Annotated in this window: 107 protein-coding genes (2 of these 107 running past the window's edge); 57 read left to right on the top strand and 50 right to left on the bottom strand. The window is 68.3% G+C overall.

Annotation, left to right across the window (positions count from 1 at the left end):
• From LKD76_RS02060 to LKD76_RS02050, 3 genes are all read left to right on the top strand, one after another.
• A protein-coding gene (locus tag LKD76_RS02060) for a glycoside hydrolase family 3 N-terminal domain-containing protein (RefSeq protein WP_227979221.1) crosses the window boundary here: on the top strand, positions 1–341 show its 3' portion. The gene continues 835 nt to the left of window position 1, outside the view; the window shows 341 of its 1176 coding nt (coding positions 836–1176); its start codon lies beyond the left edge, outside the window; the stop codon is at positions 339–341.
• A 90-nt stretch (positions 342–431) separates the two neighbouring features.
• The gene (locus tag LKD76_RS02055; RefSeq protein WP_227979220.1) at positions 432–1031 is read left to right on the top strand and encodes a TetR/AcrR family transcriptional regulator; all 600 of its coding nucleotides are present in this window, start codon (positions 432–434) and stop codon (positions 1029–1031) included.
• Between the two features lie 108 nt (positions 1032–1139).
• The gene (locus LKD76_RS02050) at positions 1140–2636 is read left to right on the top strand and encodes a DUF5685 family protein (protein ID WP_227979219.1); all 1497 of its coding nucleotides are present in this window, start codon (positions 1140–1142) and stop codon (positions 2634–2636) included.
• 372 nt (positions 2637–3008) lie between these two features.
• On the opposite strand, the gene LKD76_RS02045 is transcribed toward LKD76_RS02050, so the two are convergent.
• From LKD76_RS02045 to LKD76_RS02035, 3 genes are all read right to left on the bottom strand, one after another.
• Positions 3009–3635 carry an MspA family porin gene (locus LKD76_RS02045; RefSeq protein ID WP_227979218.1) on the bottom strand — a complete coding sequence of 209 codons (627 nt, stop codon included), beginning with the start codon at positions 3633–3635 and terminating at the stop codon, positions 3009–3011.
• Positions 3636–4002: 367 nt separating this feature from the next.
• A complete protein-coding gene (locus LKD76_RS02040) occupies positions 4003–4878 on the bottom strand; it encodes a MaoC family dehydratase (protein ID WP_227979217.1) in 876 nt (291 codons plus the stop codon).
• A gap of 1 nt (position 4879) precedes the next feature.
• Positions 4880–6241, bottom strand: a complete 1362-nt coding sequence (locus LKD76_RS02035; RefSeq protein WP_227979216.1) for a 3-oxoacyl-ACP reductase — start codon at positions 6239–6241, stop codon at positions 4880–4882.
• Positions 6242–6494: 253 nt separating this feature from the next.
• Between LKD76_RS02035 and LKD76_RS02030 the strand changes: the two genes are divergently transcribed.
• The gene (locus LKD76_RS02030; RefSeq protein WP_227979215.1) at positions 6495–7832 is read left to right on the top strand and encodes an acetyl-CoA C-acetyltransferase; all 1338 of its coding nucleotides are present in this window, start codon (positions 6495–6497) and stop codon (positions 7830–7832) included.
• A gap of 94 nt (positions 7833–7926) precedes the next feature.
• Here the strand turns inward: LKD76_RS02030 and LKD76_RS02025 are convergent, their stop codons facing one another.
• Positions 7927–8841 carry a sigma-70 family RNA polymerase sigma factor gene (locus LKD76_RS02025; protein WP_227979214.1) on the bottom strand — a complete coding sequence of 305 codons (915 nt, stop codon included), beginning with the start codon at positions 8839–8841 and terminating at the stop codon, positions 7927–7929.
• Between the two features lie 130 nt (positions 8842–8971).
• On the opposite strand from LKD76_RS02025, the gene LKD76_RS02020 reads away from it, so the two are divergent.
• Positions 8972–9319, top strand: a complete 348-nt coding sequence (locus LKD76_RS02020; RefSeq protein ID WP_227979213.1) for a DoxX family protein — start codon at positions 8972–8974, stop codon at positions 9317–9319.
• A gap of 19 nt (positions 9320–9338) precedes the next feature.
• Here LKD76_RS02020 and LKD76_RS02015 read toward each other — a convergent pair whose 3' ends face one another.
• Positions 9339–9788: a VOC family protein gene (locus LKD76_RS02015; RefSeq protein ID WP_227979212.1), complete on the bottom strand. Its 450-nt coding sequence runs from the start codon at positions 9786–9788 to the stop codon at positions 9339–9341.
• Between the two features lie 603 nt (positions 9789–10391).
• On the opposite strand from LKD76_RS02015, the gene LKD76_RS02010 reads away from it, so the two are divergent.
• The 4 genes from LKD76_RS02010 (at position 10392) to LKD76_RS01995 (ending at position 17053) form a co-directional block, all read left to right on the top strand.
• Complete coding sequence (locus tag LKD76_RS02010) at positions 10392–10889, top strand: universal stress protein (RefSeq protein WP_227979211.1); 498 nt, start codon at positions 10392–10394, stop codon at positions 10887–10889.
• A 76-nt stretch (positions 10890–10965) separates the two neighbouring features.
• On the top strand, positions 10966–12066 hold the full coding sequence (locus LKD76_RS02005) for an isochorismate synthase (RefSeq protein WP_227979210.1): 1101 nt from the start codon (positions 10966–10968) through the stop codon (positions 12064–12066).
• 105 nt (positions 12067–12171) lie between these two features.
• Entirely contained in the window at positions 12172–12342 is a 171-nt protein-coding gene (locus tag LKD76_RS02000; protein ID WP_227979209.1) for a DUF2613 domain-containing protein, read from the top strand.
• A 55-nt stretch (positions 12343–12397) separates the two neighbouring features.
• Positions 12398–17053, top strand: coding sequence for an alpha-(1->3)-arabinofuranosyltransferase domain-containing protein (locus LKD76_RS01995; RefSeq protein WP_227985060.1), 4656 nt, complete (start codon positions 12398–12400; stop codon positions 17051–17053).
• Positions 17054–17059: 6 nt separating this feature from the next.
• Here LKD76_RS01995 and LKD76_RS01990 read toward each other — a convergent pair whose 3' ends face one another.
• A complete protein-coding gene (locus LKD76_RS01990; RefSeq protein WP_227979208.1) occupies positions 17060–18247 on the bottom strand; it encodes an acyltransferase family protein in 1188 nt (395 codons plus the stop codon).
• Positions 18248–18427: 180 nt separating this feature from the next.
• Between LKD76_RS01990 and pgfA the strand changes: the two genes are divergently transcribed.
• Entirely contained in the window at positions 18428–19567 is a 1140-nt protein-coding gene (gene pgfA, locus LKD76_RS01985; protein WP_227979207.1) for a cell envelope lipid trafficking protein PgfA, read from the top strand.
• 99 nt (positions 19568–19666) lie between these two features.
• On the opposite strand, the gene LKD76_RS01980 is transcribed toward pgfA, so the two are convergent.
• Entirely contained in the window at positions 19667–20950 is a 1284-nt protein-coding gene (locus LKD76_RS01980) for a polysaccharide biosynthesis protein (protein ID WP_227979206.1), read from the bottom strand.
• 66 nt (positions 20951–21016) lie between these two features.
• Complete coding sequence (locus LKD76_RS01975; protein WP_227979205.1) at positions 21017–21514, bottom strand: DinB family protein; 498 nt, start codon at positions 21512–21514, stop codon at positions 21017–21019.
• A 187-nt stretch (positions 21515–21701) separates the two neighbouring features.
• Here LKD76_RS01975 and LKD76_RS01970 point away from each other — a divergent pair, with 187 nt between their 5' ends.
• Entirely contained in the window at positions 21702–23459 is a 1758-nt protein-coding gene (locus LKD76_RS01970) for an MmpA family trehalose lipid delivery protein (protein WP_227985059.1), read from the top strand.
• A 48-nt stretch (positions 23460–23507) separates the two neighbouring features.
• On the opposite strand, the gene LKD76_RS01965 is transcribed toward LKD76_RS01970, so the two are convergent.
• Positions 23508–24680: a glycosyltransferase family 4 protein gene (locus LKD76_RS01965; RefSeq protein WP_227985058.1), complete on the bottom strand. Its 1173-nt coding sequence runs from the start codon at positions 24678–24680 to the stop codon at positions 23508–23510.
• A 271-nt stretch (positions 24681–24951) separates the two neighbouring features.
• On the opposite strand from LKD76_RS01965, the gene LKD76_RS01960 reads away from it, so the two are divergent.
• The gene (locus LKD76_RS01960) at positions 24952–25764 is read left to right on the top strand and encodes a class I SAM-dependent methyltransferase (RefSeq protein WP_227979204.1); all 813 of its coding nucleotides are present in this window, start codon (positions 24952–24954) and stop codon (positions 25762–25764) included.
• Here LKD76_RS01960 and LKD76_RS01955 read toward each other — a convergent pair whose 3' ends face one another.
• The 5 genes from LKD76_RS01955 to LKD76_RS01935 form a co-directional block, all read right to left on the bottom strand.
• Positions 25765–26049, bottom strand: a complete 285-nt coding sequence (locus tag LKD76_RS01955; protein ID WP_227979203.1) for a hypothetical protein — start codon at positions 26047–26049, stop codon at positions 25765–25767.
• Positions 26050–26248: 199 nt separating this feature from the next.
• Complete coding sequence (locus LKD76_RS01950) at positions 26249–26458, bottom strand: hypothetical protein (protein ID WP_227979202.1); 210 nt, start codon at positions 26456–26458, stop codon at positions 26249–26251.
• A 254-nt stretch (positions 26459–26712) separates the two neighbouring features.
• The gene (locus tag LKD76_RS01945) at positions 26713–28545 is read right to left on the bottom strand and encodes a phosphoenolpyruvate carboxykinase (GTP) (RefSeq protein ID WP_227979201.1); all 1833 of its coding nucleotides are present in this window, start codon (positions 28543–28545) and stop codon (positions 26713–26715) included.
• Positions 28546–28828: 283 nt separating this feature from the next.
• Positions 28829–30376, bottom strand: coding sequence for a hypothetical protein (locus tag LKD76_RS01940; RefSeq protein WP_227979200.1), 1548 nt, complete (start codon positions 30374–30376; stop codon positions 28829–28831).
• Positions 30363–31505: a tRNA modification GTPase gene (locus tag LKD76_RS01935; protein ID WP_227979199.1), complete on the bottom strand. Its 1143-nt coding sequence runs from the start codon at positions 31503–31505 to the stop codon at positions 30363–30365. The genes LKD76_RS01940 and LKD76_RS01935 overlap by 14 nt, the downstream gene beginning before the upstream one ends.
• 405 nt (positions 31506–31910) lie before the next feature.
• Between LKD76_RS01935 and LKD76_RS01930 the strand changes: the two genes are divergently transcribed.
• The 5 genes from LKD76_RS01930 to LKD76_RS01910 all read left to right on the top strand — a co-directional run bounded on the left by LKD76_RS01930 (position 31911) and on the right by LKD76_RS01910 (position 39139).
• Positions 31911–33266: a lipase family protein gene (locus LKD76_RS01930; RefSeq protein ID WP_227979198.1), complete on the top strand. Its 1356-nt coding sequence runs from the start codon at positions 31911–31913 to the stop codon at positions 33264–33266.
• Between the two features lie 82 nt (positions 33267–33348).
• The gene (trmB, locus tag LKD76_RS01925; protein ID WP_227985057.1) at positions 33349–34134 is read left to right on the top strand and encodes a tRNA (guanosine(46)-N7)-methyltransferase TrmB; all 786 of its coding nucleotides are present in this window, start codon (positions 33349–33351) and stop codon (positions 34132–34134) included.
• A gap of 3 nt (positions 34135–34137) precedes the next feature.
• On the top strand, positions 34138–34905 hold the full coding sequence (locus tag LKD76_RS01920) for an NYN domain-containing protein (protein WP_227979197.1): 768 nt from the start codon (positions 34138–34140) through the stop codon (positions 34903–34905).
• Positions 34905–38711 carry an MMPL family transporter gene (locus LKD76_RS32265; protein ID WP_372465715.1) on the top strand — a complete coding sequence of 1269 codons (3807 nt, stop codon included), beginning with the start codon at positions 34905–34907 and terminating at the stop codon, positions 38709–38711. The genes LKD76_RS01920 and LKD76_RS32265 overlap by 1 nt, the downstream gene beginning before the upstream one ends.
• 50 nt (positions 38712–38761) lie before the next feature.
• Positions 38762–39139 carry a VOC family protein gene (locus tag LKD76_RS01910; protein ID WP_227979196.1) on the top strand — a complete coding sequence of 126 codons (378 nt, stop codon included), beginning with the start codon at positions 38762–38764 and terminating at the stop codon, positions 39137–39139.
• A gap of 6 nt (positions 39140–39145) precedes the next feature.
• On the opposite strand, the gene LKD76_RS01905 is transcribed toward LKD76_RS01910, so the two are convergent.
• The 4 genes from LKD76_RS01905 to LKD76_RS01890 all read right to left on the bottom strand — a co-directional run bounded on the left by LKD76_RS01905 (position 39146) and on the right by LKD76_RS01890 (position 42939).
• Complete coding sequence (locus tag LKD76_RS01905) at positions 39146–39754, bottom strand: DUF1707 SHOCT-like domain-containing protein (RefSeq protein WP_372465964.1); 609 nt, start codon at positions 39752–39754, stop codon at positions 39146–39148.
• Positions 39755–39891: 137 nt separating this feature from the next.
• Complete coding sequence (locus LKD76_RS01900) at positions 39892–40521, bottom strand: response regulator (RefSeq protein WP_227985055.1); 630 nt, start codon at positions 40519–40521, stop codon at positions 39892–39894.
• A gap of 44 nt (positions 40522–40565) precedes the next feature.
• Positions 40566–41684: a MacS family sensor histidine kinase gene (gene macS / locus LKD76_RS01895; protein ID WP_255660782.1), complete on the bottom strand. Its 1119-nt coding sequence runs from the start codon at positions 41682–41684 to the stop codon at positions 40566–40568.
• Between the two features lie 82 nt (positions 41685–41766).
• Positions 41767–42939 (bottom strand): AI-2E family transporter, encoded by a 1173-nt coding sequence (locus LKD76_RS01890; RefSeq protein ID WP_227985054.1) that lies wholly within the window; start codon positions 42937–42939, stop codon positions 41767–41769.
• Positions 42940–43410: 471 nt separating this feature from the next.
• Here LKD76_RS01890 and LKD76_RS01885 point away from each other — a divergent pair, with 471 nt between their 5' ends.
• From LKD76_RS01885 to LKD76_RS01875, 3 genes are all read left to right on the top strand, one after another.
• Positions 43411–44886, top strand: a complete 1476-nt coding sequence (locus LKD76_RS01885) for an adenylate/guanylate cyclase domain-containing protein (protein WP_227985053.1) — start codon at positions 43411–43413, stop codon at positions 44884–44886.
• Between the two features lie 76 nt (positions 44887–44962).
• Positions 44963–46126 (top strand): lysylphosphatidylglycerol synthase transmembrane domain-containing protein, encoded by a 1164-nt coding sequence (locus tag LKD76_RS01880; protein ID WP_227979194.1) that lies wholly within the window; start codon positions 44963–44965, stop codon positions 46124–46126.
• 47 nt (positions 46127–46173) lie between these two features.
• The gene (locus LKD76_RS01875; protein WP_227979193.1) at positions 46174–46578 is read left to right on the top strand and encodes a DUF3054 domain-containing protein; all 405 of its coding nucleotides are present in this window, start codon (positions 46174–46176) and stop codon (positions 46576–46578) included.
• Between the two features lie 11 nt (positions 46579–46589).
• Here the strand turns inward: LKD76_RS01875 and LKD76_RS01870 are convergent, their stop codons facing one another.
• Positions 46590–48272 carry an NTF2-like N-terminal transpeptidase domain-containing protein gene (locus LKD76_RS01870; RefSeq protein ID WP_227985052.1) on the bottom strand — a complete coding sequence of 561 codons (1683 nt, stop codon included), beginning with the start codon at positions 48270–48272 and terminating at the stop codon, positions 46590–46592.
• Between the two features lie 266 nt (positions 48273–48538).
• Here LKD76_RS01870 and abmR point away from each other — a divergent pair, with 266 nt between their 5' ends.
• Positions 48539–49156 (top strand): ATP-binding transcription factor AbmR, encoded by a 618-nt coding sequence (gene abmR / locus LKD76_RS01865; RefSeq protein WP_227979192.1) that lies wholly within the window; start codon positions 48539–48541, stop codon positions 49154–49156.
• A gap of 43 nt (positions 49157–49199) precedes the next feature.
• Entirely contained in the window at positions 49200–49628 is a 429-nt protein-coding gene (gene aroQ / locus LKD76_RS01860) for a type II 3-dehydroquinate dehydratase (protein ID WP_227979191.1), read from the top strand.
• 13 nt (positions 49629–49641) lie between these two features.
• Here aroQ and LKD76_RS01855 read toward each other — a convergent pair whose 3' ends face one another.
• Complete coding sequence (locus LKD76_RS01855) at positions 49642–50493, bottom strand: NAD(P)-dependent oxidoreductase (RefSeq protein ID WP_227979190.1); 852 nt, start codon at positions 50491–50493, stop codon at positions 49642–49644.
• Positions 50494–50631: 138 nt separating this feature from the next.
• Between LKD76_RS01855 and LKD76_RS01850 the strand changes: the two genes are divergently transcribed.
• Positions 50632–50979: a winged helix-turn-helix transcriptional regulator gene (locus LKD76_RS01850; protein ID WP_227979189.1), complete on the top strand. Its 348-nt coding sequence runs from the start codon at positions 50632–50634 to the stop codon at positions 50977–50979.
• 6 nt (positions 50980–50985) lie between these two features.
• Here the strand turns inward: LKD76_RS01850 and LKD76_RS01845 are convergent, their stop codons facing one another.
• On the bottom strand, positions 50986–52134 hold the full coding sequence (locus LKD76_RS01845) for a glycerate kinase (RefSeq protein WP_227979188.1): 1149 nt from the start codon (positions 52132–52134) through the stop codon (positions 50986–50988).
• A gap of 69 nt (positions 52135–52203) precedes the next feature.
• Positions 52204–53760: an alpha/beta fold hydrolase gene (locus LKD76_RS01840; RefSeq protein ID WP_227979187.1), complete on the bottom strand. Its 1557-nt coding sequence runs from the start codon at positions 53758–53760 to the stop codon at positions 52204–52206.
• A 153-nt stretch (positions 53761–53913) separates the two neighbouring features.
• Between LKD76_RS01840 and LKD76_RS01835 the strand changes: the two genes are divergently transcribed.
• The 4 genes from LKD76_RS01835 (at position 53914) to LKD76_RS01820 (ending at position 56482) form a co-directional block, all read left to right on the top strand.
• The gene (locus LKD76_RS01835) at positions 53914–54243 is read left to right on the top strand and encodes a GNAT family N-acetyltransferase (RefSeq protein ID WP_227979186.1); all 330 of its coding nucleotides are present in this window, start codon (positions 53914–53916) and stop codon (positions 54241–54243) included.
• A 56-nt stretch (positions 54244–54299) separates the two neighbouring features.
• Entirely contained in the window at positions 54300–54923 is a 624-nt protein-coding gene (locus tag LKD76_RS01830) for a YqgE/AlgH family protein (RefSeq protein ID WP_372465711.1), read from the top strand.
• 81 nt (positions 54924–55004) lie between these two features.
• The gene (locus tag LKD76_RS01825; RefSeq protein ID WP_227979184.1) at positions 55005–55541 is read left to right on the top strand and encodes a sigma-70 family RNA polymerase sigma factor; all 537 of its coding nucleotides are present in this window, start codon (positions 55005–55007) and stop codon (positions 55539–55541) included.
• Positions 55538–56482, top strand: a complete 945-nt coding sequence (locus LKD76_RS01820) for an anti-sigma factor family protein (protein WP_227979183.1) — start codon at positions 55538–55540, stop codon at positions 56480–56482. Before LKD76_RS01825 ends, LKD76_RS01820 begins: the two co-directional genes overlap by 4 nt.
• 39 nt (positions 56483–56521) lie before the next feature.
• On the opposite strand, the gene LKD76_RS01815 is transcribed toward LKD76_RS01820, so the two are convergent.
• From LKD76_RS01815 to LKD76_RS01795, 5 genes are all read right to left on the bottom strand, one after another.
• On the bottom strand, positions 56522–56998 hold the full coding sequence (locus tag LKD76_RS01815) for a DUF1772 domain-containing protein (RefSeq protein ID WP_227979182.1): 477 nt from the start codon (positions 56996–56998) through the stop codon (positions 56522–56524).
• A gap of 103 nt (positions 56999–57101) precedes the next feature.
• Complete coding sequence (locus tag LKD76_RS01810) at positions 57102–58190, bottom strand: aminotransferase class I/II-fold pyridoxal phosphate-dependent enzyme (protein ID WP_227979181.1); 1089 nt, start codon at positions 58188–58190, stop codon at positions 57102–57104.
• Entirely contained in the window at positions 58187–59227 is a 1041-nt protein-coding gene (locus LKD76_RS01805; protein WP_227979180.1) for a 3-oxoacyl-ACP synthase III family protein, read from the bottom strand. Before LKD76_RS01805 ends, LKD76_RS01810 begins: the two co-directional genes overlap by 4 nt.
• 12 nt (positions 59228–59239) lie before the next feature.
• Positions 59240–59908: a DUF8713 domain-containing protein gene (locus LKD76_RS01800; protein WP_227979179.1), complete on the bottom strand. Its 669-nt coding sequence runs from the start codon at positions 59906–59908 to the stop codon at positions 59240–59242.
• Positions 59905–61593, bottom strand: a complete 1689-nt coding sequence (locus LKD76_RS01795; RefSeq protein WP_227979178.1) for a thiamine pyrophosphate-binding protein — start codon at positions 61591–61593, stop codon at positions 59905–59907. Before LKD76_RS01795 ends, LKD76_RS01800 begins: the two co-directional genes overlap by 4 nt.
• Positions 61594–61754: 161 nt before the next feature.
• On the opposite strand from LKD76_RS01795, the gene LKD76_RS01790 reads away from it, so the two are divergent.
• The 3 genes from LKD76_RS01790 to LKD76_RS01780 all read left to right on the top strand — a co-directional run bounded on the left by LKD76_RS01790 (position 61755) and on the right by LKD76_RS01780 (position 64114).
• Complete coding sequence (locus LKD76_RS01790) at positions 61755–62270, top strand: EXLDI protein (protein WP_227979177.1); 516 nt, start codon at positions 61755–61757, stop codon at positions 62268–62270.
• A 144-nt stretch (positions 62271–62414) separates the two neighbouring features.
• Positions 62415–63353, top strand: coding sequence for an ATP-binding cassette domain-containing protein (locus tag LKD76_RS01785; protein ID WP_227979176.1), 939 nt, complete (start codon positions 62415–62417; stop codon positions 63351–63353).
• Positions 63350–64114, top strand: coding sequence for an ABC transporter permease (locus LKD76_RS01780; protein ID WP_227979175.1), 765 nt, complete (start codon positions 63350–63352; stop codon positions 64112–64114). The genes LKD76_RS01785 and LKD76_RS01780 overlap by 4 nt, the downstream gene beginning before the upstream one ends.
• Before the next feature lie 106 nt (positions 64115–64220).
• Here LKD76_RS01780 and LKD76_RS01775 read toward each other — a convergent pair whose 3' ends face one another.
• Positions 64221–64691 (bottom strand): MarR family winged helix-turn-helix transcriptional regulator, encoded by a 471-nt coding sequence (locus LKD76_RS01775; RefSeq protein WP_227979173.1) that lies wholly within the window; start codon positions 64689–64691, stop codon positions 64221–64223.
• A 71-nt stretch (positions 64692–64762) separates the two neighbouring features.
• On the opposite strand from LKD76_RS01775, the gene LKD76_RS01770 reads away from it, so the two are divergent.
• The 3 genes from LKD76_RS01770 to LKD76_RS01760 are packed head-to-tail and all read left to right on the top strand — an operon-like array spanning position 64763 to position 66530.
• Entirely contained in the window at positions 64763–65230 is a 468-nt protein-coding gene (locus LKD76_RS01770) for a MarR family winged helix-turn-helix transcriptional regulator (RefSeq protein ID WP_227979172.1), read from the top strand.
• A complete protein-coding gene (locus LKD76_RS01765) occupies positions 65227–65613 on the top strand; it encodes a cupin domain-containing protein (RefSeq protein WP_227979171.1) in 387 nt (128 codons plus the stop codon). Before LKD76_RS01770 ends, LKD76_RS01765 begins: the two co-directional genes overlap by 4 nt.
• A gap of 38 nt (positions 65614–65651) precedes the next feature.
• Positions 65652–66530 carry an AraC family transcriptional regulator gene (locus LKD76_RS01760; RefSeq protein WP_227979169.1) on the top strand — a complete coding sequence of 293 codons (879 nt, stop codon included), beginning with the start codon at positions 65652–65654 and terminating at the stop codon, positions 66528–66530.
• 19 nt (positions 66531–66549) lie between these two features.
• Here LKD76_RS01760 and LKD76_RS01755 read toward each other — a convergent pair whose 3' ends face one another.
• Positions 66550–67287, bottom strand: coding sequence for a TetR family transcriptional regulator (locus LKD76_RS01755; protein WP_227979168.1), 738 nt, complete (start codon positions 67285–67287; stop codon positions 66550–66552).
• A gap of 90 nt (positions 67288–67377) precedes the next feature.
• Between LKD76_RS01755 and LKD76_RS01750 the strand changes: the two genes are divergently transcribed.
• The 3 genes from LKD76_RS01750 (at position 67378) to LKD76_RS01740 (ending at position 71104) form a co-directional block, all read left to right on the top strand.
• On the top strand, positions 67378–68586 hold the full coding sequence (locus LKD76_RS01750) for an FAD-dependent monooxygenase (protein ID WP_227979165.1): 1209 nt from the start codon (positions 67378–67380) through the stop codon (positions 68584–68586).
• 99 nt (positions 68587–68685) lie between these two features.
• Positions 68686–70137: an NAD-dependent succinate-semialdehyde dehydrogenase gene (locus tag LKD76_RS01745; RefSeq protein WP_227979163.1), complete on the top strand. Its 1452-nt coding sequence runs from the start codon at positions 68686–68688 to the stop codon at positions 70135–70137.
• A 22-nt stretch (positions 70138–70159) separates the two neighbouring features.
• A complete protein-coding gene (locus LKD76_RS01740; protein WP_227979162.1) occupies positions 70160–71104 on the top strand; it encodes a zinc-binding dehydrogenase in 945 nt (314 codons plus the stop codon).
• A gap of 37 nt (positions 71105–71141) precedes the next feature.
• Here the strand turns inward: LKD76_RS01740 and LKD76_RS01735 are convergent, their stop codons facing one another.
• Both LKD76_RS01735 and LKD76_RS01730 read right to left on the bottom strand, forming a co-directional pair.
• Positions 71142–71765 carry an HAD family hydrolase gene (locus LKD76_RS01735; RefSeq protein WP_227979160.1) on the bottom strand — a complete coding sequence of 208 codons (624 nt, stop codon included), beginning with the start codon at positions 71763–71765 and terminating at the stop codon, positions 71142–71144.
• Complete coding sequence (locus tag LKD76_RS01730; protein WP_227979159.1) at positions 71762–72166, bottom strand: SdpI family protein; 405 nt, start codon at positions 72164–72166, stop codon at positions 71762–71764. The genes LKD76_RS01735 and LKD76_RS01730 overlap by 4 nt, the downstream gene beginning before the upstream one ends.
• Before the next feature lie 281 nt (positions 72167–72447).
• On the opposite strand from LKD76_RS01730, the gene leuS reads away from it, so the two are divergent.
• Positions 72448–75303, top strand: a complete 2856-nt coding sequence (leuS, locus tag LKD76_RS01725) for a leucine--tRNA ligase (protein WP_227985051.1) — start codon at positions 72448–72450, stop codon at positions 75301–75303.
• A 36-nt stretch (positions 75304–75339) separates the two neighbouring features.
• Here leuS and LKD76_RS01720 read toward each other — a convergent pair whose 3' ends face one another.
• A complete protein-coding gene (locus LKD76_RS01720) occupies positions 75340–76050 on the bottom strand; it encodes an SDR family oxidoreductase (protein WP_227979158.1) in 711 nt (236 codons plus the stop codon).
• A gap of 342 nt (positions 76051–76392) precedes the next feature.
• On the opposite strand from LKD76_RS01720, the gene ggh reads away from it, so the two are divergent.
• Both ggh and LKD76_RS01710 read left to right on the top strand, forming a co-directional pair.
• Positions 76393–77727 carry a glucosylglycerate hydrolase gene (gene ggh / locus LKD76_RS01715; protein WP_227979156.1) on the top strand — a complete coding sequence of 445 codons (1335 nt, stop codon included), beginning with the start codon at positions 76393–76395 and terminating at the stop codon, positions 77725–77727.
• A gap of 51 nt (positions 77728–77778) precedes the next feature.
• Positions 77779–78540, top strand: coding sequence for a glycoside hydrolase family 25 protein (locus tag LKD76_RS01710; RefSeq protein ID WP_227979154.1), 762 nt, complete (start codon positions 77779–77781; stop codon positions 78538–78540).
• Here the strand turns inward: LKD76_RS01710 and LKD76_RS01705 are convergent.
• From LKD76_RS01705 to LKD76_RS01690, 4 genes are all read right to left on the bottom strand, one after another.
• Positions 78537–79289 carry an amino acid ABC transporter ATP-binding protein gene (locus LKD76_RS01705; protein ID WP_227985050.1) on the bottom strand — a complete coding sequence of 251 codons (753 nt, stop codon included), beginning with the start codon at positions 79287–79289 and terminating at the stop codon, positions 78537–78539. The genes LKD76_RS01710 and LKD76_RS01705 overlap by 4 nt on opposite strands.
• A gap of 20 nt (positions 79290–79309) precedes the next feature.
• Entirely contained in the window at positions 79310–81106 is a 1797-nt protein-coding gene (locus LKD76_RS01700; RefSeq protein WP_227979153.1) for an ABC transporter substrate-binding protein/permease, read from the bottom strand.
• 114 nt (positions 81107–81220) lie between these two features.
• Positions 81221–82015: an LLM class F420-dependent oxidoreductase gene (locus LKD76_RS01695; protein ID WP_227979151.1), complete on the bottom strand. Its 795-nt coding sequence runs from the start codon at positions 82013–82015 to the stop codon at positions 81221–81223.
• Between the two features lie 326 nt (positions 82016–82341).
• Positions 82342–82743, bottom strand: a complete 402-nt coding sequence (locus tag LKD76_RS01690; protein ID WP_227979150.1) for a RidA family protein — start codon at positions 82741–82743, stop codon at positions 82342–82344.
• A gap of 30 nt (positions 82744–82773) precedes the next feature.
• On the opposite strand from LKD76_RS01690, the gene LKD76_RS01685 reads away from it, so the two are divergent.
• Complete coding sequence (locus LKD76_RS01685; protein WP_227979149.1) at positions 82774–83334, top strand: CGNR zinc finger domain-containing protein; 561 nt, start codon at positions 82774–82776, stop codon at positions 83332–83334.
• A 155-nt stretch (positions 83335–83489) separates the two neighbouring features.
• Here LKD76_RS01685 and LKD76_RS01680 read toward each other — a convergent pair whose 3' ends face one another.
• On the bottom strand, positions 83490–84359 hold the full coding sequence (locus LKD76_RS01680; protein ID WP_227979147.1) for an NAD(P)-dependent oxidoreductase: 870 nt from the start codon (positions 84357–84359) through the stop codon (positions 83490–83492).
• Between the two features lie 107 nt (positions 84360–84466).
• Here LKD76_RS01680 and LKD76_RS01675 point away from each other — a divergent pair, with 107 nt between their 5' ends.
• A complete protein-coding gene (locus LKD76_RS01675; RefSeq protein WP_227979146.1) occupies positions 84467–84826 on the top strand; it encodes a winged helix-turn-helix transcriptional regulator in 360 nt (119 codons plus the stop codon).
• Between the two features lie 156 nt (positions 84827–84982).
• A complete protein-coding gene (locus LKD76_RS01670) occupies positions 84983–86062 on the top strand; it encodes an ABC transporter ATP-binding protein (RefSeq protein WP_227979144.1) in 1080 nt (359 codons plus the stop codon).
• A gap of 55 nt (positions 86063–86117) precedes the next feature.
• On the opposite strand, the gene LKD76_RS01665 is transcribed toward LKD76_RS01670, so the two are convergent.
• On the bottom strand, positions 86118–86609 hold the full coding sequence (locus LKD76_RS01665; protein ID WP_227979143.1) for a winged helix-turn-helix transcriptional regulator: 492 nt from the start codon (positions 86607–86609) through the stop codon (positions 86118–86120).
• A 109-nt stretch (positions 86610–86718) separates the two neighbouring features.
• Here LKD76_RS01665 and LKD76_RS01660 point away from each other — a divergent pair, with 109 nt between their 5' ends.
• Positions 86719–87888 (top strand): thiolase family protein, encoded by a 1170-nt coding sequence (locus LKD76_RS01660; protein WP_227979141.1) that lies wholly within the window; start codon positions 86719–86721, stop codon positions 87886–87888.
• A 26-nt stretch (positions 87889–87914) separates the two neighbouring features.
• Here LKD76_RS01660 and LKD76_RS01655 read toward each other — a convergent pair whose 3' ends face one another.
• Positions 87915–88208: a hypothetical protein gene (locus LKD76_RS01655; protein WP_227979139.1), complete on the bottom strand. Its 294-nt coding sequence runs from the start codon at positions 88206–88208 to the stop codon at positions 87915–87917.
• 110 nt (positions 88209–88318) lie between these two features.
• Between LKD76_RS01655 and LKD76_RS01650 the strand changes: the two genes are divergently transcribed.
• Together LKD76_RS01650 and LKD76_RS01645 are read left to right on the top strand one after the other, a co-directional pair.
• Positions 88319–89290: an o-succinylbenzoate synthase gene (locus LKD76_RS01650; RefSeq protein WP_227979138.1), complete on the top strand. Its 972-nt coding sequence runs from the start codon at positions 88319–88321 to the stop codon at positions 89288–89290.
• A gap of 121 nt (positions 89291–89411) precedes the next feature.
• Positions 89412–90212 (top strand): VOC family protein, encoded by an 801-nt coding sequence (locus tag LKD76_RS01645; protein WP_227979137.1) that lies wholly within the window; start codon positions 89412–89414, stop codon positions 90210–90212.
• Positions 90213–90321: 109 nt separating this feature from the next.
• Here the strand turns inward: LKD76_RS01645 and LKD76_RS01640 are convergent, their stop codons facing one another.
• Both LKD76_RS01640 and LKD76_RS01635 read right to left on the bottom strand, forming a co-directional pair.
• Positions 90322–90834 (bottom strand): TIGR04338 family metallohydrolase, encoded by a 513-nt coding sequence (locus tag LKD76_RS01640; protein WP_227979136.1) that lies wholly within the window; start codon positions 90832–90834, stop codon positions 90322–90324.
• 19 nt (positions 90835–90853) lie between these two features.
• A complete protein-coding gene (locus tag LKD76_RS01635; RefSeq protein WP_227985049.1) occupies positions 90854–91696 on the bottom strand; it encodes a DUF2786 domain-containing protein in 843 nt (280 codons plus the stop codon).
• 322 nt (positions 91697–92018) lie between these two features.
• Between LKD76_RS01635 and LKD76_RS01630 the strand changes: the two genes are divergently transcribed.
• From LKD76_RS01630 to LKD76_RS01620, 3 genes are all read left to right on the top strand, one after another.
• Complete coding sequence (locus LKD76_RS01630; protein ID WP_227985048.1) at positions 92019–93281, top strand: ABC transporter substrate-binding protein; 1263 nt, start codon at positions 92019–92021, stop codon at positions 93279–93281.
• A 164-nt stretch (positions 93282–93445) separates the two neighbouring features.
• Positions 93446–94357, top strand: coding sequence for a carbohydrate ABC transporter permease (locus LKD76_RS01625; RefSeq protein WP_227979135.1), 912 nt, complete (start codon positions 93446–93448; stop codon positions 94355–94357).
• A 70-nt stretch (positions 94358–94427) separates the two neighbouring features.
• Positions 94428–95324, top strand: a complete 897-nt coding sequence (locus tag LKD76_RS01620; protein ID WP_227979134.1) for a carbohydrate ABC transporter permease — start codon at positions 94428–94430, stop codon at positions 95322–95324.
• Between the two features lie 114 nt (positions 95325–95438).
• On the opposite strand, the gene LKD76_RS01615 is transcribed toward LKD76_RS01620, so the two are convergent.
• Together LKD76_RS01615 and LKD76_RS01610 are read right to left on the bottom strand one after the other, a co-directional pair.
• A complete protein-coding gene (locus tag LKD76_RS01615; RefSeq protein WP_227979132.1) occupies positions 95439–96083 on the bottom strand; it encodes an HAD family hydrolase in 645 nt (214 codons plus the stop codon).
• On the bottom strand, positions 96077–97285 hold the full coding sequence (locus LKD76_RS01610; protein WP_227979131.1) for an MFS transporter: 1209 nt from the start codon (positions 97283–97285) through the stop codon (positions 96077–96079). The genes LKD76_RS01615 and LKD76_RS01610 overlap by 7 nt, the downstream gene beginning before the upstream one ends.
• Before the next feature lie 517 nt (positions 97286–97802).
• Between LKD76_RS01610 and LKD76_RS01605 the strand changes: the two genes are divergently transcribed.
• The 3 genes from LKD76_RS01605 (at position 97803) to LKD76_RS01595 (ending at position 101162) form a co-directional block, all read left to right on the top strand.
• Positions 97803–100112, top strand: coding sequence for a transglycosylase domain-containing protein (locus tag LKD76_RS01605; protein WP_227979129.1), 2310 nt, complete (start codon positions 97803–97805; stop codon positions 100110–100112).
• Positions 100113–100224: 112 nt separating this feature from the next.
• Positions 100225–100731 carry a GyrI-like domain-containing protein gene (locus LKD76_RS01600; RefSeq protein ID WP_227979127.1) on the top strand — a complete coding sequence of 169 codons (507 nt, stop codon included), beginning with the start codon at positions 100225–100227 and terminating at the stop codon, positions 100729–100731.
• 5 nt (positions 100732–100736) lie between these two features.
• Positions 100737–101162 (top strand): GyrI-like domain-containing protein, encoded by a 426-nt coding sequence (locus LKD76_RS01595; RefSeq protein ID WP_227979126.1) that lies wholly within the window; start codon positions 100737–100739, stop codon positions 101160–101162.
• Positions 101163–101180: 18 nt separating this feature from the next.
• On the opposite strand, the gene LKD76_RS01590 is transcribed toward LKD76_RS01595, so the two are convergent.
• The 5 genes from LKD76_RS01590 to LKD76_RS01570 form a co-directional block, all read right to left on the bottom strand.
• A complete protein-coding gene (locus LKD76_RS01590) occupies positions 101181–101849 on the bottom strand; it encodes a Crp/Fnr family transcriptional regulator (RefSeq protein ID WP_227979125.1) in 669 nt (222 codons plus the stop codon).
• Positions 101846–103480: an adenylate/guanylate cyclase domain-containing protein gene (locus LKD76_RS01585; RefSeq protein WP_227979124.1), complete on the bottom strand. Its 1635-nt coding sequence runs from the start codon at positions 103478–103480 to the stop codon at positions 101846–101848. The genes LKD76_RS01590 and LKD76_RS01585 overlap by 4 nt, the downstream gene beginning before the upstream one ends.
• A gap of 104 nt (positions 103481–103584) precedes the next feature.
• Positions 103585–103854, bottom strand: coding sequence for a hypothetical protein (locus tag LKD76_RS01580; protein WP_227979123.1), 270 nt, complete (start codon positions 103852–103854; stop codon positions 103585–103587).
• A gap of 167 nt (positions 103855–104021) precedes the next feature.
• On the bottom strand, positions 104022–105113 hold the full coding sequence (locus tag LKD76_RS01575; RefSeq protein ID WP_227979122.1) for an inositol-3-phosphate synthase: 1092 nt from the start codon (positions 105111–105113) through the stop codon (positions 104022–104024).
• The gene (locus LKD76_RS01570; RefSeq protein WP_227979121.1) at positions 105106–105663 is read right to left on the bottom strand and encodes a PadR family transcriptional regulator; all 558 of its coding nucleotides are present in this window, start codon (positions 105661–105663) and stop codon (positions 105106–105108) included. The genes LKD76_RS01575 and LKD76_RS01570 overlap by 8 nt, the downstream gene beginning before the upstream one ends.
• Positions 105664–105808: 145 nt before the next feature.
• Here LKD76_RS01570 and LKD76_RS01565 point away from each other — a divergent pair, with 145 nt between their 5' ends.
• From LKD76_RS01565 to LKD76_RS01550, 4 genes are all read left to right on the top strand, one after another.
• Complete coding sequence (locus LKD76_RS01565) at positions 105809–106219, top strand: DUF5318 domain-containing protein (RefSeq protein ID WP_168441222.1); 411 nt, start codon at positions 105809–105811, stop codon at positions 106217–106219.
• A gap of 383 nt (positions 106220–106602) precedes the next feature.
• On the top strand, positions 106603–109245 hold the full coding sequence (locus LKD76_RS01560; RefSeq protein ID WP_227979120.1) for a transglycosylase domain-containing protein: 2643 nt from the start codon (positions 106603–106605) through the stop codon (positions 109243–109245).
• A 29-nt stretch (positions 109246–109274) separates the two neighbouring features.
• A complete protein-coding gene (locus tag LKD76_RS01555) occupies positions 109275–110951 on the top strand; it encodes a glycosyltransferase family 87 protein (protein WP_227985047.1) in 1677 nt (558 codons plus the stop codon).
• Positions 110952–111025: 74 nt separating this feature from the next.
• Entirely contained in the window at positions 111026–111778 is a 753-nt protein-coding gene (locus LKD76_RS01550; protein WP_227979119.1) for an isocitrate lyase/PEP mutase family protein, read from the top strand.
• 58 nt (positions 111779–111836) lie between these two features.
• On the opposite strand, the gene LKD76_RS01545 is transcribed toward LKD76_RS01550, so the two are convergent.
• On the bottom strand, positions 111837–112787 hold the full coding sequence (locus LKD76_RS01545) for a DMT family transporter (RefSeq protein WP_227979118.1): 951 nt from the start codon (positions 112785–112787) through the stop codon (positions 111837–111839).
• An 84-nt stretch (positions 112788–112871) separates the two neighbouring features.
• Between LKD76_RS01545 and LKD76_RS01540 the strand changes: the two genes are divergently transcribed.
• Entirely contained in the window at positions 112872–113411 is a 540-nt protein-coding gene (locus LKD76_RS01540; protein ID WP_227979117.1) for a CGNR zinc finger domain-containing protein, read from the top strand.
• 16 nt (positions 113412–113427) lie between these two features.
• Here LKD76_RS01540 and LKD76_RS01535 read toward each other — a convergent pair whose 3' ends face one another.
• Positions 113428–114801, bottom strand: a complete 1374-nt coding sequence (locus tag LKD76_RS01535; protein WP_227979116.1) for a glycosyltransferase family protein — start codon at positions 114799–114801, stop codon at positions 113428–113430.
• Positions 114802–115060: 259 nt separating this feature from the next.
• Between LKD76_RS01535 and rpsF the strand changes: the two genes are divergently transcribed.
• Positions 115061–115343, top strand: partial view of a 30S ribosomal protein S6 gene (gene rpsF, locus LKD76_RS01530; RefSeq protein ID WP_227979115.1) — the 5' portion only. It continues 8 nt past the right edge of the window; only the first 283 of its 291 coding nucleotides appear in the window; the start codon lies at positions 115061–115063; its stop codon lies off the right edge, out of view.

Genomic DNA, 115343 nt, shown 5'->3' with positions numbered 1-115343 from the left:
CCGGCCTGACCGACCCCAACGTTCCGGCCAGCATCAGCCCGCAGGCGATGACGCTGCTGCGGCAGGGGACCGGTTACGGCGCGGCCCCCTACAACGGCCCCATCTTCACCGACGACCTGAGCGGTATGGCGGCCATCACCGCCCGGATGGGGATCGAGGACGCGGTCGCGGCAGCACTCGAGGCAGGCGCCGACGACGCCCTGTGGATCAGCACCGATGCGGTGAGTTCCGTGCTGGACCGGCTCGAGCAGGAGGTGCGCGACGGCAAACTGACCACCAAGCAGATCGACGATTCCGTCCTGCGGGTGGCCAAGTTCAAGGGTATTCAGCTCCCCTGCTGAGCCGGGCCGCAGCGAATCGGCCGCAATTCGCCGTCCCCCGGAACTTACCTTGGAGTAAGATAGGGATTTCGATATCGGCGAGGAGAGTACATGGCAGGCGGAACGAAGCGGCTTCCCAGGGCGGTTCGTGAGCAGCAGATGCTGGACGCCGCCGTCGAGGTCTTCTCCCGTAAGGGATATCACGATACGTCGATGGACGCCATCGCGGCCGAGGCGAAGATCTCGAAACCGATGCTGTACCTGTACTACGGCTCCAAGGACGAACTGTTCCGGGCCTGCATCCAGCGCGAGAGCGGACGCTTCATCGAGGCGGTCGCGGTGGCCGGCAATCCCAAGTTGACCCCGCACGAACAGATGCGCGCCGGACTCGAGGCATTCCTGTCCTACGTCGACAACAACCGGCTGTCGTGGTCGGTGCTGTATCGGCAGGCGCTGGGACAGCAACCGTTCGCCTCGGAGATCGCCACCAGCCGGGAGCGGATCATCGAACTGACCGCGAAACTGCTCGAGTCCAGTGCCAAATACGCCGAACCCGGAACGGATTTCGATATCGTCGCGGCCGCGGTCATCGGCGCGGGCGAGGCCATCGCGGACCGTATCGCCAGTGGCGGGGTCGACGTCTCCGATGCGGTCGATCTGCTGGACAACCTGGCCTGGCGCGGCCTGGCCGGTAAGAAGAAGACCGAATAACCCGAATCCGATAGTGCCCGATTTGCACGGCATGGCGGCACCTGCCAGAGTGCGAATCGCATAGACGCAGCGGACAGCCGATGCGACCGGGGTTTCTTTGGGGCGGAATTGTTCGGACTTCTCACGCCGTGTGCGCACAGCGCGGCGAAATACGGCCTGAATGCCGCGGATTGGCGCACCCACATGTGCGGGTTGTGCCTGGGCCTGCGCGACGATCACGGCCAATTGGCCCGCACCGCGACGAATACCGATGCCATCGTGCTGAACGCGCTCACCGAGGCGCAGAGCGACACCGCCGCGGCACGCGCGGAGGCGGGGCCGTGCGCGCTGCGGGGAATGCGGCGCGCGACGGTCGCCGCGACCGATTCCCCCGGGGTGCGGCTGGCGACCACCGCGTCACTGTTGCTGGGAGCGGCCAAGATTCACGACCGGGTCGACGACGGCGACGCCGGGCCGCTGACCCGGCGGCCGATACGGCGGACCTCGCAACGCTGGTTCGCCTCGGCCCGGGCCGGTGCCGCACGGATCGACCTCGATATCGAACCGCTCATCGCCGCGATCGGGCGGCAAGCGGAAATCGAACGGGCGGTGGCACTTCGGGGTCCGGGCAGCACCGGCACCGCCGCGTTGGCGGAGCTGACCCAGCCGACCCAGCTGTGCGCGGGCGAATTGTTCGCGCACAGCGCGGTGCTGGCGGGCCGCCCCCAGAACGCCTCCGCGCTGCGCGAGGCCGGATGGCATTTCGGCCGGATCGCTCATCTCGCCGACGCCATCGAGGATCTCGACGACGACCGCCGCCGGGGCCGGTTCAATCCGCTGGCGGCCACCGGTGTGAGTACCGAGCAGGCCTACGGATTGTTGCGCGAATCGCAGCAGGTGATTCGCCGATCCCTGCGGCGGGCCGGATTGGCCGATGTTCCCACGATTCGCTGGCTCCTGCTCGATCCGCTGCACGCGGTGGTGCGCGCCCTCGGCCGCGCCGCGGGTGCGCTGTGCGCCGATACCGCGCACCGCCGCGGTTGCGGAAAGGGCAACGGCCGGGCACTGTCCGGCACCTCCGACGGCGCGGCCACTGCCCGGCTGCTCGGCTTCCCCAGCGCCCCGGGCCGGATCCGGCTGTCCGGCGGGCAGGCCTCGGTGCCGCGGTCGCAGTACCCGTATCGGCCCGAGCCGTACCGGAGTAATCCGTATCCGGCTCCGGCGCCCTACGCGCCCGGACCGCCCGCTGACCCGAATCCCCATGGACCGCGACCGGATCCGTACGCGACCCCGTACCCCGAGCCCGGACCACCGCCCGCCGATATTCCGCCCCCGTTCAGCGATCGCCCCTCGACCGATCCGCATCCGCCCACACCCGGCCCACCCCACGGAGAGCCGCCCGAACCACCGGGATTCTGGGGTGGGCTCGGAATCATCTGCGGTGTCTACTGCACGGGATACGCCTGCTGTGCCGGCCACCGGCGTCCATGCAGCGGTGAACACCGCGAGGCGTGGATCCAGCGGTGCGATTGTGATTGCGGCGACTGCTGTGATTGCGGTGATTGCTGCAGCTGCGGTGACTGCTGCGCCGGTTGCGACTGTTGCGGCTGCGACTGCAGTTGCTGAACGGCCGCACACCTTTTCCGTTCCGCCGCGTGTCGAATCCCCATGCGATTCGACACGCGGCGGCCTTCGGCTATTCGACGATGGGATGTGCGGCAGGCGGGCCGGGCGGAGGCGCGGTCAGCGCGGACGCCGTACCCGATGGCGTCGGACCCTTGGGAGTCCGGGGCGGCGGATTCAGCATCAGCGGAGGAAGTGCCGGTGCGGAGCGCGTATCACCTCCGGATTGCCCGGGCGGGCACTGTGCCGAGCCGGCGCGCGCGCCGCTGCAGGTGGCGGCAGGCGGTGCCGGGGCGGCTCGGACAACGGATACCGAACAGGCGGAGATCGCCATCGTGATCGCGATCGTGTGGAAATACCTGGCGCGCATCGCGATCACAGCCAGATCGGGTCGCCGTATACGGCGACGGAATTGTCGGCCTCGGCGGTCGAGGTGGACACGATCGCGTACGAGCGCAGGCTCACCGGCCCCGCGCAGGAATCGACTTTGATCTGCACCTGGTCAGCGGTGATCGAGGCATGCGCACCGCTGAGCGCCTTCGTCCCGAACGGCACCGTGGTGATGGCGCCCGGCTTGGGCGAGAAGGAGACGCTGGGGATCGCCAGCGCGCTCGCACCGACGTTCACGCCGCCCACCGAGATGCCGATGTTCGGCCCTATCGCCCCGGACAGCCCGACGGTCAGACCATTGGACACATCGACCTGGCAGCCGATCTGGTAACCCAGGGTCAGGGTGCCGGAGTCGACCGGCACCCTGCCGTCGCCGGTGATGTCGGCGACAGCCTTCAGACCGACGAACCCCTCCCGGGTGAACGGTGAGGCGGCCAGGTTGGGAACACGATCCACCTTCTCCTCGACCTTGCTGATTCGCACCTGCCACCCGTCGTCGGTGATGACCTCGCGCGATGTGTCCGCTACCGGATCCGCCGACGCGGCCCCGGAGGTGCCGATCACGAGTGCCGCTGCGACCAGGCTCAGCAGCGCGACGATAGAGCGTCTCATTTCGAACATGTCCCTTTGTTAGCTGTGTTTCTCGTACGACGCCGACGGCTCGTCAGCTGTGACATCGACAGTTCGTGAATCTTGACACCGCTACCCGTCGAGGAGCGGCGAATCGTCCATTCAGGTGGATGCTGCGATTCGTCATGCGGCAACTGTCAGCGACCGGCCTGACACCGCACTGACAACGCCCTGACACGATGTTTCACCTGGTCACACGGGAGCGGGCGGCTGCCGATACGCCAAGAGCCGCACACCTTTTCGGTGCGGCCGCCTATCGAATCCCCCATGCGATTCGATATGTGGCCGCCGAAAAGATGTGCGGCTCTCGTTATCCGGCCGGTGGCCGAAGTCGCTGCCCGCTCGGGCGTCAGTGCAGGGTGGCGGTCAGATGAGGGTAGCCCTTCTTCGGGTTCTTCAACGACAGATCCCAGCCTTCCGCGGTCCGGTCCGCGTAGACGTTGACCGTGGACGGCAGCAGGATCGGCTTACCGAATTTCACCGCGTAGGAGGCCTGCGCCGGCACCCGGCCCTCGATGACGCCGAGGATGGCCGCGGCCGACCACATCCCGTGCGCGATCGCGCGCGGGAACCCGAAGGCCTTGGCGCTCAACGCCGACATGTGGATCGGATTGCGGTCACCGGACGCGGCGGCGTAGCGATGGATCATCGCCTGGTCCACTTTCAGCGTGCGCAGCGGCGGCGGGGGTACCTCGTCCGGCTTCGGCGCGGATTTGGGCCCACCCGACAGTGAGGTGCGCTGCTGGTGCAGGAAGGTGGTGACCTGCCGCCACACCAGCTCCCGGCCGACCCGGATCTCGCTGATCGCGTCGACCAGCAGGCCCTTGGGGTGTTCGCGCAGATTCTCCACGTGAGCGCGAATGTCCAGCGGTTCGCTGACCGAGATCTCGCGGGTGCGCTCGATCAGGTTCTCCGCGTGGACGGCGCCGACCGCGACGAACGGAAAGTCTCGGGCCACGACCAGTTGCATCACCACGGGGAAGGTGAGCACGAACGGGTAGGTCAGCGGCAGCGAATCACCGAAGCGCAGCCCGGTCGCATGGCAGTAGGCGGCCAGGTGATCGGGATCGACACGGACGTCGTTCCATTCCACCGCGCGATCCGGGATCTCGGATTTGCGCGCCGAAACCAGCGGCAGCGGAACGGCTCCCAGCGCGGCCTTCAGGTAGAGACTGCCGGTTTTGGGAGGTTCGTTCAGCGAGATGGTCTGGGTGCGGTTGGCCACGTCAGGCTCCGATCATGGCCTGGCCGCAGACGCGAACGACATTGCCGCTCACCGCGTTCGAGGCCGGGCTGGCGAAGTAGGCGATGGTCTCCGCGACATCGACGGTCTGGCCGCCCTGCAGCAGCGAGCTCAACAGGCGGCCCGCCTCGCGGGTACCGACCGGGATGGCCGCGGTCATGGCCGTCTCGATGAAGCCGGGAGCGACGGCGTTGATGGTGATGCCCTTCTCCGCCAGCTTCGGCGCTTCGGCGTTCACCATGCCGATGACACCGGCCTTGGACGCGCCGTAGTTGGTCTGGCCGCGGTTGCCGGCGATACCGGCGATCGAGGACACGTCGATGACCCGGCCGCCCTCCTTCAGCGCACCCTTGGCCACCAGGCCCTCGGTGATGCGGTGCGGCGCGGCGAGATTCACGTTGAGCACGGAGTCCCAGCGACCCGCGTCCATGTTGGCGAGCAGCTTGTCACGAGTGATACCGGCGTTGTGGACGATGATGTCGATGCCGCCGAAGCGCTCGGTGGCGAATTCGGCGATCTTGTCCGCGGCGTCGGCGGCGGTCACGTCGACCGCGAGGGCTGTGCCGCCGACCTTGTTGGCGGTCTGCGACAGCGCCTCACCGGCGGCCGGGATGTCGGCGACGATCACGGTCGCGCCGTCGCGGGCGAAGACCTCGGCGATCGTGGCGCCGATACCGCGCGCGGCGCCGGTGACCACGGCGACCTTGCCGTCGAGCGGCTTGGTCCAGTCGATTCCGGCGGCGGCGTTGTCGTCCTTACCGACCCGGAAGACCTGGCCGTCGACGAATGCCGATTTGGCCGAGAGGATGAAGCGCAGCGTGGACTCGAGGCCGGTCGCCGTCGCCGCCGCCTCGGGGTGCAGGTAGACCAGGTTGCAGGTGGCGCCGCGCAGCAGCTCCTTGCCGACACTGCGGGTGAAACCCTCGAGCGCGCGCTGGGCGATCTGCCCGTCGACGCTGCCGGCCAGTTCCGGCGTGGTGCCCACGACCAGGACGCGGCCGGAGGCGGCGATCGAGCGCATGGCCGGCTGGAAGAACTCGAACAGCTGCGACAGCTCCTCGACCGTGCCGATGCCGGTGGCGTCGAAGACCAGGGCGCCGAGCTTCACCCCCTGAGTGGGGGCGTCGACGAAGGTGTAGTCCGACAGCTGGGTGCGCGCGGCGTCGGCGACGCGGCCCTTACCGCCGAGCAGCACCGGGCCGGGCAGTGCCGGCTCGCCCGGGGTGTAACGGCGCAGCTTCTCCGGCTGCGGCAGGCCCAATTTGCCGGCCAGGAAGGCGCCGGGGGCGGAATTGACGAACGAACCGTAAAGGTTGGGAGCGCCCTTGCTCTTGCTGGCTGCCACTGTTCCTACCTTCTCCTTGTGTCGTGTGGATCGTGTCGTGTGGATCGCTGCCGATTTTCCCCACAACCCCGCGCGTTGTAGCGCACATCTTCGGGGTACGGTGTCGACATTTAACTTACTCCAGAGTAAGTTTAATGTAAACCGACGGAACCAGCAGTGCAGTCGGACGGGGGCACCGATATCGACCCGCCCTTGCGCCCGGCATTCCCGGCCGTAGACCAACAAAACACCCGACGAGACAGTGGAGACTCGAGTGACTACCAAAGCCCGTTCGGCGAAGACCACACCATCGAGCACCCGCGCGGCGAACGCCAAGCAGGCCCGGCCCGTCGCCGTTCTCGGCGGTAACCGGATTCCGTTCGCTCGCTCCGACGGCCGCTACGCCCACGCCTCCAATCAGGACATGTTCACCGCCGCACTGAACGGCCTGATCAGTCGCTTCGGGCTGCAGGGCGAGCGGCTGGGCATGGTCGTCGGCGGCGCGGTACTCAAGCGAGTCGGCGAACACGGCATGATCCGCGAGAGCGTGCTGGGCAGCGAGCTGTCGCCCTATACCCCCGCGCACGACCTCCAGCTGGCCTGCGGCACCGGCCTGCAGTCGATCGTCACCGTCGGTGACGGCATCGCGCTGGGCCGCATCGAGGCCGGTATCGGCGGCGGCACCGACACCACGTCCGACGCCCCGATCGGGGTGAGCGAATCCATGCGCGAGTGGATGCTCGACGCCAACCGCGCGCGCAACAACAAGGACTACGTCAAGCTCGCCGGCCGGTTGCGCCCGAGCATGGTGGGCATCGAGATCCCGCGCAACGCCGAACCCCGCACCGGTCTGTCGATGGGTGACCACGCCGCGATCACCGCCAAGGAATTCGGCATCGCCCGCGAGGCGCAGGACGAGCTGGCCTACCTGTCGCACAAGAACATGGCCGCCGCCTACGACCGCGGCTTCTTCGACGATCTGGTCACCCCGTTCCTCGGCCTGACCCGCGACGACAACCTGCGCCCGAACTCCACCCTGGAGAAGCTGGCCACGCTGAAGCCGGTGTTCGGCAACAAGCTCGGTGACGCCACCATGACCGCGGGCAACTCGACGCCGCTCACCGACGGCGCGTCCGCGGTTCTGCTGGGTAGCGAGGAGTGGGCGGCCGAGCGCAAGCTGAAGCCACTGGCCTACCTCGTCGACAGCGAAGTGGCCGCGGTCGACTACGTATGGGGCCCCGACGGCCTGCTGATGGCGCCGACCTACGCGGTGCCGCGACTGCTCGCCCGCAACGGCCTGACCCTGCAGGATTTCGACTACTACGAGATCCACGAGGCCTTCGCCTCGGTCGTGCTGGCCACCCTGCAGGCATGGGAGTCCGACCAGTACTGCAAGGAGCGCCTCGGTCTCGACGGGGCCCTCGGCTCGATCGACCGCAGCAAACTCAACGTCAACGGCTCCTCGCTGGCGGCCGGGCACCCGTTCGCCGCGACCGGCGGGCGCATCATCGCCCAGACCGCGAAGCAGTTGGCGGAGAAGGGTTCCGGGCGCGCGCTGATCTCCATCTGCGCGGCCGGTGGTCAGGGCGTGGTCGCGATCCTGGAGCGCTGATCCCCGAGCACGCCCGCGTGCACGATGAAACGACGCCGGCCCGTATCCGACGGGCCGGCGTCGTCGTCTTCCGGACATCGTCCGGACCCCCGGATCAGGGCAGGACCGCGATCGTCAGGGCATCCAGTCGCCCCGCGGCGGCGACGACCTCGTAGGCGGCCACCCGGTCCTCGCGCACGCTGAGCAGAAGAGCCGCCGCCAGACGGCCGTGCGGCGCCACGACCAGGCCCACCCGGCCGTCGACCAGGGCCAGGCCCGCGACCCGGGATCGGCCGCGCAGCAGCACCGTCTCCTCCGCGACGGCCGTCGCGCCGCGCACGAGCGACGCGACCCCCGGTGGAAGCACCTCCGGATCCGCGGTCCGCACGACATCGGGAGACAGGACGTTCAGCAGCCGCCCGATATCACCGGCCCGCGCCGCGGCGAGGAAGGCCGTCACCACCTCACGCTGCCGGACGAGGTCGGGTTCCGGGATCGCCGATGCGCCGCGCACCCGCTGCCGGGCCCGGCTGGCCAGCTTCTTGGTGGTCGCGGCGGTGCGGCCGACGATCGGCGCGATCTCGTCGAAGGGAACGGCGAACAGATCGTGCAGCACGAACGCGACCCGTTCGTCAGGCCCCAGGGTCCGCAACACCACCAGGAGTGCGCGACCGACCGAATCGGCGAGTAGCGCTTCGGATTCGGGCTCCTCGTAGACCGCGCCCGGCGCCGCACCCGCGGGAGCGGCGGCGGTCCGATCCACCGGATCGACGAGATCCTCCTTGCGCGCGGCACGAGAACGCAGCCGGTCCAGGCAGATCCGCGAGACGACGGTGGTCAGCCAGGCGGCGAGATTCTCGATCTCCGGAGCCGCCGGTTCGCGCACGGTGTGCGCACGGTCGAGGCGCAGCCAGGCGTCCTGTACCGCGTCCTCGGCTTCGGCGATCGAGCCCAGCATGCGGTAGGCGATATCGCCCAGCAGATCGCGATGGCCTTCGAAACGCCGCGCCAACTCTTCCCTGTCGCGCACCGGTCACCTTTCTGGGTCGCCGCACGTCGAACGACTGTGGACGGATCCGCCCTGTTCGTCCGCGGCGCGGGCTCGGCCCACGGTTCACGATCGCAGATCAGGGCGCCGCTACCAGCAGGAGGGTGCAGCCGTGCACACCGCATACATCACCGTCACCGTCGTCGCAGCCGCCGTCGTCCTCGGCACGTCCGTCGTCGACATCGTCGCCCCGGACTGGGTACGCGCGAACATGCGCGGCTACGGAGTACCGGACCGGGCCCTGGCACCGCTCGCGGCGATCAAGGCCCTGGGCGCACTCGGCATGCTGGCCGGGCTGGCGATACCGCCGATCGGAATCGCCGCCGCCGTCGGCCTGGTGCTGTACTTCCTCGGCGCCCTGGTCACGATTCTGCGAGCGCGCTGGTACTCGCACCTGCCGTATCCGATGCCGTGCCTGTTGCTGGCACTGGCCGTGACCTGCCTGTTCCCGATCGCCTGAGGGTGGGTGGGTCCGGTCGCTATCCGGCGGTGCGCTCCACCGCCGCGACGACCTCCGACAGCAGCGGCAGCGATTCGTCGCGCTGGGGCGCCCGGGCCCACCAGCGTCCCTCGTGGGTGTGCCGGCCGAATCCGGTCGGCAGAATGACATTACTGCGATGGGAGCCGATATCGACCCCGTGACGCTGCAACCGCAGGGTGCGGTCCACATCCGGATTTCCGTCGAATACCGCGAGAAACGTTCGGCGCGGCGGATGCTCGCGGACCAGCACCGGGCCCGGAATCCCACGCACGGTCAATTCACCGAGTACGAGGGCGCCGAGTGGTTCGGGTGTATTCACCGCGGCCACCGAGTCCACCAGCGGTAATACGACATATCCCGGTGAGGTCACACGCACATGCGGTAATCCGAACAGATCCCGATACGTGTCGGCCCAATCCTGCGGCGTAGCAATCTCTTTCAATCGCACGATGCAACCTCGCTCCCGGTCGATGTCCCGGAGCCGCAGCCGGCTCCGTTCGTCGGTTGTTCCAGTGAATACCGGAAATCACAGCAGTTACACGTGATTCGGTGAATCGCATGCGAATTGTCAGCCACGAGTGTGATTCACCCGCGGCCGCAATTCGCCGGTGCGCCGGCCGGTTGCCGAGTGACACTGCCCGGGTGGGCGATTCGACCGCGACGCGGCGAACCCGGTCATGGGCCGCATCGGAACGGGACGCGGCGCGCGGCGCGCGGGAATCGGCCTGTATCGCGGGGGGCGGCGATCACCACCGATCCCGTGCCGCACCCCGGCCGGTCGGCAGTCCCACCGATCCGAGACGTCCGCTGCAGGCGCAGACCGACCGCGGTCGACCACACTATTTCCCGACGGCGGACCGTCCCCGGATTCCGGTGCTCACGAATCTCATTCCGGGTGGGCCGGCACCGGCTCGATATCGCGCTCGGGGGCCGCGGCCGACGATCTCGGATCGAATCGGTAAATACCAATCGACATCCCGGATTTCCGCAGATCGCACAGGTAGTGTCGGGCCGTAGTACGCCCATGGCACACCGCGTCCGGGAGGTCGTCATGACTTGCGACTTGATGCTCATCGCCTACGACGGATCCGAGAACGCGAAACGGGCCGTCGAATATGCCGGGCGATTTCTGTCCGCCCCCAAAGCCGTGGTGCTGACCGCCTGGGAGCCGATGGTGCGCCAGGCCGCGCGGTTGTCGGGACTTTCCGGGGTGATGCAGCCGGAATGGCTGCCGGACGAGGAGATCGAGGATATCGCCTACGTCGATGCCAAACAGATCAATGCCGAGGGCGTACGGCTGGCCAAATTGGCGGGACTGAATGCGGAGCCGCGCACCGCCGAATGCACGTCGACCATCTGGAATGCGATCGTCGATGTCGCCGACGAACTGAATGTCGACATCATCGTCGCCGGTACCCGCGGCGCCACCGGAATTCGGGCCCTGATGCATTCGAGTGTGGCGGAAGCGGTTCTCAAACATTGCCACCGGCCGATTCTGCTGGTGCCGCCGGGAAAGGAACCCGTTCCGGTGAGCGATCTCGCGGGATAACGTGCCCCCGCCCACATGAGATCTCCGTCGCTACCCCGGCGCGATCGGTCCGGTACAGGACTATGGTCGGGGCACTATGGACGGATTTCTGCTCGCACAACCCGGGGGGTCGGTCCGCACGACCGGCACCCTGCGCGCATTCGACGATGCGTGGCGGGCAGCGGCGGCCCTGCGCGAGGGCGCGGCGGAGCTGATCGTCGGGGCGATCCCGTTCGATCCGGGCGATCCGGCCGCCCTGTGCGAACCCGAGCGGGCCCTGCACAGCGCCGGGGCCTGGCGCCCGGCCGCGGTGCCGCCACTGCCCGAGGTCCGGGTGATCACCGAAATTCCCAGTCCCGCAGAACATATGGCCCGGGTGACCAAGCTCGTCGAGCAGCTGTCGGATCCCGCGCAGCCGTTGCGCAAGGTGGTGGCGGCCCGATCGGTGATCGCCGCGGCCGACGACGCCCTCGACGCGGAGGTGGCGGCCGCTCATCTGCTGGTTCGCCATCCGCTGGCCAATGTCTTCGCGGTGGACCTGACTCCCGCCGGGCGCACCGGGGCCGCGCTCATCGGCGCCACACCGGAGGTTCTCGTCGCCCGCCACGGCGACACCGTCACGCTGCGGCCGCTGGCGGGCACCCTGCCGCGTCATCCCGACCCCGCCGTCGACGCCGAACGCTCCCGAGAGTTGTTGTCCAGCGGTAAGAATCGTGACGAACACGCCTTCGTCATCGAGTGGATCCGGGAGCAGCTGACCCCGGTGTGCGCGGATCTGACCATCCCGGACGGGCCCGAACTACTCGACACCGCCGAGGTGTGGCATCTGGCGACACCCATCACCGGCCGCCTCCGCGACCCCGCTACCACCGCGCTCGACCTGGCCCTGCTACTGCATCCCACACCGGCGGTCTGCGGCACGCCGACCGAGCTGGCGCTGCGGACCATCGCCGATATCGAGGAGCCGCGCGGTTTCTACGGCGGCGCGGTGGGCTGGTGCGATGCGCGCGGCGACGGCGAATGGGTGGTCGCCATCCGCTGCGCCGAATTGTCCGCGGACGGCCGCACCGTGCATGCCTACGGCGGCGGCGGCATCGTCGCGGCGTCCGATCCGCGCACCGAACTGGACGAGACGACCGCGAAACTGCGCACCCTGTTGCACGGATTGTCCTGTTCGGTCCCGGATCGGCCGCGCTGATCCGGCGAGATCCGCATCGCGGGTTGCCGTGCTGCGTACCCGCCTCGACGCGTCCATGTTGTAGGTTGGCTCGGAAGACGCCTGTGTCGATGTTGGGAGAACGCGATGAAGTTTGCCGTCCCGGGAGCCGTGAGCGCCGTCGCCGGAGCTCTGCTCGGTGTGATCGCGGTGTTCATCGTCGTGACGGCGACGGCACAGAACTCGCGGCCCGAGGTGGATCGCAGTGGAGACGCCTCGTCATCGCTGCTGAACAACGTTGAGTACGGCGCTCGCTGAGTCCGGTACCACCGCTGCCCTACCCGCCGACCTCCCGTCCTCGGCCACCGCACCACTGGGCCGGCGCTGGTTCGCCGGCACCGTTCTCGTTGCCTTCCTGCTGACATTTCTGCAGGCACCCGGCCTCACGGTCGCCGATACCAAATACGATCTCGCCCAGAATCCGGTCGGATTCCTGGAGCGCGCCGCCCATCTGTGGAGCAGTCAGGCTCCGATGGGCCAGGTGCAGAACCAGGCGTACGGCTACTTCTTCCCGCACGGGGCCTTCTTCGCACTGGGGCATGTCCTCGGTATTTCTCCCTGGGTGACCCAGCGGATCTGGTGGGCGCTGCTGATCCTGGCCGGTTTCTGGGGCATCGTCCGGCTGTGCGAGGTCCTCGGCATCGGCACCCGGGGCTCCCGGGTGATCGCGGCCGTCGCCTTCGCACTGTCGCCCCGCGTACTCACCACGCTGGGCTCGATCTCGTCGGAGACCCTGCCGATGATGCTGGCGCCGTGGGTGCTGCTCGCACCCGCCGCACTCGGCGCCTTCGGCATGCCACGAGTGCTGTCGGCCCGATCCGGCCGGCGCGCACCGCTGCTGCGCCGGCCGACCGCCGAATCACTGTCGCTGCGCGGCGCCACCTCACCGGCGGCGAGTGCGTTGGCGCTGGCTCTGATGGGTTCGGTCAACGCGGTCGCGACGGTGGCCGCCTTCCTGCCCGCGGCACTGTGGTGGGCCTCGTATCGGCCGAATCGCACCTGGTGGCGCTTCACCCGCGTGTGGATCCCGCTGCTGGCCCTGGGCACCTTCTGGTGGGTGGTACCGCTGCTGGTCCTCGGGAAGGTCAGCCCGCCCTTCCTGGACTACATCGAATCCTCCGGGGTCACCACCCAGTGGGCCGCACTGGGTGAGGTGCTGCGCGGCACCGACAGCTGGACGCCCTATGTCTCGCCGGAGCGGATCGCGGGCGCGGTCCTGGTCACCCAGCCCGCGGCGGTCCTGGCGACCGGTGTCATCGCCGCGGCCGGAATGGCCGGGCTCGCACTGCGTTCCATGCCGGCGCGGGGTCGCTTCACCCTCGTGCTGATCGTCGGACTGGTCGGCATCTGCGCGGGTTACGCCGGCCAGCTCGGCGGACCGTTCGCCGAATCGGTGCGGATATTCCTCGACTCCGGTGGCGCGCCGCTGCGCAATGTGCACAAGCTGGAACCGCTGATCCGGATTCCGCTCGTACTCGGGCTCGCCCATCTGCTGCGCCGGGTACCGCTACCCGCCTCGGTGCCGCTGCCGGTGTGGCGCGGGGCCTTCGCTCATCCGGAACGCAATCGGATGGTCGCGGTGGCGGCGCTGCTGCTCGCGGCGCTGACCCTGTCGACCTCCCTCGCGTGGACCTCCAAGCTGGCGCCGCGCGGCGCCTACGACAAGGTTCCGGCCTATTGGCAGGAGACCGCGGACTGGCTGGCGCACAACGCGTCCGACACCCGGGCACTGGTTGTGCCGGGTGCGCCGTTCGGCAGCCAGATCTGGGGCCTGACCCGCGACGAGCCCCTGCAGGCGCTGGCGAGTACGCCGTGGGCGGTGCGCGATGCGGTGCCGCTCACCCCGCCCGGTGCGATCCGGGCCATGGATTCGGTGCAGCGACTCATCACCGACGGCCGGCCCTCGACCGCACTGGCACCGACCCTGAGCGCCCAGGGCATCGGCATTCTGGTACTGCGCAACGATCTCGATCCCGACACCTCCCGCTCCACCCGGCCGATGCTGGCGCATCAGGCGATCGAGGGATCACCGGGTATCACCGAGGTCGCCGCCTTCGGCAATCCGATCGAGGTGGGCCACGGTGACGGATTGGTCGCCGACGGCGACCTGCGGCCGACCTATCCGGCGATCCAGATCTTCCGAGTACACGCCGACGACCGGACCACACCCGCCGAAATCCACAGCGGCCCCGGCGCTCCCCCGAGTTTTCCCGGTGCGGGCACTGTTCCGCTGGGATCGGTGCCGGTCGTCGAGGGCGGCCCCGAGGTGCTGGAACGATTGCGGCGCGACGGATCCGGCGCCCACGGCCCCGCACTCCTGGCCGCCGACGCGGCCCGGGCCGGACTGACGCCCACCGCGACCACCGTCACCGACACCCCGATGGATCGAGAATCCGACTTCGGCCGGGTCGACAACCACAATTCGGCACTACGCGCGCCCACCGACGCACGCCGCACCCACAACCTCGTCCCCGACTATCCCGTACCCGGCGCGCGGCCGGTCGAGGGCCAGTGGTCCGGTGCGACCGTCACCGCGTCCAGTTCCGCCGCCGACGCCACCCAACTCGGCGGCGCCGCACCCGGCAGTTCCACGGCGGCCGCCTTCGACGGCGATCCGAGTACCGCCTGGTTGAGCACCAGCGCCGAACATGCCGTGGGACAGTGGCTCCGGCTCGGCCTGGACCATCCGATCGCGGCCGGTGCGGTGCGGGTGACGACCAGCCCGGCCGCGATCGGCGATCCGGTGAAGTGGATAGAGGTCCGCACCGCCAACGGCACGGTAGCCGCCCGAATATCCGAACCCGGTGCACCCGTGTCGGTTTCACTGCCACCGGGCCGGACCGATTGGCTCACCATCACCGCGACCCAGACCGAGAACGGCACCGGCGGTGGGCAATTCGGGATCAGCGAGGTCAACCTCTTCGACTATTCGAACCGGGACGAGCCGAAGCCGGTGGATATCCGCCATCGCACCGTCCTGCCGCCGGTCGCGGCCGGAACACGCGTGCGCGGATGGGATCTCGGTCAGGAATTCCCCGGGCGCAGTGGCTGTTTCGACGCACCGGATCGGGTGCGCTGCAGTAAGGGACTGGCGCTGCCGGCCGAGGAACCGGGCAGCTTCGAACGCACGCTCAGCGTGCCGGAACCGGTGAGCGTGAACCCGCGGCTGACCGTCCGCACCCGGCAGGGCCCGGCACTGGAGAATCTGCTGACCGATCCACAGCGGCCGATCGCCCGCGGTAAGGCCGACGTCGGCGATCTGCGCGGTTCGGCATTCGCGGCGACCGACGGCGACCCGCGCACCAGTTGGATCGCCCCCGAGGACACGGTACGCAATCGAACGGGCGCCAAACCCACCCTCTCGATCCAGCTGCCGCGACCGGAACTGGTCACCGGGCTCGAGGTCACGCCGCCGATGGGCGCGCTGCCCGCACGCCCGACCTCGATCGCGGTCAATCTCGGTGACGGACCGCAGATCCGGACGATCCCGCCCGCACCGAAGGATCGCGATCCGGAGGGCCCCACCGGCGGCGAGTCCGCGCCGACCACCACTCCGTCGCCGAAAGCGCCGGCGCCACAACCGAAATCGACCAGCACGCCGGCGCCGATGTCCGCACCGCCGACTCCGATTCGACTCGAATTGCATCCGCAGGTCACCGACCATATCGAGATCAGCATCAATACCTGGAAGACGGTATTGGACCGCACCGCACTGGGTTTGACCCAGCAGCAACCGCCCGGGCTGGCCGAGGTGTCGGTACTGGGCCCCGATTATCCCGCGCCCGCACCCGGCGATCGGCCGGTCACCCTCGACTGCGCGCACGGCCCGACCATCGCCGTGGCGGGCCGGGTGCTGCACACCAGCGTCACCGCGACCGCCGACGAACTGCGCACCGGGCAACCGGTGCCCGCGACGGTCTGCGCGCCGGGCGGTGCGACCGCGGGGCCCGAGGACGGAACAGCAGGCGCCGCCGCTGACAGGACAGACGGCGCCGCCGTCGCGGAGAGGACAGACGGCGCCGCCGTCGCGGAGAGGACAGACGGCGCCGCCGTCGGGGACAGGACAGACGGCGCCGCCGTCGGGGACCCATCGGAGCCGGTCGATCTGCCGGCGGGTTCGGTCGATGTCACCGTGGCGCCCACCGAGATGTTCTCCGTCGACCGATTGCGTATGGACAACACCGCTTTCAGCGATAACGCCGAGGATGCGGCGGGCATGTACGCACCCGCCGGTGATCGGCTCCTGACCCTGCCGCTGAGCACCAACGTCGGCTGGTCGGCGCACACCGCGGACGGTCACACGCTCGCACCGGTCGTGGTCGACGGCTGGAAGCAGGGCTGGATCGTCCCGGCCGCCGCGCACGGCCCGGTGACGGTCGAATTCCCGATCGACCGCTGGTATCGGCTGGCCATCTTCGGCGGACTACTCCTGTTGATTCCGCTACTACTGCTGGCACTCCCCGTCCCGGCCCGCCTGCGTAATCGGTTGCGACACAGCCGCAGCGATGCCCCCCAGGCGGACGGCGCGATCGCGGCGGATGCCGGAGCGCTGTCGTCGCTCGCCGACGCGCCGGCGGATCCGGCAGCCCCGCTGCGCGCGGCCCCCCTCCCCGCGACCGTGCACCGCGATCCACCGCCTCGGACCTGGAACAGCTGGTGGCTCGGCGCCGCCGGTATCGCGATCGCGGCCTCTCTCATCGCCGGACCGGTCGCCACCGGCTGTGCCGCACTGGCTTTGGTCGCGGTACGGATTCTGCCCCGGACACCGTTCGTCCTCGCGGCGATCGCCGGCGTCGCCACGGTTCTCGCCGAGGCGGCGCTGTCCACCGGTCCCTGGCGCTCGGGCACGGTGTACATGGGCGCCTCGCTGTGGGTGCAGTTCCCGGCGGTGGTCGCCGTGGTCGCGGTCGGGGTCGCGGCATTGCCCGCGCGACCACGCATCCGCGTGCGGTGGCGGCGATCGAGCTGACCGCGCTCAGCCCACGCGACGCTTGACCCAGCGCCGCACCGGCTCCTCGATCAGGGCGTAGCTGGCGGCGGCCAGCGGCAGCGTGAATCCGACGGTCAGCAGGAGCACATGGACGAAACCGCCGTTGAACGGGATGAATCCGAAGATCGGGAACATCATCGCCAGCACCACCAGATGCCAGATGAAGATTCCGTACGACCAGCGCCCGATGGTCAGCGCCAGGCGGCTCTCCAGCCCGCGATGCCGGGCGGTGCCGACCACCAGCGGTGCGAGCAGCCCGAATCCGATGAGCGCTCCCAGCCCCATCTTCATCGCGTACTGCCATGATTCACCGCGCGCCAAGCCGGCGGGCCCGGCCAGATCGGTGGTCGCGAGCGCGAAGGCCAGCGCGGCCACCGACCACATCAGCCACCGGTTGCCCAGCCGGCGCTGCCAGCCGGGGGCCGCGATCCCGTTCCGGGCGGCCGCGCCCAATACCTCGGCGAGTTCGGCCAGCACCATCCCGGCCGCGAACCACGGCAGATAGCCGGGCAGCCAGTTGTCGGCGTGGATCGCGTCCGGAGTCGGCACCGGCAGGAAATTCCAGCCCAGGCATATCACCCCGAGCGCCGCGACCGCCCACACTCGCCACCGCGCCCTCGAACCCCGCAGCCCGACCAGCGCCCACGCCAACAGGGGCAGCACCAGATAGAAGGCCATCTCCACCGACAGACTCCACATCTGTGTGAGTCCGTCGGTGAGCGTCAGCGGTACGAAGACCTGCAGCAGTGCGAGATTGGCTCCCCACACCCGCCATCCGGCCGACTGTGCCGCCGAGGGCAGCAGAGTCAGCGCCGCGAACACCACCACCCAGTAGGCGGGCAGGATGCGCGCGGCGCGATGCAGCAGATAGCGGCCGGCCGGCGGCGCGGTCCCCAGATCGCGGGCCGCGGCCGCATGCGGCCGCCACAGCAGGAATCCGGACAGCCCGAAGAAGACGGCGACCGCCATGTCGAACCGCTCCCATACCCGCCCCAGCACCGGCGTCCCCGCGGCGCCGGTCTGGAAGGCGACATGGGTCAGCACCACGCCGAGTGCGGCCAGTCCGCGCAGACCCTCCAGCGCCGGAACGAATCTGCGCGTTCCTGGTACCGGCGCCGGGGCGCCGACCGGCTGCACGGTGCCGGGTATCACGGTCTCGGGGGTTGCGGTCATCGGCTCCAGTCTGCCGCTATCTCGCGGGGACGCGCTTTTTCGGGGTGTTTTCGGCCCTCAGCTCGCCCGGTTGGGGTACACGACTGTTAGTGTCGGGGCTCACGAGTGCTCGTGGTAATGACCGCACCCGGTCGTGAAGCGCACCCGGACGAGACTTGTTCGACGACGAGGAGAGTTTGCATGGCACTCAGTGCCGGTACCAAGAGGACGGTGGCCTGCCTGCTCGTGGGACTCGGTGCGCTGTTGATCGTCGCAGCGATACTGATACCAACCTACGGGGTCAGTCAGTTGGCCAAGACTCCCCTCGACCTCGAGATCACCACCATCGCATCGAACAAGGCCGGTGCGCCCAGCGAGGTGCTGGACTCGAAGTCGCTCACCTCCGGCGACGGCCCGGCGAAGATCGACAAGAACGTCGGGCTGATCTCGCAGCGGTTCCTCACCGTCGAGGACCCCTCGGACAAGACCAACATGACCATCCAGGCCGGTCAGACGCTGCGCAACAAGGACAAGACCGGTGACACCGGCCTGCTGTCGGCGACCATCGACCGGGTCACCATCAACCGCAAGACCGGTGAGCCGATCGACGACGACCCGAACGGCTCCATCGCCGTCACCGTCGACAGCAAGGGCAACAGCGTCCCGGATCCCGTGCAGCACACCGGCCTTCAGTACCGCTTCCCCCTCGGCACCGAGAAGACCACCTACCCGTACTTCGATATCAACGCGCGGCAGTCGTTCGATATGAAGTTCGTGGAGGAGACCGAGATCAACGATCTGAAGGTCTACCACTTCCAGCAGCAGGTGCCGCCGACCGATCTGGCGAAGGTCGTCTCCTCGCCCACCAACCGGCTGACCTTCCCGGCCGCCAAGTGGGGCGTCGAGGGCGAGGGCGATGTCACCATGGATCGCTACTACACCAACACCCGCGACGTGTGGGTGGAACCCCAGACCGGCACCATCGTGAACGGTTCCGAACAGCTGCACCTGTACTACTCGCGCACCGCCGACAAGCCGGAGGTCACCGCGATCAACACCACCCTGGTGTTCGATCCCGACACCGTGCAGTCGCAGGCCGACGAGGCCCGCAAGTACATGGACGAGCTGTCGCTCTACGGCCGCACGCTGCCGATCGTCTTCGGTGTGCTGGGCGCGATCGCGCTGATCGCCGGTCTGGTGCTGGGCCTGCGCGGCGGCGACGGTTCGTCGAAGCCGGGCCGGCTGGTGAAGAAGCCCTCCACCACCCCGCCGGGCGATAAGCCGGGCCAGGCGTTCTCGGACGCGCCCACCCAGCAGATCGACATCAGTAAGAACCTCTAGGACAAGCGTTTCCAGCGCCGACGTGGCTCCCCGGTTTCGAACCGGGGAGCCACTCGCGTATCCGGGGCACGGCGGGAAAGCGGACGCGGCGCGGGGACCTCAGTCGCCCGGCAGCGGTGACAGTCGGCCGGCCCCGCGGCCGGATTCGGGAGCGCGGTCGCGATGCACGCCGCGGATGACGACCGCGACCACCAGTGTCGTTGCCACCGCCGCGATTCCGGTGGCGATCGCGATCAGCACCGGCAGGCTGCGGACGAACGGCAGCGTCACCGCGAGCTCCACGGCCAACCCGGCCCAGATCACGGCGGCCGGTGCGGTGCGGTCCGCGGCGATGGCCGACAACAGCGCGCCCTGCAGGACCGCGAGCAGCGCACCGTCGAGCGCGAACAACCACAGCCACCCCTCGATCGGCGCGTAGTCGTTTCCGGCGAACAGCGGCGCCAGTGGTGACAGCACCGCCGCACCCGCCACGGCGACCGCTCCGATCACCGCCAGCACGGCCAGGGCGGACCGCAACGCGCGCACCGAATGCTGCGGCTGCGCCATGCGCGGATACAGCACCACGCCAACGGCCTGCGGGAGCCAGAAGGCGATCTTCGTCGCGATCGCGCCGAGGGCGTATCGACTGGCGTCGACGTCATCCAGCACGATGCGCGCGATGATCAGATCCGCCGAGGACAGCGCCATCAGCGCGGCCTGAACCTGCGCGGCCCGCAGCACCGCCGCCACATCGGCTGCGCGCGCTGGGCCGGATGCCGGTGCCGCGGCACCCGATTCGCGGGCTCGATCCGCACCCGTCACCGGGCCCAGGGCCCCGGTGATCCGGCGCGCCCCCGCCGCCGCGACGACCAGGCCGAGCGCGGCGCCCCAGAGGGCCACACCCGCATCGCCTCCCGCGGCCAGCAGGATCACCGCCGGGGTCACCCTCAGGATCGCCACGCCGCCGAGAACGGCCGCCAGCCGGCGGAACTGCTGATCACCCTGCAGGATGCCCTGTTCGCCGGATATCAGTACGAGCACCGGCGCGGCCAGCAAGGCCCCGCCCGCCGCCACCGCGTTCACGTGCAGCACCACCGCGACGACCGGTATCAGCGCGATCGCCACCACCGCGACGATGAACGCGCAGCGCCGGGTGAGCCGGCGGACCGTCGCGCCCGCCGCACCGCGCACCAATTCCCGCGCGACGACATTCTGCAGCGCCAGCGCGGGCACCGCGGCCAGCAGCTGCACCGCCAGCAGACTCGCGAACTCGCTGTATCCGGACACTCCGAGCCACCGTCCGGCGAGCAGTTGCAGCAGGTAGCCGGCGACATTCGCGGTCATGGCCCCCGCCGTCACCAGGGTCATATCCGCGACCACGGGTAGACGGCGCAGGGCAAGCATTCCGCCATGGTCCCACCTCGCCGGCCGCAGTCCCAGTCGGGTTCGTCCCGGCCGTGGCGCCGTGGCTCAGTCCATGAGCTGGCGACGGATATCGAGCAGGTGGTGGCGCACCTCGTGCACGGTGTGGACCGCGACCCATCGCAGATCCCGTTCGGTCTGCTCGGGATAGTTGTAGACGACCGTCCGGGACCAGTCCTCGGCCGTGAGCCGATCCAGCACATTGGCCAGCAGCCGGGCCGACATGGTCAGTTCCCGAGCTACCGCGGCGGGATCCTGATCGGCGTAACCATCGTGGTCGGCACGCTCGTCCCGGCCCATGGTGAGGACGGCCGGGCGGGTGGTCCGACGAGCCAGCAGGATTCGCTCCCGCTGCACCAGCAGCACATCGCGCACATGGCAGCCGTATTCGAGCGGTGACCACTGCTGCGCGGTCCGGCGCCGGCGCGGATCGCGAGCACCGGTCAGGGTTGCCGCGAAATCCGCGATACCGGAGGTGATCGCGGCCGCGGCCGCGGGCGCCGCCGCGGGCCGGTACTCGAATCCACATTCGCCACAGCTCTCCATGCCCGGCCATCCCCTTCCTCGACGCGCTGACATCATCGCATTCCCCGTCCCGACCGCATATCGGCCCGACGTAGGGTGACTCACCGTGACCGGGGCTCGAGAATACGGCGACGACACCGGCTCGCCACCGGATCCGACGGGCGGCCCGCGGGTCCGCCCGCCCGGCGCGTCGACGCGGGAGCGGATCGTGCCGGTGGTCTACAGCCTGGCATTGGCGCTGATCGTCGTGGGCCCACTGCTCGGATCCGGATATCTGCTGCTGCGCGATGCCGTCAGCACACCGCGGTCGTACGCGACCGATGCGGCGCTGGGACTCGGCGATGCCGCGCCGCGCGCGGTACCGCAGGACGGGTTGCTGGCCGCACTCTCGGTGATCGTGGACGGCGGGATCGTCGTCAAGATCGTGCTGGTGGTGGCGTTGACCGCCGCCGGCTGGGGTGCGGCCCGACTGGCCCGGGCGCTGTTGCGGGTATCGCTGGCGCCGCAACTGGTCGCCGCGACCGTGGCGATCTGGAACCCGTATGTGGCCGAGCGACTGCTGCAGGGTCACTGGAGCCTGCTGACCGGATACGCGGCGCTGCCGTGGACGGTCCTGTTCGCCCGGCGCATCGGAATCCACTCGGTTCTCGTCGACCGGATGGGAACGATGCCCGCGCTCCGCCGGTGGCTCATGCTCGCCGGTGTCCTCGCCGCCGCCGGACTGACCCCGACTGGATCACTGCTGGCGGGACTGGTCGCCGTGCTGACCGTCGGACGGCGGAATCTGCTCGGCACGATCGGCGTATGGCTGCTCAGTGCGAGTCCCTGGCTGGTGGCGACGGCCCTGTCCGGCAGCGGCGCCGAACCCTCCGATCCGGCCGGTGTGGCAGCGTTCGCGGCGCGTGCGGAACCCGGACTGGGCACACTCGCGAGCCTCGCCGGACTCGGCGGCATCTGGAACGGTGACGCTGTACCGGATTCGCGGACCACGTGGTTCGCGATCGTCGCGACACTCGTACTGCTGGGCACCGTCCTGTCCGGGGTATTCGCGGTGGCCACAGCCGGTGACCCGGCCACCCGCCACCCCCGCCGGATGCTGCTGGCGCTGGCGGCTGTCAGCATCCTGCTGCCGGCCCTGGGCGCGACGGCCTGGGGCCTGTCGATCGGTGAATCCGTGATCGAGTGGATCCCCGGCGCCGGGCTGCTGCGCGATACGCAGAAGTATGTGGCGCTGGCCATGCCCGCCTTCGCCCTGTGCGCCGCGGCCGGTTGTCGCACTCTCGCCGCGTGCGCCCGCCGGGGCGGCACGAAAGCCGAGACCTCGAATACCGTGGCGGCACAACCACTTGTCGCGGTCCTGTATGTCGCCGCGCTGATCCTCACCCTGCCCGATCTGGCGTGGGGAATCGGCGGCGCCCTGCGACCGGTGCACTACCCCGCTGCCTGGCAGCGAGTGGCCGACATCGTCGACGGCCCCGGCGACGTCGCGGTCCTGCCCGCGGGCATGTTTCGCGAATTCCCCCGCAGCGGAAGGGTTCCGGTACTGGACCCCGCACCGCGTATGCTGCGCTCGAACGTCCTGCAAACCGGCGTCCTGCCGGTGCGCGGACAGGTGGTCGCGGGTGAGGGCGCGCGCGCACAGCGAGTGGAGAACCTGCTGCTGAGTGGGGCGCCGCCCGCCGAACTCGCCGCGCGGGGGGTGGGGTGGATACTCGTCGAGCACCGCACTCCCGGCGCCCTCGGGGATTCGAATCGGACTGTGGCACAGATGGAGCCGGTGTACTCCGATGACGACCTCACCCTCTATCGGATACCCGGCGTGCGGGAGGTGGCGAAGGCGTCGCCGGGTGACCGCGCCATCGCGCTCACCACACATGCGCTGTGGGCGGCGTTACTGCTGGGCGGGCTGGTCGCGGCCGTGATCGACGCGTCGATCGGCCGGCGGCGGAGCGCTACCATCCGATGACGAGAGCGCCGCGCCGACTACCCGGACCCGAGTTCCGGGCGCCGAGGACTATTCCGGGGAACGTCCGGTGACCAGACCCGATACGAATTCGCCGCGCGCCGCGGCGGCCAGCACCTGCCCCACCCCGTAACCGGTTTGCTCCCAGGAGAATTCGCGCGCACGGGCCCGGGCCTTCGCACCCATCACGATGCGTGCCCCGGAGTCGGTGAGCAGCTCGCCCACGGTCTCGGTGAGCTGCGCCGAATCATCGACCAGAACGCCGGTCACGCCGTCGACGACGGAATCGGTGAGACCGCGCGAACTGCGGTAACCGATGGTCGGGACGCCGTGCTGGGCGGCCTCGATCACCGCGAGCCCCCAGCCCTCCTTGCGGGAGGGCAAAACCTGAACCCAAGCGCGAGAGAGCAATTCGTGTTTGCGCGGCTCGTCGACATAACCGTGGAAATCGACCGCATCGGCGATACCGAGTTCGCGCGCACGGTGTTTCAGGTTGTCGGCCCACCAACCGTCGCCGACCACGTCCAGGCGCAGGCCCGGTAGGCGGTGGCGCAGACCGGCGACAACGGCCAGTGCGTCCTCGATCTGCTTGTGCGGCACCAGTCGCGACAGCACCACCACACTCGGGTACGGCGTGCGCATCGGTTCGGCGCCGGTCGGTGACTGTGCGGGTATCGGTTCCGCACCGTTGCGCACCACCGCCACCCGCATCGGGTCCACGCCGAGCGATGCCAGTTCCTCGGCCGAGGGCAGCGATACCGTCAGATACTGGTCACGGCGATGTACCCGGGGGGACAGCCATGACTCGATCCACCAGCCGATCCGGCCGATCACGCGCCCCGCCACCGGCCACTGCTCACGGTGACCGTGGTGAACCAGGACCACCGACGGCGCACCCGACACCGTGCGCGCGAAGAACGGGATTCCGTTCTGGGTATCGATCACCGCATCGGGGCGCACACCGCGCAGTGGGCCGAATCCGAGGCGCCCCGCGGCGATCGCCGCCAGCGCACGCGGATAGACGCTGTAGCGGCCCCCGGCCCGGCTGATCTCGATCCCGTCGACCCGTTCCCGCCGCGCCGCGCCGCGATATCGCGCGGTCCGCAGCGTCACCTTCACCCCGCGCGCGGCCAGCTGGGCACCGACCTGTTCCAGGTACCGCTCGCTGCCGCCCCCCTGCGGATGTCCGGTATCGCGCCAGCACAACAGCAACACCTCGCGCACCGACTCACGCCGCGCGGACGCCGTGACGACGGCGGGTGCGACCTCGGCCGATGCTGTCCGGGCTGCCGATACGGCGGTTTCGCCCTGTCTCGTGCCGTGCGCCTGCGCAACCGCCGACGGGTCGCTGGGGCTGGTAGGGCGCACGACTTCTCCAGATCGCATCGGATGACAGTGGGCTCCACCATAGCGGCCGTCGGCGCGTTCGAGTCGCTACGGTGGCCGGTTATCTGCTGTGAGAGGTCACGACACGTTGTGACAGACTGGCCCGGCCATGCTTCGATCCGACGCAACCGGACCGCGTCCCCGCTTCGCGCGCCGGGCCACCCTTCGCCGTTCGCTGCGCCTGTTGGGCAGTTTCCGTTTCGAGCAGACCGATCCGGCCCGCTTCTACGGCGGAATCGCCACCGACACCGCCGACCTGATCGCCGATTTCTACCGCGATCTGACGGGCCGCGACCTGCGCGGCACGACCATCGTCGATGTAGGCGGCGGACCCGGCTATTTCGCGGCGAAGTTCGGCGCCGCGGGCGCGCGATATCTGCCGATCGAACCCGATCCGACCGAGATGCACGCCGCCGGTCTCACCGTCGCGGGCGCGGTGCGGGGGTCCGGGATGGCGCTTCCCATCCGCGACGACGCGGTCGATATCTGCCTGTCGTCGAATGTCGCGGAACATGTGCCGCACCCCTGGCTGATGGCGGACGAGATGCTGCGCATCATCAAACCGGGCGGTCTGATGATGCTGTCGTACACGGTATGGCTGGGACCGTTCGGCGGTCACGAGACCGGACCGTGGCACTACCTCGGTGGTGAGTTCGCGGCACGGCGCTACACCCGGCGCACCGGCCGTGCGCCGAAGAACCGCTTCGGCACCTCACTGTTCGCGGTCACCGCCGCCGAAGGGCTGGATTGGGCCCGTGCGGCCGAGGGGCGGGCGCACATCCTGGCGACGTTCCCGCGCTACCACCCGCGTTGGGCATGGTGGGTGCCCCGGATACCGGGCCTGCGCGAACTTCTCGTCAGCAATCTCGTGATCGTCGCGACCAAACCGGGCGCCGGCGGCGCTGCCGCACCGACCCGGTAATCACTCCAGCCAGCCGCGCCGACGGCTGCGCCGGGCCGGTTCGCTCCACGGCGGCTCCTGCATCGCCAGACCGACGGTTTCCAGCGGGGTCAGGCCTACCCGGTTGGCCAGTGAGCGGACCGCCGCCACCGCCTCCGCCGCCTGCAGCGCCGCCGTCGCCTGCTCGAGCGTCAAGGTCCGGCCGGGCAGAAATGACACCACCCAGCCCCCGGTACCGACGGACCTCGCCTGATGTGGGGTCTGATCACTGGTCATCAGCGATCGGCCGACCACTTGCACCGCCATGATTCGGACTCCCCTGCGATTGCATCTGTAAAATCGTCCGACAGATATTTGCTCTAAGCATGCTCCGTGAGCGGCGGAAACGCAATAGTGCGTTTTGCGAAAAGCGAACCAGCAGGGAGGATTTCGCGCCATTTCTCCTGGGCGGTACGCCCCGGATGTCCGCTATGCGGAGTGCGATTCACAGGGGAAACGAATCGAATCAGTTCTCCGACATCCGAACCCGCAACGCCGGCTGCGGATCACCTTGCGGCCGAGTCGCTGCCGGGTCCACCTCCACCCGCCATCCGGGCGGCAGCACCGCCTGCAACCGGGCCGCGGCGCGGCGCAACGGCGTACTCGCGGGCCGCACCACGGAATCGGCGTCAGCTAACGCCGAGACATCGGCCGGTTCGAACTCGAGTTCGGTCATGCCTACACCCACCTCCCACATACCCCGACCAGTCGGCCAGACAGACAGAATCGACGAGCACCAGCACGCATTCAGTTCAGCCGAGTAGTTAATTTCCCGCAACCGTGCGGGTTATTCGTGAGATGCAGAACACATTCAGAATAGGACAGGCGCGCCACTTTGCAGCCGGAACGGTGGAAATGAGACACCGCCCGCCCCGTCGATGCGACGGGGCGGGCGGTGGAATCGGTCATCGGCCGGGTGGCCGCGGGTGACTAGCCCAGACGCTCCTTGAGCGCCTCGAACTCGTCACGCACACCGGACGGCAGCTTGTCGCCGACGAATTCGAACCACTCCTCGATCAGCGGAATCTCCTTGCGCCACTCGTCGAGATCGACCTTCAGCGACGCGTCGACATCGGCCGGATCCACATCCAGGCCCTCCAGATCGAGCTGCGATGCGACGGGCACGTTGCCGACCGGAGTGGACTGGGCCTCGGCCCGGCCCTCGATGCGGTTGACGATCCACTCCAGCACGCGGGAGTTCTCACCGAAACCGGGCCACAGGAAGCGGCCGTCGTCGCCGCGACGGAACCAGTTGACGTAGAAGATCTTCGGCAACTTGGCGGCGTCGGCGTTCTTGCCCAGGTTGATCCAGTGGTTCATGTAGTCACCGACGTGGTAGCCCATGAACGGCAGCATCGCCATCGGGTCGCGGCGCACCGCACCGACCTTGCCCTCGGCGGCGGCGGTCTGCTCCGAAGACATGGTGGCGCCCATGAATACGCCGTGCTGCCAGTCGAAGGACTCGGTCACCAACGGGACGGTGGTCTTGCGACGGCCGCCGAACAGGATCGCCGAGATCGGCACACCCTGCGGGTCGTCCCATTCGGGAGCCAGGGTGGGGCACTGCGACATCGGCGTGCAGTAACGCGAGTTCGGATGCGCGGCAAGGGTTTCGGTATCCCGCAGGTACCAGTCGTTGCCCTTCCAGTCGACCAGGTGATCGGGCTCGCCCTCGAGACCCTCCCACCACACATCGTTGTCGTCGGTCTTGGCGACGTTGGTGTAGACGGTATTTCCCGCCTCCAGGGTGGCCATGGCATTCGGGTTGGAGCTGCGGTTGGTGCCGGGGGCGACACCGAAGAAGCCGAACTCCGGGTTGACCGCGTAGAGGCGGCCGTCCTCGCCGAAACGCATCCAGGCGATGTCGTCACCCAGGGTCTCCGCACGCCAGCCCGGCACGGTCGGTTGCAACATCGCGAGGTTGGTCTTACCGCAGGCGCTCGGGAACGCGGCGGCGATGTAGTAGTTCTTGTTCTCCGGCGAGATCAGCTTCAGGATCAGCATGTGCTCGGCCAGCCAGCCCTCGTCGTGGGCCATCGCCGAGGCGATGCGCAGCGAGTAGCACTTCTTGCCCAGCAGCGCGTTGCCGCCGTAACCGGAACCGTAGGACCAGATCTCGCGGGCCTCGGGGAAGTGGGTGATGTACTTGGTGTCGTTACAGGGCCAGGGAACATCGGCCACATCCCCCGTCAGCGGGGCACCGACCGAATGCAGCGCCTTCACGAACGGGCGATCGGTGCCCAGCTTCTCCAGCGCCGCCTGACCCATGCGGGTCATGACCCGCATCGACACCACGACGTACTCGGAGTCGGTGATCTCCACGCCCAGCTTGGGATCGGTGGCGCCGAGCGGGCCCATGCAGAACGGCACCACGTACATGGTGCGGCCCTTCATGCTGCCGCGGTACAACTCGGTCATGGTGGCGCGCATCTCGGCCGGATCGACCCAGTTGTTGGTCGGACCGGCGTCGGCCTCGGTGCGCGAACAGATGTACGTGCGCGATTCGACCCGAGCGACGTCCGAGGGATCCGACAGTGCCAGGAAGGAGTTGGGCTTCTTGTGCTCGTTGAGCTTCTGGAAGGTGCCGGCCTCGACCAGTTTGGTGGTCAGCCGGTCCCATTCCGCATCGGAACCGTCGGCCCACACGACCTGGTCCGGCTGGGTGAGCTCTGCGACCTCCTGCACCCAGGCGAGCAGTCCGGCATGCTCGGTCGGCGCCGTGCCATCGGATCCGTGAAGACCAGGAATGGTCGCTGAGGTCATGAAACTCTCCTGAGATGTGCGGCGGGGTGAGCAGGCTGCCGAAACAGCTCACAACACCAGGAAAGCCGCCGGTGGCTGTGGACATCCACCCCGGCTCGCCGAAAGCACGCCCCGGCTGGGCGGCGTACGAGAACGAGACGGACACCCGGATTCCTTAAGAAAGAGGTTAACGCGATGTGAGTGTCGGTACGGAATGGGGTTGCTCACTCGGGACCCGCTCGAAACCTCCTCACATCCGACGGCACGTCGCGGTGTGGAACGGGCAAACCCGAACCGGCGCCGATCAGCCCGTGACGACGGCGTCCAGGAGCGCCAGATCTCCTTCGCAGGCCGACAGCCGGGCGGGCTGTTCGGCCGCCGCGCGGCGCAGTTGCCCCTCCAGCTCCGCGACCCGCCGGTCCGCCTCCACCATCCGGGCGGTACTCGCGCGCACCACCAGCTCGGTCAGCTGGGACTCGGCCTCCACCAGTGCCGTCGCCACCCGCTGTTCCAGCTGGGCCTTCACATTGACCAGGACATCGGTCACCCATTGCCGCAGATGTGCTCGATCGGCCAGGTGGCCGCGGGCCCGCACGACCCACCACGCCACGCCCGCGCCGAGTGCGAGGGTGATCGGCACGGTCGCGATGTCCAGGGCCGGCACCAGCGACAACGGCGCAACGATCAATCGACCGAGGCCGAAACCCGCCGATGCGCCCAGCGCGATCATCAACCGATCCTCGACACCGTGATGCCGGCCCTCCGGCTCCGGCCCGACCCGGGGCGGCGGATCGGTCGGCGGGCCCGGCCGCGGCACTCCGCCCGGATACGGCTCCGGCGCGGGTGCGGGACCGGACACCGCCTCGATCTGCCGAGCGAGTTCGGCCAAGCGGTGGCGGACCACACCGTCGAGTTCGACCGTGGCCTGGTTCACCGCCAGCTGCAGTTGATCGGGATACGCACGCACGGAACGACGATCGAGGCGGTCCAGATCGGCGCGCGCGGTGGCGTTGAGGGTGCGGACGCGGGCACCGGCCTCGTGCGTCAGATCCACCCGGGCCAGTTGCAGCCGATTGCGCAGGGTCGCCAGGGTCTGAGCGCGGCCACCGTCGCGCCCGGCCAGCGCGGCGGTGCGTTCGGCACGTAGCCGGGCGACCTCGCTGCCGGAGCGCAGGGCTTCGATCTGCGCCCGCACCCGGGCGCGGGTATCGGCGAGCACCCGGGCGGCGACACCGGCCGCGTGCTCGGGGCCGCTGACCCCGACCGCGGCACTGAGCCGGGTGTGCAGGGCCGCGAGCCCGGAGCGATCCAGCAGGGCGGCATCACCGTTGCCACGGGCGGCCACCGCCAGCCGGGCGGAGACCGGCACGATCTCGATCTGACCACCGAGCGCGTGGGCGAGCATCGCGGAGTCGCGGTGCAGGACCGAACGCCACTCGGGATGGGCGTGCACACCGTTCATCGCGAACAGCACCCGTGTCCCCGCGGCCTGCAGCCGGGCCACCGGATCGATGATGCCCGCGCCCACGGCGGCGCCGGGGTCCAGCAGCACCAGCGCCACCGACGGTCCCGCCCCGGCCGCGTCGGGCACGACGGGCAGGGTCTCGGGGTCGGTGACCGGATCGGTGAGCGCCACCCGCGGTTCGAAGCGGGCGAGCTCGGTGCGCAGCAGCGTCGTGTTGGCATCGTCGGGGCCGATGACGGTGACCGAAACACGATCTCCCGCGGCAACTTCCGATGGCGGGTCGGCGGGAACGGAGCGGAGCAGCGCACTGCCCTGCGGATTCCACCGGTCGACGACGGCGCGGACCTCGTCGGTCAGTACGGCCTGCGGCAGATCACAATCCGGCACTGCTCATCCGCTCCCACATCCGCACGTATCCGTTGTGCAACCGGATCGCGGCGCGGCGGGCGGCGGGCGGCATATCGCTGGCGACGACGGCCCGCCAGCGTTGCGCGCGTACCAGCGCGTCGTCGGCATCGGACGGCATCGCCGCGGGATATCCGGCCGCGAGATGGCGGACCTCCGGACAGGCCAGACCCGCCCGCAACCCGGTCCACAGCGCCTCGTCGCCGGCCAGGTAGTCCTCGATCAGATCGCGGGCGCGGCCGCCGTCGCCCTGCGGGACCGCGCGCGCGGCGATGCGCGCCAGATCGTCGAGCAGATCACCGCCGCGCAGGGCGGCGATCTGCTCGTAGCGATCGTGCAGGCCGAGGTGCACCGGATCGACACCGCTCACCGCGTGCAGCAACTGCAGCAGTTGCTGCGGCCCCAATTCGGGTTCGTGGCGCAGCGCGACCAGCGCGCAGCTCACTCCGTACAACCCCCACCGATCCAGCAACGCCCGGCGGTCGGGGACATCCGGCCCCGCGGAGGGATCGACGAACAGCTCCGGCGACAGCGTCAACTCCGAACCGGTCCCGGCCGCATGGCGCCGCAGCGTGCGCAGATCGTCGTCGCCGGGCGTCTCGGAGCGGGTGCGTACCGCCAGTTCGGCGACCGCCGGCGCCACCGGAACGCCCAGGACATGGGCGGCCTGATCGGCGGCCACCACCGCATCACCCCAGCGCGAACCCACCGCATCGGCCTTGTTCAGGACGACCAGCGTGGCCTGGCGGCGCAGCCCCTCCAGGACCCGCCGATCCGCGGGTTGCAGAGAGCCGGCCAGTACATACACGACGAGGTCGGCATCGAGGACGGGATCGGGCGTACCCGGCTGATCCACCGGTGTGGTCTCCTCCGCCGACATCAGCGCCAAGGCGCGCAGCAGCGTGGATTTCCCGGCGCCGGCCCGGCCGGCCACCTGAATCCGCAGCGGCCGGCGATAGCGCGTCGTCGCCGCCGCCAGGTGATCGGCGATCAGCGGATCGGAGCCGGCGCCGACCCGCACGGTGGCGATGAGTTGATCGAGTTCCGGTGCGGACCCGCCGTGTTCGTTCGCGAACCCCGGCGCGGCACTGGGTGCAGTGGCTCTCGGCACGGGTGATACCCCCTTCCGGCGGCAAATTCTGTCAGAAGACGCACCGGTTGTCGGCACCGACCGCGCAAATTTCCCGGCCGCCGAGGACCGTTGCGCCCCATCCGAATGTGGAATCGATCACACGAATCCGCTTGCCCGCCGCCGTGACCGGCGATATTCGTCACATCCCCGTCGTGATCTGCCTGGTCAGTGGGACTGGTGGCGGAATTGGGAAGGTTCGGGACTCGACCATGTCTGTTCTTGTGGGACAGCATAATTCGATCGAGGTGAACTTACGGCCCAGGAATTCGATCACCTACGCTGAATCCCGTCGGCGGCACCGTCGGCGCGCGGCCGTCGGTGGTGTGGATCCCGATTCGCCGTGCGTCCGTCACGCACCGGCCCGAGGATCCGAAGGAGGTTGCGATGAGCGTCAGCGTCGACGTCATCGGACACGACGGCGGTGCGTCCGCTGTCGTGACGAAGCAGGAACGGCTGTTGCCGCCGTCGCGTGATCCCTTCTATCGCGCACCGGCCGATCTGGCCGCCCACGCTCCCGGAACCGTCCTGCGCAGCCGTCCGGTACAGATCGCGCTGCTGGGCGTGATTCCGCAGCGGGTATCGGCCTGGCAGTTGCTCTACCGCAGCAACGACCTGCACGGCCGGCCCGAGGCCGTGGTGACCACGGTCCTGCTGCCCGGCGACGCGGATCCCCACGCGGCTCGGCCGCTGCTGGCCTTCCAATCGGCGATCGACGCCGCCGGCGAGCGCTGCACCCCCTCGTACGCGCTGCGACGCGGCGCGCTGGTCCCCGGTTCCATCACCCAGTTGGAATGGCTGCTGGTCGCCAACGCTCTGCGCCGGGGCTGGGCGGTGAGCATCGCCGATCACGAGGGCATGAGCGGCCGGTTCGGCGCGCCCCGGGAACCCGGCTATCGCGGCCTGGACGGCATCCGGGCCGCCCTGCACTTCGCCCCGCTCGGCCTCGACGCCGATACCCCCGTGGTGGTCTGGGGCTATTCCGGCGGCGGTATGGCCGGATCCTGGTTGGTCGAGATGGCCCCGACCTACGCTCCCGAACTGCGGATCGAGGGTGCGGCGCTGGGCGCTCCGGTCGGCGATCCGGGCGAGGTCTTCGTCCGGCTCAACGGCGGACCGTATGCCGGGTTCCCGGCGATCGTGATCGCCGCGCTGCGCCAGGTCTATCCGGCCTTGAGCGAGGTCCTCGACGGCCGGATCAGCGCCGCCGGAGAACGACTGCTCGAACGCGCGGCCGCACTGCCGCCGATCGTGGCGCTGGCCCGGCTGGCCGGACAGGATGTGGGCGACTATCTCGATCGCCCGCTGCCCGAAGTGCTCAGCGGTCCCGCCATGCGCGAGATGTTCGACGATATGCGCCTGGGGCAGCACACGCCGCACTGTCCGGTCCTGGTGATCCAGCCGGTGCACGACCAGATCATCGATATGTCCTGCATCGACGGTCAGGTCGAGCGCTACCGGCGCGGCGGCGCGACCGTGGGGTATATCCGCGACCGGCTCAGTGACCATTTCTCCCTGTTTCCGCTGGCCACGCCGTTGAGCCTGGATTGGCTGGCCGATCGGATCGCCGGTCGCCCGGTGACCGAGACCGACACCCGCACCGTCTGGTCGGTGGCGGCGTCGCCGGCCCGCTGGCGTGGTCTGCTGGATATGGCCGGCACCGCGGGACGGGTACTGCTCGGCCTGCCGCTGCGGCAACAGAGCGAACCGCGGCTACCGGACGCACAGCCGCTGGCCGCCTGACACCGTGTGATCGATACCGCCTGAACCGCGATTTCGCGAGTTGGCGCACTCGATTGCGGCGCTGATCATCGAGTACTGGACAATGGGGGCCGTGAAAGACGCCGCGAACCACATCTCTGGGAGCGACGGGGCCGGAGGCGGCAGCGCCGCACCCGAGCGCGAACCCTCGCGGCTCTACCCGCGGGTCACGAGCTTCCGATCCCGCCGCGGCGCACTGACCGCGACCCAGCAGCAATCCTGGGACCGGATGTGGCCGCGCATCGGGCGCGAGGTGAGCGACGAACCACTCGACACCGCCGCCTGGTTCGGCCGGACCGCACCGCTGATCGTCGAGATCGGCTGCGGCACCGGCACCGCGACCGCCGCCATGGCCCAGGCCGAACCCGATTTCGATCTGATCGGCATCGAGGTCTACAAGCCCGGCCTCGCCCAGCTCGTGCAGCGGATCGAGCGCGAGGGCATCGACAACATCCGGCTGCTGCGCGGCGATGCCGTCGACGTGCTCGAACACATGATTGCGGAGAATTCGCTAGCTGGCGTGCGGGTCTTCTTCCCCGACCCGTGGCCGAAGTCCAGGCATCATAAGCGGCGACTGCTGCAGCCGCCGACGATGTCTCTCATCGCCAGCCGCCTACAGCCCGGCGGAATTCTGCACGTGGCTACCGACCACGCCGGCTACGCGGAACACATCGCGGAGGTCGGCGCGGGAGAAACGCAGCTCGTCGGCCTGAACGAGGCGACGGGCGGCGATCCGGAACACCCCGCGACCGAGACGGTGATCGGCCTCGAACGCCCCGTGACGAAGTTCGAGAGCAAGGCGCATCGAGCCGGAAGTGCTATCACCGAGTTCCTTTGGGGGAAGATCTAGCTTATGAGTCTCAGGGAGATGGCCCAGGCCGCCGACGAGGTTGCCGGAACAGTGCGCGGCGACGAGCCGGAGGCCGTCGCCGGAGCATCGGCGCCGGCGGAGGGCTCCGCGGCGCCGGTCGGCGAGGCCACCGGCGTACGCCGGGTCCTGCTGGTGTGGGACGCGCCCAACCTCGATATGGGTTTGGGGGCCATTCTCGGCGGCCGTCCGACCGCCGCCTACCGGCCGCGATTCGATGCGCTGGGCCGCTGGCTGCTCGCCCGTACCGCCGAGTTGTCGGCCGGGAGCACACAGCGCATCGAGCCCGAGGCGACGGTCTTCACCAATATCGCCCCCGGCACCGCCGATGTGGTGCGGCCGTGGGTGGAAGCGCTGCGTAACGTCGGCTACGCCGTCTTCGCCAAACCCAAGATCGACGAGGATTCCGACGTCGACAGCGACATGCTGGCGCATATCCAGTTACGTCGCAGTGGCGCCGGTCTGGCCGGGATCATGGTGGCCTCCGCGGACGGTCAGGCGTTCCGCGAACCGCTCGAGGAAGTGGCGGCCACCGGAGTCCCCGTTCAAGTGCTCGGATTCCGCGAGCATGCGAGTTGGGCGGTCACGTCCGATATCCTCGATTTCGTCGACCTCGAGGACATCCCGGGTGTGTTCCGTGAACCGCTGCCCCGGGTCAGCCTCGACTCGCTGCCCGACGAGGGAGCCTGGCTGCAGCCCTTCCGGCCGCTGTCCGCACTGCTCACCTCCCGCCCCGCCCAAGGAGTCGCTTAGTGTTCACCCGCTGGGGCGAGCTGGTTTACAAGTTGCGCTACACCGTGCTGGGTGTAGCGGTGGCTGCCCTTCTCGCCCTCGGGGCGTACGGGTTCGGACTCGAAAACCATCTGAGCTCCAGCGGCTGGTTCGATCCGGGTGCGGAGTCTTCGGAAGCCGCCGTGCTCAAGGACCAGGTCTACGGCCGCGACCATCTCTCCGATGTGATCGTGCTGTACACCGCACCGGACGGGAAGACCGTCGACGATCCGGATTTCGGGCAGAAGATCACCGAGAATCTCAACAGTCTGCCCAAGGAGTATCCGGACCAGATCACCAAGGTCAACGTCGCCTATTGGAAGACCGAGACCGGCGACTGGAGTCCGTCCGCCACCGGTAGCAAGGACAAGAAGAACGCCTTCGCGTCGATCGCCATCAAGGGCGATAACGACACCGAGATGGTGAACAACTATCGCAAGGTCAAAGACGTCTTCTACATTCCGGGCGTCGATGTCCAGGTGGCCGGTATGCAGCCGGTCGCGGGCACGCTGAACGACACCATCGCCTCCGATCAGAAGCGCATGGAGATGCTGGCGATTCCGCTGGTCGGCATCCTGCTGTTCTTCATCTTCGGCGGTGTCGTCGCCGCCGCGCTGCCGCTGATCGTCGGTGGTCTGACCATTCTCGGCGCCAACGGCATCGTCATGGGCATCACCCATGTCACCGAGGTGAACTCGTTCGTCGGCGCGGTGGTGTCGATGATCGGCCTGGGCCTGGCGATCGACTACGGCTTGTTCATAGTCAGCCGCTTCCGGGAAGAGATGGCCGAGGGCTATACCACCCGGGTCGCGGTGCGGCGCGCGGTGATGACCGCCGGACGCACCGTGGTCTTCTCGGCGACGATGATCATCGCGGCCAGCGCCGGCATGCTGCTGTTCCCGCAGGGCTTCCTGAAATCGGTCGCCTACGGCACCATCGCGACGGTGCTGCTGGCCGCGGTGGCCTCGCTGACGATCCTGCCCGCCCTGCTGGCGATCCTCGGACGTCGCGTGGACGCGCTGGGCTTCAAGCGCTTCCGCAAGACCAAGACCGCCGAAGAGGTGGAGAACGGCTTCTGGGGCCGCACCACCCAGTGGGTGATGAAACATCCGCTCAAGGTCGCGATCCCGATCGTGATCATCCTGCTGCTGCTGATCATTCCGGTGAAGAATCTGAAGTTCGGCGGAATCAGCGAGACCTATCTGCCGCCGGACAATCCGACCCGCATGGCGCAGGAGGAGTTCGACCGGATCTTCCCGCTGCGGCAGACCGATCCGGTGCAGCTGGTCATCACGACCGACAACAGCAGCGAGATCAAAGCGCTGCTCGACGACGCGAGTAATGCTCCCGGGCTGGCGAATCCGTTCGGCACCCCCGGCATCCCGCCGAACGGGTCGAATGTCTGGGTCTCGGAAACCACCTTGGCGCCGGATGCCAATGTGGACGACACCATCGCCTATCTGCGCACCATCGCCGTTCCCGACGATGTGCAATTGCTGGTCGGCGGCCAGCCGGTCCTGATGCAGGACAGCATCACCTCGCTGCTGGACCGCATGCCGCTGATGATCGTGCTGGTCGTCTTCGTGACCACCCTGCTGATGTTCCTGACCTTCGGCTCACTGGTGCTGCCGATCAAGGCCGCGCTCATGAGCGCGCTCGGTCTCGGCTCCACCCTCGGCATCCTGACCTGGATATTCGTCGACGGTCACGGCGCCGGTCTGCTGAATTTCACACCACAGCCGATCATGTCGCCGGTGCTGGTGCTGATCATGGCCGTCATCTACGGTCTGTCCACCGACTACGAGGTCTTCCTGCTCTCACGCATGGTGGAATCGCGCGCCCAGGGGGCGAGCACCACCGAGGCGGTGCGCAGCGGTACCGCGCAGACCGGCCGCATCATCACGGCCGCGGCGCTGATTCTGCTCGTGGTGGTCGGCGCGTTCGCCTTCTCCGATCTGGTGATGATGCAGTACATCGCCTACGGCATGATGGCCGCGCTGTTCATCGATGCCACCGTGCTGCGGATGCTGCTGGTCCCCGCGACCATGAAGCTGCTCGGCGACGACTGCTGGTGGGCGCCGACGTGGATGAAGCGCGTTCAGCAGCGGGTCGGCCTGGGCGAACCGATTCTCGACGACGAACGTCCGGGTACCGGCGAACTCGTCGACCTGGTCAAGACCACCCCGGTCACCGATCCGGTCACCATGCAACTGCCGCAGATGCCCGACGGCACCACCAAGGGTCCCAAGAAACCGCGGCGGCTGAAGTTCCTCCGGGTCGATCCGGAGGCGCCGACCGAACAGCTGACCCGCATCGATCCGAACGCGGTGGCGTCCGGGTCCGGCGCCGCGAAGGCCGGCACGGCCAAGTCCGCGAAATCGGTGGCGGATGCGGATGCGCCGGATTCCGGTGCGGCCGAGCCGGGGGCGACATCCGAGGCGGCCGCCGAGCCGGCCGCGCCCGCGAAACAGAAGCGGTACCTCTTCCGGCGCGGCGGTGGCGACGCAGATGCGCCCGCGGCCGATTCGGGCACCGCGGCATCGGCATCCAGCGACGCGGTTCGCTCGGACGGCGCCGCGAAGCCGGCGGCGAGCGATCCCGCCGACGCGGGCGCCGCGCCGGCCCGGTCACCGTCGAATCCGGTTCCGCCTCGCCCGACAAACCAGTCGCAAACCCCAGGCAACCGCTCCTCGCGGGTCCTGCCGCCGCAGTCTCCGCCGGCCCCGGGTGGTTCGGGTGCGGCGAATATCGACGGCGTCATCGGCGCGGTCGGTGGCTCCGACCCGTCCGTAACACGCGGTGCCCCGGACGGATTCGGTATGCCCGGCGGTCCCGGCGCATCGAACCCGGCCGGAACACGCGGTCCCGCCGGCGGTCCGCCGCCCGCTCCCGGCGGCTTCGGCCCGGCCGCCCACATGCGCGCCGCCGGAGCGGCGGATCGCACTGCGCCGGAACGCAATCCAGCTCCGCCCGAAGGCAGCGGCGGCCCGCATCGGCCGGCCGCTCCGCCATCGGTATCCCTGCCGAACGGCGAAGCCGCGCCGAATCGTGGCGGGAACCAGCAGCAGCCACCGAACCAGCAGCAGCGGGTGGCGCGGCCCGGCATCCCGCCGCGTACGGTTCCCGGCCAGGACACGCCACCCGACGGCCCCGGCGCGGTCCCGCCCACCGCACCGGTCGGCACCACCCCCCGGGTGCTGCCGCCGAAGCCGTCCAAGCTGCCGCCGCACCCGTCGGTCCGGGCACAGCTGTATCGCCCCGACGCACCGCCGTATCACACGGGGCAGGCGCCCGCCGCCGACCCGGGCGCCGAGGCGGGTGCCGGCCCGGGCGCACACTCCCCCCGCCGGGCCGAGCCGACTCCCCCGGCGCCGGCCGAGCAGTCACCGTGGATGGCCCCCGAGAACCGGATGCCGTCGGTCCAACCGCCGCGACGCGTGGCGCCCGAACCCACTCCCCCGACAGCGCCCATCGGCACCCCCGACGCGGGTCGTCCGGTAGCGCCTCCGGCCGAACCGGCCCCGACGGAGGCGTCCGAACAGGTACCGGCCGATACCGAATCCGGTCACGAAACGACCCCGCCCGCACACGATTCCGCCGAGGAGCGGCCTGAGCGGCAGGCGCCCACCGCGCCCGGCGGCGACAACCGCAACAACATCGAGCAGTGGATGGCGGATCTGCGCTCCTCGCGCCGCCGCCCCGAGCCCGAGGACGAGGACGCGAAGAACCACAACAGTGGTCGCACCGTCAGCGTGAACGAACTGCTCCGCCGCCAGAATCGGGACTGAACCGGCACCCGCGGCGATGAATTCGGCGCGGTCGTATCGTCATCACAGATATGACCACTACCTGCACCGCCGTGCTGACGGTCGCCGTACCCGTGACCGATCAGGACCGCACGAAAGCCTTGTTCGAACAGCTCGGATTCGAAACCCGGCTGGATGCCGAACTGCAGCCGGGGTTCCGTTGGGTCGAACTGAGCATGCCGGGCGGGGCCGCCACGGTCTCGCTGGTTCGGGCGGGCGCGGACCTACCGGCCGGGGTCGATACCGGGATCAGGCTGGCGACTCCGGACGCGCGGGCCGCGCACGCCACCCTCGCGAGACTCGGACTCACCGTGGGGGAACTGCTCGACTGGGATACCGCGCCGCTGATGTTCACATTCCTCGACCCGGACGGGAATCGCTTCTACATCACCGAGGACCACGGCGCGTAGCCGATATCAGATCCCCTGCATCAGCTTCTTCCACTGCACTCCGAACGGATGTTTCGCGGTGATGGAGCTGAAGCGGATGCGGCCGTGCACGACGACGTGCAGCGGTCCGACGGGCGGCCCGGTGCGAACCTTGTTGTTGATCGAGGAGCCGACCAGTTCCACACCGTTGAGGTCGACGGTCGCCTCGGCCGGCAGGATCAGATTGAGCGAACTGCAGAAATCGTCGACGCGGATCTCCACGACCTGCGTCGACATCACGGCCTGGGTGAAATCCAGAGTGACGCCGGACAGGAAACTGCTGATATTCAGCACCGGCGAAACCTGCCAGGGCCCCTTCCGGGTGACCCCGGACAGCTTGGGGCGCATCGACGTCTCACCGGTGCCGATCCCCGCGGGCTGTGAGCGGATCGGCACGGCTGCCGGCATCGGATTCTGTTGTCCCGCAAGCCGGATCCCCGGCAGATCGATGAGTACGGCATTGAGTTCGCCGCGGGTCTTGGCGGCCAGCGCGGTATCCATCCGCTCACTGAACTCGCCCAGTGACAGCATGCCGAGCCCGACAGCTCGCTGCAGCAGCCCGCCGACATGTTCGCGCTCGGCATCCGATACCCGCATATCACGATCGCCCACCGCACCCCCGGTGGCCGGGATGGACCCCACACCGGGAGTGGACACGTTGTCGCCACCCATATCGACGAGGCTACCGACGCGGCGACCGCCGCACATCAGGGCAATCCCTGATCCTGTCGGGCCTATTCCAGACCCTGTTCGATCGCATAGCGGGTGAGTTCGACCCGGTTGCCGAGCTGGAGTTTGCGCAGTGTCGCCTGCACGTGGTTTTCCACCGTGCGATGGCTGACACTCAGCCGGGTCGCGATCTGTTTGGCCGATAACCCCTTGGCGACCAGGCGCAACACCTCGGTTTCCCGGTCGGTGAGTCCCGGACGTTCGGAGCCGGTCTCGGCCGGGGCGCCGGCGATGCGCCGGAATTCCCCGAGGACCACCCCGGCCAGGCCGGGTGTGAAGACCGCCTGACCCGCCGCGGTCGCCCGCACCGCGTCGATCAGTTCGGCCGCCGATGCGCTCTTCACCAGATATCCGGTCGCACCGGCCTTGATGGCCTCGAGCACGTCACCGCGTTCACCGGAGGCGGACAACACCAGGACGCGACTGTGTGGTGACACCCGCAGCACCTCGGCGGTGGCCTGGGCGCCGTTGCCGTCGGGCAGCTGCATATCCATCAGCACCACATCCGGCCGGACCGCGGCGGCGCGCCGACCGGCCGCGCCGACACCGTCGGCGGTCGCCGCGACGCGGAAACCGGCTTCGGTGAGGTCGCGCGAGACGCCGTCGCGCCACATCGGATGGTCGTCCACCACCATGACCGAAATATCCTGTGCCGCAGTATCGTCCGTATCCGATGCCGTCATCGTCGCCCCTCGCGTGGAATACGGAATTCCCATTCCGTACCGTCGGTGGTGTCGAGCAGCTCCGCCGTGCCGCCGAGTGCCTCGATTCGCCCGACAATCGAATGCGCGACTCCCATGCGGCCCTCGTCGGCCGCGACGGACAGTCGGCCGGGCATTATTCCCGGACCGTCGTCGCGCACGCTCACGACCAGGGCATCACCCATATCCTCCAGCAGCACATAGGCTTTCGCATCCGCTCCGGCATGCAGGGCGGTATTGGACAGCGCCGCGCCGACCGCGGCGGCGATCTCGCGCGCGGTCCAGGCACCGATCGATACCGGTTCTCCCGGCGCCGACACGTAGATCGACGGCGCGGCGAACGCGGTCAGCCGCGAGCGCAGATCCTCGTGCGCGCCGAGGGAAACGGATTCGTCCCGGCCGCCCTGTTCGGAGATCAGCACCCGCAGCGCTACCTCCTGCTCACCGGCGCGGCGGGCCAGATCGGCAGTGGCACCACCGATTTCGGTACCCCTGCGCGTGATATAGCTGAGCACCTGCAGAACTCCGTCGTGAACTTCGCGAGCGAGCCGCTCCCGTTCGGTGGTGGCCGCGGCCAATCGCATCGCCTGTTCCAGCTGCGCCTGGGCGCGGCGCGCGGTTCCCGCGGCCAGACCGATCGCCAGCCCCACCGAAACCAGCACCGGCGCAGTGGCATCCGACCACAGATCCAGCTCCCACTGCTCCCGCACGACGATGCTCACCACCGAGATCAGCAGCCCGGACAGCACCCCGCCCAGCGCACCCCATTCGATGGCCGCCGACATCACGGCATTGGCCACCCACAGCGTGGTGGGCAGCGTCTGATGTCCGTGGTACCAGGAATAGTCGGCGACCAGCCGCGTCGCCGCCATCAACGCCACGACCACCGCGAGATCACCGATCACGACCGCCCGGCGTCCACGTCCGGTGAGCGACCATCGCGACAGCCACAGTGCCGAGATCACCGACCACAGCACCAGGACGACGATCAGCATCCAGCTCAGCGCCTGATGTCGATACGACGACACCGACGCGAACTGCTGGCCGACGGCATACACCATCGTGACCAGGCGAAAGGCCTGGGCCGCGCGCCACAGCGGCGCGGTCGCGGCGCCCTGCGGAGTCGCGGGCCCCGCCGGCCCGGAGCCCGTCCCGCCGGTCGCCGCGGACACCGCGGCCTCAGCTCTCGTCCGCGTCACCGCCGCCGGGCACGTCGCCCCGGACCTCGTGTCGTGGTAACCGTCCGGGGACGAGCCGGTCCGGGTCGGCGTGGAACATCGGCTCCCCCGGGTCACCGGTGTTGAGCTCCTGATACAGCTCCTCCGGACTACCGGCGAGCAGCGAACGGATCGCGGTATTCATCACCGCGACGAACGGGACCGCGAGCAGACCACCCGCGATACCGGCCAGCACCACGCCGGCGGTGATCGCCAGCACCACCGCCAGCGGATGGATGCGCACCGCCCGGCCCAGCAGCAGCGGCTGCAGCACATGGCTTTCCAGCTGCATCACCGCGATCGTGACACCGAGCACGATCAGCGCGGTGACGAAACCCTTGGTCATCAGGGCGAGGAAGACCGCGACCGAACCGGCGAGCAGCGAACCGATGATCGGGATGAACGCTCCGATGAATACCAGCGAGGCCAGCGGGAGTGCCAGCGGCACACTCAGAATCGCCAGCCCCGCCCCGATGCCGATGGCATCGACGGCCGCCACCACGACGGTGGCGCGGACGAATCCGATCAGCGTGCCGAAGCCGAGCCGTCCGGCCGTGCGCACCCGCTCCCGCTGCGGAGTCGGCACGATCCGGGTCACGAAATGCCAGATCTGATCGCCGCCGTAGAGGAAGAAGATGAGGATGAACAACGTCAGGAAGGTGCCGGTGAGGAATTCGCCGATGGCCGCCGCCGTGGTGAGCGCGCCGCTGGTCAGCGAATCCTGATTGGCCTCTATGGTTTTGATGATCGTATTGCCGCCGTTGCGGATCTGTTCGTCGCTCAGATGCAGCGGACCGTTGATCAGCCAGTCCTGCACGGTGTGGATGCTGGTCTTGAATTCGTCGGTCAGCTGCGGCACACCGCTGACGAACTGCTCGATGACGAAGGTGAAGATTCCCGCCAGCAGTCCGATCGAGCCGACCAGCGCGACGAATACCCCGAGACCACGCGGCATTCCGAGTCGTTGCAGCAAATCCACCAGCGGCGACAGCAACGCGGCGCCCAGCAGTGCGATCGCGACCGGGATGACGACGGTGGTGAGTTTGTGCGCCAGATAGGCGACCGCCAGCACCGCCACCAGGATGATCAACAATCGCCAGCACCATTCGGCGCCCTGGCGCACCAGCGGATGCACCGAGTCGGCCGCCCGGCGCTCACGAGCCCGGGCGGAGCCGCCGCGTGCGGTCGCCGCTGCCGCGCCCGCGGGCACCGGTTCGGCCGGAAGTCCGGAGGTGTCGCTGTCCCCACTCACGCCGCGAGCCTAACGGCACACCGGCCCGCGAGCACGCCCCTTGTCCGGGAGGTCACGCGGCTGTCGTCGGTCTTCATGACTCCCACCGCGTCTATCAGCGGTGTCCGTGCCGCGCCTACGCGGTTACGCACGCTGCCTTCTCCGGCCCGTCACTCCCACCGCGTCTATCAGCGGTGTCCGTGCCGCGCCTACGCGGTTACGCACGCTGCCTTCTCCGGCCCGTCACTCCCACCGCGTCTATCAGCGGTGTCCGTGCCGCGCCTACGCGGTTACGCACGCTGCCTTCTCCGGCCCGTCACTCCCACCGCTAGATTGGTCACCGTGTCAGCGCAACTCGAGGCGGTCAAACAGACCATGAGAACGCGCTGGCCGCTGTACCTCGCATCGATGCTGGCGGCCAATGCCTTCGGCGCGGTTCTGGTGTACGCGTTCATCCAGTACGGCCTGCCGGCGCCCGAGGGCACCCCGAACGGGCTGCGACGCGCGGGTCTGTTGCTCCCGGGGCTGGTCTTCGCGATCGGCGGCCTACTGAGTGTCACCGCCTCGGCTCTGATGTTGCGGCCGGTGATGCGCTGGCAGGTGCGCGGCGGCCCGCCCAGCCGCCAGGAACAGATGGCCGCCCTGCACGCGCCGCTGCGGCAATCCATCTTGCATCTGCTGTTGTGGCTGGTGGGTGGTGCGGTGCTGGCCGGGCGGATCATCGTGGAAACGCCCGAGCTCGCCGGCGCGGTGATCATCACCGAATGTATGGCGGCCACCATCGTGTTCGGATTCACCTACATGCTCGGTGAGCGGATTCTGCGGCCGGTCGCCGCGCACGCCCTGACCACCGGCACCTTCGATCACACCCTGACCCCCGGCGTCGGCACCCGGATGGCGATGACCTGGGGTATGGGCACCTTCGCGCCCACCATCGCGATCGTGCTGCTGTGCGTCACCCAGATCACCTCGCAGGTGCATTTCTCCGCGCAATCGCTGGCGATCTCGATTCTGCTGCTGTGCGGGGTGGTGATCCTGCAGGCGCTGGCACTGTCGATGCTGACCGGCGCGAGCATTTCCGATCCGGTGCGCCAGCTCTCCCGGGCGATCAACCGGGTGCAGGCGGGTGCGGGCGATGTGCAGGTGGAGGTCTTCGACGGCAGTGAGATCGGGCTGCTGCAGGTCGGCTTCAACCGCATGATGGAGGAGGCCGCGCAGCGCCGCGAACTGCAGGAGTTGTTCGGTCAGCACGTCGGCGAGGAAGTCGCCCGGCGGGCACTCGAGTACGGCACCGAGCTCGGCGGTGAAACCCGGTTCGTGGCCGTGCTGTTCGTCGATATGGTCGGCTCGACCGCGACCGCCGCCGAACATCCGCCGACCGAGGTCGTGAGCCTGCTCAACGAGTTCTTCCGGGTCGTGGTGCATGTGGTCGACCGGCACAACGGCCTGATCAACAAATTCGTCGGTGACGCCGCGCTGGCGATCTTCGGCGCACCGCTGGACCGGCCGGACGCGCCGACCGCCGCGTTGGCCGCCGCCCGGGATCTACGGGAGGCGTTGCGCGAGGTACCGGGCCTGGATATCGGCATCGGCGTGTCCGCCGGACTCGCGGTCGCCGGAAATATCGGTGCGGCAAACCGATTCGAATACACCGTGATCGGCGATCCGGTGAACGAGGCCTCCCGCCTCACCGAACTGGCCAAGGAACATCCGGGCCGGGTACTGGCCTCGGGCAGCGCCCTGTATTTCGCCGACGACGACGAGCAGCGGCAGTGGACCTCCGGTGACGAGGTGCAGTTGCGTGGCCGCCGCCGTAAGACCCGATTGGCTTGGCCCAAGGCACTGGGCTGAGCCGGACGAGAGCGAGGCCCGGCGTGGTCACGCGTCCGCTGCCGCCTTCGCGCCCGATCCCACTAGGCTGAGTCAGGTGACGGCCCACGCTCAACCAGCCGGCGACCCGGCGCCGCCCGCGCGCCGTAGATTTCGCTGGTTGAAATGGGCCCTCGGCGTGGTGTTGTCGGCGTTGCTGATCGCCGAGGGCATATATCTCTGGCCTCGCCTGCACGATTCCTGGCGCAATCTGTCCGAGATCCATTGGGGCTGGGTGGCGGTGTGCGTCTGGATGCAGGCCCTGTCGATGAGCGGATTCGGCCGCATCCAGAAACGGCTGCTGCGGGCCGGCGGGGTGGACGTCTCGCAGCGGGCCTCGGTGTCGGTGGTCTACGGCGCCACCGCGATGTCGGTCTCGCTACCCGCCGGGCAGGTGTTCTCCACCGCCTTCACCTACCGCCAGACCCGCCGCTGGGGCGCCAGCGCGGTGGTCGCGTCCTGGCAGCTGATGATGTCCGGCGTGGTCGCGACCGCCGGAATGCTGTTGCTCGGTGTGGGTGGCGCCCTGCTGGTCGGCAATCGGGTGGGACCGTGGAAACTGGTCCTCACCCTCGGTGCGGTGGCCCTGCTGGTGTGGGCCGGTAAGTACATCTCCGGAAATCCCGGTGCGCTGCAGGCGCTGGTACGACGCGCGGTGCGGCTGGTCAACCGCATTCGGCGGCACCCGTCCGAGGCCGGTATGGACCGGGTCGACGACATTCTGCGGCAACTGGAGTCGGTGGACCTGGGTAAGCGCGACGCCGCGTGGGTCGCGCTCTGGGCGGTGGTGCACCGGCTCGGGGATGTGGCCTGTCTGGGCGCCGCCTGCTACGCGGTAGGTGCCGATCCGCGCTGGGCCGGACTCCTGATCGCGTTCAGCGTGGGCAAGGCCGTCGGCACGATTCCGTTCGCGCCCGGTGGCATCGTCTACGTCGATGCCACCCTGGTCGCCAGTCTCACCGCGGCCGCGGGCCTGCCGTTCGCGCAGGCGGTGGCGGCGGCCTTCGTCTATCGCATGGTGAGTTTCATTCTGGTCGCGATCATCGGCTGGATCGTCATCGCCTTCCGCTTCCGCAATCCGCAGGCCGGGGACGCGGAATTCGAGGAGGAATTCGAACAGCGCTCGGCCCTGATCGCCGAACCGCGCCGCGGTGAACAGCAGCGCGACGTGCGCGGGCGGCCCCCGGGCCCGGTCGAACCCGACGGTGAGGCGCCGGCCTGAGCCGGGTGGGGAAATCCTCGCCGGACCGGCTCACTACCCTGGCGGACGTGAGGAAAACGCTGCCGCTGGTGATCGACATCGTGCTGGTGATCGTGTTCTGCGCGATCGGTCGGCGCAGTCACGAGGAGGCGGTCGCGGCCGGTCTGCTGCGAACTGTCTGGCCGTTCGCCACGGGCCTGCTGATCGGCTGGTCGCTCGCGGTGATCATCGGCGGCCGGGTCCGGATGCCCACCCGATTCGACGGTGGTGCCGCGCTGTGGCCCACCGGTGTCGTGGTGTGGTTGTCGACGCTGATCGGTGGCATGGTGCTGCGCGTGATCAGCGGGCAGGGCACCGCGGTCAGCTTCGTGATCGTCGCCGCGACCGTGCTCGCGGTCTTCCTGCTGGGCTGGCGCGCGGTGTGGCTGTTGATCGCACGACGCAGGCAGGTCAGCGGCGCGTCTGTGAATTGACCGCCCGAGAACTACTTGTTGTCGTCCGGCGTCGCCAGCGATTGCAGCATTCGCGCCGCCATCCGCGAGGTCATATCACCGCTGTCGACATCGTCGATATGGATGGCGAAGGCCAGGTCACCGGCATTCGCCAGGAGCCAGCCGTCCGAGCCGGCAGTGGCGGCGAAGGCGGTGACGCCCGCGTAACGGCTCACCGTGACCTCCTGCGGGCTGCCGGTCGCGTCCCGCAGCATGCCGCGCAGTTTGTCGACCACGTCGCCGGGCAGCGGTTCGAGTTTCGCCTCGGTCGTGGCGGGACGGCCGATCTCGATCATCGGCGGCGCCACGGAACCGCGGGCGATCGTGGCCGCGGCGAGGGCCATGCCGAACGGGCTGGCGAGAATCGGATCGTTGGCGCCCTGGCGCACCTGCTCGACGCCCCGGCCGCCGATCGGCAGCCGGCCGGTGGTCTCGTCCAGCCCCGGCACCTTGAAACCGATTCCGACACCCAGCATCGCGGCCGCCTCGGCGGTGTCCTGCACCGAGACGTCCTGCGGCGACTTCTTCTTCACGATGGCCGCGACCGCTTTGAACAGGTCGGCCGTTCCGCCGACCGGATAGGTGCCGGTGAAGGCGGGCGCTCCCTGCGCACTGGCGTAGTTGTTCTGAGCAGCGGCCACCACGGCGCCGGTGGAGGGCTGGACGGCCACGATGGATGCGGCCGTCCCCACGCTCACCACCGCGTCCTCGGCGGCGCGCTGCAGCTTCTGATCCATGGTCGAGGCGATATCCGGCCCGGGCGGACCCTGATATCCGGCGAGTTGGGTGACCAGCTTGCCGTCGGGTTCGAACAGCTGCACACCCCACCCGGCGTGCTCGTCCCGGTTCTCCTGCCAGACCTTCTGCAGCGCGTCGGTCATCGGTGACCACACCCGGCGGTCGGCGACGATCAGCTTGGGCTGCTTCTCCATCACCACGCCGGGGATGGCGGCCATCCGTGGTTCCAGGATCGCGAAGTCGTCCTCACGCAGGCTGACCGCGGTGACCGGTTTCCCCTGCGCACCGGCCAGCTGCTGCATCAGCGACGCGCCGGTGATCAGCGGCGCGACCGGGGCGATGGCATCGGCGAGGGCGTTGGTGGTCCCGACCGGATCCGACGTCTTGGCGGGATCCACCTTGATGACGTTGATGGTCTGCTGGGTCAGCAGCGGCTGCCCGTCGTTGTCGTTGACCTTGGGCGGCGGCGTCGCCTCGGTGCGGACCAGCTTCACCGAGCGTTTGTAGTCCAGCTGCGGCATCACCACGCTGGGGTCCCAGGAGATCCGCCAGCCGATAGCCAGCTTGCGGATATTGCCCTGCAGATCGTAGGACCAGTCCTTGTGCGGGCCGAAGTTCCAAGCGGCCTTGAGGTTGAACATCGCCGAATCGCCGTCGAGGCTGATGAACTGCACCAGCGAGTAATCCGGTTTGCCGGGCCCGAGACCGTCGAACATCGACTTCAGAGTGCTCTCCGCACCCGAAGGGTACGAGGTCAGCGCCGCGGCGCCGCTGGCGTCACGGTCGTCCATTAGCTGGGTGAAACGCTCGACGATCGCTTGGGGTCCGGTCGGCGCCTTGTGAAAATCGCACGACCCAATCACTATCGCCAGGGCAGCAACACCCGCTAGTGCCACTGCGCCCCGAACGCGAAAGCGGCGGGATCCCCACACATCCATGTCGCCCACTCTTCACTCTTGTCACTCCAGCAACAAGACCAACGGTACCCGAAGGAGTTTCCCGCGGTACCACCTCGGCACCGAAGCATCCTCCATGCTCAGCGACCACAATAGTGCCCGATCACCGACATCCGTTGCACCCGGTCTCCGAAATCCCCGCCCGTGTTCAGGCTTCCCAGTCCGCTGACAGCGTAACCATATCGGTCGTTTTGCCGCGTAATCTTGTAATCACTGTAACGACGAAAACACTGCAGTAAGGAAATGTCATGAGACATGGACACGGACGTGGATTCGGGCGACCGGGCGGTTGGCAGCAGGCCGATCTACCCGACGCCGCGGACGCTCCAGACTGGTTCGCCGGAAGGTTGCCAAGCGAGTGGTTCAGCGGTCCGGCGACCATCGAGATCGACCGCGACGAGATCGTGGTGATCGGCGAACTCGCGCTGCCGCGGCGTGAGTCCGGCGACGATCGATCCGAAGCCGCCGCGACCGAGGAAGCCGGCGGCACCGGCGACGCGACGCCCTCCCGGGCGACGGTGGACGGGCTGATCGCCCGGTTCCGCGAAGCCACACGCCCGGCTCGCATGCAGATCGCCCAGGAAGCGCAGGCTCGCTACGGCCGCAATGTCGCCTGGGGCGTGTCGGTGGACGGGGAGCGCACTCTGTTCACCCACCTGTCGGTTCCGGTGATGACGCGGCTGCGCCAGCCCGAACGCAAGGTCCTCGACACCCTCGTCGATGCCGGCGTCGCCCGCTCCCGCGCCGACGCCCTGGCCTGGACGGTCAAATTGGCGGGTAAGCACGCCGAGGAATGGCTCGACGAATTACGTTCGGCGATGCGCAAGGTGGACGATCTGCGCGCCGAGGGGCCGCGCGGGCTGTGACGGGGCCGGACGCGCCACGAGCGCGGGCGACTAGGGTGTGGGCATGGCACCGATTCTCGTGCTCAACGGCCCGAATCTGAACACGCTCGGCATCCGGCAGCCCGAGGTGTACGGCTCGGACACCCTCGACGACGTCGTCGAGCTGTGCCGCAAGACCGCCGCCCGCTTCGATCGCGAGATCGTCGCCTTCCAATCGAATTCGGAAGGGGCGCTGATCGATCGGATTCACGCCGCCCGAGGTGCGGAGGCCGGGATCGTGATCAATCCCGGCGGCCTGACCCACACCTCGGTCGCGCTGCGCGACGCGCTGGTGATTCCCGAGGTGCCGATCGTGGAGGTGCACATCTCGAATGTGCACGCGCGCGAGGAATTCCGGCACCACTCCTACATTTCGCCGATCGCTACCGCGGTCGTCGCCGGGATGGGCATCCAGGGCTACGCGGCGGCTGTCGAATTCCTCTGCACGCGTTGATCGCCCGCCCGGCTCAGGCCCGGTCGCGCAGCATCCGGTAGATCGGCGCGTCGGAATCGGCGACCTCGCGCCACAGCTCACGCACGGTCTGTGACAGCGCGGTGTCCACGCCCAGTTCCTCGGAGGTCTCGACGACGTGCCCGGCTCCGGCCACCATCATCCGAGCACTCGCCGCATCACCCCAGCCGCCCGCCTTCGCGGCCTCGGCGTACTCCGTCATGAAGAACGGGAACACTTCGGCGGAGCGTTGCGCGAACGGCAGGAATCGGTCGATGTCGTTGCCGGAGCGGGCGATGACCGCCAGCGCCTGGTTGTAGCCCACCAGCCAGGGATGAAAGAGGGTGAGCAGCGCCTGATAGAACAGCTGTGCCAGGCCGTCGTCGGTACCGAGGTATTCCGGTGCGCTGAGCGGTCGCAGCAGATCCGCGTGCGCGTCGAAGATCTCGCGCGGCCCGCTGTAGAAGAGGTAGGAGGCCGGGTGGGTGATGTTGTCACCGGCAGACATGAATCCGCCCGACAGGAACTCCGCACCGTGCGTGCGCACCCAGCGCGCACCCGCGCGAGTGCGCTCCGGAGAATCCGAGGACAGATTCACGATCACCTTGTCCCGCAGGCGTTCGGAGTCCGGACCCAGCACGTCGTACATGGCCGCGTAGTGAGTGAGACTCAGGATGATCACCTCGTTGCGCGCCAGGGCGTCGGCGACCGAATCGGCGCGGCGGGCGCCCAGGTCCACCATCGGGCCGATCTTGTCGGCACTGCGATTCCAGACCGTCACCTCGGTGCCGGCGGCCAGCAGCACGCGCACCATCGCCCGGCCCATCGGACCCAATCCGATCACCGTGACGGATGAACGTTCGGACATGTTGTACCCCTTGAATTTTCGTGAGAATTCCGATCGGCGCCGTCACTCGATGGTGGCCGGCGCCGCGGCCGCCGGCAATAACGCACTTTCCCGTGCGGTTGCTTACGTCGAGGTACGCAAACAGCTCAGGAGAACGGGATGACGACCGGGAGTGACGCGGATCACCAGGTGTGCGGGATGTCGGTGGCCATCGACGCGGTCGGCGGGAAATGGAAGCTGCATCTGATGTGGGTACTCGGCGCGGGCCCCCGGCGTTTCGGGCAGATCCGCGCCCTGCTGCCGGGAGTCAGCGAGAAGGTGCTGACCGAGAATCTGCGCCACCTGGAAGCACACGCCGTCGTGCGACGCGAGGTATTCCCCGAAGTGCCGCCGCGGGTGGAGTATTCACTGACCGCCTCCGGCGCCGAATTGGCCGCGGCCCTGCGGCCGCTCGAACGATGGGGGGAGCGGCGCCGCGACGAGATGCGCGCCCCCGCCTCGGCGTGAGCCGGGCTAGCGCAGATAGTCGGTGGCGATCCGGGCGCCCAGCCGCTCGAGCAGGCTCGCGGCCTTGGCGATGGAACGCGCCGGATCCGGCTCCAGCTCCGACAGTGGGTAGCAACGGGCGAATCCGGCGGCGCGCAGCTGCCCGGCCGCCAGTGCGCAGCGACCCGCCACCGCGACCACGGGCGTGCCCGCGCGGGCAGCGGCCGCCGCGACCCCGGCGGGCGCCTTACCGCGCAGGGTCTGCTCGTCGAGCGCGCCCTCACCGGTCACCACCAGATCCGCATCCGTTGCCCGCGTGGTGAAATCGATCAGCTCGAGGATCGCCTCGATACCCGGGCGGGGCCGGGCGCCGAGTACCGCCATCGCTCCGAACCCGGTACCGCCCGCGGCTCCCGCACCGGGGTGTTCGGCGACGTCGGCCGCTTCGGTCCCGATCCCTGCGGGCGCGGCGGCTTCGATCAGTTCCGCCCAATTCGTCAGGGCCGCTTCGAGTTCCACGCACTGCCGGGCGGTGGCGCCCTTCTGTGGTCCGAAGACGGCCACCGCGCCGTGCGCACCGAGTAACGGATTGTCCACATCGCTGGCCAGCACGAAGGTCGTCTCGGCGATCGCCGGATGCAGATCCGAGAAATCGACCCGCCGCGCGTCGGCGAGAGCCGCCGCGCCCCGCGCGGATTCGGCACCGTCGCCGTCGAGAATTCGCAGTCCCAGCGCCTGCAGCATGCCGGCCCCGCCGTCGGAGGAGGAACTGCCGCCGACCGCCAGCACGATCTCGCGGATGCCCCGATCCAGCGCGTCGCGGATCAGCAGGCCCAGCCCGTAGGTGCCCGAATGCATCGGATCGGGTTGGCCGCCGGGCAATTTCACGAGCCCGACCACCTCGGCCAGCTCGACCACCGCGGTATCGCCCCGTATCGCGTAACTGGCCGTACACGGCTGTCCGGTGGGCCCCACGGCCTCGACCCACACCCGTTCCCAGCCGGCCGCGACGAAGACGTCGACCGTGCCGTCGCCCCCGTCGGCCACCGGCAGCCGCCGGATCTCGGTATCCGGCGCCACCCGGGCGATTCCGGCCGCCAGCGCCGCGGCCACCTCGGACGCGGTCAGCGAACCTTTGAACTTGTCCGGCGCCAGCACCACTCGCCTCGGCGTCATCGCGACCCCATTCCGTCGGAACGATCCGGCCTCCGCTCACTGTATTGCGCGCGGGCGCCGGACCGTCGGTCAGCGCATCGGCGCCTGGTCCACCTGGTCGATCGTCACCTCGCCGGTACGCAGATACGTCAGCACCGCGTCGTCGAGCGGTCCGTTCCCGCGGCCGAAGGTGCCGTGGTCGCCGCCGCCGACCGAGATCAGGTGACCGTGCAGCGCATCCGCCATCGCGGGACCGCCCGGATAGGCGGTCACCGCGTCGCGGCGGCTCTGCAGGATCAGTGGGGCGGTGTCGAGACCGTGATCGGCGATCGCCACCGGCGTGGTCACCGGATCCCAATTGGCACAGGCCAATCCGCTGCGCACCAGATCGGCCCGGGCGTCGAGCGCGTTGCCGCCGGAGGCGACGATCGCGGCCGCCGAGCCGATGGCGTCCATCCGAGCGGGCACCGCGTTCTCGTTGCAGGTGATCGCCGCGAAGACGGCTTGGCCGGTCGGATCGGGAGTCGTCGCCCCGGCGATGGCACGCAGCCGCCGCAGATCCGACGGCTGCGCGTTCGCCTCCGCCATGGCCTGGGCCAGACTCGGCCAGAAGCCGCGAGTATAGGAGGCTACGGTGGTCGCCGAAACCAGTGGAACCTGAGCCGAGTTCCCTCCGGATATCAAGGCGCGCACCAGATTCTGCGCCTTGAACATCTCCTCGGCGCCCGCGTTCATACCGGCACGGGCCACCGCCGGCAGCGGTTCGGGCAGATCGCGCGGCAGATCGGCCGCCGAGACCGGCGGCGGTGTCAGATTGGCGTACCAGCCACCGCCCTGCGCCGCCACCAGCCGAACCCAGTTCTGGTAGACCCGCAGCGCCGAATCCCCCAGGTGATAGGTGTCGTCGTGCTCGGCGATCCAGCCGAACAGATCATCGAGGCGCTGCTTACCCGCGAGCTGCTGCTGGGCGAACTGCTCGGTCCACACCCACCGGGGGTCGACGTTGGAATCGAGCACCATCCGGTCGACGTGCTGTGGGAACAGCGAGGCGTAGACCGCGCCCAGATACGTTCCGTAGGAGATGCCCAGGTAGTCGATCCGGTCCAGGCCCAGCGCGGCCCGGACGGTATCGGTATCGCGAGCGGTGTTCTCCGTGGTGATGGTCCGCAGGTAGCCGGGCCGGGCCGCGTCACAGGCCTGCTGCAGCGGTTCCCGATTCCCGTGATCGGGATCCTCGGTACCGCAGTTCAGCGGCGTCGACCAGCGCAGGCCGCGCGGCTGGACGGCCACCAGGTCGTAGTGTTCGAGCAGCGGGGCCGGCAGCTGGGTCAGGCGGGCACCCCAGTAATCGAGAGCGTCGGCACCGGGGCCGCCCGGATTGGCGAAAATGGTGCCGTAGCGCTGACCGCCGGCTCGGATTCGACTGACCGTCACATCGATGCGCGCATCGCCGGGCGCCGCGTAGTCCATCGGCACCGAGATCACGGCACACTGCGCGGGATGGCCGTCGGCGATCGCACCGGCCGGACACGATCCGAAATTCGCCTCGGCATGCGCGGTGGCCGGGGCCAGCGCCGTGGTGATCACAGCCGTCAGCGCTGCGGTGGCGGCCAGCCGCGCCGCCGCAGGTAGTCCCCGTCGTCCCATCGGCGCCGTTCTCCCCGTCCGGCCGCTCGACGGCCGTCGCCCTCCCGGGCGAGGGAGTCCCGCCCGAGTTCCTGCATTCTCGCGACCCCGGCCGATCGCGACAACTCGAACACCACGCACCCATCCCCGGGTGACAGGTTCTAGGCTCAGCAAATGACGCCGGGCCAGCAGCGCACGACCGAGATCCGAGACAACACCGCACTCGACCGATTCGAACTGTATGTCGACGGCCAGCAGGCCGGGGTGGCCGCCTATCAGGACACCGCCTCCGAACGTGCCTTCGTGCACACCGAGATCTACCCGCAGTTCGAGGGGCAGGGCTACGGCCGGCTGCTCGTTCAGGGCGCCCTGGACCGCACCGTCGAGCAGGGGTTCGGCATCCTGCCGCTGTGCGCGATGGTGCATCACTTCGTCGAATCCCGGCCGCGGTATCTGGCCTCGGTGCCGCAGTGGGCCAGGGAGCGATTCGGGCTGCCGCAATAATCGAACCAGAGCGTCCCGGGCGTTAAACACAGCGCGCGCCACTCGACGGTGCGATGATGGCATGCGTGGCACGCGCAGAGGAACACGGCGACCGCCCCAGACGTGAACCCAGGTATGAGGAACAGATGGTGCGGCCCGGCACCTTGCTGGTCTCGGCAACCGAGTTGGTCGAGCCCACTTTCCGGCGCACCGTGATCTATATCGTCGAGCACAACGACGCCGGCAGTCTCGGCGTCGTGCTCAACCGGCCCAGCGAAACCGCGGTGCAGGATGTGCTGCCGCGGTGGGCCGAGTTGGCCGCCGGACCCCGCACGCTCTACGTGGGCGGGCCCGTGAAACGGGATTCGGCGCTGTGTCTGACCACGATCCGCGTCGGTACCGAGATCGACGGAGTTCGGGGCCTACGCCGGGTCGACGGCCGGGTGGCGCTGCTGGATCTGGATTCCGATCCGGATTCGATCGCGCCACTGGTCGAGGGTGTCCGCATCTTCGCCGGATATGCCGGGTGGACCTTCGGCCAATTGGAGGGCGAGCTGGAACGCGGCGACTGGATCGTGCTGTCCGCGCTGCCGTCGGACCCACTCGCCGGGCGCACCGATCTGTGGGCGCATGTGCTGCGCCGGCAGCCGCTCCCGCTGTCGTTGCTGGCGACCCACCCGATCGAACTAGAACGCAATTGATTACGTATCCACAGAGTGTGGTCCCCCGACGTTCGCCTCGACAGAGGCGGCGAACTCCCGCGATCGGCGCGACTTCCGCCGATGTCTGACTCGACGATTCCTCCCGTCGACGAGGCGCCCACGCGGGCGCGATTGCTGCGTGCGCTCTACGACGAGCACGCGCCCACGTTGTGGCGGTACACCTACAGCCTGGTCGGCGACGCCGGACGTGCCGAGGACATCGTGCAGGAGACACTCCTGCGGGCCTGGCAGCGGCCGCAGGTACTGGATCAGTCGACGGCCTCGGCGCGGGCCTGGTTGTTCACCGTCGCCCGGCATCTGGCGGTCGACGAGTTCCGCAGCGCCCGGCATCGGCGCGAATACGGCACCGACACACCGCCGGAGCAGTCGACGCCGGACGAGGCCCAACGCGCGGTGGACGGCTGGGTGATCGCCGACGCGCTCGCCCGGCTGAGCTCGGACCACCGCGAGGTGATCGTCCGGGCCTACTACCGTGGCTTGTCGACCCAGCAGATCGCGAACGAACTGGCAATACCCGAGGGCACGGTCAAATCCCGTATGCATTACGGAATGCGCTCCCTGCGTTCGGCCCTACAGGAGATGGGGGTGACGAAATGACATCGGCGGATACCGCCTCGCACGACGAGTATGCGACCTGGGACGCGCCGTATGTGCTCGGCGCCCTCCCTCAGGAGCAGCGGCTCGCCTATGAGAACCATCTGACCGATTGCACCGACTGCCGCGCAGCGGTCGCGGAACTGTCCGGGCTGCCCGGTCTACTCAGCCGGGTGCCCGGCGAGGTCGCGCTGTCGCTGGTCGACGACACCGCAGGCGGTCGAGCCGGGGCCGACGCCCCGACACGGGAATTCGGAGACGCGGGTTTCGAGGCCCTGCTGGACCGGGTGCGGGCCACCGAGGGTGATTCGGGCACCGGCGCGGGCATTCTCCCGTTCGAGGCCGGCGCATCGGCGCCCGGCCGCGACGACCGGCGTGCGGCGCCCCGATCGACCGGCGGCGAGAACGGCAGGCCCACCGACGCTGCCATCCCACCGGCCGCGACCCCGCGCCCTGGACCGGACGACACCGTGACCTCCCTGGCCACCGCCCGCGAACGTAAGCGGCGGCGCAGCGGACCCTGGCTGGCGCTGGCCGGCGCGGTCGCCGCCGCGGCCGCGGCGGTCGCGATCACCATTCCGGCCACCATCTCGATAACCCAGCAGACCACGCCGCCGTCCGCTCAGCAGGTGGTCACGGAGCGGCAGATGGATCAGGTGGTGCCGTCGCCGATCACCGCCAGCTTCAGTCTCACCCAGCTCGATTCCGGTACGCGCGTGAAGATGTCGTGCAACTACGCCGCCTCCGATACCGACTACACCTGGGACGGCGCGCTGTGGGTCGTCCACACCGACGGCACCCAATCGATGCTCGCGCAGTGGTCGGCGCATCCGGGTCAGACGATCACCGCGGACGGCATCACCACGGTCCCGCCGAATCAGATCAGTTCGGTGGAGATTCGGTCCAGCACCACGAATCAGGTGTTCCTGCGCGGTTCGGTCTGAGCTGGGTGACCCGGCGGGCCGCACGGTGGCCGCCGTTCCTCAGAGCAGAATCAGCGCGACGCACAGCGCGGTCAGCGCGGTGATCTGCAGGCCGACCCGGAATCCGAGAATACTTTCCCACTTGTCCTGCAGCGCGCGAGCATTCGCGGGAATCACGCCGGTCAGCGCGGCCTGGGTCTGCACGGTGTTGATCGGCTTGGCGACCTTCACGTAGAACCCCAGCCAGGTCAGCAACGCCAGCAGGGCGACCCCGGCGGCGATCGCGGCGCCGGCCTGTCCGGCGACGGCCGCGATCACCATCGTGAGCAGGGTGGCGATCACGCCGCCGGCACCGGCGAAGGGCATGCGGCGATCGGCGTAATAGTGCCCCCACCCCGCGGACACCGTCACCGTCGCATCGTCGAGTTTGCGGTTCACCGACCGGGTGACGAGCGCGGCACAGAAATCGGTGCCGTAGACGATGCCGTTGGCGAGGATGGCGAGGACGGCGAGGACCTGTGCGGATGTGGTCAGCATGGGAGTGCTCCTAGTCAGGATCTAACGTTGCTAGCTTCATGAGCAACAGTAGATGGATCTGACTAGATTGTCTAGCAGTGCTAGATCAAGCCTTGGCGCACCCTCACCGCACGGTCCCGGCGCCGACCCCCGGCGGCCGGCGCGTGCGGTGCCCGACCCGGGTGAGCATCGGCTCGTCGGTCCCGTCGAACGCGCGCAGTACCGCGGCGTCGGCACGGGGATCGCCGACCGCGATCCGCGCGCTGCCGTCCGGATATCCCTTCGCCGCGATTCCCGCCGCCGCCAGCGTCGCGTGCACGGCCGAACCCGGGAGGTACAGGAAGTTGCCGCGACTGCTGGGCACCGCGATACCGCGGTGCCGCAGGGCGGTTCGCAACCACTCCCGCTCGGCGGTGATATCGGAGATCCGCTCGGACAGCTCCGCCGAGGCCCGATAGCAGGCGCGCACGGCCGCGACGGCGTAGTCGGGCATACCGAAGGGCAGCTGCATCCGCCGCACCCGGGCGATCAGTTCCGGCGCGCCGAAGGCATAGCCGATGCGCAGGCCGGCCAATCCGTAGGCCTTCGAAAACGTCCGCAGCACCAGCAGATTGGGATAGTGCTCGATGAGCTCACAGGGGTCGACCACCTGGTCCTCGGCCAGGAACTCCACATACGCCTCGTCCAGAATCACCGGAATGTGGCGCGGGATCCCGAACAGGAACGCTCTGAGCTCGGCCGCGGCCGGCACCGTGCCGGTCGGATTGTGCGGACGGCACACCGCTACCAGCGCGGTGCGCTCGTCCACCGCACACGCCATCGCCGCCAGTTGCTGGCCGCCGTCCGTATCCAACGGCACCGCAACGGCTTCCAGCCCGGCCATGGCCGCCATGATCGGATAGCCGTCGAAAGTCGGGCTCGCGAACACCATGCGACGACCGGGCCCCGGCACCGTCTGCATGATCTGCAGCGCCACGCCGGTCGCACCCGCACCGACCACCACCTGCTCGGCACTGACCCCGACATGCGCGGCGATCAGCGCGGGCAGCCGCCGCGGCAGGAACTCCGGATACCGATTCGCGCGCAGCAGGGCGTCGTCGACCACCTCGAGCACCGAAGGCAAAGGCGGGAACGGGTTCTCGCTCAGTGTCAGATCGAAGAGGACCGACGGCAGGGGCTGTGTCGCGGCCGGTTCCCGGGCGGAGGAGCTCATCGTGCCGCACCCCAGCGCACCGCCGCCGCGGCCGCGAAGTCACCCGCGTGCGCGAAAGCCGACAGCAGCACCACCGAACCGTTCCGCAACCGCCCGGCCCGGTTCTCGACATCGAGAGTGACGGGAATTCCCGCGGCGAAGAGATTTCCGCACCGATCGAAGGTGTCGGGATGGCGTTCGGCGGGTAGTTCCAGCGCATCGTGCCAGTTGCGCAGGAACAGCCGATTCGGCTGATTGGTGACGAAGGTATCGATATCGCGCCCCTTCACCCCGATGTGATCGCACACCGCCAGCGCCAGCTCGGGAACCAGCCGATTACCGCGGGCGAACACCTTGGTCACCTTCGATTCGGTGAAACTCACGCAACCCTGCCCCTCGCCCGGCTCCCAGTACTTCCGGTCGGAGCCGGTGCTGAAATCCATATCGCCGGCGAATTCGGGGAAGGTGCGGCATTCGATATCCAGAATCGGCGCCCGACGGTCCTTGACCAGCAGCCCGACCCCGCAGCCGTCTCCCGGCACCGGCGCCTGGGCGAGCTTGCGGATCTCGGTCTGGGTGAAGACCGGCCCGGCCGTATTCTGAGTCGCCGCGATGAGGGCGGTGCGGGCATCGGTGGTCTGCAGAATCATGCGCGCCAGCATCATCATGTGGATGAACGCCGCACAGCCGCTGTTGTGCACGTCGAATACCCATTTCGGCTGCATTCCCAGCCGCCGTGCCACCTCCGGGCCGGCGCCCATGACGGGATTGTCGGGCAATTGGGTGTGGGTGATCAGGACGTCGATATCGGCGAGGGTGTCCGGTCCGTGCCGCTCGATCAGCGGCGCCACCGCACGTTCGACCATATCCACCGCGGTTTCGTCGCGCCCCCGATGATGGCGGGTGCGGGGGGCGCGGAACATGACGTTCTTGGCCATCCGCTCCGAGCGGGAGAACTGGGTGAAGTATTCGGTACCTACCGGCTCACCGGGCAGATAGCTGGCCACATCGATCAGGCTGACCGGGGCGAGCGACAGGGTGGGATCGGTGAAATCCATAGCGTCGGACTCTCATTTCATCCAGTCGGGAGTTATCGGAAGTCCGTGCGCGGCACGGTATTCGGCGATCGCCTTCAAGTTGTCCAGTTCCAGGCGATGACCGGCGGAGAACATCTCCCAGAAATCGCCGACCCATACCTTGCGTCCGGGCGGCGCGGCGTCGGGATAGGGATTCTCGTCGTAGAAGGGGTGACGGCAATTGGTCCACAGGACCACCGATCCCGGCTTGTCGAAAACGACCTGGGCGTCGACGACCCGCATCAGATAGACCATCCACAGGTGCTTTCCCTGATCCCACGCACAGTGGTAATCGACGGTCATGGCATCGGGATTGGCCTCGGTGCGAGTGAAGATGCGGGTGTTCTTACCCAGCCGATCGTAGGATTCCCACAGCCCCGGAGTCTCGGTCTCGGTGAACCCGCGCAGACTGTAAGTCCACTCCTCCAGACTCTGTGTGTGCGAGAGGTATTCGTACAATTCGCGCGGTGGTGCGGCGATATAGTCCTGCACCGGGCAGAACTGACCGAAGATCTGGTCGTGGGGGTAGACCGATCGGAGCATATCCATGATGACCGGGGTGGTCTCCTCACGATCGGAATTCTCGATGCGCAGTAGTCCGGGGATCACCCGATGTGGCTGATCCGGCAGATCGCTGAGTGCGGGTGCGGTGCTGGTGGTCACGAATTCCTCCTCGCGGCGGACAGGAACGGGATGAAGGGTGGTATTTCGTCGGGATCGCAATCGACCGAAACGAACGACGGCCCCGCGGTTTCCAGGCAGTACCGCAGGACCGTGTCGAGTTCCGCGCGAGTCTTCGGCGAGAAGGACGGCAGTTCCGGGAACATCGCCGCCATTCCCGCGCCCAGATGCGCCTTGTGGAATCTGTTGAAGCTGTAACGGTCTCCGTAGAAGAGCTGTTCCCGGGTGACACACATGGCGTGCGCGGAATTGTCGAGAACGACGAAGGTCAACGGAAGTCCGTACTGCACAGCGGTGTGCACCTCCATGCCGTGCATGTAGAACGCACCGTCGCCGGCGACGACCACGGTGCGCCGCTCGGTGCCGTCGGGGCGGTGACGGCGCGCGAACGCGGAACCGATCGCGGCGCCGAAGGCATAGCCCATCCCGCCCATACCGAGCGCGACCACGAACCGGCCGTCGCGCGGCGGGCGCAGATGGTGCACGACCGAGGCGCCGGTATTACCCGCGTCGGCGAAGATGTCGGTATCCGAATCGACGGTGGCATTGAGGGTTTCGACGATGTCGCGGTAGCGCAGACCCGGCCCGTCGGCGGACGGCACCGGCAGTGCCTGCGGCGCCCGGCGTGGACGCCGCGGATCGACCCGATGTACCCGCGCGTCGCCGATCCCCAGCGCCACCACCAGTTCGCGCAGTGTGGCGGCGAGATCGGTACTGGTGGCGTGGACGGCGGGAATGTACGGCGGTTCGGCGCCCACCGACGCGGTCGACGCGCCGAGCACCGATTCCAGCCCGGCCCGTGCGGTCACCGGCATCCGGGTGCCGACCAGCAGGCACAGCGCGGCGCCGCGCAGGGCATCGCTCAGTTCGGTGTGGCCCATACTTCCGGCGACCCCGAGGAATCCGTGCTCGGCGCAACCGTAGACATCCTTGGCATCGGGTGCGACGCCGACACCCGCGTCGAGAACCGCTGCCAGCTCTCGTAATTCGTCTCGGGCGTCGTCGCGCGCGACCTGTGCGCCGGCGATGATCACCACCTTGCCCACCGCGCGGGCGGCTCGCAACCCCTCCAGCAGCCGGTCGATTCCGCTCTCGTCGCGGCCGTGTACCGCCGGCGGCGCGACGAACGTGGCCTCCGTTTCCATCTCCGCCTGTTGCACGTTCTTGGGCAGCAGCAGCACCGCCGGTCCACCGGCACGCGCCGCCGCGACCGCGCGAGACAGATGCGCCGGCAGCGATGCCGGCGATTCCACCCGCGCGCAGTACAGCGAGATGGTGTCGAAAAGCTGTGCGGCATCGAAGGTTCCGGCCAGACCGCTGGAGTCCTGGAATGCGCCCAAGCCCTCCAGATCGGTGGGCGCCTGCCCCACCAGCGCCAGCACCGGAACCCGGGAGGCGTGCGATTCCGCGAGTCCCGCAACAAGATTCATGGCGCCACCGCCCGAGGTGGCGCAGACGACACCGAGCCCCGAAGTGGATCGAGCGTAGCCGTCGGCCATGGTGGCGGCCGAGAACTCGTGTTTGGCCACCACGGCGGTGAGGTGGTCGGCGGCATCGAAGGCCGCGTCGTACAGATCCTCGATATTGGCGCCGTCGACGCCGAAGATATGTCGCACACCCAGCCCCGATACAGCCTGTACCAGATAATCGACCACTCGTGCCGGCATCGCCGCTCCTTCCGCGAGGCGAATTCGGCACCGACCATCGTGCCCGAACCGAACGCGCTCAGCCGGGATACGAACCACGGGCCCACCCGGTTCACCGGTCCGGCGTGGGGCGCCCGGAACAGGCACTTGTGTGTATGTATACATCTACGTATAGTGGTGCCATGCCCAACAAGACCGTGTATGTATCCGATGACGACCTACCCCTGTTCCAGCGCGCTCAGGAGCTGGTCGGCGGCAACCTGTCGGGCGCGATCGTGACGGCGCTGCGGCGGTACATCGAACTCGAGGAGGGCCGCGCGGCCGGATTCGACGAGACCGTCCTGCGGGTCGGTCACAACGGCGCCCGGCAGGTGCGCTTCTCCGGCCGGCTACTCGCCGAGGCCAGCGATATGGGCGAGGAGGCGTTCCAGCGCATCCGCGTCTTCCACACCCGCAAGGGCAAATACGTGGTGCACCAGCAACGTTCGGAGTGGGTCGACTACCCCACCGACACCAACTGGCTGAAGGACCTCACCAACTGGCGCCGGATGTTCGGCGTCACCGACCCGGACTGGGGCGACTTCAGCATGGATATCTACGACGCGTCGACCGATCTGAAGGGCAAGGTCCCGGACAAACTGTACGAACGCATCAGCGATCTGTCCGAACATCCCCGGATCGAGGATCTCGACATCTGATCGCCGGCCGAGGCGGTGCGCGGATCGAAACCGCCTCGGCACCCACCTCATTCGATAACGACCAGCTCCTTGTCCGTCGCATATGAGCGGACACGGCTCACTCAACCCATGCATTCATCCCTATCTATTGATGAAAGGACGACCATGACGGCACCCGCCATTTCGGTCACCGGCCTGCGAAAAGCCTTCGGCGAGCAGGTGGTGCTCGACGGTATCGATCTCTCCGTTGCGGAGGGCACGATCTTCGCGCTGCTCGGCCCCAACGGGGCGGGCAAGACCACCACGGTCCACATCCTGTCCACCCTTACCCGGCCCGACGACGGTCGGCTGCGCGTCGGCGGACACGATCCGGGCGCCGAACCCGACGCCGTCCGCGCCGCCATCGGTGTCACCGGCCAGTTCTCCGCGGTCGACGAACTACTCACCGGCCGCGAGAACCTGCTCCTGATGGCCGATCTGCACCACCTGCCCCGCGGCGAAGGCCGGCGCATCGCGGACGACCTGCTGCGGCGCTTCGATCTGGTGGACGCGGCGGACAAGGTGGCCGGTAGCTATTCCGGCGGAATGACCCGGCGCCTGGACCTGGCCATGACGCTGGCGGGCGATCCGCGCATCATCTTCCTCGACGAGCCCACGGTGGGCCTGGACCCGCGCAGCCGGCGCGGGATGTGGGACATCATCCGAGAACTCGTCGCCGGCGGCGTCACCATCTTCCTCACCACCCAGTACCTGGAGGAAGCCGATGAGCTCGCGCAGCGGATCGCCGTGCTCGATCACGGCCGCATCGTCGCCGAAGGTACAGCGGACCAGCTCAAGCGGCTGATCCCCGGTGGCCACATCCGGCTCACCTTCGACGACGACGCCCAGTTGCGCGCCGCGGCCGATCTGCTGGGCGGCTCCACCGCCGACGGCACGCTCGCGGTGCCCTCCGACGGCGGTGTCGCCTCCCTGCGGGCGGTCCTGGACCGGCTCGACGCCGCCCGGATCGAGCCCGAGGGCCTGTCCGTGCACACCCCCAACCTCGACGATGTCTTCCTCACCCTCACCGGCCACTCCGCACCCGAGAAGGAAACCGCACGATGACCACGCACGCACTCACCGATTCGCGCACCATGCTGCGACGGAATCTGGTGCACGCCAAGCGATATCCCGCCATGACCATCAGCGTGATCATCATGCCGGTGATCCTGTTGCTGATGTTCAACTACATTTTCGGCGGCGCGCTGGAGAAGGCCGCCGGCGGCCGGTACATCGACTACCTCGTGCCGGGCATGATGCTGATGATTCCGGCCTATCTGGTCGTCGGCGTCGCGGTGGCGGTCGCCTCCGATATGACCAAGGGCATCGTGAACAGGTTCCGGACGATGCCCATGGCCCACTCGTCGATCCTCACCGGCCAGGTGGTCGGCACCGTGATCCAAGGCGTACTCGGCGTCGGCCTGATGGTCGCCGTGGCCGCGCTCATCGGCTTCCGCTCCACCGCCGGCGTACTGGAATGGGTGGCCGCGTTCGGGCTCATAGCGCTGGCGGTCTTCGGATTGTCCTGGCTCGGTGTGGGTTTCGGCCTGGCCGCCAAGACTCCCGAGAGCGCGAGCAACACACCCACGGTGATCGTATTCCTGCCCTTCCTCGGCAGCGGGCTCGTTCCCACCGACACCATGCCCACCGGCGTCCGCCAGTTCGCCGAATTCCAGCCCTTCACTCCGATGACGGAAACGCTGCGCGGCCTGCTGATGGGTACCGCTATCGGCTGGAACGGAATCGGCGCCCTGGCCTGGTGCCTCGGCTTCGCTGCGGTCGGCTACCTGTGGTCACGATCACTGTTCCGGCGCAAGACCAACTGATCCGGTCACGGAAGCGGTCCCCCGGCCACGCGCCGGGCGACCGCTTCCGGTGTGCGGCGATCGTTCCAGCTGCCGCCACGAAGCTCCGCCCGCGCGGACATGCCCCTCACTTCCTCCGCGCGGCAACACTGTCCGCATTCGCCGCGACCCGGCGCAGTAGCGCGAGCAACGTGTGGAATTCCTCGGCGGAGAAGCCACGCGCGATCGCGGCGCGGGCGGCGTGAACCCGGTCGGCGGCCTGGGCGCGCACCTGAATACCGGCGGCGGTGAGGGTGTAGCGCCCGGTGGCATCGGCGACCAGCACACCGCGGTCGGCCAGCTCCGTCAGCAGCGGCGCGACCGACTCCGGCCGCCCGCCCACGAAGGGCGCCAAGGCCGCGGCCGTCGCGACCGAGTCGACCGGCCCGTGCGCAACGGTGTTCAGAAGCTGCCACGATCGCCGATCCAGGTTCAGATCCCGAAGTGCCGCAGCGAGATTGTCCTCGAGCCGATCGTGGATGTGCTTGACCCAGTAGCCGAGAGGTTTGGGCACCTCGATCTCATCGCGCGGATGAGTGGACTGCGATGTTGCCGTCATGAAGTCACCTTTCATATACATGTCATAAGACATGTATATGTACTGTAACAAGTATTTGTAAACTGACAAGTATGGGTGACGAGGCGGCAGTGGCGGCGATCGAACGGGCGATGGTCGCGATTCGGCGCAGTCAGACCCGGCGGGCGCTGAAACGTCTCGCGACCGCGACCTCCGATCCCGCCATCGACCCGACCACTTTCGGCGTGCTGGACGCCGTGGAAGACCGCGAGGACGCGGCGACGGTCGGCGAGATCGCCCAGGCGCTCGATATCGACCAACCCCGGGCCAGCCGCTTGGTCGCCCGCGCGGTCGCGGACGGGCTGCTGCGCCGCGAAGCCGACCAATACGACGCGCGACGCGTCCTGCTGCGCCTCACCCCTGCCGCACGCGCGGCGCTGGACAGCGCGCACCAGGCTCGCCGCAGCGTCTTCGCACATACCACCGCCGAGTGGGAGGCGGGCGAACGTGCCGAATTCGCCCGGCTGCTGACGAAATTCGTGGCCGACCACCGCCGCGTGACCACCGCACCCGACACGTGACGCGCGCACCCCGTGGTTTTCGGCCGAACCCCGCGCCCGCCGTCGGCACCCGCAGCCGGATTCTGGCTCGCGTCCGGATCGCGCGCTGGGATCTCGTCGTACGCCAGACCATCGTCGACCCAGGCGGCGACAGCGGCTGGCACTACCACGACGGAACCCTGTTCGTGCTGGTCACCGGAAGCACGCTGACCCATCCCGGCACCGATTGTGTACCGCTCACCTATCGGCCCGGCCGCATCTTCCGCGAACCCGCGGGCCCCGAGCACGCGCACACCGCGCGAAACCGAAGCCGGACACCGTTGCGTCTCAACGTCCTCTACCTGCTGCCGACCGGAAGTCCACTGTCGCGCCCGGTCCCCGCACCTGCCTGCGACGGCGGCTGAGGGGAGCGCCGGCCGATCGAGGCTCGTACCATGACGACATGCCCGTCGAACAGGCTCGGATCGCCGGGACTGTGGTGGAGGTCGCGGTCCCGGCGCGAGCGCGCCCGGGGGTGGCGATGGCCGGATTCCGGGGACGGACAACCGATTCCGTCGAACTTCGGATGGTGCCCTATCCCGCTTACACCCTCTTCCTCGACCTCGGCGACGCGCTGCTCGTCGACCACGGCAGTGGTGGGCGCCAACGCGGCAATGTCGTCGTGGGCCTCGACTCCGGCTCGGTCTGCGGATCCGGGCGGGAGATCGACCTGCTGCAGGTCCGACTGTCACCGGTGGTCGCCCACGCGGTGCTGGGTCCCGGTTCCGAGGTCGGCGCGACGGTCCTCGCACTCGAGGATCTCTGGGGGCGCGACGCCGAGGGTTTGACCGAGCGGCTACGGTCCGCCGCATCGTGGGATGCGCGATTCGCGATCGTCCACCACGCCCTCACGCGGCGGTTCGGCGCGGGCCGCACCGTGGACCGCGAGGTCGCGTATGTCTGGTCGCGGATGGCCGCCCAACACGGACAGGTCCGGGTCGAGGGCCTGGCCGACGAGGTGTGCTGGAGCCGGCAACGCCTGTGGTCCCGGTTCCGGACCCAGCTCGGCATCACACCCAAACACGCGGCCCGGCTGGTTCGCTTCGATCATGTGGCGCACCGGCTCGCCGCCGGGCACAGCGCCGCGGCGGTGGCCGCCGACAGCGGTTTCGTGGATCAGTCCCACCTGCATCGCGATGTCATGGCATTCGCGGGAATGACGACCTCGGCCGTCGCCCGGGCCACCTGGCTGGAAGTCGATCCGGTGGCCTGGCCCGCGCAGCGGCCGGGAACCATTTCTCCCGCCACCGCATCGCACAGCGGGAGTCGCATATCTCAATAATATTCTCACAATTATCGATTCAGTCTCCCGCCGCCAGCTGCCGGTAGAGCGTGGCCCGGGATACTCCGATATCGGCGGCGATCTCCCGCATGCCTCGTCCCGAATCACGCTGGCGCCGTGCCGATTCGAGCATCTCCGGGGTCATCGCACCGGGCCGGCCCCGCCGGCGTCGCCCGGCCTCGGCGCCGGGCACCGGATCCGGACGCGGCGACTCCCGCGGCGGGGTCGTATCGAGCAGACGCGCGGCGCCGCCGAGAATCGCCGCGCGCAATTCCTCCGGATCCCGGCCGGCGAAGATCACCACCGGATCACTGAGCGCGGCGTAGACCTGCGCGGCGCGCACCCGCGCGCCGAAATCCGCATCGGGACCAGCGATGATGCTCTGCGCCGCCAGTGCGATATCGCGGAGCCGGAGGTAGGTCGCGTCATCGGCCGACAGCGCCTGATCCTGCATCTGCATCCGCAGTAGCCGACCGTGCTGCAGCCATACGTCGAGCAGACCTCGAATCACCGCCCAGCGCCGATCGCCGGTCGCGGACAGTCGATCCGCCGCCGCCAGCACCGCCTCGGAATCGGCCAGCACCGGCGCCACCAGCGCGACCACGATCTCCCTCTTGCTCGGAAAATGGTACAGCACAGCCGTTTTGGTGATGCCGACGCGTTCGGCGATCTCCCGGACGGATACCGCGTGATACCCGCGCGCGGAGAAGAGCTCCAGCGCGACATTCAGGATCCGCGAACGCGAGTCGTCGGTCATGCCCGAAATCCTACCCGTTGACTGACCGTCGGTCAGCACGCTACTGTCGATACTGACCGATGGTCGGTAATTTTGAGACGGGAGCACACCGTGCGGAATCGCGACATTCTCATTTCCGGTGCGGGCATCGCCGGACAGACCCTGGCGTACTGGCTGGCGGCCTACGGCTTCCGGCCGACGGTCGTCGAACGAGCGCCGCGGCTGCGGACCGGCGGCCAGGGCGTGGATATCCGCGATCAGGCCATCGAGGTCGCCGACCGGATGGGCATCATGGCGCCCGTGCGGGCCGCGGCCGCCGATGTGCGGGGTATGCGATTCGTGAACGCCGACGGCGCGGAGATCGCCCACATCGACATCCAGCGGATCAAGGACGAGCACGACACCGGAGAAGTCGAGGTCATGCGCGGTGACCTGGTCCGGATGCTGCACGAAACCTCCTCGGACACCGTCGAATACCTCTTCGACGAGTCCATTCGCGACGTACACGCCGACGACGACGGCGTCACCGTCGAGTTCGACCGCGCCCCGAGCCGGCGCTTCGATCTGGTGGTGGGTGCCGACGGCCTGCATTCGGGGCTGCGACGGCTGGCGCTGGGGCCGGAGACCGACTTCGTCCGGCATATGGACCACTACTTCGCCTTCGGCGACGTCGACGCCGAACTCGGCCCGGACCGCTGGGTGAGCGTCTACAACACGCCGGGCCGAATGGCCGGTATCTACCGGTCCGGCAATCACGCGCAGGCCAAGGGGTACTTCATCTTTCGCAGCCCGCGCCTGGACCTCGATCTACGCGACCGAAAGGCCGTGCGCGAACTGCTGTTCCAGCGCTTCGGCGGCGAACGGGCGTGGCAGGTAAGCCGTTTGCTCGACGGCGCGCTCACCGATGCCGAGTTGTACGTGGACTCCCTCGCCCAGGTGCGGATGCGGCGTTGGTCGGCCGGACGGATCGCGCTGGTCGGCGACGCGGCCTACTGCGCCTCCCCGGCCTCCGGCGCGGGCGCCGAACTGGCACTCGTCGGCGCGTACCGGCTCGCGGGTGAACTCGCCGTCGCCGACGGCGAACACGAGGTGGCCTTCCGCCGCTACGAAGCCGCCCACCGCGGCCTGGTCGAACGCAAGCAGAAGATCGGGCCCAATGTCCGGCTGCTGGCGCCGCGCACCCGAGCGGGGATCGTCGTCCGCAATACCCTGACCAAGCTCCCGCTGCTGGAGTCCCTCGCCGGAATGGAGCGCATCATGGCCCCGAAGGCGGCCGAGCCGCTGCCGGACTACCGAGCCCTCGTCGCCGCCCGCGGGTGATCACGGCTCGGGAGTGCCGATCCGGTTTCGTCCGCGCTGGGCGGGTAGTCGCCCCTCGAGTGCTCACACCGGAACCCGATCACTCGAGGAGTAATGCCGATGACTTCCACCAGCGTCCAGCCCATGAGCGCCTCCGGCCCCGATGCCGAACCGTTCGAGACGATCGACCCCTACACCGGGCGAACGCTCGCCGAATTACCGTATCTGGCCACGGAGCAGCTCGACGCGCTACTCGAACGCGCGAACGACGCCTATCACGCCTGGCGCGACACACCGGTGGAGGAGCGCGCCCGCGTGGTCTCCGCCGCCGCACAGCTGATGCGGACCCGCAAGGACGATCTGGCCCGGCTGATCACCCGCGAGATGGGCAAGCGGATCTCCGAGAGCGAATGGGAGGTCGACCTCGCGGCGAACATCCTGCAGTACTACGGAGACAACGGACCGGGGATCCTGCGCCCCACCACCCTGGACGTCGACGAGGGGGAGGCACAGATCGTGAACGCTCCCCTCGGGGTCCTTCTCGGCGTCGAACCGTGGAACTTCCCGCTCTATCAGGTGGTGCGGTTCGCGGCGCCGAACCTGGTGCTGGGCAACACGATTCTGCTCAAACACGCGAAGATCTGCGCCCTGACCGCGCTGGAGGTCCAGCGGATCTTCGCGGATGCCGGAGCGCCCGAGGGCGTCTACAACAACGTCTTCCTGCGCATCAGCGATATCGAGCACGTGCTCGCCCATCCTGCGGTGCAGGGCGTCTCGCTGACCGGCAGCGATGCGGCGGGGGCGGCGGTCGCCGAGATCGCGGGCCGGCATGTGAAGAAATGTGTCCTCGAGCTCGGCGGCAGCGATCCCTTCATCGTGCTCGACGCCGACGATCTGGACGACACCCTGGACGCGGCGACCACCGGGCGACTGGCGAATACGGGACAGAGTTGTGTGGCCGCCAAACGCATGATCGTGCCCGACCGCTTCTACGACGCCTTCGTCTCGGGTCTGGCCGAAAGGTTCGGCGCACTGCGAGCCGGCGATCCATCGGATCCCGACACCACCCTCGGGCCGCTGTCGTCGGCGCAGGCCGCCGAAGACCTGCTCGAGCAGGTTCAGGACGCGCGCGACCAAGGCGCGACGGTGGTGGTCGGCGGTGGTCGCCCGGAGATACCCGCGCCCGGCCGCCGGGAGGCCTTCGTCGAAGCCACGGTCCTGACCGATGTGACCCCGCAGATGCGCGCCTACTCCGAGGAACTGTTCGGGCCGGTCGCGGTGGTCTACCGGGTCGCCGACGAACAGGAGGCGATCGACCTGGCGAACAGGTCGAGATTCGGGCTCGGCGCGACCGTCTTCAGCAGTGATCCGGAGCGGGCGCGGGCGGTGGCCGAGCGCATCGACAGCGGCATGGTGTGGATCAACCAGCCGACGACCACACAGCCCGACCTGCCCTTCGGCGGCGTGAAGCAATCCGGCTTCGGCCGCGAGCTGTCCGAGCTGGGCATGTTCGGCTTCGCCAACCGCAAGCTGATCCGCACCGTGCCCCGCACAACCGCATCAGCCGGCTGAGTCGACGGAAAGGTGGTGCCGCATGCGCGCGGCGGTTCTACGGACATTCGGCGGCCCGGAGGCGCTGACCGTCGAGGAGATCGAGACGCCCGCGCCGGCGGCGGGCCAGGTACTCGTCCGGGTGCGCGCGTCGAGCGCGAATCCGGTCGACGGCCTGATCCGGCGCGGCGTGGCGAATCCGGACCTGTCGCTCCCGGCGGTGCTCGGCAGCGATGTCAGCGGCGTGGTCGAACAGGTGGGTGCGGGCGTCACCGGCTTCGCCGAGGGCGATGCCGTCTACTACACGTCGGAGCTGGCCACCGGCGGCGAAGCGTATGCCCAATACCACGTGGCCGATGCCTCGATCGTGGCGCCGAAGCCCGCTTCGCTGTCGTTCGCCGAGGCCGCCGCGATCCCGCTGGCCGGCGGCACCGCATGGGAGGCCATCGTGCGCCGGCTGGCGGTGCGCCCCGGGCAGACCATGCTGGTCCACGGTGGATCGGGTGGCGTCGGCTCGTTCGCCGTGCAGTTCGCCCGCGCGGCCGGCGCGACGGTCCTGGCCACCGCCGGCACCGACCATCAGCAGGTCCTGCGTGATCTCGGCGCCACGGCCATCGACTACAAGAACGAGGATTTCGTCCGAATCGCGCGGGCGCATACCGACGGTGCCGGGGTCGACGCGGTGCTCGACACCGTGGGCGGGCACAACGTGGGCCACAGTTCGGAGGCCACGCGCGAGGGTGGGCGGATCGCCACGGTGCTGGCGCCCGATGGCCGACTCGACGATCTGTACCAGCGCAATCAAACGCTCTACGGCATCTTCCTCACTCGCGAGCGCCGCCGGCTCACCGAGATGACGCCGTTGTTCGAACGCGGGGTGGTCCGGCCACGAATCGCGAAGACCATGCCGCTCGACGACATCGTGGAGATCCATCGGCTGCTCGACGACGGACACAGCGCCGGCAAGCTCGTCGTGGAACTACCCTGACCCGCGATATTCGCCGGCGTGATACACGTTTCGCGGGTCACACCCCGGCGGGGAACCCGGACCACCAGCCGGGGAATTCCGTCAGATCGGACAGCACGACATCGGCACCCGCGGCGGCCAGCTCATCCGCGGCACACGGTCCGGTGGCCACCCCGACGGCGACCGCCGACGCGGCACGGGCACCGCGGATATCGCCGATGTGGTCACCGACATACACACCGGCGTCGTATGCGCGCAGCGCCTCGGCCTTCTGTTCGGCCCACAGATCACCGATCACCGCATCGACCTCTATATCCAGATGATCGAGGTGCAGCTTCGCGTTGGGCTCGTATTTGCCGGTCACCACGATCACGAGGCCGCCGCGCGCGTGGACGGCGGCGGTCGCGGCACGGGCACCGGGCAACGCCACCGTGCCGGTGATCGCGTAATCGGGATACATCCGCCGGTACAGCGCGGCCATGGCCGGCACCTCGGCGGCCGGGAACCAGTTGGCGAGCTCGTGTTCCAGCGGCGGACCCAGCCGGTTGACGACCAGATCACTGTCGATCGGTGTGCCCGTGTGTTCCGACAGCGCGCGATAGCAGGCGGCGACACCGGGACGCGAGTCGATCAGCGTCATGTCGAGGTCGAAGCCGACCGTCGGCGACGTGGGAGAACTCAATGGGCGGGCTGGCAGGCGTCGCGCAGTGAGCACGCCCCGCAGGAACTTCCGCATCCGCCGACATCCGCGGGGACCAGTTCGACGATCGCCTCGGTGGCCGCGTTGGCACCGGCGCCGAGGGTGAACAACCCCACGACCAGTGCGACGACGGTGGCGATCACGCCCACCCACACCCCCGCGACCAGGACGATCGCACCGGCGGCGGCGAGCAGCACCCCGGCGCCGACCGAGGTGGGTCCGGCCACCCGATTGGCGACCCGGAAGGTTTCCTCGGTACTCAGCGCGTCGTCGGTGTGGACGCCGAAGAAGCGATTGCGAGGCAGCGCACCGGCCAGCCCCAGTACCCCCGTGACGACGGCGACAGCCGCCAGCAGAAACAGGACGATCGCGACCACGAACACCCGGAATACGGTACTCCGGTGGCAAACCGCCCTGTTCACGGGGCTCGCCCGCACAGCCACCGGCGCGCTCGGCGTGAGCCCGAGGACCCGCCCGACCGCGACGGCGGTCCCGATACCCCTTTTTGGGTGCTGACGTGCGCACGCTCTACCCTGATGGGCGACGTTGTCCACAGACGTTCACCAGGGGAACTCGGCGATAAGAAGGCAGGACCGTGCAGGACACTCGTGCAACCGATACAGCCGGCGTCTCGACCGGCCGGGGCGACGGGCCCGGAAACAACCTGCCCGACGCCGATGCCCCGGCACATCGCTACAACGCCGAGCTGGCCGGTTCCCTGGAGAGCAAATGGCAGCGGACGTGGGCCGAGCGCGGCACCTTCTACGCGCCGAATCCGGTCGGGCCGCTGGCGGGTGAGACTCCGGCCGACAAGCTGTTCATCCAGGACATGTTCCCCTACCCGTCCGGCGCGGGTCTGCACGTCGGACATCCCCTGGGCTATATCGCCACCGACGTCTTCGCGCGCTATCACCGGATGCACGGCCGGAATGTGCTGCACGCCCTGGGCTACGACGCGTTCGGCCTGCCCGCCGAGCAGTACGCGGTGCAGACCGGCGCGCACCCGCGGGTCACGACCGAATCCAATATCGCCACCATGCAGCGGCAATTGGACCGGCTGGGCCTGGGCCACGATCGGCGGCGGTCGTTCGCCACCACCGATCCGGAGTTCTACAAGTGGACGCAGTGGATCTTCCTGCGCATCTACAACGCCTGGTACGACCCGGCGGCGAACAAGGCCCGCCCGATCGCCGAGCTGGTGACCGAATTCGAATCCGGCGCTCGCACGACCGAGGACGGCCGCGCGTGGGCCGAGCTGACGGCGGCCGAGCAGGGTACGGTCCTGGACTCGTATCGCCTGGTGTACCAGTCGGATTCGGTGGTCAACTGGTGCCCCGGGCTGGGTACCGTACTGGCCAACGAAGAGGTCACCGCCGAGGGTCGCAGTGAGCGCGGCAACTTCCCCGTGTTCCGTAAGCGCCTGCGGCAGTGGATGATGCGGATCACCGCCTACTCCGATCGCCTGGTCGACGATCTGGATCTGCTGGACTGGCCGGACAATGTGAAGGCCATGCAGCGCAACTGGATCGGGCGCTCCCGCGGCGCCCAGGTGTCCTTCGGCGTGGCGCGAGCGGCGGGCGCGCACGAGGCAGCGGGCGAGAGCATCGAGGTCTTCACCACCCGGCCGGACACCCTGTTCGGCGCGAGCTACGTGGTGCTGGCCCCCGAACACGAGCTGGTGGACCGGCTGGTGGCGGCGCAGTGGCCCGAGGAGGTGGCGGCACGCTGGACCTACGATGCCGCATCCCCCGCCGAAGCCGTTGCGGCATATCGCACGTCGATCGCCGCGAAGTCGGATCTGGAACGCCAGGAGAACAAGGAGAAGACCGGCGTCTTCCTGGGCGCGTACGCCACCAATCCGGTGAACGGCGCACAGCTGCCGATCTTCATCGCCGACTACGTGCTGTCCGGCTACGGCACCGGCGCGATCATGGCGGTCCCCGGCCACGACCAGCGCGACTGGGAGTTCGCGACCGCGTTCGGATTGCCGATCCCGGAGGTCATCTCCGGCGGCGACATCTCCGAATCCGCGTATACCGGTGACGGCGCCCTGATCAACTCCGACTACCTGAACGGCCTGGACGTCGAGACCGCCAAGGCCACCGTCATCGAGCGGCTGGAACGCGACGGCCAGGGCAGGGGCACCATCCAGTACAAGCTGCGGGACTGGCTGTTCGCCCGCCAGCGCTACTGGGGTGAGCCGTTCCCGATCGTCTACGACGAGCAGGGCGCGGCCCATCCGCTGCCGGAATCCATGCTGCCGGTGGAACTTCCGGAGGTGAAGGACTTCGCCCCGGTAACCTTCGACCCCGACGACGCCGATTCCGAGCCGTCGCCGCCGCTGGCGAAGGCCACCGACTGGGTGAACGTCGAACTGGATCTGGGCGACGGCCCCAAGACCTACCGCCGCGACACCAATGTCATGCCGCAGTGGGCGGGTAGCTCCTGGTATCAGCTGCGCTACACCGACCCCACCAATTCCGAGGCCTTCTGCGCACCGGAGAACGAGCGCTACTGGCTGGGCCCGCGCCCGGCCGAGCACGGTGCGAACGATCCCGGCGGCGTGGACCTGTACGTCGGCGGCGTGGAGCACGCGGTACTGCATCTGCTGTACGCGCGGTTCTGGCAGAAGGTGCTGTTCGATCTGGGCGAGGTCTCCGGTCCGGAGCCCTATCGGCGGCTGTTCAACCAGGGCTACATCCAGGCCTTTGCCTACACCGACGAGCGGGGCGCCTACATCCCGGCCGCCGACGTCGTCGAGCGCGACGGGAAATTCTTCTGGCGCGACGACTCCGGCACCGAGATCGAGGTCTTCCAGGAGTACGGCAAGATCGGCAAATCGCTGAAGAACGCCATCTCGCCGGACGAGATGTGCGATCTGTACGGTGCGGACACGTTCCGGCTGTACGAGATGTCGATGGGCCCGCTGGACACCTCCCGGCCGTGGGCGACCAAGGACGTCGTCGGCGCGCACCGCTTCCTGCAGCGGGTGTGGCGACTGGTGGTCGACGAGGAGTCGGGCGCGGTCCGGGTCACCGACGACGCCCCGGCGGATACCTCGGTTCGCCTGCTGCACAAGACGATCGACGGTGTCGACGGCGATTACGCGGCACTACGCGACAACACCGCGGGTGCGAAGCTGATCGAGCTGACCAACCACCTGACCAAGCAGTACCCGCAGGGTGCGCCGCGGTCGGTGGTGGAGCCGCTGGTACTGATGCTGGCCCCGATGGCGCCGCATATCGCCGAGGAGCTGTGGGAGCGGCTGGGCCACACCACGGCGCTGGCGCACGGGCCCTTCCCGATCGCGGATCCGGCGCTGCTGGTGGAGGATTCGGTGGAATACCCGATCCAGGTCAACGGAAAGGTGCGCAGCCGGGTCAGCGTGCCGGCCGACGCCGACACCGACAGCGTGGAGGCCGCGGCGCTGGCGGATGTCAAACTGCTGGAGTTCCTGGCCGGTAAGACACCACGCAAGGTGATCGTCGTACCGGGCAAGCTGGTCAACGTCGTCGCGTGATCGGATCGGGCGGCCGCGGGGCCGCCCGGTACCGGTTCAGCGGGCGATCGGCCGGAGCACGATCTCGGTCGGATGCGCGTCGCGCGGTGTCTCGATCGCGTTGCGCACGGTACGGGCAACCGTTGCGGCGGTGAGGAATTCGCCGGGGTCGTACTCGCGCCGCTCCTGCGCGATGATCGCGCGCTGCATATCGGTGTCGATCCGACCCGGATGGATCGAGGTCACCCGCAGCTCCGGCTCCTCCAGTCGCAGCGCGTCCCCGAAGGCGCGCAGCGCGAACTTGCTCGCCGCGTACACACCCCAGCCGGGATTCGCGCGCAGTCCGGCGCCCGAATTGATCAGCACCACATGGCCGTTCGCGGCACGCAGCGCGGGCAGCAGCAAACGGGTCGACTCGGCGACCGCGATCACATTGGCTTCCATCGTCGTTCGCCACTGCGCCACCGAGGATTCGGCGATGGGGCCCAGCTCGGCGACACCGGCGTTGTGCACCAGCACATCCAGGCGCTCGATCGGCGCGGTCGCGGCGGCCAGAGCGTCGTAATCGGTCAGATCCACCGGCCACGCCCGGGCGTCGGGCAGTTCGGCCCGGATGTCACGCAGCGAGCCGGCCGAGCGCGCGCCCAGCAGCAGCCGATGGGTGCCGGCCAGTTCCCGCGCGATCGCGGCGCCGAGCCCACGACTGGCACCGGTGATCAGCGCGGTCGGCAAGTCCTGTGCGGCAGAGGAATCCGGGGAGTCGGCCATACCGCCACCGTAACCGGGTGTCGGACCCGGCGCGCACGGACCCGGTCGTCCCGCGCGGTGACCGGTCGTCCGTGACCGTGCGCCGCGATTACCCACATTCATCCCCAGGGCGAGGGCGGACAACACCACCGCCGCTATGCGGACACCTGGCGCACACGGGTGGCGGGTCGCCGCGCGATGGGTGTAATCAATCTCGAGCACAACGAACGACGAACCGAGGCGATGAGGGTGGCGACTGCCGAACGAGTACCCGGACCCGAGCAGGTCCCGGCGATGGCACATGTGCCGCGCGCAACCCCGCGCCAGCGCGCATATCTGAAGGTGACGTCGCAGAATAGGGGGATGAACGGTGCCGGCTTCACCCCCACCCAGCTGGCTGCCCGGGCCTCCTACCTGCTGCGCGGCAACGATCTGGGAACCATGACCAGCGCCGCCCCCAAGCTCTATCCGCACATGTGGAGCTGGGATGCCGCATTCGTATCGGTGGGGCTGGCGCCGCTGAGCGTGGAACGCGCCGTCGTGGAACTGGACACCCTGTTGTCGGCGCAATGGCGCAACGGGATGATCCCGCACATCGTGTTCGCCAACGGGGTGGACGGCTACTTCCCCGGTCCGGCCCGGTGGGAATGCCGGCGGCTGGCGGCCAACGCCCCCGACGGCCCCGACACCTCGGGCATCACCCAGCCCCCGGTCCACGCCATCGCGGTGCAGCGCATCCTCGACCACTCGCGCCGCCACGGCCGCAGCACCCGGGCGGTGGCCGAGGAGTTCCTCGATCGCCGCTGGGTGGATCTGATGCGCTGGCATCGCTGGCTGGCCCATTCTCGCGACCCCAAACAGCACGGGCGGATCACGCTGTATCACGGCTGGGAGTCCGGTATGGACAACTCGCCGCGGTGGGATCGCGCCTACGCCAATGTCGTCGTCGGCGATCTGCCGCCCTATCGGCGCGCCGACCTCGACGTGGTCGAACCCGCACAGCGGCCGTCGGACCGCGAATACGACCGCTACCTGTGGCTCGTGGAACAGATGCGCCGATGTGGATACGACGATTTCCAGCAGGCCTCGACCATGAGCTTCGCGGTCGAGGACGTCTTCGTCACCGCGATCTTCGCCCTCGCCTGCGATGTCCTGGCCGGTATCGGTGAGGACTACCGCAGGCCACACGCCGATGTCCGCGAGCTCTACGAATGGGCCGACTACTTCCGTGCCGGGGTCATCGCCACCACCGACGCCCGCACCGGTGTCGCCCGCGATTTCGATCTTCGCGCCGACCAGTGGATCAGCACCGAAACCCTGGCCATGTTCGCGCCCCTGCTGTGCGGTGGCCTGCCGCGCCCCGCCGAACGCGCGCTGCTGCGACTGTTCGAGGGGCCCCGGTTCTGTGGTCATCCGGATCTGCGGTACGCACTGCCCCCGTCGACCTCACCGGTATCGAAGGATTTCCGCCCGCGCGAATACTGGCGGGGTCCGGTGTGGCCGGTGATGAGCTGGCTGTTCTCCTGGGTGTTCGCCCGCCGCGGCTGGGCCGAACGCTCCTTCATGCTGCGTGCGGAAGGTTTGCGACAGGCCGGTGACGGCAGCTTCGCCGAGTACTACGACCCGTTCACCGGGGACCCGCTGGGCAGCATGCAGCAGTCCTGGACCGCGGCCGCGGTACTCGACTGGCTCGGATGAGTCACGCGTAGACACTGGTCACATCGGCATCGGCTGCTTACTCTCGTAGCCATGTATCGACGCACCGTGGCTCGTCCGAAAGTCCGTCGCTTCACCGCAGCCCTGCCGCTGCTCGCCGTTGCCGGCATATTCTCGGCAACCGGTTTCGCCACCGCCGCCCCCACCGGGCCCGATGTGTCCTCCTGGCAGCATGTGGACGGCCGGCTCATCGACTGGTTCGCCGTCCGGGCCTCCGGCCACAACTTCGCCATGCTGAAGGCCACCGAGGGATTGAACTACGTCAATCCCTACTTCGTGCCCGACAGCCTGCTGATGCGGGCCGCCGGGGTCGCGCGCGGTACGTATCACTACGCCCATCCCGAACTACCACCGGAGCCGCAGGCCGCCCTGTACGCCACGGTCGTACTCGGCCAGAACGGCCCGCTGGATCTGCCGCCGGTGCTCGATATGGAGAACTCCGGAGGTCTGCCCCCGGCGGCGCTGATCGACTGGACCCATCGCTACCTGAGCACCGTGCAGGCGCTCACCGGGCGGGTCCCGATCGTCTACACCTATCCGCGGTTCTGGCAGACCGCGATGGCCGACTCCGATCAGTTCCACCAGTATCCGCTGTGGATCGCCGACTACCGCGGCAATCCCCAGCCCGAAGTACCCGGTGGCTGGCCGGCGTGGACGTTCTGGCAGACCACCGATTCCGGCAATGTGCCCGGCATCGCGGGCAATACCGATGTCAACGTCTACAGCGGCGCCCAGGGCAACTTCGCCCAGTACGCCAATTTCCCGTTCAGTGGCAGCGCCACCGGCAGCGGTTAGAGCACCTGGGACAGGAACTGCCGCAGGCGCGGGGTCTCCGGATCGTCGAACAGCCGATCCGGCGGCCCCGTCTCCACCACCTTGCCCTGATCCATGAACAGCACGCTGTCGGAAACCGAACGGGCGAAGCCCATTTCGTGCGTCACCACGATCATGGTCATTCCGCCCGAGGCCAGATCGGCCATCAGTGCCAGGACTCCCTTGACCAGCTCCGGATCCAGCGCCGAGGTCGCCTCGTCGAACAACATAAGCTCCGGTTTCATCGCCAGCGCCCGGGCGATCGCGACCCGCTGCTGCTGACCGCCGGACAGATTGGCCGGGCGGGTGTCCGCGCGCGCTGCCAGGCCGACCGCATCGAGCTGTTCCAAGGCCACGGCCCGTGCGGCCTCCTTGCTCAGCCCGCGCAGCTTGCGCGGGCCCAGCGCCACATTCTCGGCCACCGTCTTGTGCGGGAACAGATTGAAGTGCTGGAACACCATCCCGATGCGCTGCCGCAGGCGGTCCGGATTCTCGCCCAGCACCGAGACCCCGTCGATCAGCACATCACCGGAATCCGGCTCGTGCAGGCGGTTCAACACCCGCAGCAGCGTGGACTTACCCGAACCCGATGGGCCGATGACCGTCGTGGTGTGACCGGCGTCGACATAAATGTCGACACCGCGCAGCACATGATTGGCGCCGAGAGTGAGGTGCAGATCGACCCCGGCGAGCGAGGAACTCGTCCGCGGGGCCCCGTCCTGGTCGCTCACGCCGCCTTCGTCCTGGTCGCTCACGCTCCGCGTCCTTCCGTGATGACAGCCTGTTCGATCTCGTCGGCGGCGGTTTCCGCGCGGCCCGTCCGCAGCCGGCGGTCGATGTAGTTCACCAGGTGGGTGAGCGGAATGGTGAGGAGCAGATACACCAGGCCCGCGGCGACCAGCGGTGACAGATTCCCGGTCTGCGAATTCAGATCGCGGCCGACGGCGAACAATTCCCGCTGCGAGGCCAGCAGGCCGAGGAAGTAGATCAGCGAGGAATCCTTGATCAACGCGATGAACTGATTCATCAGCGCCGGAAGCACTCGTCGCACTCCCTGTGGAATCACCACCAGTGTCATGGCCTGCCGGTAGCCGAATCCGATGGCCCGCGCCGCTTCGAGCTGTCCCGGTTCCACCGACTGGATACCCGAGCGGAAGATCTCCCCGATATACGCCGAGGCCAGCAGGGCCAGCGCGACCGCGCCCAGCCAATACGGATTGTTACCCGTGATGCCCTTGACCACCGGGCCGATTCCCAGGCCGATCAGCAGAATGATCACCACCGCCGGCAGACCGCGGAAGATATCGGTGTAAATCCTCGCGGGCCAGCGCAACCAGCGAGTCCGGGAGATGCCGGCGACCGCGAGCAGGATGCCGATGAAGGTACCGAGCACCCCGGAAACCAGTGCCAGGATCAGGGTGTTGAGCAGACCTGTCTCGAACAGATCCGGAAATGCCTGCCGATACAGCGACCAGTCGAAGAAGGTGTCCTTCAATTGCGCCAGTGTGGATTTCGGCGCCACCTGCTGATCGGAACGCTGATGTTCGGCCGCGATCTTCTCGAAATCCGGCAGTTGCGGCATCGGAGCGGCCTTGGATCCCGGTTTCCAGCCCGGCGGCAGGGGCCGCGGCACCCAGTCCGAATACAGTTTGGCGTAGGTGCCGTCGGCGATGATCGCGTCGAGACCGGAATTGAGCGCGTCGATCAGCGGCTGATTGTTCTTGCGCACCGCCCACGCGGTGAAATTGTCCAGGCTGAAGGTGTTCTGCACGATCGACGTGGGATCGCCCGGTTTGATCGCACCGGTCGCCTGCTGGGACGGGGCCACCCACGCTTCGATCTGCCCGGTTTTGAGATTCGCGTACGCGGTGTTGTAGTCCGGGAATTTCACCGCGTCCAGATGCAGGGTTCCGGTGACGTATTCATCCTGCACGGTGCCCTGCACCACGCCGATGCGCATACCCGGCTTCAGATCGGAGAAGCCGTGTATCGCACTCCCGTTGGGGACGACCAGCGAGAAATATCCGAAGTCGTAACCGTTGGTGAAGCCGACCTGCTGTCGCCGCGCGTCGGTGGTGGTGATGCTCGACGACCCGACATCGAAACGGCCGGTCGAGACCAGCGACAGCAGTGAGGCGAATTCGGTGCCCGAGAACTGCACCCGCAGGCCGAGTTTCGCGCCGATGGCACGCAGCAGTTCGTTGTCGAACCCGGTGAAGGTGCCCGACGGATTCACGCAGATACTCGGCGGTGCGTCCGACAGCGTTCCCACACTGAGCACTCCGGGCTGCGCCAAGCCCAGCCGGTTGATATCGATCGAGTCGAGCGGGGCCGTGGTCGCGGTGGTGTAGCGGTCGGTGCCGGCCGTGGCGCCACTGGCCAATTTCGTCGGCGCCGGCGAGGCTGCCGACGGTCCGGGCGGCGCGCACAGATTCCCCGCCGTCGACGCGGTGCCGTCATCGGAACTACAGGCGACGGCGAACAGCAGCATCATCGCCGCCATCGCCGCGATCAGCGCACGGCGGCGCGAGACGGGCAAACGGGCCATAGCCGAAAACCCTAGCCGCCGTCGCGGTGTGTCGGATGGCACCGGCGCGCCGCGACGATCCGCAGGTCCTGCTATCGCACCGCGGAAGAGATGGAATCAGGGTGATTCCAGCGGTCAGGCGATACCCGCCACCGACTCCGGGTTGAAGGCATCGCGCCAGGCGATGGCCTCCACGACTCCGCTCAGGTCGTAATCGGGCCCGCCGGCGCCCACGGTGAACAGCGTTGCCCCGGCCTTCACCAGGTTTTCGGCGGCGTCGGCACCCGGCCACGCCACCGACCGTTCGATCCGCGCCGGATCGGTTCCGGCGTCGGCGCAGTGGTCGGCCAGAATCTTCGACTTCCGTTCCAGCACATCGAGTTCGGCGAAGGTGTGCCAGATGTCGGCGTACTCGGCCACCAGCCGCAAGGTCTTCTTCTCCCCGCCGCCGCCGATCAGGATCGGAATCTTGCGCACCGGAGCCGGATTGAGTTTGCCCAGCCGCGCGTCGATCCGGGCCAGATACTCCTTGAGCAGCGCCAAACGCGTTCCGGCCGTGCCGAACTCGTAGCCGTACTCGTCGTAGTCCTTCTCGAACCAGCCGGCGCCGATACCCAGGATCAACCGGCCGCCGGAGATGTGGTCGACGGTCCGGGCCATATCGGCGAGCAGATCGGGGTTGCGATATCCGCCGCCCGTCACCAGTGCGCCCAGTTCCACCCGCTCGGTTTGCTCGGCGATCGCACCGAGCATGGTCCAGCACTCGAAATGCGCGCCGTCGGGATCGCCGTAGAGGGGATAGAAGTGATCCCAGTTGAAGACGATGTCCACGCCCGCATCCTCGGCCCTGCGCACCGCGTCCCTGATCAGCCCGTAATCGGGAGCGTGCTGAGGCTGGAGCTGTACTCCGATGCGAACCGGTCGACTCATCCCGTGCTCCTTCGTCTGGTGAGCTGCTGTACGGCCGGGCGGTGGCCGTTGCCGAGGCTACTCGCCGACCGGCCGCGGCGCCCGGACACGTGACGGGCGGGCCCGATGAACGGCTCCTCAGTAGGATGCGCACCGCGATCGCGGCCGGTCTGATGATGTTGGGCCAGATCTCGCGTTGACCAGCGATTCGCCGTGGAGCGGGCCGTGCCCTGCGGTCATTACTTTTCCGATCGGTGCGGCCATTGCCGTGACCACCTACGGATGGAGGCAGACCGCGAAGCGATTCCGAGCTGGGTGCCGCTGACGATGCGAGGCACGCGATGGATCTACGCCGGCACTGCAGCGACAGCGTCGATCTCGACCAGCGCTCCCGGTATCGCCAGGCCCGCGACCTTGGCGACGGTGATGGCGGGCGGGTTCGGTCGTTGCCCCCACACCTGCTGGAAGGCGGCGAAACCGGTGCGCACGTCGTGGCCGTCGACGACCAGGATCGTCCACTTGACGACGTTCTCGATTGCGGCGCCCGCGGCGGCCAGACAGGTCTGCAGGTTGGCCAGCGCCTGCCGGGCCTGTGCGCCCAGGTCCGGGCCGGCCAGCTGTCCGTTTCCATCGAGACCGTTCTGGCCCCCGATGTAGATGATGTCCGTACCCGCGGGTACCCGCACAACCTGGGTGAAAGCGGGGTTGCTGAGCATCGTCTCGGGATTGATATGCGTCGCGATCGCCATACCCCGACTGTAACCAGTTAGACTGGTGTCATGCAAACGCGAGCGACACTTCCCCCCGATGTGCGCCGACGCTTCCGAAGCGGCCGGGCCGCACTGGATTTCGTGCACACCGGCGGTGACGGAGAACTTGCGAGCTGGGAAATAGTGCACACCGTGGACGATTTGCGGCGTTGGGTTTCGTTCGTGCTCGGACTCGAGGACCTGACCGCGGCCTCATCGGACCTGCCCGCCATGCGCGCGGTGCGCACAGCGATCACACACGCCGCCTATGGATTGGCCGCCGGTGATCCCGTGCGGCCCGACGACATCGCGATCCTGAACGCCGCCGCCGCCGAACCGCCCCTGGTACCCGTTCTCGGGCCCGGCCTCACGCTCGAGTACGCCGCCCCGACCACCCGCGCCGCCCTGTCCACTCTGGCCCGCGACGCGATCGACCTGTTCACCGGCCCGTTGGCCGGCCGGATCCGTGTCTGCGCCGCCGAAGACTGCGGGCTGCTGTTCGTCGATACCTCGCGCCCGGGCCGCCGCCGCTGGTGCTCGATGGAGCGCTGCGGCAACTTGGCCAAGATCCGCAAGTACCGCGACACTTGAGCTCCCGCAACGCCGTTGGACGTCGAAGAAGGACATCCGCAACCGGGTCACGGAGCGGAACGAAGATCCCGAACTGTTCGCCTGGACCCGGGCCGGCGACCGGATCCTCGAACGTCTCCCGCATATCTTCGGCGAGTTCCCGGCGTGCGGACGCGCTAGCTCCGATTGGCCAAGGACTCGAAGATTCGGGCGAAGCCGTGGTCGCTGAAGCCTTGGTCGCGTTGACGTTCGATGAGGTTCTGCACCATCTGGAGCGCTTCCGGACTGACGCCCTCGTCCCGCGCGGCGCCCACCATCTTCGTGAGGTCCGAGAAGGCGAGGCTCTGCTGCCCGGGCACCGTGTAATCTCCGCCGTCGATCACCCGGCCGTAGGCTCCGAGCTCACCCGTCATCGCGGCGAGCCACGGGGCCGCCATCCCCGCGAACTCCTCCGCCTTCACGCCGGCTTTCGCGACCATCGCCGCGCCGTGCATATATCCGGCGAACATGATGTACATGCCGGAGAGCAAGGCGAAGTCGTAGAGCGCGGCCAGGCCCGGATCCGATCCGAGATAACGTGCCTCGCCCCACAACTCCAACAGATCCCGGTTCGCGTTGAAGCCGGATTCGCTGCCGCTGAACAAGATCGACGATCCAGGTCCGCCGATCATGGACGGGACCGCCATGATTCCTCCGTCCAGATAGTCCGCGCCCTGGTCGACCACCCATTCGGCAAAGGCGCGGGACTGATTCGGAGACGTGGTGGTGACATTGACAACGGTGTGTCCGGCCAGCAGGGCGGCGTGCGGCGCCAGCACCTCACGGACCGACGCGTCATCGAACAGCACCGTCACCAGCACGGGCGCCGCGGCGATCGCCGTCGCCACATCATCGGCCACGATCGCTCCCGAGTCGGCCAGTGCCTGGGCGCGGCCGTCGGTTCTGTTCCACACCACCGTGCGGTATCCAGCCGCCACGAGTGCGCGGGCCAGCTCGGTGCCCATCGCACCGAGACCTAGGACGGTGACGCTCTTCTGCTCTGCCACAGTTCTTCCTTTCGCTTATGTGCGACACCCATCATGATTCGATCCGGCATACTTGACCAGTACTGACATTTTTGTGCGGTACCCACCTTTTGGTAAGGAGCTTTGACATGACGGTTAGCAGACGCGAGGGCCCATACTTCTGCGGAATCGACGCCGCGATGGACGTCGTCGCAGGCAAGTGGAAGTCACTCATCCTGTGGGAGCTGCAAGAGAACGGCGTCCGACGGTTCGCCGAACTACGTCGCGCGCTGGTTGGGGTCAGCGAGAAGATGTTGGTGCAGCAACTGCGCGAGATGGAAGAGGACGGCCTGATTCACCGCGAGGTGTATCCGCAGGTGCCGCCGAGGGTCGAGTATTCGATGACCGAGCACGGCACCAGTCTCAACGCCGCGCTGGCCCCGCTGGCCGAGTGGGGAAAGGACCGCATCAACCGCACCGGCGCCCAAAAGGTGGCCGTCGGCGCGTGAGCGTCTACGAGACCTCCCACCCGCTCGCGCTGAGAGGGCCTTACCGGCTGCGGCTAATGTGATGGCGCTGTCCAGGATGCTGGAGCCAGTAACCAAGCAAGACCCCTCTACTCGGATCGTCCGGCACGTTCCTGCCGGTGAAGGGATTGATTCACCATGGCCACGGTCACTTTCGACCAAGCCACCCGGCTCTACCCGGGGGCTGACACACCCGCCGTCGACAAACTGGATCTCGAGATCGCCGACGGCGAATTCCTGGTGCTGGTCGGCCCGTCGGGCTGCGGCAAATCGACCTCGCTGCGCATGCTGGCGGGTCTCGAAGATGTCAACGGCGGCCGGATCCTGATCGGTGACCGGGATGTCACCAACGCCGAGCCGAAACAGCGCGATATCGCCATGGTGTTCCAGAACTACGCGCTGTATCCGCATATGACCGTCGCGGAGAACATGGGCTTCGCGTTGAAGATGGCCAAGGTGCCGAAGGCGGAGAAGAACCAGCGGGTGCTGGACGCCGCCAAACTGCTGGACCTCGAGCAGTTCCTGGACCGCAAGCCCAAGGCACTGTCGGGCGGTCAGCGCCAGCGAGTCGCGATGGGACGCGCCATCGTGCGCCAGCCGCAGGTGTTCCTGATGGACGAGCCGCTGTCGAATCTCGATGCCAAGCTGCGGGTGCAGACCCGTACCCAGATCGCGCAATTGCAGCGCCGGCTGGGCACCACCACCGTCTACGTCACCCACGACCAGGTCGAGGCCATGACCATGGGCGACCGGGTCGCGGTACTCAAGGACGGCCTGCTGCAGCAGTGCGCCTCCCCGCGCGATCTGTACCGGGATCCGGCGAATCTGTTCGTCGCCGGATTCATGGGTTCACCGGCGATGAATCTGTTCACGCTGCCGCTGTCGGACGGTTCGGTGACGCTCGGCGGACATGCCGTTGCCGTACCGCGCTCGGTGGCCGACAAGGCCACCGAGACGATCGTCGTCGGGGTGCGTCCCGAGCATTTCGATCTGGCGGGCGGGACCGACGGGATCGCGATGGAGATCGATGTGGTCGAGGAGCTGGGCTCCGACGCCTACATCTACGGCCGCACCATCGGTGAGACGGGCGGCGACGAGACGATCGTGGCCCGCGCCGATTGGCGCAACCCGCCGCAGAAGGGTGACAAGCTCACCCTCACCACCGATGCCGAGCACATCTACTTCTTCGATCCGGCCAGCGGCGCCCGTCTGACCTAGCGTTTCGCGAACTCGCCTGCCCCCGAACCTGCTTCGGGGGCAGGCGAACGACGGTTCAGGTCCGCGGACGGCGCCGGTCCCGGTTCACCCGGACCCGGATGTCCTCGAGTGCGACCTCGTCGCCCCCGCTGCTGCGCAATTCCACCCGCACCGGTTCCCCGGTCGTGTCTTCGACTCGTTCCAGCGGCGGCGTGCCGCCCTGAAGGTATTTGTCACCCCATTGCCACAGGGCGAAGATCACCGGAAGCAGATCGCGTCCCATCTCGGTGAGCACGTATTCGTTGCGGGTGCGCTTCCCCTCCTCCTGATAGGGCTGTTTGCGCAGCAGCCCGGCCTCGGTGAGTTTGCGCAGTGCCGCCGCGGCGGCGGCATCGGTGATCCCGACCCGCGCGGCGAATCCGTCGAATCGCGTGGTGCCGTAGATGGCCTCGCGCAGAATCAGCATGCTCGAGCGGGCGCCCACGATATCGAGCGCCTTGACGATGGAGCAGCCGTCCGGCTTCCACGAATTCAGATCGCGCAAGGGTCCTTCCAGCTTTACCGGCATGATTCTCATCATACAACGCTGACTTGCCACAACTAACGTCAGGTTCTAATCTGGCTATAGAACGACCTAGTTAGGTCGTCGCAACGGCGCGATAGCGAAGGAAGTCGCCATGAGAGACGCAGTGATCGTCGAGGCCGTACGCACCCCGATCGGCAGGGGCAAAGCCACCGGAGCACTGCACGACCTGCACCCGGTCGATCTGTTCGCGCACAGCCTGCGCGAGGTCGTGCGGCGCAGCGGGATCGATCCCGTCCTGATCGACGATGTGATCGGCGGGGTGGTCACCCAGGTCGGCGAACAGTCGGTCAACATCACCCGCCGGGCCGCCCTCGCGGCGGGATATCCCGAACAGGTACCGGCCACCACCGTCGACCGGCAGTGCGGCAGCAGTCAGCAGGCCATCCACTTCGCCGCACAGGGCGTCCTGGCCGGCGCCTACGACGTCGTGGTCGCCGGCGGGCTGGAATCGATGAGCCGGGTGCCGATGGGCTCGAGCGTCCTCGGCGCCACCGATATCAACGGCGTCGCCTTCGCCGAGCGGTATCCGGACGAGCTGGTGCCCCAGGGAATCAGCGCGGAGCTGATCGCCGCCCGCTGGGATATTCCGCGCACCCGGATGGACGAGTTCTCACTGGCCAGCCACGAGAAGGCAGCGGCCGCGACGAAGAACGGCTCGTTCGAAGGCCAGCTCGCGCCCGTGGGCGGGCTGAGCGCCGACGAGGGCATCAGGGTCGGCAGCACCCTGGAAACCCTCGCCGGATTGCGACCGGCCTACTATGGCGAAACCTACGCCGCCCGGTTCCCGGAGATCGGCTGGAACGTCACCGCCGCCAATGCCAGTCAGATCAACGACGGCAGCGCCGCGGTATTGATCATGACCAGCGAGAAGGCCAGGCAGCTCGGCCTCACCCCGCTGGCCCGGCTGCACACCTTCGCGGTCGCGGGCGACGATCCGCTGCTCATGCTCACCGCGGTCATCCCAGCGACGCGAAAGGTCTTGCAGCGCTCGGGATTGTCGCTGTCGGATATCGACCTGTTCGAGGTCAACGAGGCGTTCGCCGCGGTGGTGCTGGCCTGGGCCGCCGATACCGGCGCGGATCTGTCGAAGGTGAACGTCAACGGCGGCGCGATCGCCCTCGGCCATCCGCTCGGCGCCTCCGGAGCCCGCCTGGCCACCACCCTGGTCCACGCCCTGCACGAACGCGGCGCGCGCTACGGCCTGCAAACCATGTGCGAGGCGGGAGGTCTGGCGAACGCCACCATCTACGAGCGACTGTGATGTCGGCCGTGGCACCGGCCGTGATCTCAGTACGAGATCACGACCAGTGCCGTGGCGAAGCCGGCCAGCCAGGCCTCCGCGATCAGCGGTAGCGCGAGCACCGCGTAACGCCAGGCGGCGCGGCGTTCCCGCAGCGCCCGCAGAATCCACCGGCCGGCGAGCAGCAGCGCACCCGCGAGAGCACCTGCGGCGACCACGTACGCCGGGGCGAGGTCGCGCGCGGCGGGTGCGCGCTGCCGCGCCATCTCGCGGTACGGCAACCCGTACCGCCAGATCAACCAGGCCAGCGCACAGGCGGCCAGATACAACACCGCGCTCAACGCGGCATCCCACCACCGCGGCCGTGGGCGGTCCAGCCGGAATTCCATACTTCATGGAAACTTCCGCGGTGCCGCACAGGCAAGGGCTCGACGCTGATTAGGCTGGCCGGGTGAGCGATCTGGACCCGGCATCCGCCCTGGTGTACGCCATTCCGCTGCGTCACCGCTTCCGTGGCATCACGGTGCGCGAGGGGATCTTGCTCGAAGGGCCGCTGGGATGGGGTGAGTTCTGCCCGTTCGCCGAATACGACGATCGCGAGGCGGCGAACTGGCTGGCGACCGCCCTGGAGCAGATCGAGAGCGGCTGGCCCGAACCGGTGCGCGACCGGATCGCCGTCAATTGCACCGTCCCCGCCGTCGGCCCGGAGCGGGCCTACGCGATCGCCGCCGAATCCGGTTGCCGCACAGCCAAGATCAAGGTCGCCGACCACCCCGATTCGCTCGCCGAGGATATCGAACGGGTGGCCGCGGTACGCGCCGCACTCGGCGCCGACGCGGCACTGCGGGTGGATGCCAACGCTCGGTGGGATGTCGACACCGCGGTGACGAACCTGAAGCAGATCGACCGTGCCGCAGCCGGTGTGGAGTACGCCGAACAACCCTGCCGGAGCGTCGAGGAGCTGGCGGCGGTGCGCCGGCGGGTCGACATCCCCATCGCCGCCGACGAATCCATCCGCCGGGCCGAGGATCCCCTGCGGGTCGCGGTGGCCGGGGCGGCCGATATCGCGGTACTGAAGTGCACCCCCCTGGGCGGGGTCCGCCGGGCGCTGCGGGTGGCCGAGGCGGCCGGACTCCCCTGCGTGATCTCCTCGGCGCTCGAGACCAGCGTCGGGTTGTCCGCGCAGCTCGCGCTCGCCGGCGCACTGCCCGAACTCGACCATGCCTGCGGGCTGGGGACCGTCGAATTGTTCGACGGCGATGTGGTCGCCGATTCGCTGCGCCCCGTCGACGGCTACCTCACCGTCCCGCGTACTCCTCCGCAACCGGATCCGGCACTCCTGCAGCGTTTTCGCCATCCCGATCCGGACCGTGAGGCATGGTGGCGCGCTCGGCTCGACCGGGTACTGCGACTGGTCGGCTGAGGGCGGAATTTCGCAGCCGGCAGGCCGGGTTCGAGGGTGTTCCCGGTCGCGCGACTGTGATTAGCTGATCGTGTGCCACCGGCAGTTCTCACGTGCTCCAAGACACGATAGGAGTTCCGCTATGCCCACCCGTGATTCCGCGTGGCCGCAGGGTACACCCTGCTGGGTCGACTGTTCGGTCGACGATCCGCAAGCGGCCCGCGACTTCTACTCCAGTTTGCTGAGCTGGGAGATTCTCGACAGCCCGCCCGATGCGGGCGGCTACCTGATGGCCATGCGCGACGGTAAGCCCGCAGCCGGGATCGGCCCGAAGATGGGCGCGGCACCGATGCCCTCGGTGTGGACCACCTACCTCGCCGCCGACGACGCCGATGCGATCGCCGCGGCCATCACCGCGGCCGGAGGCACCATCTTCTTCCCACCCACCGATGTCATGGATGTGGGCCGCATGTGCGTCGCGGCCGATCCCACCGGCGCGGTATTCGGCGTCTGGCAGGCCAAGGCTCACACCGGGGCCGGTATCTACAACGAACCCGGCGCGTACTGCTGGAACGAACTCCATACCCGCGACTACGCGACCGCCCAGGAGTTCTACCGCCGCGTCTTCGGCTGGACCTTCGACGAGATCGGCGACGGCGAGAACTTCGTCTACTCCACCTTCTCCCGTCCCGATACCGACGTCCTGGGCGGCATGATGGATGCGAGCACGGTGCCCGGCGAGGCCCCGCCCTACTGGCTGACCTGGTTCCAGGTGTCGGGCACCGACCAATCCGTGGCCCGCGCAAGCGAACTCGGCGCCACGGTGCTCATGCCCGTCAACGACACCCCCTTCGGCCGCTCCGCCGTGATCCAGGCCCCCCAGGGCGAGGTCTTCGGTCTCATCGACCCGGCGGTCACCGTGGGTGAGGCGCCCGGGCAGTAATCGCATCGCAACGGCCGGCGCGGGTCACCGGCCGGACTCGGCGGCAGGCTCTCCCGCGCCGGTACGGCGTGGGAGAGCCTGCCGTGACGTATCCATCACCCGCCGCGGGTCAGCCGATTCGGGCGCCGCAGTCGTGCAGGGTGGTGCGAAGCAGAAGGGCGGCTTCGGGGCCGATGACGCCGTCGAGCAGGTCCAGGTAGCGGGTGCAGAATTCGGGGCCGTGCGGGGCGCGCTCGGCACCGGGGGGTTCGAGGTGATGGGCCAGTTCGTGCAGAACGACCAATTCCCGCAGGGCCCAGGCAGTTCCGCCGGTGTGCAGGGGAACGGCCAGCACCGCGCGGCCGGTTTCGTAGTGCGCGGCGGTCGCACCGGCGCGGGCTCTCACGGTCAGCGGCGCGGCGGCCCGGACCCATCGGGCGCGTACCCAGTTCAGTGCCAGCACTCGATCCGCGTAGGTCTGCACCGATTCCACCGACGCGAATTTGCGTTCGATCGGCAGGGTTATCGTCGAACCGAGCAGTTCGATCGTGCGCGCGCCGAATTCGTCGGCGCGATCGAACATCCGGCGCACCAGTCCCTCGGCGTCGTACACCCGGGAGCGCTGCGAATCACGCGGTGTCACGACGATTCCGCCGGCCCGATCATGCCCCCGGAGCTTCCACACTGCGCCGCGCGGAGGGCAATTCGGCGGACAGCCCCAGCCGCGCGTTCCGGCCGGCGCGATCACCGGCGCGACGGGCCGCCCGCGAGTATCCGGCGGACTCCTGCGGACCACGCCAGGTGCCCCGGGCCTCGGAGGTACGGGCATAGAAATCGGTGAGCTCGAGATCCTTGTTGCGCAGTGCCACAGCGGTTCCCGCCGACGGCGCACCCGCCGCGGCCTCGTCGTCGCGAACCGCCTCCGACTCCACTTCCGATTTCACCTCCGCCAAGCGCCTGCCCACCCGTTCGGCGAAGGCCATCTGAAAGTTCAGCCGCGCGGTCACGGCCGCGACAGGGGCCTGTATGCGACGCTGCACCTTTCGGCCCCAGCGCGTTTCGATCACGATCTTGTCCACCGTCGCCGTTTTGTAGGCACCGGATTTGATGTAGTGATCCGACGCCCGCACCATCTGGACCAGCAGACTCGTGTAGAGCGCCTCGCACGTCGCGATATCGGTGTCGAAGCCGTAGGCGTAGACCTGGGTGGAGGTGCGGGTGACATCGCAGCGCACGTCGTTCGCGGCCGCGATCGCCACGAACAGCTGCACATAGGTTCGCAGCCCCTTCTTACCGGCCGCGCCGATCGGTACCACCTTCTGCATCGGCGTGGGCCGCCGCTCCCGGCCGGCGATATGCGCACGCGCCACCGCCAGGTCGATCGACGAACGGGTCGCCAGGCGCTGAGCGGCCGCCAGGAAGGCCTCGGCCTCGTGCTCGTTGTCGGTCGACTCGGCCTGGCGCAACAGCCCACCGATCCGGGTGAGCAGTTTGTCCTGAGGCAGCTGAGTCGACATCGAGCGCCAGGATACGAGAACTCACCGACATCGTGCCGGGACCACCGGCGCCGTATGTCGCCGGGCCCACGCCGTATGTCGCCGGGCCCACGCCGTATGTCGCCGGGCCCACGCCGTATGTCGCCGGGCGGACGCCGTATGTCACCGAGCAGCCGAACAATGTATCTTGCCTTGTGCAACCGGCGCAGTGTGCGGGCGCTCACGCCCTGGCAGCTGTGTTCGTTACGACCCTGGAGTATCGATGGCTTTGAACAAGGCGTCCTCGGACAAGGCTCGGCCGCGGGCGGCCGGGTCGCGACGCGGATCCCTCATGTCTCGTGCCGCACTGGCCGCAGCCTCGGCGGCGCTGCTCACCGCCGGACTCACGAGTGCCTGTTCGAGCGGCGACGGCAGCAATCCGACCACCCAGAATCTGGGCGGGCGCGGCCCGATCACCTACGTCGAGGGTAAGGACACCACCGAGACCGGTGCGGTCAAGCAACTCATCGATCGTTGGAATGCCGCGCATCCCAACGAGCAGGTCACCTTCAAAGAGCAGTCCAACGACGCCTCCCAGCAGTACGACGATCTGGCCCAGCACATGCGGGCCAAACAGTCCGACTACGACGTGATGGCGCTGGACGTGCCGTGGACCGCCGAATTCGCGGCCAAGGGCTGGATCCAGCCGCTGAAGGACTCCTTCGCGCTCGACACCTCCACCCTGCTGTCGCCGACCGTCGCCAGCGCCACCTATCAGGGCACGCTCTACGCGGCACCACGCAACACCAACGGCGGTCTGCTGTACTACCGCAAGGATCTGGTCCCGAATCCGCCGAAGACCTGGCCCGAGCTGCTGGCCGACTGCAATATCGCACGTGACCACGGAATCGGTTGCTACGCCGGGCAGTTCGCGCCCTACGAAGGCCTGACCGTGAACGCGGCCGAGGTCATCAACGCCTACGGCGGCTCCTTCGTGGGCCCGGACGGCAAGTCCGCGACGGTGAACTCCCCGCAGTCGCGCGCCGGTCTGCAGGTGCTCACCGACGCCTACAAGAACGGTGACATCCCCAAGGAGGCCATCTCCTTCAAGGAGCCGGAATCCCAGAACGCCTTCGCCCAGGGCAAGCTGATGTTCCTGCGCACCTGGCCGAACTTCTACGGCGTGGCCGGGGCCGACTCCTCCGCGGTGAAGGGCAACTTCGGCGTGTCCCCGCTGCCCGGTAAGGACGGCATCGGCGCGTCGACCCTGGGTGGCTACAACGCCGCCATCAGCTCCTACTCCAAGCACAAGGCCACCGCGCTGGACTTCCTGCGCTTCCTGATCAGCGAGGACGCCCAGCGCATCGTCTCCGAGGGCGCGCTGCCGTCGGTGCGGTCGTCGATGTACGACGATCCGGCGCTGATCGCGAAGTTCCCGTACCTTCCCGCCCTGAAGGATTCGATCGCCAGCGCCGTGCCGCGGCCGGTGACCCCGTTCTACCCGGCGGTGTCGAAAGCGATCCAGGACAACGCATATGCTGCGTTGACCGGAGCCAAATCCGTCGATGACGCGATTATCGGCATGCAGAAGGGCATCGAAGCCGCCGGCTCCTGACGTCCCTGCCCGCAGTCTGCCCCGTAGGAGAGTTGAACGTGTCGAATCCTTCGGGTGCGACCGAACTCGCGCCACCCGACGATCAGTCGGAGAGCCCGAAACCGAAGCACGACAGTAACTCTCGAAGCTTACGGCTCTTCCCTCCGGGTTCGGGGCGCGCGTGGTTGTTCGTCGCACCGGTGCTGGTGACGCTCGCCGTCGTCATCGGCTATCCGGTGGTCCGCGCCGTGGTGATGTCCTTCCAGAAGGATGCCGGTCTCGACCCCGCCACCGGCATGTTCGTCGAGGGCGGCAACGCCGGCTTCAGCAACTACACGCACTGGCTGCTGCAGCAGTGCACGCTGCCCGGCGGCGGGACCGAGGCCTGCCCGACCGGCAATCTGGGGTCGCAGTTCTGGGCGGCGATCGGCATCACCCTGCTGTTCACGGTGATCACCGTGACGCTGGAGGCGACCATCGGCCTGGGCATGGCGACGGTCATGGGTAAGACCTTCCGCGGCCGCGCGTTGCTGCGGGCGGCCGTGCTGATTCCATGGGCGATCCCGACCGCGGTCACCGCCCGGCTGTGGGAGTTCATGTTCCAGTACGACGGGGTGGTCAACCGGGTACTGCACACCCACATCCTCTGGCAGACCGATCCCTGGGCGTCCCGTTTCGCGGTGATCATCGCCGACGTCTGGAAGACCACGCCGTTCATGGCGCTGCTGATCCTGGCCGGACTGCAGGTGATCCCGAACGACGTCTACGAGGCGGCCAAGGTCGACGGCACCTCGGCCTGGCAGCGGTTCACCCACATCACACTGCCGCTGCTCAAGCCCGCACTCCTGGTCGCGGTGCTGTTCCGGACCATGGACGCGCTGCGGCTCTACGATCTGCCGGCGATCATGATGGGCGGCAATCCGGCGACCCGGACCATCTCGATCCTGGTCGTCGATCAGGTGCGGCAGGGTTCCAACAGCGCGGCCGCACTGTCCGTGCTCACCTTCCTGATGATTTTCGCGGTGGCATTCGTGCTGGTGAAGGTGCTGGGCGCCAATGCGGTGGCCACCCAGGAAGAACAACGGAGGGCACGATGAGTCACAATCGCGCAGCTCCCATCGAGCCCGACCGGGTGCGGGTGTCCCGCGAATCACGGAGGGCACGCTGATGGCTGCCGCTACCACTGCAACCACCGATACCGCCGCCCGTCCAGCGGTGACCCGCGGCTCCCACACTCCGTGGTGGCGCTCCGCACGGGTGTACCTCGGCGCGGTGATCATCCTGGTCTGGGGTCTGGGCCCGTTCTACTGGATGGCGGTGACCGCCTTCCGCGATCCGGACTACACCTTCGACAACACCCCGTGGTTCACCCATGTGACCCTCGAGAACTTCCGCAACGCCTTCGACACCAGCCGGGGTAACGACTTCGGCCGCGCGCTGACCAACAGCGTCATCATCGGCGCGGCCACCACGGTGATCGCGCTGGCCGTCGGCATGATGGCCGCCTACGCGCTGGCGCGGATCTCCTTCCGCGGCAAGACCTTGGTCGCCGGATTGATCCTGAGCGCCTCGATGTTCCCGGTGGTCGTGCTGGTGACGCCGCTGTTCCAGCTGTTCACCAATATCGGCTGGATCGGGCACTACCAGGCGATGATCGTCCCGAACATCTCGTTCGTCCTGCCGATGACCGTCTACATCCTGGCGTCGTTCTTCGCCGAACTGCCCTGGGAGCTGGAGGAAGCGGCCCGCATCGACGGTGCGAGCCGGTTCCAGGCATTCCGGCTGGTGATGTTGCCGCTGGCCGCGCCGGCGGTGTTCACCACGGCGATTCTGGCCTTCATCGCCGCGGTGAACGAGTACCTGCTGGCCAGCCTGCTGTCGACGGACAAGACCGAGCCCGTTACCGTCGCCATCGCCCGGTTCTCCGGTAACGATCCGCTGGTTCAGCCGTACGCGGCGATCATGGCGGCGGGCATCATCGTGACCGTGCCACTGGTGATCATGGTGTTGCTGTTCCAGCGCCGCATCATCTCCGGTCTGACCGCCGGCGGTGTGAAGAGCTAGGGGCCGGCCCGCCTCCCCGGGTATTCAGCGCGCCGTGAGCGCCGCGGGATGCGTTCTGGGGGGCGGCGGTGAGTTACCCACGTGCTCACGACATCAGTGGTCGCGGGCGAGTCGTCACGCGGCGACCGTGTCTTTGCCCAGGTGCCTTTCTATGTCGCCGGGGGAGCCGGTGTAGTGCAGGGTGCGCAGGCCGATGCCCGCGGCGGCGTGGCAGTTGTCGGCTCGATCGTCGATGAACAGCACCCGGGCCGGATCGTGAACTCCGGTCGCGGCGAGCGCGTTTCGGTAGGTGTCGGGGTGGGGTTTGTTCATGCCGAGCCGGGCCGAGTAGAGGGCGTCGGTCATCAGGGCGCGCCAGCCGGAGTCGTCGAGGGCGTCGCTCACCGGGTGGGGCGCGTTGGACAGCAGCACCATCGGTAGATCCGCCTGCCGGATCCGGTGGAGCAGCGCGACGACGTGGGGGTCGGTACGGGTCCACAGCGCGGTGTCGACGGTACGCAACCGGTCGAGCAGTTCCGGATCCGGTCGACGGCCGAGTACCGCGGTCCAGAAGGCGGCGTCGTCGGAGTCGCCGGAATCGTAGGGTTCGCGGGCACTCCAGAACGCGCTCTGGAAGTGCCCGAGCCGGTCCTGCTGCCATCCGGCGAGTTCGGCGAGTTCACTCCACATGGGCACGGTCGGGTGCAGGCCGATGACGCCGTTGTAGTCGAAGATGACGGCATCGAGTGCCGCGGGCTGCGAAGGTAATACGGTTACCACTGGTTCTCCAAGGCTCGATCGGACAGGGCTCGGCGGGAGAGTGCGGCCACGCCCGCGGCGAGCAGCGCGGGCAGGGCGAGGGCGACGGGCAGGGTGGTCACGGTTGCCAGCGCGCCGATGAGCGCCGGTCCCGCGAGGAGGCCGAGATAGCCGGTCACGGCCACGGCGGCGACCGCGCGGGGCCCACCCGCCCCGGCCGCGGTGAACAGGGACGGAATCGTGACCGCCAGGCCGAGCCCGAAAACGGCCCAGCCGGTCAGCGCGAAGGACGCCTCGGGCACCGAGAGGCCCGCGAGCAGTCCGGCCGAGGCCGCGATCGCGCCCGTCCGAACGACTCTCGGCGCACCGAAGCGGGCGATGAGCCGATCACCGAACAACCGGCCGCCGGCCATGGCCGCGCTGTATCCGGCGTACGCGGCGGCGCTGATCGCGGGGGACGCGTGCAGCCCGGTGAGATGGACCGCCGACCAATCCGCGGCGGCGCCCTCGCCGAGCAGGCATGCGGCGGCGAGCAAGCCCAGCAGACAGATTTGGGATCGGGACAGTCCGGGCGCCCGGTCCCGCGTCGCCGGCACCGCCGGTTCGGGGCCCGCCATCGCCGCGACACCGCGGGTGATCGGCGCGACCGCGACCGTGGCCACGATCGCCGCGGCGGCGGTGACCCCGAACACGTACACGGGCGAGTGGTGGGCGGCGGCAGCGGCGATCACCGCCCCGCCCAGTGCGCCGAGGCTGTAGGCCGCGTGGAAGCCCGACATGATCGGCCGGCCGTAGAGCTGCTGGCAGCGCACCGCCGAGGCGTTCGCCGCGACGTCGAGCACACCGTGCGCGGCGCCGAAGAGCAGCGCCGCGACCGCGAGTTCGATCGGAGTCCGGCATATGCCGAGCACCGCGAGGCTGCCGGCGAGACCGACTCCGCCGCCGGTCAGCAGCGCGGCGAGGCGGTGCGGTCCGGCGAGCCGGCCGCCGAGGTGAAGACCGGCGACCATGCCGACCGCGGCGGCGAGCAGTACCGCGGCCAGCCCGGCGGTGTCCAGGCCGACGGACTCCTGAACGGCCGGAATTCGAGTTCCCCAGATGGCCATCACTACGCCGAGTCCGGCGAAGTATCCGGTCAACAGACCCCGGCTGCGCACTACGGCAGCGGGTATTTCCAGTATTTCCAGCGCGCGTTTCGAAGGCGTCGCGATGGTGCGTGTCATGAGGGCTCCATCAGTGCCGCCAACCGGCTTCACCGTCGACGGCGACCGTGAAATCGGCTGCGGGTAGGTATGACGATTCCCGCCTCGTTCCACGACGAAGAGGCGCACTAAATGTGTGGATAGAAGGAACGTTCCGCTGGTCGGAGGGTGGATATGAGGCGCGACGCTGCACGAACAAAACGGAAGCTACCAGGCGGTTTGTCGGGCTACCATCCGGAGCGGATCTCGGTGCCGCACATCACAAAATACAGCTCGAACGTCTAACTCCAACGGCCGCGGAAGAGGTGGAGTGAACACGAAAAGCACTCTCGCGCAAGGCGAATACTCCCATTTCTGGGAGTCGCGACGAGGGCGGATCGCACAGCCGGCACGGTCGGCCCACGGGGCGGTCCGGGAGTGGATCTATACCATTACTCGATGGTTTACTGAATGATAGCTATTCAGGTCGGGCCGGTTCGCGTCGTAGGCTGGATTCGGACACGGTTCTTGTGTTGGTTCGCCGACGCTCCGGGAGGAGATGATCGTGAGCTCGACCCGCAAGCCGCGGCGTGGCCGCCCGGAAACGGCGCCCTATGCCTCGGTCGCCGGGTGGAAACAGCGCGAGACGACCACCCGGCCGCACAGCGGCAGGCCTCGGCGGCGAAAGAAACCGGCGGACGCGCCGGAACGCGGACCGCGGACCCGGGGCCAACGCGTCCGGCGATTGTTGCTGGCCCTTTTCCTGATCTTCGTCGCGATCCCCTCACTGGTGCTGGTGCTGGCCTACTGGAGTGCCGAGGTTCCCGATCCCGGTGCGGTGCAGACCAATCAGATCGCCACCGTCACCGCCGCCGACGGCACCACCGTCCTCGCGAAAATCATTCCCCCCGAAGGCAATCGGACTCCGGTGCCGCTGTCCGAGGTGCCGCAGACCATGCGCGACGCCATGCTCTCCGCCGAGGATCGCGACTTCTACCGCAATCCGGGATTCTCCGCCTCGGCGTACCTGCGGGCGGCCCGCGACAATCTGCTCGGCCACGACGACGCCGGCGGCGGTTCCACGATCACCCAGCAGTACGTCAAGAACGCGTTCCTGACCTCGGAGCGCACCCTGTCGCGCAAGATGCGCGAGCTGGTCATCTCGGCGAAGATGGCGCGGCAGTGGAGTAAGGACGACATCCTCGCCGCCTATCTCAACACCATCTACTACGGACGCGGCGTCTACGGTATCGGCGCCGCCGCCCGCGCCTACTTCGACAAACCCGTCTCGGAGCTGACCTTGGCCGAGGGCGCGGTCCTGGCGGCAGTCGTGCGCACACCCTCCATCCTGGATCCGGAAACCCATCTCGATCAACTGAAGGCCCGCTGGAACTACGTGCTCGACGGCATGGTCGGGATGGGCGTGCTGAAACTGGGGGATCGCGACGCGGTCCGGTTCCCGGATATCGCGCCCGCGCCCAAACCCGATGACGACGCCGCACACGGGCCGGCCGGCCTGCTCCGCACCCAGGTCGTCCGGGAACTACACGGGGCGGGCATCAGCGATCAGGAGATCAACACCGGGGCCCTGCGGATCACCACGACCATCGACCCCCGCGCGCAGGATTCGGCGCTCGACGCCGTGCATCGCACACTCGACGGGCAGCCGCCGCAGTTGCGCAGCGCGGTGGTGTCGATCGACCCGCGCAGCGGGGCGGTGCGAGCCTATTACGGCGGCGACGACGGTGTCGGATTCGACTTCGCGCAGGCGCCGCTGCAAACCGGTTCGTCGTTCAAGACCTTCGCCGTTCTGGCCGCACTGCAACAGGGCTTCACCCTGTCCAATCAGCTCGACAGCGCGCCGGTCATTGTGAACGGGGTGCGGGTGACCAACGTCGAAGGCGAATCGTGCGGCACCTGCAGTCTGGGCGAGGCGTTCAAACGATCGCTGAACACCAGCTTCTACCGGCTCACCGAGGCCATCGGCCCGAAATCCGTGGCCGATGCCGCCCACCAGGCCGGAATTCCGCAGGAGATCCCCGGTGTGCCGGGTATCTCGCTGACCGATCCCGATGGCACGGCCGCCCCGTCGATCGTGCTCGGCGTGTATTCGGTGCGGCCCATCGATATGGCGTCGGCGTACGCCACGATCGCGGCCTCGGGCACCTACCACCAGCCGTATTTCGTCCAGCGCGTGGTGGCCGGCGACGGCCGGGTACTGCTCGATCGTGGTGTGGCCGGGGCCGGTGAGCCGCTGCCTCCGCCGCAACAGCGGTTCCCGCGCGCTGTCACCGATACGACGACCAAGGCGATGCAGCCCATCGCCGCCTACTCCAACGGCCACAATCTGGCCGGGCGGCCCTCGGCGGCCAAGACGGGCACCACCCAGCTCGGCGATACCGGGCAGAACAAGGACGCCTGGATGATCGGCTTCACGCCGTCGCTGTCCACCGCGGTCTGGGTGGGCACCGACCAGCCGCAACCGATCCGGACCGCCGGCGGCGGCATGATCTACGGTTCCGGCCTCCCCTCCGATATCTGGAAACGCACCATGGACGGCGCGCTGGCCGGAGCGCCGGTCGAGCAGTTCGCGAATCCGGAACCCGCCCCCGCGGCGGGTCCGTTCGCCACGCCGCCGCCGCAGAATCAGGGCGGGCCGTTCGCGGAGCCGGCGCCGCAACCGGCCGCGCCGCAGCCGACCGGACAGGCACCGTTCGATGTGCTGCAACCGCCCCAGCAACAACAGCAGGAGGAGGCGCCGGCCCCGCCGGTGATCATCATTCCGCCCGCGCCGCCGCCACCGCCGGCACCGCCACCGCCGCGGCAGATCGAGATATTCCCCGGTCTGACCGTCCCGGTTCCGGGATGACCGGCCGATCCGGCACGCTGTGATGAAACGAATTGGTGTTATCCGGCCATCACCCAGCACGCGCCGATAGGGTGGAATGGGGTCGGTTACGAGACATTTAGGGGCGACACGGGTGGATTTCAATATCGTCGAGCGCCACGAGACACTGGTGGCGGGCACGGTGCTACGCAGCCCTGCGCTGGCGGTGGAGGGACCGCGCCGGCAGAAGGTGGAAGAGGCCTGGAAGCGAACGCTGGCGCGCCGGTTACCCGGGCCGCCCGCGACCGCCTACGTCGATCACGCGCCCGAGATCGGTTCGTATCTCACCCATATCGTCGGCTACCGCTGCGAGAGCATCGACGATCTGCAGCCCGGCGATGTCCTGGCCCGCGTCCCGGCGGCGAAGTTCGCGCGGTTCCTGCGTACCGGCGACGATCTGGGCGACACCATCGTCTCGATCTGGCGCGCGGTCTGGGATCTGGAGGCGGCCGGAGCATTGGTCCGCGCCTACACCGGCGATTTCGAGCGCTATCCGGATGCCCGCACGGTCGAGGTGTTCGTCGCCCTGGAGAGCGATTCGCTGACCGATGCGCCGAGCGGCACTGTGGCACAGGGCAATTCCATCGCCGAGAACAGGTAGGGACCGTGGATTTCGAAATCGTCACCCTGGAGCCGAGCCTCGTCGGCGGGCTCACCGTCCCGCTCGCCGGCCGCGAGGTGACCGCCCGTGATCTGGATCTGGTGAACTTCACCTGGGACCGCTACCTCTCCCGGGAGAAGAACGTGCCCCGGGTGGCGGCCTATATCGGTCAGGACGACCATGCGGTCGCGGTCCTCGGCTACGAACTCGATGAGCTGGCCGACCTGGACACCGGCGATGTGATCACCCGCATCCCCGCGGGCCGCTACGCCAAGTTCGTCGTCTCCGACAAGCCCTACGATCTGCTGCGCACCGCCTGGGCCAAGGTCGCCAAGGCCGAGAGCTCGGGCACCATCACCCGCTCCCACACCGCGGAGATCGAGCGCTATACCGGCCCCACCTCCGTCGAGGTGTACGTGTCACTGGACTGAGCGCACCGCGGTCGTCCGTCAGTGATACGAACGCGCGGCGGCGACGAGCGCGGCGCGATCGGTGACGACGATGCGCCCGCGCCGCAGCTCGACGATGTGGCGCTGCTCCAGCTCTCGCAGGATCTTGTTCGCCGTGACCCGGGTGGTCCCGGCCATGGAGGCCAGGTCGTCCTGGGTGAGCCGGATTTCGGCGATCGGCGCGCCGCCGCCGTAGATCCGGGCGAGGTTGACCAGCCGCCGCACCACCCGCGCCTCGACGGGCAGATACAGCGCCTCCAGCACCATCCCGGACAGTCGGCGAACCTGCTCGACCAGGGTCCGGGTGAGCATCCGCTCGATATCGGGATGGGTAGCGCGCAGCGCGGTCAGCTGTGCGCGGCTCAGACTCAGGGTTTCCGCGTTCTCCGCGGCCTCCACCGTGGCGGTGCGTTTGGCATCGGGGCTCAGCAGCGCCAGCTCACCGAACGCGTCACCCGGCCCGATGACGGTCAGCGTGGCGGTGTAGCCGAGCGGGGTGGCCACCCGGATCAGCAGCAGCCCGGATTTGATCAAATGCAGTGTGTCGCCGGGATCGCCTTCGTGACACAGGATTTCGCGGCGTTTGAACCGCCGAGGCGTGCAGGAGGCGAGTAGTTGCCGGCGCTCGGCGTCCTCGAGCCCGCGCAGCAACGCGAATTCGGTGGTCATCGCAGCCCCTCGAGGACGTAGCAGGTGACCGGTTCACGCCGGCCCTTGACGGTGATCCCGCTCAGCACACGCACCTGCGCCCCCTGGCCGAGCTGCGCATACGTCGAGGATCCGATGACCACGGTGCCGGGCTCGGCCACCCCCTCCAAGCGCGCCGCCAGATTGGTCGTATCCCCGATGGCGGTGTAGTTGCGCATCTGCGCCGCGCCGACATTGCCGACCAGGGCGGGACCGGAGTTGACACCCACCCGGAAGCGCGGCCAGTCCGGCCGGCCCGCGGCGATGCACGCCACAGCCTGCTGCAGGCCCAGTCCCGCCCGGGCCGCGTGCAGCGCATGGGCGGGCTGCGGATTGGGGGCGTTGAACACCGCCATGACCGCATCGCCCACGAATTGCACCACCGTCCCGCCCTCCCCGAGGATGACCGGCACGATGGCGCCGTAATAGGTATTGAGCATCTGTACGACGAGCGCGGGATCGGTGCTCTCCGCGAACGGCGTGAATCCGGACAGATCGGCCATGAGTACGCTGACTTCCGCGATCCGCCCGCCCAGGTCGGCCTGGGCCGGATCGGCAAGCAATTCGGTCGCCACCGCCGGGGACATGTACGACCGGAAGAGGTCATCGAGCTGCCCGTACAGGCGGGCATTCTGTTCCAGGACAGCGAATTGCCGTTCGGTGAGCCCGAATCGGCGGGACAGCTGCACACCCACCGATCCGAGGGGTTCCTGCTCGGGGACCCCACTGGCGGCCCGATCTCGCAGTACTCCGACCATCTCGGTGAGGGCGCGCGCGTAGTCACGTTCGAGCGAGGCCATGGTCTGACGCAAGGTGACGCTGTCGAACAGGCCCAGCGCCGAGCCCTCCCGGCGGAACTGCAGATGACTGCTCAGGGCGATGAGCGCGAACGCCACCCCCATCAGCAGGTGCCACTCCCACCAGGAGGTCCGCCAGCTGCGCCCGAACCCGACCGCGAGCAGCGCCTCGATCAACAGCACGAAGGTGCTGCAGACCATGAGCGGCAACAACGCGCGGCGACGGATGAACTGCCACGCGTACGCGATGGCCGCGCCGAGATAACACAGCGCGCCCACCGACGCGATACCCACCAGCGGGCCGGAGGATTCGGTCGGACTCGGGGTTCCGTTCAACGGAGGCAGGCGGGTCAGCGAGATCGCCGACCACACCGCGAAACTCAGCGCGGGTAGCGCGGACAGCAACCAGCTCAGCCGGTTCAGTCGAGCGGCCGCCGCGGGCCGGTATTCGACGGCCGATGCCAACGCGGCGATTCCACCCAGGGTCAACCCGATCGGAACCGCGTACACGAATCCGGCATTGGGCGAGTTCAGGATCACCCCGGGGGTGGCGATCGCGTGTAGTGCGAGGAATCCGGCGGAGAACTGGAAGGCCAGCGAGACCAGGATCAACCGGACGTCGCGGCGAGCCCGGGCGGCGCGAAACAGGATGACGCCCAGGATTGTCGCGAGCACCGCCGCGGACAACACCAGCCAGAAGTGCCCCACATGATGTTCGTAATGAGCGTCGAGCATCGGGTTGGCGATGAGCAACCACAGTCCCAGGGCGGGCAGCGACATCGCCGTCGCCCAGGTCAGCGCTCTCAGCTCGAACACTGTCGCACCACCTACCTACCGCCGATATTCGCGCCCCCTTGCATACACGAAAATGCCCCTGGGAGCTTCTCGGGCTTCCCAGGGGCACGCATCGTCATACCGGCTCAGCGGTGGGGGAACCAGTTGTAGTCGTAGTTCCAGTGGTCGCGGTGGAAGCGGTTCCAGTCGTCGTGGTGGCGACCGTGCCAGTAGTCGCGGTCACAGAAGTTGTAGTAGTGCCAGTCGAAGCCCCGGTCGAAGACGCACAGCCATTCCCAGCCGGTGCGCGCCGGCACGTGGGTTTCCGGTGTGGCCGAGGCGATTCCGGCTCCCGCTCCGGCGAGGACCGCGGTGGCCGCGGCGACGGTGGCGATCCGGCGAATCTTGCTGATCATGTTGTACTCCAAAATGTTTCGGCCTGTTCGGCAACGTGAAACACATCCTGCCGTCCCGCGACCGGAAGCACCGCCATCCCGGCGACGCTCACTGTGTAAACGCCGCTACACAACGCCGAAACGACGACGCGCCCCCGGATACCCGGGGGCGCGTCGAATGTCGGAGACTACTCACTACCGATGATGAACGCTTCCAGCTGAGTGCGCGCGATGTCGTCGGCGAGCTGCTTCGGCGGGGACTTCATCAGGTAGGCCGAGGCCGGGATGACGGGTCCGCCGATGCCGCGGTCCTTGGCGATCTTGGCCGCCCGCACGGCGTCGATGATGATGCCGGCCGAGTTCGGCGAGTCCCACACCTCGAGCTTGTACTCCAGGTTCAGCGGCACGTCACCGAACGCGCGGCCTTCGAGGCGGACGTAGGCCCACTTGCGGTCGTCGAGCCAGCCGACGTGGTCGGACGGGCCGATGTGCACATCGTTGGCGCCCAGTTCCTTCTTCAGGTTGCTGGTGACGGCCTGCGTCTTGGAGATCTTCTTGGACTCCAAACGCTCCCGCTCGAGCATGTTCTTGAAGTCCATGTTGCCGCCCACGTTGAGCTGCATGGTGCGGTCGAGCTGGACGCCGCGGTCCTCGAACAGCTTGGCCATCACGCGGTGGGTGATGGTCGCGCCGACCTGACTCTTGATGTCGTCACCGACGATCGGCACGCCGGCGTCGACGAACTTCTGCGCCCAGGCCGGGTCGGAGGCGATGAAGACAGGCAGCGCGTTCACGAATGCGACGTTGGCGTCGATGGCACACTGCGCATAGAACTTGTCGGCGTCTTCCGAACCGACAGGCAGGTACGAAACCAGCACATCGACCTGTGCGTCCTTCAGCGTCTGCACCACGTCGACCGGGTCGGCCTCGGAGAGCTCGATGGTCTGCGCGTAGTACTTGCCGATGCCGTCGAGGGTCGGGCCCCGCTGCACGGTGACGCCGGTCGGCGGCACATCGGAGATCTTGATGGTGTTGTTCTCGCTGGCGAAGATCGCATCGGACAGGTCGAAGCCGACCTTCTTGGCATCGACGTCGAACGCCGCGACGAACTTCACATCGCGCACGTGGTACTGCCCGAATTTGACGTGCATCAGACCGGGGACGGTCGAGTTCTCGTCTGCGTCCTTGTAGTACTGCACGCCCTGGACCAGCGAGGAGGCGCAGTTACCCACACCGACGATGGCAACGCGAATCTCAGCAGCCGGATTGACATCACTCATGGCCGACATTTCCCTCTTTCTGTGGTGCCGCCTTCATTGATTGCTCCGCTGCAATCAACTCGTTGAGCCAGCGCACTTCGCGCTCGCTTGATTCGAGACCGAGTTGATGGAGCTGGCGGGTGTAGCGATCCAGCGTTCCGCTGGCACGTTTTATCGCCTCCCGCAGTCCTTCTCGGCGCTCCTCGACCTGCCGCCTTCTGCCCTCGAGAATCCGCATCCGCGCTTCTGCGGGGGTGCGGCTGAAGAAGGCGAGATGAACGCCGAAGCCGTCATCGGTGTAGTTCTGCGGGCCGGTATCGGCGAGCAGTTCACTGAACCGCTCCCGACCGGTCTCGGTCAGTTGGTAGACCCGGCGGGCCCGGCGGGTGACCGCGCCGGCCGGACTCTCCTCGGCGATCAGACCGTCGGTCTGCATGCGCCGCAGCGTCGGGTACAGCGACCCGTAGGAGAAAGCCCGGAACGGTCCCAACAGGCCCGTCAACCGTTTGCGCAGCTCGTAGCCGTGCATGGGTGACTCCAGGAGCAGCCCGAGAATCGCTAGTTCGAGCACGGGCCTCACCTCCTGACTGTATTGAACAGACCTAACCGATGGATGCGATTGCCAACTATATCGGACCGATATAGTGAACGGAAAGGAACGTGCTCCTTCTCTCCGTGGCATGCCGTGCCGCCGCCGACGCAAGTACTCTGGGTTCGTGCGAATTCAGCGGCAGGTGGTCGACTATGCGCTCCGGCGCAGGTCGCTGCTGGCCGATGTCTATGCGGGCCGTGTGGACGTCGCCGAAGTATGTGATGCGAATCCGTATCTCCTGCGGGCGGCGAAATTCCACGGGCGGGGGAGCGAGGTCACATGTCCGATCTGCCGAAGAGAACAGCTCACGCTCGTATCGTGGGTCTACGGCGACGGTCTGGGGCCGGTCGCGGGTTCCGCTAGAACCCCCGAGGAACTGGTGCGGCTGGCCGAGACTCGCGAAGAGTTCTCGGTGCACGTGGTCGAGGTGTGCCGGACCTGTAGTTGGAACCATCTGGTGCAGTCCTATGTGCTGGGGCACACCCCGGCACCGCGGCGTCGCCGTAGCGGCGCCCGCCGGACCGCGGCCGAATGACAGGCACACTCGACTGAGATGCGGAGCGGTTCCCAGGCCGGCGGCAGTCGGCCGGGCGCGCCCGCACAGCAGAGCTATCCGGACCGTATCGAGTTATGGAGATCCAGGCTGTGACTTCGCCTTACGACGATGGACCGAACGGCGGTCGGCCTCCGCGCGGCCCGCAATCCGGACCCGGTGGTTATCCACCACGTCCGGCAGGTGGGAATCCGCCCGGTGCCCGTCCGCTACCGCCGCGTCGCCAGGCACCGCCCTCGGGGCCGGTCGGTGGCCCGGGACCGCGCGGCGGGCAACCGCCGCAGGCGCCCGGCGGTCAGCCGCCCAATCCCGCGGGCGGACCGCCCCGGCGTCCGGGGCCGCCGCCGGGTGATCGAAAACCCCCGATGCGCGGTCCGGCCGGTGGCCCGCCGCGCACCGGCGGACAGCCCACGGTCCGCGGCGGACAGCCGAATCCGGCAGGTGGTCCCCGCCGCCCCGCTGCACCGGGCGGTCCGGGTGGCGCGCAGTCCACGCAGAAGATCGCCAAACCCGGTGAGAGTACGCAGAAATCCCAGGCCACTCAGAAGATCGGGGCCGGCACCCTCGGTGAGGCCATGGCGCAGCGAACCCCGCGTTCCGGCGCGGCCAACCGCTCCGGACCCGCCGGCTCCCGTCCGGGGTCGGGTCCGGGCACGGGCAGCCGCCGCGCGGTCGGGGGCACTCCCCCGTCGGGACCACCGCCCCGCAAGGGCAACGGCGGTGGCGGCGGAAACGGTCCGGGCGGCAAAGGTCCGAAGGCCAAGAAGAAATCGCCGTGGCGCATCGTGCGCCGGGTGATCTATGTCCTGGTCGCACTGGCCATCGTGGTGCCCAGCGCGGTCTTCCTGATCGCGTACACGACCGTCTCCGTACCCCAACCGGGCGATCTCAAAACCAATCAGGTCGCGACAATTCTGGCGTCCGACGGCACCTCGGTCATCAGCAAAATCGTTCCGCCGCAGGGGAACCGGACCGACGTCACGATCGATCAGATCCCGCCGCAGGTGCGCAACGCCGTCATCGCGGCCGAGGACCGGGACTTCTACAGCAACCCCGGCTTCTCGATCTCCGGTTTCGTCCGTGCCGCACGCGACAACGTACTGGGCAAGGAAAGCGCCGGTGGTGGTTCGACGATCACCCAGCAGTACGTCAAGAACTCCATGGTCGGTAATCAGCATTCGCTCAGCCGCAAGATGCGCGAGCTGGTGATCTCGGCCAAGATGGCGCGGCAGTGGAGCAAGAACGACATCCTCACCGCGTATCTGAACACCATCCCGTTCGGTCGCGGCACCTTCGGTATCGATGCCGCCGCCCACGCCTACTTCGACAAGAAGGTCGAAGATCTGACCGTCGAAGAGGGCGCCATGCTGGCGGCGACCATTCAGCAGCCGTACGGCCTGGACCCGGAGAACAATCCGAAGGGCGCCGAAGCGCGCTGGAACTACGTGCTCGACGGCATGGTGGCCAGCGGCAATCTGCCCGCCGCCGATCGCACCAAGATGGTGTATCCGAAGGTGCAGCCGTCGAGTTCGAACAAGGACGACTCCAGTCCCCAGGAGCCCGGCTCCAACGGCCTGATCAAGCGTCAGGTGATGCAGGAACTGGCCGACGCCGGCATCAGCGATACGCAGATCAACAAAGAGGGTCTGCAGATCACCACGACGATCGACCAGAAGGCACAGCAGGCCGCCGTCGATTCGGTGCACAAGAACATGCAGGGCGAGCGCGACGAGGTTCGCACGGCGGTCGTCTCGGTCGATCCGAAAACCGGTGCGGTGCGGGCCTATTACGGCGGTGACGACGGCCAGGGCTGGGACTACGCCAACGCCGGTCTCCAGTCCGGTTCGACATTCAAGGTGTTCGGCCTGGCCGAGAACCTCGAGCTCGGCAAGCCGCTGTCGACCATGTACGACAGTTCGGATCTCACCGTCAACGGCATCAAGATCACCAACGCCGAGGGTGAGACCTGCGGCACCTGCACCATCGCCGAGGCCCTGAAGCGCTCGCTGAACACCAGCTTCTACCGCATGGAACTCGATATGCCGAACGGCCCGGCGAAGATCGCGGCCATGGCGCACAAGATGGGTATCCCCGACTCGATTCCGGGTGTGGGCCAGACCCTGACCGAACCCGACGGCTCGGGCCCCAACAACGGCATCATCCTGGGTCAGTACCAGGTCCGCCCGCTGGATATGGCCTCCGCCTACGGCACCATCGCCGCATCGGGGATGTACCACAAACCGCATTTCGTGGACAAGGTCGTCACCGCCGATGGTCAGGTGCTTCTCGATCGCGGCCAGGTGGCCGGTGAACAGCGCATCTCGTCGGCTGTCGCCGACAACCTCACCTCCGCCATGCAGCCGATCGCGGCCTCCTCGCGCAATCACGGGCTGGCCGGTGGGCGCCTGTCCGGCTCCAAGACCGGTACGACGCAGCTCGGCGATACCGGCCAGAACAAGGACGCGTGGATGATCGGCTTCACGCCGTCGCTGTCCACCGCGGTCTGGGTGGGTACGGCGGACGGTGTCGCGCTGAAGACATCCGGTGGAGCGATCATGTACGGCTCGGGTCTGCCGTCCGATATCTGGAAGGACACCATGGACGGCGCGCTGGAGGGCACGCCGAAGGAGACCTTCCCGAAGCCCGCCGCGATCGGCGGCCAGGCCGGTGTGCCGTCCTTCTCGGCGCCCTACACCGCCCCGAGCACCACACAGGAGTACCAGCCGCCGGTGGTGGTGAAGCCGTCCCAGGTCGAGATCCTGCCGGGTATCACCATTCCGGTGCCGGGACTCCAGCCGAACCCGCGCGGACAACAGCCGCAGAATCAGCCGCAGGCCCAGGATTCCGGCCCGATGCCGGGGCAACCGGTGGCGCCGGCCGACGGGTCGTCGCCGTCCACCGCGGAATCCGGTGATACCAGTGGCAATTCACGCTCCCAGCGACCGGGCGCGAACGGCAACACCAATACCGACGGGACAGGCGAGGGCTACTCCAACCAACACCGGTAGCCTCGGGTGGCGTGAGTGAGCAACAGCCGGTGGCGGCATCGACGTTCGGCAACGACGGCGTCGATACCGCCACCGGTTTCGTCTCCGCGGCACCACTGGCGGCGGATCCGAGATCGGACGGGCGCCGGGACAAGCCCAGTCGCACCGATTCGATGACCGCTCAATTGAGCACCGCCATCGGCGGTCCGGTGGGCGACCACGCCCTGATCGGCCGTTCCCGGTTCTGGACACCGCTGCGCATCCTGTTGGCCTTCGCGGTGGTGTTCCTCGCACTCGGCTGGGCGGGCAAGGCCGGCTGTATCCAGCAGACGACTACCTCCGAGGGCCATCTGACTCTGGACTGGAACAACGGCCGCCAGTACGTGGCCATGTGCTACTCGGATACCGTGCCGCTCTACGGCGCCGAGCATCTGGACGAGGGCGCGTTCCCGTACAAGAAGAAGTGGGTCGAAACCGGCGCCGACGGCAAACTGCAGACCCGCTACATGGAATATCCCGTGCTGTCGGGTCTCTACCAGTACCTGGCGATGGAGGTCGCCAATGTCTGGATGGCGCTGCCGCTGCCGAAGGCACTGTCGGTGGTGGTGTATTTCGATGTCGTCGCGGTGGGTCTGGCGCTGGCCTGGCTGGTGACGGTCTGGGCCTCGGCGATGCTGGCGGGTCGCCGCATCTGGGACGCCGCCCTGGTGGCGCTGTCCCCGCTGGTGCTGGTGCACATCTTCACCAATTTCGACGCGCTGGCAACGGCTTTCGCGGCCACCGGGCTGCTGGCCTGGGCGCGCCGCCGACCCGTACTCGCCGGAGTCCTGCTGGGCCTGGGCGGTGCCGCCAAGCTCTATCCGCTGCTGTTGCTCGGCCCGATCATCGTGCTGTGCCTGCGGGCCGACAACCGTGACCGGCTGCCCGGGCTACGAGAGCACCTACGACGCAACGGCAACGATGTCGTCGGCGCGGTGCGCGACTACCTCGCCGGCGCTCGGATCAGCCCGCTGCGCGCGGCCCTGGTGACGGTGTCGTCCGCGGCGCTGGCCTGGCTGGCGGTGAATCTGCCGATCGCCGTGCCGTTCACGGACGGCTGGTGGGAATTCTTCCGCCTGAACAGCGAACGCCACGCCGATCCGGATTCGCTCTACAACGTGATCACCTCGTTCACCGGCTGGCAGGGTTTCGACGGCAGGCTGGGCGCCACCGAGACCCCGACCGCGTTGAATACGGTGTCGCTGCTGCTCTTCGTATCCGCCTGCGCGGTGATCGGCTATATCGCCCTGACCGCCGCCCGCCGCCCCCGGCTGGCTCAGCTGGCCTTCCTGGTGGTCGCGGCCTTCCTGCTGACCAACAAGGTCTGGAGTCCGCAGTATTCGCTGTGGCTGGTGCCGCTGGCCGTGCTGGCGCTGCCGCATCGGCGAATCCTGCTGTCGTGGATGGCGATCGACGCGCTGGTGTGGTTCCCGCGCATGTACTACTACCTGGGCACCGACGACAAGGGCGTGCCCGAGCAGTGGTTCACCAGCGCGGTACTGCTGCGCGATCTGGCGGTGCTGGGCCTGTGCGCGCTGGTGGTCCGTCAGATCTATCGGCCGGCCCTGGATCCGGTGCGCGCCGACGGCGTGGACGATCCGGTGGGAGGGGTACTGGACCGCGCTCAGGATCCGGCGGCGGCGTGGTTACCTCCCACGCTGCGGCCGCGGGTACGGCAAACCGCGTAAACCTCCGGTTCTCACGGCGCGGGCCACGCCGGTTCTCACTGGCGCGGGCCGCGGTGATGGGTGAGGATCGATCCATGACCTCTTTGAGTGGGCAAGCCACCACCTTTCTCGGGCTCCACCGCCCCGGCGATCCGGCGATCCTGCCGACCGTCTGGGACGCGTGGTCGGCGAATCTGGTGCAGGAGGCCGGGTTCGCGGCGGTCACCGTCGGCAGCCATCCACTGGCCGATTCGCTGGGCAAATCCGATCAGGAGGGTATGACCTACCCCGAGGCGATGGCCCGTGTCCGCGAGATCACCGCCGCCGTCGACGTCCCCGTCTCGGTCGATATCGAATCCGGCTACGGCTTGAAGCCGGACCGCCTGATCGAGGGACTGCTCGAGGCCGGCGCGATCGGGCTGAATATCGAGGATTCGGTGCACAGTGAGGGCGGGCGTTTGCGCGAACCGCAGGAGCATGCCGATTTCGTGGCGGGTCTGCGGCAGGCCGCCGACGCGGCGGGGGTCCACGTGGTCGTCAATGCCCGCACCGATCTGTTCCTGCGCGAGGACCAGAACACGCCCGATCGCGTCGAGCGGGTACTCGAACGGATGCGCTTGGCCGCCGAAGCGGGCGCCGATGTGCTGTATCCGGTGGGACAGCGGGATCCGGAGATCCTGCGCCGGCTGTGCAGTGAACTTCCGCTGCCGGTCAACGCGATCGGAATCCCCGATCAGGGCGATCGCGCCTGGTTCGCCGAATTGGGCGTCGCCCGGGTCAGTTTCGGCCCGTTCCTGCAGCGTGCCCTGGCCACGGAGGCGAATCGGCTGCTGCAGCGCTGGCATTGATCCGCCCGCCGTCGGCGTCCCGGTTCGGCTCTGTGACAATGGAACCCGCCGATGCCCGTCACACCGCGATCCGAGAAGCCCGAGATGAGCGAGCGAACGGATTGCGCACGAGGCGGTCATCGGCCCTGTGGTCTCGTCTCCGCGCGCCGGCCTCCGTCCGTCGCGAGGCCAGCACCATGCCGGCGACACCCACTCCCAATCCGGCAATCGTCAACGGCCGCAACGGTTGCGCGATGAACACCCACGCCATGATCGCGGTGACCGCCGGGGTGGCGAAGAACAGCCGGCCCACCCTGGTGGCATCCCACCGGCGCAGCAACGCGTTCAGCAGCAGGAAACACGCGACGGCGTTGATGGCCACCATCCACACCAGCGATCCGGCGAAGCGCAGCGGGTCGGCGATGCGCGTACCGCCCTCGGCGAGCATGAACACCCCGGCCACCGGGGCACTGACCAGAACGTGCGTCGCGGTATTGGTGCGGGCGTCGACCTGCGGCACGAATCGCTTCTGGTAGACGGTCCCGAGACTCAGCCCCAGCAGGCCGAGTACGCACAGCAGCAGTCCGGCGACCGAGAAGTGGGATCGGTCGACCACGGCCAATCCCACACCGAGCCCGCCGATCCCGAATCCGATCCATTGCCGCACGGTGACCTTCTCCCCGAGGACGCTGCCCGCGAACAGCGCGATCACCACCGGATTGAGCCCCTGTACCAGGGAGATCACCGCCGCGGACACATGGTCGGCCATAGCGGTGTAAAAGGCCCCGAACTGCACCATCTGCATGAGCAATCCGGCGACGGCCACGTGGGCCAGTTCGCGGCCGCGCGGCCATTTCGCCTGTGCGAGTACGGCATACAGGGTCAGCACCAGTCCGGCGAGCACGTAGCGCGCGAACAGCACCACCATCGGGGGCGCCGCGCCGACACCGATGATCCCGGCGATGAACGCACTGCTCCACATCACGACGAAGGCCACGGGGGCGGCCGTCTCCATCAATCGGTTCCGCACGATCCCTCCACAGACTAACCACCTCAGACGGTTATTACGGTGACATCCGGTCTAATAACCTGTCAAGGCGGTTACTATGGATTCGTGTTCACCTTCGTCAGCGGCAACCGGGCCCTGGATTTCGCCGGCACCGTCCAGGAACGCGACGCCGGCTTCGTCGACCTGCTCACCACTCCGGCGGCGCTCGGCGAATGGCTGGTCGCCGCCGAACTACTGGACCGCGCGCCGGAATGCGGGGCGCGAGACCTGGCCCGCGCGGTCGATCTGCGCGAGGCCGTGTACCGCCTGGCCGTGGGCACGGTCCGGGGACAGGCGTGGCACGAGGCCGATCGTGAGCTGATCAACCGAGTCGCCGATGGCCCGCAACCGGTGATCGCCCTGCGCGCCGACGGTGGGGTGGATCGCCGCGGCGACTGCGATCACGCGCTCGCACGCATCGCGGCCACTGCCGTCGAACTCCTGGGCGGGTCCGACCGCGACCGGATCAAACAGTGCGGCCGCGACGCCTGCACTCGCCTCTACCTCGATACCTCCCGCGCGGGATCGCGACGCTGGTGCGATATGACGCTGTGCGGCAACCGGGCCAAGAGCGCGACCTTCCGCGCTCGGCACGGCGAGCGATGATCGCGGCGCCTCGGAGTCACCGGGCCGGAACCAGCACCCGCGCCGGCGGCGACACCATCGGCCGATATCCGCGCGGCCGGGCACGGACGAATGCGAAGAAGAAGAACACCAGCAGAATCGCCCGGCCCCAGACCCCGATCTGCACCAGCTTCTCGTCCAGATCCGCCGCCGTCCCGCTGCCCAGTGCGTAGAAGTACCGGAACACCCCGATTCCGAGCGCCAGATCGGCCAGCAGATACGCGCCGATGGCCGACCACGGCACCTCGAGCAGGACGAAGAACGGCAGGACCCACAGTGTGTACTGCGGCGAGTGCACCTTGTGGAACAGGAGGAATCCACACAGCATCGCCCCGCTCACACCCACCCAGGGGTAGGAACTCAGAGCCGGAAAACGCTTCCACCCCAACCACATCGCGAGGACGAACGACGCGACCACCAGTATCGGCGACGCGGCGGAGACGACCTCCTGGAACGACGCCTCACCGCCGTCACCCGCCGCGAACATCGGCCGCAATCCCCAGTACCAGATCGAATTGGTGGTGATATCCGCCTGCCGCATCTGCTGGAAGGTGAACGAGGCCCGCCAGCCGTCGTAACCGAGCAGCGCGAAGGGCAGATTGATCGCGACCACCGTCGCCAGGGCCGCACCGGCGGCCGCCAGCGCACCCAGCGGGTCGTACCCCCGGCGCGGGACATCCGCATGTGATTCGCCGTCGAAATCCGGCTCGCCGAGAAGGACGTAGAGCAGCAGCGGCAGTACGAAGATCCCCGGATAGAGCTTCAGGCAGAAGCCGATGCCGAGCAGAATCGCCGCCATGATTCCCCTGGTGCGCAACGAATATCGGGTCAGCACCGTGACCACGTAGACCGCGCCGACCGCCGTGCAGACCACCGGAAGTTCCCAGTTGTGGAACGCGTACAGCACCAGCGGGGGCCCCACCGACCAGAGCAGCGCCACCGCACCCGACATCCGGCCCAGCATCCACGCTGTGAGCAGCGCGAACGGCGCCAGCAACAGGGCCGAATGCAGCAGGAATGCGGCGTCGTCGTTCGCTCCGGCGGCGCCGAGCCACATCAGCAGCCCGCTGAGCACCGGATATTCCACCGCCCCGCCGGTGAGCGTGCCGTCCGGTGTGATGCCACCGCTGATATACGGAAAGAGGTGTTCGTCGATACCGCGCCCCAGCCACAGGAACTGGATATCGGAATAGCAGACCTCGGCGTCCTTGACGCGGTCGAACACCAGGCTGCGGCCGTCCTCGTCGAACGGAGCGCCCGCGCAGCGAGCCTTGTTCAGATAGGCGAATATCAGCGTGACCGCGCAGGCCAGCAACGCGGCGACCGCCGCGGCCCGGCCGGCCCCACGCGTCCGTGCTACCGCTGTGGCCACGTGGCCACCCCCGCAGTCACGTCCTCGCCACCGCCGCGGTCGACACGATCGGCGGGTCGGTTCGACATGTTCACAACGATAGGGTGCCCATCGGACGAACGCCGGTAATCATCGGGATGGAGACCCATTTCGCACCCGGTACCCGGCCGCGAGCGCCCGGTAGCGGCTCATGTAGCCTTGTCGGGTTGCTGACGCAACGACCCCTCCTGCCACGGAAAGTCCGTGGCCGTTTCCAGTCCACAGGAGGTGATGGGTTCCCGTGCGTCATTACGAAGTGATGGTCATCCTCGATCCGAACCTGGACGAGCGCACTGTCGGTCCGAACTTGGACAAGATGCTCAGTGTGGTCTCGCAGCAGGGCGGCAAGATCGACAAGGTAGACCTCTGGGGCCGCCGCCGGCTGGCCTACGAAATCGAGAAGCGCGCCGAGGGCATCTACGCCGTCGTCGATCTGACCGCGGAGCCGGATACGGTCAGCGAGCTCGATCGTCAGCTGGGCCTGAACGAGTCCGTGCTGCGCACCAAGGTGCTGCGACAGGACA

The sequence above is a fragment of the Nocardia spumae genome, from assembly GCF_020733635.1.
GTDB lineage: Bacteria > Actinomycetota > Actinomycetes > Mycobacteriales > Mycobacteriaceae > Nocardia > Nocardia spumae.
This window is presented reverse-complemented; position numbering and strand designations above follow the sequence as displayed.

What these genes read in the sequence shown, in the direction of transcription:
- LKD76_RS01810 (WP_227979181.1), bottom strand. Translation starts at nt 58,190, where the DNA reads ATGAGCTCCTCCGCCCGGGAACCGGCCGCGACACAGCCCCTGCCGTCG.
- ggh (WP_227979156.1), top strand. Translation starts at nt 76,393, where the DNA reads ATGAACGGTGCCGGCTTCACCCCCACCCAGCTGGCTGCCCGGGCCTCC.
- LKD76_RS01590 (WP_227979125.1), bottom strand. Translation starts at nt 101,849, where the DNA reads ATGACCACCGAATTCGCGTTGCTGCGCGGGCTCGAGGACGCCGAGCGC.
- LKD76_RS01950 (WP_227979202.1), bottom strand. Translation starts at nt 26,458, where the DNA reads ATGACCGAACTCGAGTTCGAACCGGCCGATGTCTCGGCGTTAGCTGAC.
- LKD76_RS01885 (WP_227985053.1), top strand. Translation starts at nt 43,411, where the DNA reads ATGAGAACGCGCTGGCCGCTGTACCTCGCATCGATGCTGGCGGCCAAT.
- LKD76_RS01740 (WP_227979162.1), top strand. Translation starts at nt 70,160, where the DNA reads ATGCGCGCGGCGGTTCTACGGACATTCGGCGGCCCGGAGGCGCTGACC.
- LKD76_RS01770 (WP_227979172.1), top strand. Translation starts at nt 64,763, where the DNA reads ATGGGTGACGAGGCGGCAGTGGCGGCGATCGAACGGGCGATGGTCGCG.
- LKD76_RS01550 (WP_227979119.1), top strand. Translation starts at nt 111,026, where the DNA reads ATGACCTCTTTGAGTGGGCAAGCCACCACCTTTCTCGGGCTCCACCGC.
- LKD76_RS01980 (WP_227979206.1), bottom strand. Translation starts at nt 20,950, where the DNA reads ATGCTTGCCCTGCGCCGTCTACCCGTGGTCGCGGATATGACCCTGGTG.
- LKD76_RS01790 (WP_227979177.1), top strand. Translation starts at nt 61,755, where the DNA reads ATGCCCAACAAGACCGTGTATGTATCCGATGACGACCTACCCCTGTTC.
- LKD76_RS01990 (WP_227979208.1), bottom strand. Translation starts at nt 18,247, where the DNA reads ATGACCGCAACCCCCGAGACCGTGATACCCGGCACCGTGCAGCCGGTC.
- LKD76_RS01905 (WP_372465964.1), bottom strand. Translation starts at nt 39,754, where the DNA reads ATGCGGGTATCGGATGCCGAGCGCGAACATGTCGGCGGGCTGCTGCAG.
- LKD76_RS01665 (WP_227979143.1), bottom strand. Translation starts at nt 86,609, where the DNA reads ATGCCGGTAAAGCTGGAAGGACCCTTGCGCGATCTGAATTCGTGGAAG.
- LKD76_RS01870 (WP_227985052.1), bottom strand. Translation starts at nt 48,272, where the DNA reads ATGGATGTGTGGGGATCCCGCCGCTTTCGCGTTCGGGGCGCAGTGGCA.
- LKD76_RS01825 (WP_227979184.1), top strand. Translation starts at nt 55,005, where the DNA reads ATGTCTGACTCGACGATTCCTCCCGTCGACGAGGCGCCCACGCGGGCG.
- LKD76_RS01840 (WP_227979187.1), bottom strand. Translation starts at nt 53,760, where the DNA reads ATGGGACGACGGGGACTACCTGCGGCGGCGCGGCTGGCCGCCACCGCA.
- LKD76_RS01820 (WP_227979183.1), top strand. Translation starts at nt 55,538, where the DNA reads ATGACATCGGCGGATACCGCCTCGCACGACGAGTATGCGACCTGGGAC.
- LKD76_RS02005 (WP_227979210.1), top strand. Translation starts at nt 10,966, where the DNA reads ATGGACGGATTTCTGCTCGCACAACCCGGGGGGTCGGTCCGCACGACC.
- LKD76_RS01785 (WP_227979176.1), top strand. Translation starts at nt 62,415, where the DNA reads ATGACGGCACCCGCCATTTCGGTCACCGGCCTGCGAAAAGCCTTCGGC.
- LKD76_RS02000 (WP_227979209.1), top strand. Translation starts at nt 12,172, where the DNA reads ATGAAGTTTGCCGTCCCGGGAGCCGTGAGCGCCGTCGCCGGAGCTCTG.
- LKD76_RS01675 (WP_227979146.1), top strand. Translation starts at nt 84,467, where the DNA reads ATGACGGTTAGCAGACGCGAGGGCCCATACTTCTGCGGAATCGACGCC.
- LKD76_RS01945 (WP_227979201.1), bottom strand. Translation starts at nt 28,545, where the DNA reads ATGACCTCAGCGACCATTCCTGGTCTTCACGGATCCGATGGCACGGCG.
- LKD76_RS01900 (WP_227985055.1), bottom strand. Translation starts at nt 40,521, where the DNA reads ATGGTGGTGGACGACCATCCGATGTGGCGCGACGGCGTCTCGCGCGAC.
- LKD76_RS01955 (WP_227979203.1), bottom strand. Translation starts at nt 26,049, where the DNA reads ATGGCGGTGCAAGTGGTCGGCCGATCGCTGATGACCAGTGATCAGACC.
- LKD76_RS01755 (WP_227979168.1), bottom strand. Translation starts at nt 67,287, where the DNA reads ATGACCGACGACTCGCGTTCGCGGATCCTGAATGTCGCGCTGGAGCTC.
- LKD76_RS01920 (WP_227979197.1), top strand. Translation starts at nt 34,138, where the DNA reads ATGAGTCTCAGGGAGATGGCCCAGGCCGCCGACGAGGTTGCCGGAACA.
- LKD76_RS01645 (WP_227979137.1), top strand. Translation starts at nt 89,412, where the DNA reads ATGCCCACCCGTGATTCCGCGTGGCCGCAGGGTACACCCTGCTGGGTC.
- LKD76_RS01830 (WP_372465711.1), top strand. Translation starts at nt 54,300, where the DNA reads ATGGCATGCGTGGCACGCGCAGAGGAACACGGCGACCGCCCCAGACGT.
- LKD76_RS02010 (WP_227979211.1), top strand. Translation starts at nt 10,392, where the DNA reads ATGACTTGCGACTTGATGCTCATCGCCTACGACGGATCCGAGAACGCG.
- LKD76_RS01845 (WP_227979188.1), bottom strand. Translation starts at nt 52,134, where the DNA reads ATGACGCCGAGGCGAGTGGTGCTGGCGCCGGACAAGTTCAAAGGTTCG.
- abmR (WP_227979192.1), top strand. Translation starts at nt 48,539, where the DNA reads ATGAGACATGGACACGGACGTGGATTCGGGCGACCGGGCGGTTGGCAG.
- LKD76_RS01835 (WP_227979186.1), top strand. Translation starts at nt 53,914, where the DNA reads ATGACGCCGGGCCAGCAGCGCACGACCGAGATCCGAGACAACACCGCA.
- LKD76_RS01660 (WP_227979141.1), top strand. Translation starts at nt 86,719, where the DNA reads ATGAGAGACGCAGTGATCGTCGAGGCCGTACGCACCCCGATCGGCAGG.
- LKD76_RS01720 (WP_227979158.1), bottom strand. Translation starts at nt 76,050, where the DNA reads ATGGCCGACTCCCCGGATTCCTCTGCCGCACAGGACTTGCCGACCGCG.
- LKD76_RS01960 (WP_227979204.1), top strand. Translation starts at nt 24,952, where the DNA reads ATGCTTCGATCCGACGCAACCGGACCGCGTCCCCGCTTCGCGCGCCGG.
- LKD76_RS01815 (WP_227979182.1), bottom strand. Translation starts at nt 56,998, where the DNA reads ATGCTGACCACATCCGCACAGGTCCTCGCCGTCCTCGCCATCCTCGCC.
- aroQ (WP_227979191.1), top strand. Translation starts at nt 49,200, where the DNA reads ATGGCACCGATTCTCGTGCTCAACGGCCCGAATCTGAACACGCTCGGC.
- LKD76_RS01630 (WP_227985048.1), top strand. Translation starts at nt 92,019, where the DNA reads ATGTCTCGTGCCGCACTGGCCGCAGCCTCGGCGGCGCTGCTCACCGCC.
- LKD76_RS01910 (WP_227979196.1), top strand. Translation starts at nt 38,762, where the DNA reads ATGACCACTACCTGCACCGCCGTGCTGACGGTCGCCGTACCCGTGACC.
- LKD76_RS01795 (WP_227979178.1), bottom strand. Translation starts at nt 61,593, where the DNA reads ATGCCGGCACGAGTGGTCGATTATCTGGTACAGGCTGTATCGGGGCTG.
- LKD76_RS01710 (WP_227979154.1), top strand. Translation starts at nt 77,779, where the DNA reads ATGTATCGACGCACCGTGGCTCGTCCGAAAGTCCGTCGCTTCACCGCA.
- LKD76_RS01805 (WP_227979180.1), bottom strand. Translation starts at nt 59,227, where the DNA reads ATGGATTTCACCGATCCCACCCTGTCGCTCGCCCCGGTCAGCCTGATC.
- LKD76_RS01760 (WP_227979169.1), top strand. Translation starts at nt 65,652, where the DNA reads ATGCCCGTCGAACAGGCTCGGATCGCCGGGACTGTGGTGGAGGTCGCG.
- LKD76_RS01855 (WP_227979190.1), bottom strand. Translation starts at nt 50,493, where the DNA reads ATGTCCGAACGTTCATCCGTCACGGTGATCGGATTGGGTCCGATGGGC.
- LKD76_RS01700 (WP_227979153.1), bottom strand. Translation starts at nt 81,106, where the DNA reads ATGGCCCGTTTGCCCGTCTCGCGCCGCCGTGCGCTGATCGCGGCGATG.
- pgfA (WP_227979207.1), top strand. Translation starts at nt 18,428, where the DNA reads ATGGCACTCAGTGCCGGTACCAAGAGGACGGTGGCCTGCCTGCTCGTG.
- LKD76_RS01780 (WP_227979175.1), top strand. Translation starts at nt 63,350, where the DNA reads ATGACCACGCACGCACTCACCGATTCGCGCACCATGCTGCGACGGAAT.
- LKD76_RS01610 (WP_227979131.1), bottom strand. Translation starts at nt 97,285, where the DNA reads ATGACACGCACCATCGCGACGCCTTCGAAACGCGCGCTGGAAATACTG.
- LKD76_RS01580 (WP_227979123.1), bottom strand. Translation starts at nt 103,854, where the DNA reads ATGATCAGCAAGATTCGCCGGATCGCCACCGTCGCCGCGGCCACCGCG.
- LKD76_RS01685 (WP_227979149.1), top strand. Translation starts at nt 82,774, where the DNA reads ATGCAAACGCGAGCGACACTTCCCCCCGATGTGCGCCGACGCTTCCGA.
- trmB (WP_227985057.1), top strand. Translation starts at nt 33,349, where the DNA reads ATGGGGGCCGTGAAAGACGCCGCGAACCACATCTCTGGGAGCGACGGG.
- LKD76_RS02055 (WP_227979220.1), top strand. Translation starts at nt 432, where the DNA reads ATGGCAGGCGGAACGAAGCGGCTTCCCAGGGCGGTTCGTGAGCAGCAG.
- LKD76_RS01670 (WP_227979144.1), top strand. Translation starts at nt 84,983, where the DNA reads ATGGCCACGGTCACTTTCGACCAAGCCACCCGGCTCTACCCGGGGGCT.
- LKD76_RS01690 (WP_227979150.1), bottom strand. Translation starts at nt 82,743, where the DNA reads ATGGCGATCGCGACGCATATCAATCCCGAGACGATGCTCAGCAACCCC.
- LKD76_RS01775 (WP_227979173.1), bottom strand. Translation starts at nt 64,691, where the DNA reads ATGACGGCAACATCGCAGTCCACTCATCCGCGCGATGAGATCGAGGTG.
- LKD76_RS01850 (WP_227979189.1), top strand. Translation starts at nt 50,632, where the DNA reads ATGACGACCGGGAGTGACGCGGATCACCAGGTGTGCGGGATGTCGGTG.
- LKD76_RS01930 (WP_227979198.1), top strand. Translation starts at nt 31,911, where the DNA reads ATGAGCGTCAGCGTCGACGTCATCGGACACGACGGCGGTGCGTCCGCT.
- LKD76_RS01695 (WP_227979151.1), bottom strand. Translation starts at nt 82,015, where the DNA reads ATGAGTCGACCGGTTCGCATCGGAGTACAGCTCCAGCCTCAGCACGCT.
- LKD76_RS01560 (WP_227979120.1), top strand. Translation starts at nt 106,603, where the DNA reads ATGCGCGGTCCGGCCGGTGGCCCGCCGCGCACCGGCGGACAGCCCACG.
- LKD76_RS01605 (WP_227979129.1), top strand. Translation starts at nt 97,803, where the DNA reads ATGATCGTGAGCTCGACCCGCAAGCCGCGGCGTGGCCGCCCGGAAACG.
- LKD76_RS01575 (WP_227979122.1), bottom strand. Translation starts at nt 105,113, where the DNA reads ATGAGTGATGTCAATCCGGCTGCTGAGATTCGCGTTGCCATCGTCGGT.
- LKD76_RS01620 (WP_227979134.1), top strand. Translation starts at nt 94,428, where the DNA reads ATGGCTGCCGCTACCACTGCAACCACCGATACCGCCGCCCGTCCAGCG.
- LKD76_RS01745 (WP_227979163.1), top strand. Translation starts at nt 68,686, where the DNA reads ATGACTTCCACCAGCGTCCAGCCCATGAGCGCCTCCGGCCCCGATGCC.
- LKD76_RS02045 (WP_227979218.1), bottom strand. Translation starts at nt 3,635, where the DNA reads ATGAGACGCTCTATCGTCGCGCTGCTGAGCCTGGTCGCAGCGGCACTC.
- LKD76_RS01975 (WP_227979205.1), bottom strand. Translation starts at nt 21,514, where the DNA reads ATGGAGAGCTGTGGCGAATGTGGATTCGAGTACCGGCCCGCGGCGGCG.